General features: G+C 62.9%; 100 protein-coding genes (2 of these 100 cut by a window edge). 43 read left to right on the plus strand and 57 right to left on the minus strand.

The features are described from left to right. Nucleotides 1–161 carry the 3' end of a formimidoylglutamate deiminase gene (locus ACMCNM_RS25950; protein WP_412765670.1) on the plus strand. Its footprint begins 1204 nt before the window's first position, so only the last 161 of its 1365 coding nucleotides appear in the window; its start codon lies off the left edge, out of view; it ends in the stop codon at nucleotides 159–161. A 48-nt stretch (nucleotides 162–209) separates the two neighbouring features. Here the strand turns inward: ACMCNM_RS25950 and ACMCNM_RS25955 are convergent, their stop codons facing one another. The 5 genes from ACMCNM_RS25955 to ACMCNM_RS25975 form a co-directional block, all read right to left on the minus strand. After that, nucleotides 210–782, minus strand: coding sequence for a lipocalin family protein (locus ACMCNM_RS25955; RefSeq protein ID WP_412765671.1), 573 nt, complete (start codon nucleotides 780–782; stop codon nucleotides 210–212). Beyond that, the gene (gene bamE, locus ACMCNM_RS25960; RefSeq protein ID WP_079230016.1) at nucleotides 779–1033 is read right to left on the minus strand and encodes an outer membrane protein assembly factor BamE; all 255 of its coding nucleotides are present in this window, start codon (nucleotides 1031–1033) and stop codon (nucleotides 779–781) included. Before bamE ends, ACMCNM_RS25955 begins: the two co-directional genes overlap by 4 nt. A 190-nt stretch (nucleotides 1034–1223) precedes the next feature. Continuing rightward, nucleotides 1224–1820: a DUF924 family protein gene (locus ACMCNM_RS25965; RefSeq protein WP_186677170.1), complete on the minus strand. Its 597-nt coding sequence runs from the start codon at nucleotides 1818–1820 to the stop codon at nucleotides 1224–1226. A 3-nt stretch (nucleotides 1821–1823) separates the two neighbouring features. Further along, the gene (locus ACMCNM_RS25970) at nucleotides 1824–2834 is read right to left on the minus strand and encodes a class 1 fructose-bisphosphatase (RefSeq protein WP_027592388.1); all 1011 of its coding nucleotides are present in this window, start codon (nucleotides 2832–2834) and stop codon (nucleotides 1824–1826) included. A gap of 268 nt (nucleotides 2835–3102) precedes the next feature. Further along, nucleotides 3103–5553, minus strand: a complete 2451-nt coding sequence (locus ACMCNM_RS25975) for a glycogen/starch/alpha-glucan phosphorylase (protein WP_099455577.1) — start codon at nucleotides 5551–5553, stop codon at nucleotides 3103–3105. A gap of 198 nt (nucleotides 5554–5751) precedes the next feature. Here ACMCNM_RS25975 and ACMCNM_RS25980 point away from each other — a divergent pair, with 198 nt between their 5' ends. Next, a complete protein-coding gene (locus ACMCNM_RS25980; protein ID WP_016712459.1) occupies nucleotides 5752–6156 on the plus strand; it encodes a YkgJ family cysteine cluster protein in 405 nt (134 codons plus the stop codon). Nucleotides 6157–6329: 173 nt separating this feature from the next. On the opposite strand, the gene ACMCNM_RS25985 is transcribed toward ACMCNM_RS25980, so the two are convergent. The 3 genes from ACMCNM_RS25985 to thiI all read right to left on the minus strand — a co-directional run bounded on the left by ACMCNM_RS25985 (nucleotide 6330) and on the right by thiI (nucleotide 10503). Next, nucleotides 6330–6929, minus strand: a complete 600-nt coding sequence (locus ACMCNM_RS25985; protein WP_412765672.1) for a hypothetical protein — start codon at nucleotides 6927–6929, stop codon at nucleotides 6330–6332. 167 nt (nucleotides 6930–7096) lie between these two features. Further along, a complete protein-coding gene (typA, locus tag ACMCNM_RS25990) occupies nucleotides 7097–8920 on the minus strand; it encodes a translational GTPase TypA (RefSeq protein WP_027592386.1) in 1824 nt (607 codons plus the stop codon). A 128-nt stretch (nucleotides 8921–9048) separates the two neighbouring features. Continuing rightward, nucleotides 9049–10503, minus strand: a complete 1455-nt coding sequence (thiI, locus tag ACMCNM_RS25995) for a tRNA uracil 4-sulfurtransferase ThiI (RefSeq protein WP_027592385.1) — start codon at nucleotides 10501–10503, stop codon at nucleotides 9049–9051. 490 nt (nucleotides 10504–10993) lie between these two features. On the opposite strand from thiI, the gene glnA reads away from it, so the two are divergent. The 3 genes from glnA to ntrC all read left to right on the plus strand — a co-directional run bounded on the left by glnA (nucleotide 10994) and on the right by ntrC (nucleotide 15261). Further along, the gene (gene glnA / locus ACMCNM_RS26000; RefSeq protein WP_008095432.1) at nucleotides 10994–12400 is read left to right on the plus strand and encodes a type I glutamate--ammonia ligase; all 1407 of its coding nucleotides are present in this window, start codon (nucleotides 10994–10996) and stop codon (nucleotides 12398–12400) included. 342 nt (nucleotides 12401–12742) lie between these two features. Further along, on the plus strand, nucleotides 12743–13828 hold the full coding sequence (gene glnL / locus ACMCNM_RS26005; protein WP_027592384.1) for a nitrogen regulation protein NR(II): 1086 nt from the start codon (nucleotides 12743–12745) through the stop codon (nucleotides 13826–13828). Continuing rightward, the gene (gene ntrC / locus ACMCNM_RS26010; protein WP_027592383.1) at nucleotides 13825–15261 is read left to right on the plus strand and encodes a nitrogen regulation protein NR(I); all 1437 of its coding nucleotides are present in this window, start codon (nucleotides 13825–13827) and stop codon (nucleotides 15259–15261) included. Before glnL ends, ntrC begins: the two co-directional genes overlap by 4 nt. Nucleotides 15262–15658: 397 nt before the next feature. Here ntrC and ACMCNM_RS26015 read toward each other — a convergent pair whose 3' ends face one another. Next, nucleotides 15659–16096 carry a hypothetical protein gene (locus ACMCNM_RS26015; protein ID WP_099455579.1) on the minus strand — a complete coding sequence of 146 codons (438 nt, stop codon included), beginning with the start codon at nucleotides 16094–16096 and terminating at the stop codon, nucleotides 15659–15661. On the opposite strand from ACMCNM_RS26015, the gene trmL reads away from it, so the two are divergent. After that, complete coding sequence (gene trmL, locus ACMCNM_RS26020) at nucleotides 16095–16556, plus strand: tRNA (uridine(34)/cytosine(34)/5-carboxymethylaminomethyluridine(34)-2'-O)-methyltransferase TrmL (protein WP_099455580.1); 462 nt, start codon at nucleotides 16095–16097, stop codon at nucleotides 16554–16556. The genes ACMCNM_RS26015 and trmL overlap by 2 nt on opposite strands. 152 nt (nucleotides 16557–16708) lie before the next feature. Here trmL and secB read toward each other — a convergent pair whose 3' ends face one another. From secB to ACMCNM_RS26035, 3 genes are read right to left on the minus strand one after another with little or no spacing between them, the layout of a single operon-like run. Next, entirely contained in the window at nucleotides 16709–17194 is a 486-nt protein-coding gene (gene secB, locus ACMCNM_RS26025; protein WP_027592380.1) for a protein-export chaperone SecB, read from the minus strand. Between the two features lie 39 nt (nucleotides 17195–17233). Further along, nucleotides 17234–17488, minus strand: coding sequence for a glutaredoxin 3 (gene grxC, locus ACMCNM_RS26030; RefSeq protein ID WP_003249204.1), 255 nt, complete (start codon nucleotides 17486–17488; stop codon nucleotides 17234–17236). A gap of 1 nt (nucleotide 17489) precedes the next feature. Next, nucleotides 17490–17903 (minus strand): rhodanese-like domain-containing protein, encoded by a 414-nt coding sequence (locus ACMCNM_RS26035; protein WP_027592379.1) that lies wholly within the window; start codon nucleotides 17901–17903, stop codon nucleotides 17490–17492. A 206-nt stretch (nucleotides 17904–18109) separates the two neighbouring features. Between ACMCNM_RS26035 and gpmI the strand changes: the two genes are divergently transcribed. From gpmI to ACMCNM_RS26055, 4 genes are all read left to right on the plus strand, one after another. Beyond that, complete coding sequence (gene gpmI, locus ACMCNM_RS26040; RefSeq protein WP_027592378.1) at nucleotides 18110–19645, plus strand: 2,3-bisphosphoglycerate-independent phosphoglycerate mutase; 1536 nt, start codon at nucleotides 18110–18112, stop codon at nucleotides 19643–19645. Between the two features lie 241 nt (nucleotides 19646–19886). Next, nucleotides 19887–21191: a murein hydrolase activator EnvC family protein gene (locus tag ACMCNM_RS26045; RefSeq protein ID WP_027592377.1), complete on the plus strand. Its 1305-nt coding sequence runs from the start codon at nucleotides 19887–19889 to the stop codon at nucleotides 21189–21191. A 102-nt stretch (nucleotides 21192–21293) separates the two neighbouring features. After that, nucleotides 21294–22610, plus strand: coding sequence for a S41 family peptidase (locus ACMCNM_RS26050; protein WP_027592376.1), 1317 nt, complete (start codon nucleotides 21294–21296; stop codon nucleotides 22608–22610). A gap of 8 nt (nucleotides 22611–22618) precedes the next feature. Then, entirely contained in the window at nucleotides 22619–23386 is a 768-nt protein-coding gene (locus tag ACMCNM_RS26055) for a divergent polysaccharide deacetylase family protein (protein ID WP_412765673.1), read from the plus strand. Nucleotides 23387–23391: 5 nt separating this feature from the next. Here ACMCNM_RS26055 and ACMCNM_RS26060 read toward each other — a convergent pair whose 3' ends face one another. Next, nucleotides 23392–28077, minus strand: a complete 4686-nt coding sequence (locus ACMCNM_RS26060) for a hypothetical protein (protein ID WP_412765674.1) — start codon at nucleotides 28075–28077, stop codon at nucleotides 23392–23394. Nucleotides 28078–28195: 118 nt separating this feature from the next. After that, the gene (locus ACMCNM_RS26065) at nucleotides 28196–30199 is read right to left on the minus strand and encodes a BCCT family transporter (protein ID WP_027592373.1); all 2004 of its coding nucleotides are present in this window, start codon (nucleotides 30197–30199) and stop codon (nucleotides 28196–28198) included. Nucleotides 30200–30677: 478 nt separating this feature from the next. On the opposite strand from ACMCNM_RS26065, the gene betI reads away from it, so the two are divergent. The 6 genes from betI (at nucleotide 30678) to selO (ending at nucleotide 41608) form a co-directional block, all read left to right on the plus strand. Further along, nucleotides 30678–31334, plus strand: coding sequence for a transcriptional regulator BetI (gene betI / locus ACMCNM_RS26070; RefSeq protein WP_027592372.1), 657 nt, complete (start codon nucleotides 30678–30680; stop codon nucleotides 31332–31334). Between the two features lie 38 nt (nucleotides 31335–31372). Continuing rightward, nucleotides 31373–32845, plus strand: a complete 1473-nt coding sequence (gene betB / locus ACMCNM_RS26075) for a betaine-aldehyde dehydrogenase (RefSeq protein WP_099455585.1) — start codon at nucleotides 31373–31375, stop codon at nucleotides 32843–32845. Nucleotides 32846–32921: 76 nt separating this feature from the next. Beyond that, complete coding sequence (gene betA / locus ACMCNM_RS26080; protein ID WP_186677138.1) at nucleotides 32922–34619, plus strand: choline dehydrogenase; 1698 nt, start codon at nucleotides 32922–32924, stop codon at nucleotides 34617–34619. Between the two features lie 251 nt (nucleotides 34620–34870). Continuing rightward, a complete protein-coding gene (locus tag ACMCNM_RS26085; protein WP_412765965.1) occupies nucleotides 34871–36613 on the plus strand; it encodes a potassium/proton antiporter in 1743 nt (580 codons plus the stop codon). A gap of 36 nt (nucleotides 36614–36649) precedes the next feature. After that, the gene (gene mscK, locus ACMCNM_RS26090) at nucleotides 36650–39967 is read left to right on the plus strand and encodes a mechanosensitive channel MscK (protein ID WP_186677130.1); all 3318 of its coding nucleotides are present in this window, start codon (nucleotides 36650–36652) and stop codon (nucleotides 39965–39967) included. A gap of 180 nt (nucleotides 39968–40147) precedes the next feature. Beyond that, the gene (gene selO, locus ACMCNM_RS26095) at nucleotides 40148–41608 is read left to right on the plus strand and encodes a protein adenylyltransferase SelO (protein WP_412765675.1); all 1461 of its coding nucleotides are present in this window, start codon (nucleotides 40148–40150) and stop codon (nucleotides 41606–41608) included. Nucleotides 41609–41718: 110 nt separating this feature from the next. Here the strand turns inward: selO and ACMCNM_RS26100 are convergent, their stop codons facing one another. Together ACMCNM_RS26100 and ACMCNM_RS26105 are read right to left on the minus strand one after the other, a co-directional pair. After that, nucleotides 41719–42492: a ParA family protein gene (locus ACMCNM_RS26100; RefSeq protein WP_027592366.1), complete on the minus strand. Its 774-nt coding sequence runs from the start codon at nucleotides 42490–42492 to the stop codon at nucleotides 41719–41721. A 110-nt stretch (nucleotides 42493–42602) separates the two neighbouring features. Then, nucleotides 42603–43502 (minus strand): LysR family transcriptional regulator, encoded by a 900-nt coding sequence (locus tag ACMCNM_RS26105; RefSeq protein ID WP_027592365.1) that lies wholly within the window; start codon nucleotides 43500–43502, stop codon nucleotides 42603–42605. A 165-nt stretch (nucleotides 43503–43667) separates the two neighbouring features. Here ACMCNM_RS26105 and ACMCNM_RS26110 point away from each other — a divergent pair, with 165 nt between their 5' ends. Next, entirely contained in the window at nucleotides 43668–44855 is a 1188-nt protein-coding gene (locus tag ACMCNM_RS26110) for an MFS transporter (RefSeq protein WP_225935768.1), read from the plus strand. Nucleotides 44856–44868: 13 nt separating this feature from the next. Here ACMCNM_RS26110 and ACMCNM_RS26115 read toward each other — a convergent pair whose 3' ends face one another. From ACMCNM_RS26115 to pilM, 24 genes are all read right to left on the minus strand, one after another. After that, on the minus strand, nucleotides 44869–45339 hold the full coding sequence (locus ACMCNM_RS26115) for a type II secretion system protein GspM (protein ID WP_186677119.1): 471 nt from the start codon (nucleotides 45337–45339) through the stop codon (nucleotides 44869–44871). Continuing rightward, nucleotides 45336–46448 carry a type II secretion system protein GspL gene (gspL, locus tag ACMCNM_RS26120; RefSeq protein ID WP_412765676.1) on the minus strand — a complete coding sequence of 371 codons (1113 nt, stop codon included), beginning with the start codon at nucleotides 46446–46448 and terminating at the stop codon, nucleotides 45336–45338. Before gspL ends, ACMCNM_RS26115 begins: the two co-directional genes overlap by 4 nt. Next, entirely contained in the window at nucleotides 46441–47298 is an 858-nt protein-coding gene (locus tag ACMCNM_RS26125) for a general secretion pathway protein GspK (RefSeq protein ID WP_412765677.1), read from the minus strand. Before ACMCNM_RS26125 ends, gspL begins: the two co-directional genes overlap by 8 nt. Further along, nucleotides 47295–47879: a type II secretion system minor pseudopilin GspJ gene (gene gspJ, locus ACMCNM_RS26130; protein WP_412765678.1), complete on the minus strand. Its 585-nt coding sequence runs from the start codon at nucleotides 47877–47879 to the stop codon at nucleotides 47295–47297. The genes ACMCNM_RS26125 and gspJ overlap by 4 nt, the downstream gene beginning before the upstream one ends. Further along, nucleotides 47866–48249 carry a type II secretion system minor pseudopilin GspI gene (gene gspI / locus ACMCNM_RS26135; RefSeq protein WP_275748019.1) on the minus strand — a complete coding sequence of 128 codons (384 nt, stop codon included), beginning with the start codon at nucleotides 48247–48249 and terminating at the stop codon, nucleotides 47866–47868. Before gspI ends, gspJ begins: the two co-directional genes overlap by 14 nt. After that, complete coding sequence (gene gspH, locus ACMCNM_RS26140; protein ID WP_186702443.1) at nucleotides 48227–48691, minus strand: type II secretion system minor pseudopilin GspH; 465 nt, start codon at nucleotides 48689–48691, stop codon at nucleotides 48227–48229. Before gspH ends, gspI begins: the two co-directional genes overlap by 23 nt. Beyond that, nucleotides 48688–49134 carry a type II secretion system major pseudopilin GspG gene (gspG, locus tag ACMCNM_RS26145; protein WP_099455598.1) on the minus strand — a complete coding sequence of 149 codons (447 nt, stop codon included), beginning with the start codon at nucleotides 49132–49134 and terminating at the stop codon, nucleotides 48688–48690. The genes gspH and gspG overlap by 4 nt, the downstream gene beginning before the upstream one ends. 1 nt (nucleotide 49135) lies before the next feature. Beyond that, the gene (gene gspF / locus ACMCNM_RS26150) at nucleotides 49136–50341 is read right to left on the minus strand and encodes a type II secretion system inner membrane protein GspF (RefSeq protein ID WP_412765679.1); all 1206 of its coding nucleotides are present in this window, start codon (nucleotides 50339–50341) and stop codon (nucleotides 49136–49138) included. A 2-nt stretch (nucleotides 50342–50343) separates the two neighbouring features. After that, nucleotides 50344–51807 carry a type II secretion system ATPase GspE gene (gene gspE / locus ACMCNM_RS26155; RefSeq protein ID WP_339549211.1) on the minus strand — a complete coding sequence of 488 codons (1464 nt, stop codon included), beginning with the start codon at nucleotides 51805–51807 and terminating at the stop codon, nucleotides 50344–50346. Continuing rightward, nucleotides 51804–53645, minus strand: a complete 1842-nt coding sequence (gene gspD, locus ACMCNM_RS26160) for a type II secretion system secretin GspD (RefSeq protein ID WP_412765680.1) — start codon at nucleotides 53643–53645, stop codon at nucleotides 51804–51806. The genes gspE and gspD overlap by 4 nt, the downstream gene beginning before the upstream one ends. Continuing rightward, complete coding sequence (locus ACMCNM_RS26165) at nucleotides 53642–54139, minus strand: hypothetical protein (RefSeq protein WP_412765681.1); 498 nt, start codon at nucleotides 54137–54139, stop codon at nucleotides 53642–53644. Before ACMCNM_RS26165 ends, gspD begins: the two co-directional genes overlap by 4 nt. A gap of 4 nt (nucleotides 54140–54143) precedes the next feature. Then, the gene (locus tag ACMCNM_RS26170) at nucleotides 54144–54656 is read right to left on the minus strand and encodes a cytochrome b (protein ID WP_412765682.1); all 513 of its coding nucleotides are present in this window, start codon (nucleotides 54654–54656) and stop codon (nucleotides 54144–54146) included. A gap of 55 nt (nucleotides 54657–54711) precedes the next feature. Further along, complete coding sequence (gene gbpA, locus ACMCNM_RS26175) at nucleotides 54712–56178, minus strand: N-acetylglucosamine-binding protein GbpA (protein WP_412765683.1); 1467 nt, start codon at nucleotides 56176–56178, stop codon at nucleotides 54712–54714. Nucleotides 56179–56308: 130 nt separating this feature from the next. Next, complete coding sequence (locus ACMCNM_RS26180; protein WP_412765684.1) at nucleotides 56309–56656, minus strand: YgiW/YdeI family stress tolerance OB fold protein; 348 nt, start codon at nucleotides 56654–56656, stop codon at nucleotides 56309–56311. A 113-nt stretch (nucleotides 56657–56769) separates the two neighbouring features. Continuing rightward, on the minus strand, nucleotides 56770–57834 hold the full coding sequence (gene hemE, locus ACMCNM_RS26185; protein ID WP_027592362.1) for a uroporphyrinogen decarboxylase: 1065 nt from the start codon (nucleotides 57832–57834) through the stop codon (nucleotides 56770–56772). A 251-nt stretch (nucleotides 57835–58085) separates the two neighbouring features. Continuing rightward, nucleotides 58086–59504 carry an FAD-dependent oxidoreductase gene (locus ACMCNM_RS26190; protein ID WP_412765685.1) on the minus strand — a complete coding sequence of 473 codons (1419 nt, stop codon included), beginning with the start codon at nucleotides 59502–59504 and terminating at the stop codon, nucleotides 58086–58088. A 123-nt stretch (nucleotides 59505–59627) separates the two neighbouring features. Next, nucleotides 59628–64073, minus strand: a complete 4446-nt coding sequence (gltB, locus tag ACMCNM_RS26195) for a glutamate synthase large subunit (RefSeq protein WP_027592360.1) — start codon at nucleotides 64071–64073, stop codon at nucleotides 59628–59630. A 372-nt stretch (nucleotides 64074–64445) separates the two neighbouring features. Further along, nucleotides 64446–66071, minus strand: a complete 1626-nt coding sequence (locus ACMCNM_RS26200) for an SPOR domain-containing protein (protein ID WP_027592359.1) — start codon at nucleotides 66069–66071, stop codon at nucleotides 64446–64448. Between the two features lie 15 nt (nucleotides 66072–66086). After that, nucleotides 66087–67184, minus strand: a complete 1098-nt coding sequence (gene aroB / locus ACMCNM_RS26205) for a 3-dehydroquinate synthase (RefSeq protein ID WP_186677045.1) — start codon at nucleotides 67182–67184, stop codon at nucleotides 66087–66089. Between the two features lie 96 nt (nucleotides 67185–67280). Continuing rightward, entirely contained in the window at nucleotides 67281–67799 is a 519-nt protein-coding gene (aroK, locus tag ACMCNM_RS26210; protein WP_186677042.1) for a shikimate kinase AroK, read from the minus strand. A 4-nt stretch (nucleotides 67800–67803) separates the two neighbouring features. Beyond that, entirely contained in the window at nucleotides 67804–69069 is a 1266-nt protein-coding gene (locus ACMCNM_RS26215; protein ID WP_186677028.1) for a type IV pilus secretin PilQ, read from the minus strand. After that, nucleotides 68996–69976, minus strand: coding sequence for a pilus assembly protein PilP (locus ACMCNM_RS26220; protein ID WP_412765686.1), 981 nt, complete (start codon nucleotides 69974–69976; stop codon nucleotides 68996–68998). The genes ACMCNM_RS26215 and ACMCNM_RS26220 overlap by 74 nt, the downstream gene beginning before the upstream one ends. Before the next feature lie 29 nt (nucleotides 69977–70005). Further along, nucleotides 70006–70542, minus strand: coding sequence for a PilN domain-containing protein (locus ACMCNM_RS26225; protein WP_412765687.1), 537 nt, complete (start codon nucleotides 70540–70542; stop codon nucleotides 70006–70008). Beyond that, nucleotides 70539–71402, minus strand: coding sequence for a type IV pilus biogenesis protein PilM (gene pilM / locus ACMCNM_RS26230; RefSeq protein ID WP_412765688.1), 864 nt, complete (start codon nucleotides 71400–71402; stop codon nucleotides 70539–70541). The genes ACMCNM_RS26225 and pilM overlap by 4 nt, the downstream gene beginning before the upstream one ends. A 181-nt stretch (nucleotides 71403–71583) precedes the next feature. Here pilM and ACMCNM_RS26235 point away from each other — a divergent pair, with 181 nt between their 5' ends. After that, nucleotides 71584–74034: a penicillin-binding protein 1A gene (locus ACMCNM_RS26235; RefSeq protein ID WP_371918104.1), complete on the plus strand. Its 2451-nt coding sequence runs from the start codon at nucleotides 71584–71586 to the stop codon at nucleotides 74032–74034. A gap of 218 nt (nucleotides 74035–74252) precedes the next feature. Here the strand turns inward: ACMCNM_RS26235 and ACMCNM_RS26240 are convergent, their stop codons facing one another. From ACMCNM_RS26240 to rpmE, 3 genes are all read right to left on the minus strand, one after another. Next, nucleotides 74253–75521, minus strand: a complete 1269-nt coding sequence (locus ACMCNM_RS26240; protein ID WP_027592351.1) for a malic enzyme-like NAD(P)-binding protein — start codon at nucleotides 75519–75521, stop codon at nucleotides 74253–74255. A gap of 178 nt (nucleotides 75522–75699) precedes the next feature. Further along, nucleotides 75700–76521 (minus strand): thermonuclease family protein, encoded by an 822-nt coding sequence (locus ACMCNM_RS26245; protein WP_412765689.1) that lies wholly within the window; start codon nucleotides 76519–76521, stop codon nucleotides 75700–75702. 2 nt (nucleotides 76522–76523) lie between these two features. After that, complete coding sequence (gene rpmE / locus ACMCNM_RS26250; protein ID WP_027592349.1) at nucleotides 76524–76739, minus strand: 50S ribosomal protein L31; 216 nt, start codon at nucleotides 76737–76739, stop codon at nucleotides 76524–76526. A 168-nt stretch (nucleotides 76740–76907) separates the two neighbouring features. On the opposite strand from rpmE, the gene ACMCNM_RS26255 reads away from it, so the two are divergent. The 3 genes from ACMCNM_RS26255 (at nucleotide 76908) to ACMCNM_RS26265 (ending at nucleotide 81677) form a co-directional block, all read left to right on the plus strand. Further along, nucleotides 76908–79127 (plus strand): primosomal protein N', encoded by a 2220-nt coding sequence (locus ACMCNM_RS26255; protein WP_027592348.1) that lies wholly within the window; start codon nucleotides 76908–76910, stop codon nucleotides 79125–79127. A 113-nt stretch (nucleotides 79128–79240) separates the two neighbouring features. Then, complete coding sequence (gene argS, locus ACMCNM_RS26260) at nucleotides 79241–80977, plus strand: arginine--tRNA ligase (protein ID WP_412765690.1); 1737 nt, start codon at nucleotides 79241–79243, stop codon at nucleotides 80975–80977. Between the two features lies 1 nt (nucleotide 80978). After that, nucleotides 80979–81677 (plus strand): SPOR domain-containing protein, encoded by a 699-nt coding sequence (locus ACMCNM_RS26265; protein WP_186677016.1) that lies wholly within the window; start codon nucleotides 80979–80981, stop codon nucleotides 81675–81677. 44 nt (nucleotides 81678–81721) lie between these two features. Here the strand turns inward: ACMCNM_RS26265 and ACMCNM_RS26270 are convergent, their stop codons facing one another. Next, the gene (locus ACMCNM_RS26270) at nucleotides 81722–82141 is read right to left on the minus strand and encodes an NINE protein (protein WP_085272247.1); all 420 of its coding nucleotides are present in this window, start codon (nucleotides 82139–82141) and stop codon (nucleotides 81722–81724) included. 167 nt (nucleotides 82142–82308) lie between these two features. On the opposite strand from ACMCNM_RS26270, the gene ACMCNM_RS26275 reads away from it, so the two are divergent. Next, nucleotides 82309–82935, plus strand: coding sequence for a C40 family peptidase (locus ACMCNM_RS26275; protein ID WP_027592344.1), 627 nt, complete (start codon nucleotides 82309–82311; stop codon nucleotides 82933–82935). A gap of 126 nt (nucleotides 82936–83061) precedes the next feature. On the opposite strand, the gene ACMCNM_RS26280 is transcribed toward ACMCNM_RS26275, so the two are convergent. Next, nucleotides 83062–84060 carry a type IV pilus twitching motility protein PilT gene (locus tag ACMCNM_RS26280; RefSeq protein WP_412765691.1) on the minus strand — a complete coding sequence of 333 codons (999 nt, stop codon included), beginning with the start codon at nucleotides 84058–84060 and terminating at the stop codon, nucleotides 83062–83064. 65 nt (nucleotides 84061–84125) lie between these two features. Between ACMCNM_RS26280 and ACMCNM_RS26285 the strand changes: the two genes are divergently transcribed. The 9 genes from ACMCNM_RS26285 (at nucleotide 84126) to ACMCNM_RS26325 (ending at nucleotide 90710) form a co-directional block, all read left to right on the plus strand. Then, nucleotides 84126–84812, plus strand: a complete 687-nt coding sequence (locus ACMCNM_RS26285) for a YggS family pyridoxal phosphate-dependent enzyme (RefSeq protein WP_186676997.1) — start codon at nucleotides 84126–84128, stop codon at nucleotides 84810–84812. A 38-nt stretch (nucleotides 84813–84850) separates the two neighbouring features. Beyond that, nucleotides 84851–85669, plus strand: a complete 819-nt coding sequence (proC, locus tag ACMCNM_RS26290) for a pyrroline-5-carboxylate reductase (RefSeq protein ID WP_412765692.1) — start codon at nucleotides 84851–84853, stop codon at nucleotides 85667–85669. A gap of 10 nt (nucleotides 85670–85679) precedes the next feature. Beyond that, complete coding sequence (locus tag ACMCNM_RS26295) at nucleotides 85680–86270, plus strand: YggT family protein (protein WP_027592340.1); 591 nt, start codon at nucleotides 85680–85682, stop codon at nucleotides 86268–86270. A 102-nt stretch (nucleotides 86271–86372) separates the two neighbouring features. Further along, on the plus strand, nucleotides 86373–87512 hold the full coding sequence (gene metX / locus ACMCNM_RS26300; protein ID WP_186676979.1) for a homoserine O-succinyltransferase MetX: 1140 nt from the start codon (nucleotides 86373–86375) through the stop codon (nucleotides 87510–87512). A gap of 7 nt (nucleotides 87513–87519) precedes the next feature. Continuing rightward, nucleotides 87520–88140 carry a methionine biosynthesis protein MetW gene (metW, locus tag ACMCNM_RS26305; protein ID WP_008092977.1) on the plus strand — a complete coding sequence of 207 codons (621 nt, stop codon included), beginning with the start codon at nucleotides 87520–87522 and terminating at the stop codon, nucleotides 88138–88140. A gap of 22 nt (nucleotides 88141–88162) precedes the next feature. Next, nucleotides 88163–88597: a DUF4426 domain-containing protein gene (locus tag ACMCNM_RS26310; RefSeq protein ID WP_186676962.1), complete on the plus strand. Its 435-nt coding sequence runs from the start codon at nucleotides 88163–88165 to the stop codon at nucleotides 88595–88597. Next, entirely contained in the window at nucleotides 88594–89190 is a 597-nt protein-coding gene (gene rdgB / locus ACMCNM_RS26315; protein WP_099430691.1) for an RdgB/HAM1 family non-canonical purine NTP pyrophosphatase, read from the plus strand. Before ACMCNM_RS26310 ends, rdgB begins: the two co-directional genes overlap by 4 nt. Further along, nucleotides 89187–90374, plus strand: a complete 1188-nt coding sequence (gene hemW / locus ACMCNM_RS26320) for a radical SAM family heme chaperone HemW (RefSeq protein ID WP_412765693.1) — start codon at nucleotides 89187–89189, stop codon at nucleotides 90372–90374. Before rdgB ends, hemW begins: the two co-directional genes overlap by 4 nt. A gap of 9 nt (nucleotides 90375–90383) precedes the next feature. Continuing rightward, nucleotides 90384–90710, plus strand: coding sequence for a DUF3392 family protein (locus ACMCNM_RS26325; RefSeq protein ID WP_027592335.1), 327 nt, complete (start codon nucleotides 90384–90386; stop codon nucleotides 90708–90710). 630 nt (nucleotides 90711–91340) lie between these two features. On the opposite strand, the gene trmB is transcribed toward ACMCNM_RS26325, so the two are convergent. The 4 genes from trmB to ACMCNM_RS26345 form a co-directional block, all read right to left on the minus strand. Further along, nucleotides 91341–92063: a tRNA (guanosine(46)-N7)-methyltransferase TrmB gene (gene trmB, locus ACMCNM_RS26330; RefSeq protein WP_027592334.1), complete on the minus strand. Its 723-nt coding sequence runs from the start codon at nucleotides 92061–92063 to the stop codon at nucleotides 91341–91343. Nucleotides 92064–92072: 9 nt separating this feature from the next. Then, the gene (locus ACMCNM_RS26335) at nucleotides 92073–92867 is read right to left on the minus strand and encodes a thiazole synthase (RefSeq protein ID WP_027592333.1); all 795 of its coding nucleotides are present in this window, start codon (nucleotides 92865–92867) and stop codon (nucleotides 92073–92075) included. 54 nt (nucleotides 92868–92921) lie between these two features. After that, nucleotides 92922–93122 (minus strand): sulfur carrier protein ThiS, encoded by a 201-nt coding sequence (thiS, locus tag ACMCNM_RS26340; protein ID WP_033693942.1) that lies wholly within the window; start codon nucleotides 93120–93122, stop codon nucleotides 92922–92924. A gap of 102 nt (nucleotides 93123–93224) precedes the next feature. Continuing rightward, the gene (locus ACMCNM_RS26345; RefSeq protein WP_027592331.1) at nucleotides 93225–93596 is read right to left on the minus strand and encodes a DUF423 domain-containing protein; all 372 of its coding nucleotides are present in this window, start codon (nucleotides 93594–93596) and stop codon (nucleotides 93225–93227) included. A gap of 64 nt (nucleotides 93597–93660) precedes the next feature. On the opposite strand from ACMCNM_RS26345, the gene mtgA reads away from it, so the two are divergent. After that, the gene (gene mtgA / locus ACMCNM_RS26350) at nucleotides 93661–94371 is read left to right on the plus strand and encodes a monofunctional biosynthetic peptidoglycan transglycosylase (RefSeq protein WP_027592330.1); all 711 of its coding nucleotides are present in this window, start codon (nucleotides 93661–93663) and stop codon (nucleotides 94369–94371) included. A 171-nt stretch (nucleotides 94372–94542) separates the two neighbouring features. Here the strand turns inward: mtgA and rpoH are convergent, their stop codons facing one another. The 4 genes from rpoH to ftsY all read right to left on the minus strand — a co-directional run bounded on the left by rpoH (nucleotide 94543) and on the right by ftsY (nucleotide 98748). Continuing rightward, complete coding sequence (gene rpoH, locus ACMCNM_RS26355; protein WP_023378197.1) at nucleotides 94543–95397, minus strand: RNA polymerase sigma factor RpoH; 855 nt, start codon at nucleotides 95395–95397, stop codon at nucleotides 94543–94545. A gap of 113 nt (nucleotides 95398–95510) precedes the next feature. Continuing rightward, the gene (gene ftsX, locus ACMCNM_RS26360) at nucleotides 95511–96533 is read right to left on the minus strand and encodes a permease-like cell division protein FtsX (protein WP_085272240.1); all 1023 of its coding nucleotides are present in this window, start codon (nucleotides 96531–96533) and stop codon (nucleotides 95511–95513) included. Further along, nucleotides 96530–97201, minus strand: a complete 672-nt coding sequence (gene ftsE / locus ACMCNM_RS26365) for a cell division ATP-binding protein FtsE (protein WP_027592328.1) — start codon at nucleotides 97199–97201, stop codon at nucleotides 96530–96532. Before ftsE ends, ftsX begins: the two co-directional genes overlap by 4 nt. Then, entirely contained in the window at nucleotides 97198–98748 is a 1551-nt protein-coding gene (gene ftsY / locus ACMCNM_RS26370) for a signal recognition particle-docking protein FtsY (RefSeq protein WP_412765694.1), read from the minus strand. The genes ftsE and ftsY overlap by 4 nt, the downstream gene beginning before the upstream one ends. Before the next feature lie 231 nt (nucleotides 98749–98979). Between ftsY and ACMCNM_RS26375 the strand changes: the two genes are divergently transcribed. From ACMCNM_RS26375 to ACMCNM_RS26400, 6 genes are all read left to right on the plus strand, one after another. Beyond that, a complete protein-coding gene (locus ACMCNM_RS26375; RefSeq protein ID WP_186683357.1) occupies nucleotides 98980–100335 on the plus strand; it encodes a M16 family metallopeptidase in 1356 nt (451 codons plus the stop codon). Then, nucleotides 100328–101824: a M16 family metallopeptidase gene (locus ACMCNM_RS26380; RefSeq protein WP_412765695.1), complete on the plus strand. Its 1497-nt coding sequence runs from the start codon at nucleotides 100328–100330 to the stop codon at nucleotides 101822–101824. Before ACMCNM_RS26375 ends, ACMCNM_RS26380 begins: the two co-directional genes overlap by 8 nt. Beyond that, a complete protein-coding gene (gene rsmD, locus ACMCNM_RS26385) occupies nucleotides 101824–102426 on the plus strand; it encodes a 16S rRNA (guanine(966)-N(2))-methyltransferase RsmD (protein ID WP_027592324.1) in 603 nt (200 codons plus the stop codon). Before ACMCNM_RS26380 ends, rsmD begins: the two co-directional genes overlap by 1 nt. 120 nt (nucleotides 102427–102546) lie before the next feature. Beyond that, nucleotides 102547–103839: a M16 family metallopeptidase gene (locus ACMCNM_RS26390; protein ID WP_412765696.1), complete on the plus strand. Its 1293-nt coding sequence runs from the start codon at nucleotides 102547–102549 to the stop codon at nucleotides 103837–103839. Then, on the plus strand, nucleotides 103832–105193 hold the full coding sequence (locus tag ACMCNM_RS26395) for a M16 family metallopeptidase (protein ID WP_412765697.1): 1362 nt from the start codon (nucleotides 103832–103834) through the stop codon (nucleotides 105191–105193). The genes ACMCNM_RS26390 and ACMCNM_RS26395 overlap by 8 nt, the downstream gene beginning before the upstream one ends. A gap of 60 nt (nucleotides 105194–105253) precedes the next feature. Continuing rightward, nucleotides 105254–106246, plus strand: coding sequence for a hydrolase (locus ACMCNM_RS26400; RefSeq protein ID WP_186682825.1), 993 nt, complete (start codon nucleotides 105254–105256; stop codon nucleotides 106244–106246). Between the two features lie 12 nt (nucleotides 106247–106258). Here the strand turns inward: ACMCNM_RS26400 and ACMCNM_RS26405 are convergent, their stop codons facing one another. Both ACMCNM_RS26405 and ACMCNM_RS26410 read right to left on the minus strand, forming a co-directional pair. Beyond that, the gene (locus ACMCNM_RS26405) at nucleotides 106259–107113 is read right to left on the minus strand and encodes a sulfurtransferase (RefSeq protein ID WP_186682827.1); all 855 of its coding nucleotides are present in this window, start codon (nucleotides 107111–107113) and stop codon (nucleotides 106259–106261) included. 35 nt (nucleotides 107114–107148) lie between these two features. Then, complete coding sequence (locus tag ACMCNM_RS26410) at nucleotides 107149–107814, minus strand: TetR/AcrR family transcriptional regulator (protein WP_027592319.1); 666 nt, start codon at nucleotides 107812–107814, stop codon at nucleotides 107149–107151. A 150-nt stretch (nucleotides 107815–107964) separates the two neighbouring features. Between ACMCNM_RS26410 and ACMCNM_RS26415 the strand changes: the two genes are divergently transcribed. The 5 genes from ACMCNM_RS26415 to ACMCNM_RS26435 all read left to right on the plus strand — a co-directional run bounded on the left by ACMCNM_RS26415 (nucleotide 107965) and on the right by ACMCNM_RS26435 (nucleotide 112461). After that, entirely contained in the window at nucleotides 107965–109395 is a 1431-nt protein-coding gene (locus ACMCNM_RS26415; RefSeq protein WP_412765698.1) for a coniferyl aldehyde dehydrogenase, read from the plus strand. A 10-nt stretch (nucleotides 109396–109405) separates the two neighbouring features. After that, complete coding sequence (locus ACMCNM_RS26420) at nucleotides 109406–109891, plus strand: twin-arginine translocation pathway signal protein (protein ID WP_085272233.1); 486 nt, start codon at nucleotides 109406–109408, stop codon at nucleotides 109889–109891. A gap of 20 nt (nucleotides 109892–109911) precedes the next feature. Beyond that, entirely contained in the window at nucleotides 109912–111510 is a 1599-nt protein-coding gene (locus ACMCNM_RS26425) for a GMC family oxidoreductase N-terminal domain-containing protein (protein WP_412765699.1), read from the plus strand. Between the two features lie 111 nt (nucleotides 111511–111621). Continuing rightward, nucleotides 111622–112101, plus strand: coding sequence for a pantetheine-phosphate adenylyltransferase (coaD, locus tag ACMCNM_RS26430; protein ID WP_016393341.1), 480 nt, complete (start codon nucleotides 111622–111624; stop codon nucleotides 112099–112101). Nucleotides 112102–112209: 108 nt separating this feature from the next. After that, a complete protein-coding gene (locus ACMCNM_RS26435) occupies nucleotides 112210–112461 on the plus strand; it encodes a YfhL family 4Fe-4S dicluster ferredoxin (protein WP_027592315.1) in 252 nt (83 codons plus the stop codon). Nucleotides 112462–112619: 158 nt separating this feature from the next. Here ACMCNM_RS26435 and mutM read toward each other — a convergent pair whose 3' ends face one another. After that, nucleotides 112620–113432: a bifunctional DNA-formamidopyrimidine glycosylase/DNA-(apurinic or apyrimidinic site) lyase gene (gene mutM / locus ACMCNM_RS26440; RefSeq protein ID WP_027592314.1), complete on the minus strand. Its 813-nt coding sequence runs from the start codon at nucleotides 113430–113432 to the stop codon at nucleotides 112620–112622. 3 nt (nucleotides 113433–113435) lie between these two features. After that, nucleotides 113436–114184 carry the 3' portion of an HDOD domain-containing protein gene (locus tag ACMCNM_RS26445; RefSeq protein ID WP_339549230.1) on the minus strand. The gene runs 70 nt beyond the window's last position, so the window shows 749 of its 819 coding nt (coding positions 71–819); its start codon lies beyond the right edge, outside the window; it ends in the stop codon at nucleotides 113436–113438.

The raw sequence follows: 114184 nt of genomic DNA on the forward strand, positions 1-114184 counted from the left end.
AGGACGATGCGATTCTCAACCGCTGGCTGTTCGCGGGCGGCGATCGCCAGGTGCGCGATGTGATGGTCAACGGGCAATGGGTGGTACGCCAGGGGCGCCATGCGCAGGAAGAGGAAAGCGCGCGGGCGTTCGTCGAGGTTCTGCGTCAACTGCTGAATTGAGGGTAGGCGCAGCCTTGTGCTGCGCCTACCCACACAGCGTGAATGGCATCAATGAGACTTGACGATCTGCTGGTCAGCCGTGCGCCAGATCAGCCGGCTGGTGTCATACCCCTGCTGCCGTGCCTTGGCCAGCAAGCTTTCGCGCTGCCAGGCTGGCAGGCTCGGTGTACGGGACAGGATCCACAGGTATTTGCGGTCCGGGCTGCCGACGATCGCCGTGTGGTAGCGGTCGTCCACGTACAGAATCCAGTACTCGCCTCTCGCCACACCCGGCACCAGGCGCGTGAACCAGTTATCGAACTCGACCCACAGCTTGTCGGTATGCCCCGGCTCCTGGATGTTGGCATGCCCCTCGGCGCGCAGCCATTCGTCACCGATCGTGCGGCAGCGATTGAGCACGCCAAACGTGCCGTCCTGCTTCAGGTTGTAATGCGCCTCGGACTGCTCGCAGCCCTCCTGGTAACGCATCGGCAGGCGCGCCAGCTCGTACCATTTGCCCTGGTAACGCTTGAGGTCGACATTGCCAGCGGTTTTCGGCGCCAGCGGGTCATGCGCAGACGTGGCGCAGCCGCCCAGCAGCATCACCAGGCACAACCCCAGCAGCATGTGGACACGCCTCATTTGAGGCCCTGCCCTGAATACATCAGTACTTTGTCGGCCGCGTATTGCACGCTGATAAAGCTCTTCTCATCCCCCCAGGTACAGCTGCTCATGCCCAGTGCGCCAGAGCACTCGGTGGGCGTGCCGAGCAGTTGCTCGACCTCGGCCTTGTTCATACCGGCCTTGAGCTTGGAATAGTTTTCCTGGTTGATCTTGCTGCACGCGGTCAGAACGACGCACAGGGACAACAGGGCGAGGGAACGCAACGACATGAAGGACACTCCTGAACAGGGGATACAGGCGAGTGGCCTGCAGTGACCTTCGACGGGAAAATCCCTCCCTGGTTCCCTGCCCTCCCCCCTTTTCACCTACACCATTGGTCGGCTGGCCAACGGCAGGCACAAAAAAACCGCGCCTGCAGATGCAGGCGCGGTTTTTGTGTCGCAGCAGGCCCAGTGGCAATCAGAACCTGGAGCCAGGCTCCAGCAAAAAGTCCATCTCTTCACTGGTGCTCGGCCGCTCCAGCATCAGGTTGCGGTGCGGGAAACGCCCGAACCGGGCAATCACCCGCTGGTGCTGCTCGGCGTAGTCGAGGAACCCCTCGAACAACCGGCGATTGGCCTCCGGTTGCTCGTCCAGCAGCACCTGGTAACGCTCGACGCACAGGTTTTGCCAGTCCAGCACCTCGGCATGCTCCAGCACCAACAGCACGAACACCCGCTGGATCGGCAGCAGCTGGTAATCCCAGGCTTTTTGCAGGCCCTGCATGGCAACCACCTGGGCACGCCGGTCGCCTTCGAAGGCGCGCGGCGTGTCGCGGTAGATCATGCGTGGCAGCTGGTCCAGCAGGATCAGCAGGCCGAGCCAGCCTTGCGGGCTCTGCTGCCACTCATCGAGCCCGCCCGCCAGGGCGTGCTCGACCAAGTCGCCAAACAGCGCCTGGGCCTCGGCATCGTGATGCTTGCCGAACCACAGCGTGCTCTTCTCGTCAGCCACGGCCTGGGGACTGGTGCCCCAACCGAACCACCACTCCAGCAACGGCTGCCAAGGTGCGAGCATGACTTACTCCTTGTGATACGCGGTGACGCGCTCGACCTCTTCCTTCGAGCCGAGGATGACCGACACGCGCTGGTGCAGGCTCTCTGGCTTGATGTCGAGGATACGATCGTAACCATTGGTGGATGCGCCGCCCGCCTGCTCGATGATGAACGACATCGGGTTGGCTTCGTACATCAGGCGCAGCTTGCCCGGCTTGCTCGGGTCGCGAGCGTCACGCGGGTACATGAACAGACCGCCACGGGTCAGGATGCGGTGCACGTCGGCGACCATCGAGGCGATCCAACGCATGTTGTAGTTCTTTTTCAGCGGACCGGTTTCACCGGCCAGCAGTTCGTCCACGTAACGCTGTACCGGGGCTTCCCAGTGGCGCTGGTTGGACATGTTGATGGCGAATTCGGCGGTGGTGGCCGGTACCTGGATGTTTTCGTGGGTCAGGACGAAGCTGCCCAGTTCGCGGTCCAGGGTAAAGCCTTTGACGCCATTGCCCAGGGTCAGGATCAGCATGGTCTGCGGGCCGTAGATGGCATAACCGGCAGCAACCTGCTCGGTGCCTGGCTGCAGGAACGCTTCTTCGTTGAGGCTTTCGTTCTGGCTCAGGTACTGATTAGGGCAACGCAGTACCGAGAAGATGGTGCCGACCGAAACGTTGACGTCGATGTTCGACGAGCCGTCCAGCGGGTCGAAGACCAGCAGGTAGGCGCCTTTGGGGTATTTGCCCGGGATCTGGTAGGCGTTGTCCATTTCTTCGGACGCCATGCCGGCCAGGTGGCCGCCCCACTCGTTGGCCTCCAGCAGGATGTCGTTGGAGATAACGTCCAGCTTCTTCTGTACTTCGCCTTGCACGTTTTCGGTGCCCATGCTGCCCAGTACGCCGCCCAGGGCGCCTTTGGACACGTGGTGGCTGATCTCTTTGCACGCGCGCGCCACCACTTCGATCAGGAAGCGCAGATCGGCAGGGGTATTGTTGCTGCGGGTCTGCTCAATCAGATAGCGACTCAGGGTAACGCGGGACATGTATGGCTCCGAAATGGAAAGGGGGAGAAAAACCCCCGCAGTTTACAGGGAGAGTGCGATGCTAGCGAGTGATGAGACTCGCCTGGGCTGTCTGACGGCACAATAGGTCGGTAGTTCAGCCTTTGCCAGGCCGGCTGTCGACTGGGGCCGCTGTGCGCCTCATTCGCGGGCAAGCCCGCCCCCACAGGATCCCCGCTGCCTTCAAGGCTGCGCAAAACCTGTGGGAGCGGGCTTGCCCGCGAATGGGCTGCGCAGCAGCCCCGAATCGTCAATCCAGTGCCTTCCAGATCTCCCCCGCATACTCCCGAATGGTCCGGTCCGACGAGAACCAGCCCATCTTTGCCGTGTTCAGCACCGCCATCCGCCACCATTCCTGCGGCGTATGCCACAGCTCCTCGACCCGCCGCTGAGCATCCCAGTAGGCATCGAAATCGGCGCACACCAAGAAGCGGTCATACGCCACCAGCCCATCGATCAACCCGGTATAGCGCGAGGGATCATCCGGCGAGAACACCCCGCTGCGAATCGATTGAAGCACGTCGTTCAAGCGGCTCGACTCGGCAATCGCCACACTGGCGCCAAAGTCTCCCGCTCGCCGACGCGCCTCAACCTGCTGCGCCGTCAGGCCAAAGATGAACATGTTGTCGGCCCCCACGTGCTCGCACATCTCGACGTTGGCGCCGTCCAGTGTGCCAATGGTCAGCGCGCCATTGAGGCCGAACTTCATATTGCTGGTACCCGATGCTTCATAGCCGGCCGTGGAGATCTGCTCGGAAAGGTCCGCCGCCGGGATGATGCTTTCGGCCAGGCTGACGTTGTAGTTGGGCAGGAACACCACCTTGAGCAGGCCGCGCACGGTCGGGTCGTTGTTCACCACCCGAGCGATGTCGTTGGCCAGTTTGATGATCAGCTTGGCCTGGTGATAGCTGGCCGCAGCCTTGCCGGCGAAAATCTTCACCCTCGGCACCCAGTTGGTGCCCGGGTCGTTGCGTATGGCCTGGTACAAGGCCACGGTGTGCAACAGGTTGAGCAGTTGGCGCTTGTATTCGTGGATGCGCTTGACCTGCACATCGAACAACGCCTCCGGGTTGACCGTCACGCCGATACGGTCCTGGATGATGCTGGCCAGGGCGCGCTTACTGTGCAGGCGCTGGGCGGCGAATTGCTTGCGGAAGCTGCTCTTGTCGGCAAACGGCACCAGGTTGGCGAGCAACCCTTCCGGGTCATCCTTGAGCTCCGGGCCCAGCGCCTCAACCAGCATTTCGGTCAACTGCGGGTTAGACTGGTACAGCCAGCGCCGGAACGTGATGCCGTTGGTCTTGTTGTTGATCCGCTGCGGGTAGAGCTTGTGCAGCTCGGCGAACACCGTGCTCTTCATCAACTTACTGTGCAGTGCCGACACGCCGTTGACGCTGTGCGACCCCAGAAACGCCAGGTTGCCCATGCGGACCCGGCGGCCGTTTTCTTCCTCGATCAACGACACCGCCCGCAGCACGTCGAAGTCATGCAGGCCTTTCGCGCGCAGGGCGTCGATATGGTAGGCGTTGATCAAGTAGATGATCTGCATGTGCCGCGGCAGCATGCGCTCCATCAGCGCCACCGGCCAGGTTTCCAATGCCTCGGGCAGCAGGGTGTGGTTGGTGTAGGCCAGGGTGCCGACGGTCAGCTCCCAGGCCTTTTCCCACGGGATTTCATGCTGGTCGACCAGCAGGCGCATCAACTCGGCCACGGCAATCGACGGGTGCGTGTCGTTGAGCTGGATGGCCGCCGCATCGGGCAGGTTGAGTAAGTCCTTGTGCATGTTCAGGTGGCGCCGCAGCAGGTCCTGCAGCGAGGCCGAAACGAAGAAGTATTCTTGGCGCAGGCGCAGTTCCTGGCCGGCTTCGGTGCTGTCGGCCGGGTAGAGAACGCGTGAGATGCTTTCGGCACGGGCCACTTCGGCGACCGCGCCCAGGTGGTCACCGGCGTTGAAGCGCTCCAGGTGCAGCTCTTCCAGCGCCCGGGCACGCCACAGGCGCAAGGTGTTGACGCTGGCGCCACGCCAGCCGACCACCGGCGTGTCATAGGCCACCGCGCGCACCGTCTCGCCAGGCCACCAGACTTGCCGTTGCTGGCCGTGGGTGTCTTGCACCGTTTCGACGCTGCCGCCGAAACTGATCGGGTAGATCACCTCGGCGCGCTCGAACTCCCAGGGGTTGCCAAAGTCCAGCCAGTTTTCGGTCTGCTCCTGCTGCCAGCCATCGACCACCGCCTGGCGAAACAGGCCGTGCTCGTAGCGGATGCCGTAGCCGTGGGCGGCGATACCCAGGGTCGACATGCTTTCCATGAAACAAGCGGCGAGCCGCCCCAGGCCACCGTTGCCCAGCGCCGCATCCGGCTCGAGCAGGCGGATACGCTCCAGGTCGACATTCAGGCCATCAAGGGCTTCACGGGCGATGTCCAGCAAGCCCAGGTTGCTCAGGCTGTCGTACAGCAGCCGCCCGATGAGAAACTCCAGAGAAAGGTAATACACCCGCTTTTGACTGCGCCGGTAGGCCTGACGGGTGTGGTCCATCCAGTGATCGACCATGTGATCACGCGCGGCCAGGGCAATGGCTTCGAACCAGTCATGGTCGAAGGCATGCTCGGGGTCCTTGCCGACCGCGTAGGTCAGCTTATCCAGTACAGCGGCGCGAAAATCGGCCACCTCGGCGTCACGTGCTTTGGGTTCCTGGGACATGCGGCATCCTCGGGCAAGTTGACGAATACGGAGGGAGAGTGAAGAGACTAGACCCTTCGACAGGGACTTACCGTTCCTGTTCGCAGTTTTCATGCCTGAACACTGAATCAACACCGTGAATCGGGCAAAAGGTTGTTCACAAATTGAACAACTCCGGTATCATCGCGCGCCCCAAGCCCGTGATTCACCCCCATAACGATGAAAACGACCCTGATCGCCGCCGCCGAAGTCGACCGCCTGGAGACTTGGCAGCGCTATGCCAGCCACATGTGCGGTGGCTGCCACTCGACCTGTTGCACCCTGCCGGTGGAGGTGAAGATCAAGGATCTGATCCGCATTGGCGTGGTAGACGAGTTCGAAAAAGACGAACCGCCCAAAAACGTGGCCAAACGCCTGCAGAAGGAAGGCATCATCGAACGCTTCAACCAGAAGTCAGGCATTTTCACCCTGACCCGGATGAGCAACGATGACTGCATGTACCTGGATCGTAAGAGCCGGCTGTGCACCATTTATGACAAGCGCCCGGACACCTGCCGCAACCACCCCAAGGTTGGGCCGCGGCCGGGGTACTGCGCCTATAAGCCTAAAGTGGTTGGGCGTTGACGATCCATCAGAGACCCAATAGACTTTCAACCGTCTTGATGTACACGGAGCTTCCCTCGGGAAGTGTCTAGACGCCGCCACCTGGTTCCGGCCGTGCCGGTTGATGGGATAAGTCCCTAAGGGCATCCGCGATACGACCCCCTTAATTGGGGGTTTCGTATTTCTGCAGCCAGCTAAAGCTGCACTGGCCGTCGAATCGGCTCATTTCTCAGCTTCTTCATGATCAACAGCCAGCCCTTTATCTTTTCATGCCGTTTCAGGCGAAGCGGACGATGAGAGGGATGATCAACGTCTCGCACGTAGGCACTTTCAACATATACCTTCAGGCTCCGGGCTGATTCACGACGCAGACTGAAATAGACCTCATAGCGGCTTCCTTCTGGATAGCCAAATTGATGCCCTTCCATGGTCAGCCAGTTGCTATGCCCCGTAAACAGACACTGCCTATCCGCCAGTGATGCCATGATGGTCGGCAGTTGGACGGACAGCCTGTATCGCCCAGCGCAAAACGCCCGGCATATCCCCCTGTGATCTATCAGCAAATGCTCGAGGCCTAGAGCCTCGAAATTCAATTCAGCACCTTGCTTCGGCCCGTAACTGACACAGTGGCTTGAATACTCTATTACCAGCGTCACTTCTTGCGGTTCCTGAGTGGAATGCGCTGGGATAACTACTTGATGCAAGCCGGGACGCAAGTGGAACAAGCTCCAGGACACTCCCGCAACATCAATATGGCCACGCGCCAAATGCTCCTTCCACCCCCTGCCCTTCATCTTCGGCTCCCTGATTTTTACAAGCAGGCAGCGTACTGGGGCTGTGGTGCATTGCCAAAAACTGCTTAGTTAGCAATTACTTCCGTTGCAACATGGGGCAATAAACGCTCAAACAAAAACGCCCCCGGCCTTTCGACCGGGGGCGTTTTCATTCAGCCACAGCTAAATCAGCTGTTCTTGGCTTTCTTGGCAGCGCGGGTACGCTCGCTTTCGTCCAGGATCTTCTTGCGAAGACGGATGGACTTCGGCGTGACTTCGCACAGCTCGTCTTCCTGGATGTATTCCAGAGCCTGTTCCAGGGTGAAGCGAACAGGCGGAACCAGGGCGATGACTTCGTCTTTACCCGAAGCACGCATGTTGTCGAGCTTCTTGCCCTTGGTAGGGTTGACGCCCAGGTCGTTGTCGCGGCTGTTCTGGCCGATGATCTGACCGTTGTAGATCTCTTGACCGTGCTCGACAAACAGCTTGCCACGCGCCTGGAGGGTTTCCAGCGAGTAGGTCAGCGCCTTGCCGGTTTCGACCGAAACCAGTACGCCGTTCTGACGGCCGGACATGTGGCCGGACTTCACGGTGTCGTAGCGATCGAAGATCGAGGTCAGGATGCCTGCACCGTTGGTCAGGGTCAGGAACTGGTTACGGAAACCGATCAGACCACGCGCCGGGATGTTGTATTCCAGGCGTACACGGCCCTTGCCATCCGGAACCATGTTGGTCAGGTCGCCTTTACGCAGACCCATCTCTTCCATGACCTTGCCCTGGGCTTCTTCAGGGATGTCGATGGTGACGTTTTCGAACGGTTCCTGCTTCACGCCGTCCACTTCGCGGATGATCACTTCTGGGCGGCCCAGGGCCAGCTCGAAGCCTTCGCGACGCATGGTTTCGATCAGTACCGAGAGGTGCAGCTCACCACGGCCCGAGACCTTGAACTTGTCTGGGGAGTCGGTTTCTTCAACGCGCAGGGCAACGTTGTACAGCAGCTCTTTGTCCAGACGGTCCTTGATGTTACGGCTGGTGACGAACTTGCCTTCCTTGCCGCAGAACGGCGAGTCGTTGACCTGGAAGGTCATCGAAACGGTAGGCTCGTCAACGGTCAGCGGCTTCATCGCCTCAACGGCAGTCGGGTCGCACAGGGTGTCGGAGATGAACAGCTCGTCGAAACCGCTGATGCAGACGATGTCGCCAGCTTGGGCTTCTTCGACATCGACGCGGTGCAGGCCGTGGTGGCCCATCAGCTTGAGGATACGGCCGTTACGCTTCTTGCCGTCAGCGTCGATGGCAACAACCGGGGTGTTCGGCTTGATGCGACCACGGGCAATACGGCCAACACCGATAACACCCAGGAAGCTGTTGTAGTCCAGAGCGGAGATCTGCATCTGGAACGGGCCGTCACGGTCAACAGCTGGCGCTGGAACGTGGTCGATGACAGCCTGGTACAGGGCAGTCATGTCTTCGCCCATTTCGGTGTGGTCCAGACCGGCGATGCCGTTCAGGGCCGAGGCGTAGACGACTTTGAAGTCCAGCTGTTCGTCGGTGGCACCGAGGTTGTCGAACAGGTCGAAGATCTGGTCCAGAACCCAGTCAGGACGCGCGCCCGGGCGGTCAACCTTGTTGATGACAACGATTGGCTTCAGGCCAGCTTCGAAGGCCTTTTTGGTCACGAAGCGGGTTTGCGGCATCGGGCCGTCTTGAGCGTCGACCAGCAGCAGCACGGAGTCGACCATCGACATTACACGCTCAACCTCGCCACCGAAGTCGGCGTGGCCGGGGGTGTCGACGATGTTGATGTGGTAGCCGTTCCAGTTGATGGCGGTGTTTTTCGCCAGAATGGTAATACCGCGCTCTTTTTCCTGGTCGTTGGAGTCCATGACGCGCTCGTCGTTGAGCTCGTTACGCTCCAGAGTGCCGGACTGACGCAGGAGTTTGTCGACCAACGTGGTTTTACCATGGTCAACGTGGGCGATGATGGCGATGTTACGCAGATTTTCGATCACAAGTGTATCTCGATCAGAGGATTCGGTTGCCGCCTAGTCTAGGCGACCAATATGTAAGGTATAAGGCTCAGCAGGCCCGGTGGTCGGGAGGGCGATGGCGGATGCTGCCGCCATACAGCCCTGGCGTCTTATGCCGGACGATAAACACGCACATTGGCATGTCCCTCACTGAGCAGGTGGTGTGCGTGCAGTCGGCTCATCACACCCTTGTCGCAATACAGCAGGTACTGGCGTGTTTCATCCAGCTGCTTGAAGCGACTATTAATTGCATAAAATGGCATCACCTGGACTTCGATGCCCTCGATCACCAGGGGTTCGTCTTCCTGGGCATCGGGGTGACGGATGTCGATGACGATCTGGCCAGGCAGCGCTTCGCGCACTTCTTCCACCTCGACGTCCTTGCCCAACTCGTCGATCACGTGGTCGATCGAGATGAACTTGGCGCGTTCGAGGGCGCGCTCCAGCACGGCCATGTCGAATTGCTTCTCTTCATGCTCCATGCGGTGACGCTTGGCGTGGGTGGTCGGGTTTACCGAGATTACGCCGCAGTATTCAGGCATGTGCTTGGCGAAGTCGGCGGTGCCGATTTCGGTGGCCTGGTCGATGATGTCCTGCTTGTGGCTGGCCAGCAGCGGGCGCAGCACCAGCTTGTCGGTCGCCGAGTCGATGATCGACAGGTTCGGCAGGGTCTGGCTGGAGACCTGGGAAATTGCCTCGCCGGTGACCAGCGCGTCGATCTGCAGGCGGTCGGCCATATGGGCGGCGCCGCGCAACATCATGCGCTTGAGGGTCACGCCCATGTAGCTGTTGTCGACCTTGTTGAGGATCTCGCCGACCACTTCTTCGAACGGCACGCTGATGAACAGCACGCGCTGGCTGCTGCCGTACTTTTTCCACAGGTAGTGGGCAACTTCCATCACCCCCAGTTCGTGGGCACGCCCGCCGAGGTTGAAGAAGCAGAAGTGGGTCATCAGGCCACGGCGCATCATCTGGTAGGCCGCCACGGTGGAGTCGAAGCCACCGGACATCAGTACCAGGGTTTGCTCCAGGGCGCCCAGCGGATAGCCGCCGATGCCTTGGTGCTGGTTGTGGATCACGTACAGGCGCTGGTTGCGAATTTCGATGCGCACCAGCACTTCCGGGTTCTTCAGCTCGATGCCGGCGGCGCCGCACTGCTGACGCAGTTGGCTGCCGACGTAGCGGTCGACGTCCATCGACGTGAAGTCGTGGTGGCCGCCGCGCTTGCAGCGCACGGCGAAATGCTTGCCCGCCAGCAGGTGACCGAAGTGCTGCTTGCACTTCTCGACGATGTCGTCAAAGTCGCCGAGCGGGTATTCCTCGACCTGCAGGAAGTGGGTGATACCCGGCGTGCAGGTGAGGCGCTCGATCATCTCGCGCTGGACCTTCTCGTCTTCGACGCGGGTGACCACTTCGAGATTGTCCCAGACACCATCGACCGCGAGCTCAGGATCCAGATCCTTGAGCACGTTGCGGATGTTCTTGCCGAGCTGACGGATGAAGCGCTTGCGCACCGGCCGGCTCTTGATGGTGATTTCTGGGAAGACTTTGACGATAAGTTTCATTGGTTAACAGCGCGCGCAGGGCCTGCCGAAAATGAGGGGCGCGAATTATATCGGAAATTGCTCAGGATTTGACCAACTTTTGATCAGAAGCTTTGAGATAAATGCAAGGCCGGGGTTTTGGGGTGCCTGTTCCGGCCCTTTCGCGGGCAAGCCCGCTCCCACAGTGACCGCGCAAGCTTCAAAGATCACAGCCTACCTGTGGGAGCGGGCTTGCCCGCGAAGAGGCCCTCGAAACAGGCACGCAACACATTCAATGCACCTTATTGGTGCAAGCACAGCAAAAATCGCATCTTAACAGTGCAATCCTCCCTGCCAACCCAGCGCCAGATGCCCGCAAACGCCCTCTTTTATCCCGCCCTCGCCATTTTCGGGCACTGGCATGCAATTTGCTCCCTTGTGAGGCAGGTAAGCTTGGCCGACTATCCGCGCCCGGCAACACCCTTTTTCCAGGGCAGCGGCCCACCGCGCTCTAGACCATCCGGAGGACAACATGTCGAAGTCGGTTCAACTCATCAAAGATCATGACGTCAAGTGGATTGATCTGCGTTTCACGGACACCAAAGGCATTCAGCACCACGTGACCATGCCGGCGCGTGATGGCCTGGACGAAGATTTCTTCGAAGTCGGCAAGATGTTCGACGGTTCCTCCATCGCTGGCTGGAAAGGCATCGAAGCCTCCGACATGATCCTGATGCCGGTCGATGACACCGCCGTGCTGGACCCGTTCACCGAAGAGCCGACCCTGATCATCACCTGCGACATCGTCGACCCGTCGAGCATGCAGGGCTACGATCGCGACCCACGCGGCATCGCCAAGCGCGCCGAAGAGTACCTGAAGAGCACCGGCATCGGTGACACCGTATTCGCCGGCCCAGAGCCTGAGTTCTTCATCTTCGACGAAGTGAAGTTCCAGTCGGACATCTCCGGCTCGATGTTCAAGATCTTCTCCGAGCAAGGCTCGTGGATGACTGGCGCTGACGTGGAAGGCGGCAACAAAGGCCACCGTCCTGGCGTCAAAGGCGGCTACTTCCCAGTTCCGCCGTTCGACCACGACCACGAAATCCGTACTGCCATGTGCAACGCACTGGAAGAAATGGGTCAGACCGTTGAAGTTCACCACCACGAAGTGGCGACTGCCGGCCAGAACGAAATCGGCGTCAAGTTCAACACCCTGGTGAAGAAGGCTGACGAAGTACAGGCCCTGAAGTACGTCGTGCACAACGTTGCCGACGCCTACGGCCGTACCGCCACCTTCATGCCGAAGCCACTGTACGGCGACAACGGCTCGGGCATGCACGTGCACATGTCGATCTGGAAAGACGGCAAGAACACCTTCTCGGGTGAAGGCTATGCCGGCCTGTCCGACACCGCCCTGTACTTCATCGGCGGTATCATCAAGCACGGTAAGGCCCTGAACGGCTTCACCAACCCGTCGACCAACTCCTACAAGCGTCTGGTCCCAGGCTTCGAAGCCCCGGTGATGCTGGCCTACTCGGCGCGCAACCGTTCCGCCTCGATCCGTATTCCGTACGTCGGCAGCCCGAAAGCCCGCCGTATCGAAGCGCGCTTCCCGGACCCATCGGCCAACCCGTACCTGGCCTTCGCGGCCCTGCTGATGGCTGGCCTGGACGGCATCCAGAACAAGATCCACCCAGGCGATGCTGCCGACAAGAACCTGTACGACCTGCCGCCTGAAGAGGCGAAAGACATCCCGCAGGTCTGCGGCAGCCTGAAAGAGGCCCTGGAAGAGCTGGATAAAGGCCGTGCGTTCCTGACCAAGGGCGGCGTGTTCTCCGACGACTTCATCGATGCCTTCATCGAGCTGAAGAGCGAAGAAGAGATCAAAGTCCGTACCTTCGTGCACCCGCTGGAATACGAGCTGTACTACAGCTGCTGATCTGATCGGCGCCTGGCGCCGATGACGTGATCAAGACGGCCTCCTTCGGGAGGCCGTTTTTGTTTCTGCCCACGCAGAACCCTCGCCACTCCCGCTATGCTCTATCTTGGTGCACAACTGCCAGCCGTGCCCCTATTTGCTCCCCAATCTGGGTCAAGTGAAACGTTTCATCCAGAGTTTCTGATCCGAAACTGCGCAGATACAGGCCTTTATGGGCAAATCTCGCTTCTTTTCGGAGCTTTGGTTTGTTTCTTGCATTTTCCTGGTATCAGCGGATCCACAGCGCGCCCAGCTCTGGCCACCTAGTGCCAGGCAAGCGCCAAAAGAGGTCAACGACGCCTTATGACCATCAGCGATGCACAGCACCGTCTGCTTCTGGACAACCTGACCACCGCCACGCTCCTGCTGAACGCCGAGCTGCGCCTGGAATACATGAACCCGGCGGCAGAAATGCTGTTGGCCGTCAGTGGCCAGCGCAGCCATGGGCAGTTCATCAGCGAGCTGTTCACCGAGTCGACCGAAGCGCTCAGCTCGCTGCGCCAGGCGGTGGAGCAGGCGCACCCGTTCACCAAGCGCGAGGCGCAGCTGACCTCGCTGACCGGGCAGACCATCACCGTCGACTACGCTGTCACGCCGATTCTGCACCAGGGCCAGACCCTGCTGCTGCTCGAGGTACACCCGCGCGATCGGCTGCTGCGCATCACCAAGGAAGAAGCCCAGCTGAGCAAGCAGGAAACCACCAAGATGCTGGTGCGTGGCCTGGCCCACGAGATCAAGAACCCGCTCGGAGGCATCCGCGGCGCGGCGCAGCTGTTGGCCCGCGAACTGCCTGAAGAGGGCCTGCGCGACTACACCAACGTGATCATCGAAGAGGCCGACCGCCTGCGCAACCTGGTCGACCGCATGCTGGGCTCGAACAAACTGCCCTCGCTGGCCATGACCAATATCCACGAAGTGCTGGAACGGGTCTGCAGCCTGGTGGACGCCGAAAGCCAGGGCTGCATCACGTTGGTGCGCGACTACGACCCAAGCCTGCCGGATGTGCTGATCGACCGTGAGCAGATGATCCAGGCGGTGCTGAACATCGTGCGCAACGCCATGCAGGCGATCAGCTCGCAGAACGAACTGCGCCTGGGCCGCATCACCCTGCGCAGCCGTGCGCTGCGCCAGTTCACCATTGGCCATGTGCGCCACCGGCTGGTGGCACGCGTCGAGATCATCGACAACGGCCCGGGCATCCCGTCGGAACTGCAAGACACCCTTTTCTATCCCATGGTCAGCGGGCGCCCAGACGGTACCGGGCTGGGCCTGGCCATCACCCAGAACATCATCAGCCAGCACCAGGGCCTGATCGAGTGTGAAAGCCACGCGGGCCATACCGCCTTCTCGATTTACCTGCCTCTGGAACAAGGAGCCACCGCCTCATGAGCCGAAGTGAAACCGTATGGATCGTCGACGATGATCGCTCCATCCGCTGGGTCCTGGAAAAAGCCCTGCAACAGGAAGGCATGACCACCCAGAGCTTCGACAGCGCTGATGGCGTGATGGGCCGCCTGGCCCGCCAGCAACCGGATGTAATCATTTCCGACATCCGCATGCCGGGTACCAGCGGCCTTGACCTGCTGGCCCAGATCCGCGAACAACACCCGCGTCTGCCGGTCATCATCATGACCGCTCACTCCGACCTCGACAGTGCCGTGGCGTCTTACCAGGGCGGCGCCTTCGAGTACCTGCCCAAGCCGTTCGACGTGGACGAGGCGGTGTCGCTGGTCAAGCGCGCCAACCAGCATGCCCAGGAGCAGCAAGGCCTCGATGTGCCACAAGCCTTGGCCCGTACGCCAGAGATCATCGGCGAAGCGCCGGCGATGCAGGAGGTGTTCCGCGCCATCGGTCGCCTGAGCCACTCCAACATCACGGTACTGATCAACGGTGAGTCCGGCACCGGCAAAGAGCTGGTGGCGCATGCGTTGCACCGCCACAGCCCGCGTGCGGCGTCACCGTTCATTGCCCTGAACATGGCAGCCATCCCCAAGGACCTGATGGAGTCCGAGCTGTTCGGCCACGAGAAAGGCGCCTTTACCGGTGCGGCCAACCTGCGCCGCGGCCGCTTCGAGCAGGCCGATGGCGGTACGTTGTTCCTCGACGAGATCGGCGACATGCCCGCCGACACCCAAACCCGCCTGCTGCGGGTGCTGGCCGATGGCGAGTTCTACCGGGTGGGTGGCCACGTGCCGGTCAAGGTGGATGTGCGCATCATTGCCGCCACCCACCAGAACCTGGAGTCGTTGGTGCAGGCTGGCAAGTTCCGCGAGGACTTGTTCCACCGGCTCAATGTGATCCGCATCCACATTCCGCGCCTGGCCGACCGCCGCGAAGATATCCCTGCGCTCGCCCGCCACTTCCTCGCCCGCGCCGCGCAGGAGCTGGCGGTGGAGCCAAAACTGCTGAAGCCGGAAACCGAAGAGTTCATCCGCAACCTGCCGTGGCCGGGCAACGTGCGGCAGATGGAAAACACCTGCCGCTGGATCACCGTGATGGCGTCCAGCCGTGAAGTGCTGATCGGTGACTTGCCTCCCGAGTTGCTCAACCTGCCGCAGGACGCCGCCCCCGTGACCAACTGGGAACAGGCGCTGCGCCAGTGGGCGGACCAGGCGCTGGCCCGTGGTCAATCGAACCTGCTCGACAGTGCGGTGCCCAGTTTCGAACGGATCATGATCGAGACCGCCCTCAAGCACACGGCCGGGCGGCGTCGGGATGCGGCGTTGTTACTGGGCTGGGGGCGCAATACCTTGACGCGCAAGATCAAGGAGCTGGGGATGAATGTCGCCGGCGGCGATGAGGATGACAGCGAAGACCATTGAGGCACACACAGGTCATTGAATACTGGGGCTGCTTTGCAGCCCTTTCGCGGCACAAGGCCGCTCCTACAGGTCCGCGCTTACCTTGAATCCAGCGCGGGCCTGTAGGAGCGGCCTTGTGCCGCGAAAGGGCCGCAAAGCGGCCCCAATCATTTCAGCCGCATGCACCGATCCTGTGCCCTCTGCACCGCACGAAGGCACAAAAACCCTCAAAACCTGGCAAGAAAGCCCTGAAAGCCAATGTTTCCGGGTTTTGCAAAACTGGCACGCCCCCTGCAATAAGTCCTGTATCTCCAGTTTCGGGGTCCTCGGTACAGGCAGGCCGGGAAAACCCCTCTTTTATTTGCAATAGCGCAAGTTTTGGGGACCCTGGTACAGGCAGGCCGGGACATCCCCTCTTTTATTCGTGCAGCCTCACCTGCACACGCCAACGCCCAGCGTCCTCTGCACCGGCCCACTCGCCGTGCAGAGGGCGCGCGGCCACCACCGTCAGCAACAGCCCTTCCTCGCTTTTCTGCACACGCCAGCCCACCGGTTTACCCTGCAGGCTCAATTGCCCCCGCTGGGCCTTGCCCTGGGCCTCGAACAGCAGGGCAACCGTGCCCTCGACGTTCTCGCCATGCAGCTTCGGCTCTTCGTTGAACCACAGGTCGAGCCCGTCCTGAACCACCTCGACCTGCTCCAGCACCCGCTCATCGGGGGTGGTCAGGCGACCGATCATCAAGCCCACCATCAGGCCGACAATGGCCAGCGATAGCATCACCCGTGGGAAGGCCTTCGAACGCAGGTCCGGTTCAGGGGTAGAATGCTCGTCATCTTCACGCCTGGAGCCGTGCATGTTTCACGTCATCCTTTTTCAACCAGAAATTCCGCCGAATACCGGCAACATCATTCGCCTCTGCGCCAACAGCGGTTGCCACCTGCACCTGATCGAGCCCATCAGCTTCGAACTGGATGACAAGCGCCTGCGCAGGGCGGGGCTGGACTACCACGAGTATGCCACGCTCAAGCGCCACGAGAGCCTGGCCGGATGCCTGGAAAGCCTGGGTAACCCACGGCTGTTCGCCTTCACCACCAAGGGCTCGCACCCCTTCCACGAAGTAGCTTACCAGCCGGGCGACGCCTTCCTGTTTGGCCCCGAAAGCCGCGGCTTGCCAGCCGACGTGCTGGACAGCCTGCCGGCCGAGCAGCGCTTGCGCCTGCCGATGCGGCCGGGGTGCCGCAGCCTGAACCTGTCCAATACCGTGGCGGTGACGGTGTATGAGGCCTGGCGGCAGAATGGGTTTGCCGGAAGCTGATGCATTGGCAGGAACGGCCTCTTCGCGGGGCAAGCCCGCACACAATGGTTTGGCGTACGCATTTCAATGTGAGAGCGGGCTTGCCCCGCGCAGAGGCCAGAACAGGCAATAAAAAAGCGCCCCGAGAGGCGCCTTTCTGAAACCGGCAGCTCTTACTGAACGGTCGGCGTCTCGCCCGCTTCCTGCATACGCTGCAGCTCTTGCGCGTACAGGGCGTCGAAGTTGACCGGCGACAGCATCAGCGCTGGGAACGAACCGCGGGTCACCAGGCTGTCCAGAGTCTCACGGGCGTACGGGAACAGGATGTTCGGGCAGAACGCGCCGAGGGTGTGGCTCATCGACGAAGCGTCGAGGTTGGCGATCAGGAAGATGCCGGCCTGCTGCACTTCAGCGATGAAGGCTACTTCGTCACCGTTCTTGACGGTCACCGACAGGGTCAGCACCACTTCATGGAAGTCGCCTTCCAGGGCTTTCTGCTTGGTGTTCAGGTCCAGGGCAACGCTCGGCTCCCACTGCTGGCGGAAGATCTGCGGGCTTTTCGGGGCCTCGAACGACAGGTCACGCACGTAGATGCGCTGCAGGGAGAACTGAGGGCTGTTGTCTTCGGCAGCTGCGCCGTTGGTCTGTTGGTCAGTCATGGCAGATCCTTATCCTAATGTTTTTGAATGCAGTGCAAATCAGGCCGCCAGCAGCGCGTCGAGCTTGCCGGCGCGCTCCAGGGCATAGAGGTCATCGCATCCACCGACATGGGTGCTGCCGATCCAGATCTGTGGCACCGACGTACGGCCGGCCTTCTGGCTCATTTCGGCGCGAACCTGCGGTTTGCCGTCGACCTTGATTTCCTCGAACGCAACGCCCTTGCTCTCGAGCAGGTATTTGGCGCGCATGCAGTAGGGGCAGTAGTCGCTGGAATAAACGATGACGGGCTTCATATCACTTCACCAGGGGCAGGTTATCGGCTTTCCAGCTGGAAACGCCACCGCTCAGCTTGGCGGCGTTGTAACCAGCTTTGAGCAGCTCGCGGCAAAGCGTGCCGGACTGCTGGCCCATCGCATCGACGATGATCAGGGTCTTTTCTTTGTGCTTTTCCAGCTCGGCCATACGGCTGACCAGCTTGTCCTGCGGGATGTTCACGGCACCCACGATGTGGCCCGCGGAATATTCCTTGGCAGTGCGGATGTCGATGACCAGGGCCTTGTCAGCGTTGACCAGGGCAGTCAACTGGCCATTGCTCAGGCTCTGGCCGCCACGGCGGACTTCATTGATGAGCAGCAGGACCAGCAGAACAACGAAGATCGCAACCAGGATGTAGTGATCTGTCGCGAATTGAATCAGGTGAGCAACCATCAGCGGTGTTCCAGGCGATTGAAAATGCCGGCCAGTATACACAGCCCCCCATGACCACCAAAGCCCGACTGGCCGGCCAGAAAAGCAGCTTTGCCCTGGCGCGGTGGCTGCGCCGGTCGGGGGATGGGACGAATATTCGCCGTTGATGGCGCATTTGCCCTAAAATGCGTGTCTTTATCATCTTTGAACAACCGTGAGTTTGATTGATGACGAGTACGCCCAAACCCCTGGTCCTGATCATCCTGGATGGCTTCGGCCACAGCGAAAGCCCCGAATACAACGCCATCTATGCCGCCAACACACCGGTTTATGACCGCCTGCGCGCCAGTCAGCCGCACGGCTTGATCTCCGGTTCAGGCATGGATGTCGGCCTGCCAGACGGGCAGATGGGCAACTCCGAAGTCGGCCACATGAACCTCGGTGCCGGCCGCGTCGTCTACCAGGACTTCACCCGGGTCACCAAGGCTATTCGTGATGGCGAGTTCTTCAGCAACCCGGTGCTCACCGGCGCGGTAGACAAGGCTGTCGGTGCCGGCAAGGCCGTGCACATCCTCGGTTTGCTGTCCGACGGTGGCGTGCACAGCCACCAGGACCACCTGATCGCCATGGCCGAACTGGCCGCACAGCGTGGCGCCGAAAAAATCTACCTGCACGCCTTCCTCGACGGCCGCGACACGCCGCCGCGCAGCGCCGAGTCGTCCATCGAGCTGCTCGACAAGACCTTCGCCAAGCTGGGCAAGGGCCGCATCGCCAGCCTCATCGGCCGCTACTTCGCCATGGACCGCGACAACCGTTGGGACCGCGTTGCCGCGGCCTACAACCTGATCGTCGACAGCGTTGCCGACTACACCGCAGACACCGCCCTGGCCGGCCTTGAAGCCGCCTACGCCCGTGAAGAAAACGACGAGTTCGTCAAAGCCACGCGCATTGGCGAGGCCGTCAAGGTTGAAGACGGCGACGCGGTGATCTTCATGAACTTCCGCGCCGACCGCGCCCGCGAACTGTCGCGTGCCTTCGTCGAGCCGGACTTCAACGAATTCCCGCGTGCGCGCCTGCCGAAGATGGCGGCTTACATCGGCCTGACCCAGTATTCGGCAAAAATCCCGGCGCCAGCAGCCTTTGCACCGTCCAGCCTGGACAACGTGCTGGGCGAATACCTGGCCAAGAACGGCAAGACCCAGCTGCGCATCGCCGAGACCGAAAAGTACGCGCACGTCACGTTCTTTTTCTCGGGCGGCCGTGAAGAGCCGTTCGAAGGCGAAGAGCGCATCCTGATCCCGTCGCCGAAGGTCGCCACCTACGACCTGCAGCCGGAAATGAACGCGCCGGAAGTCACCGACCGCATCGTCGAAGCCATCGAGCAACAGCGTTTCGACGTGATCATCGTCAACTACGCCAACGGCGACATGGTCGGCCACACGGGTGTATTCGAGGCTGCAGTCAAGGCCGTCGAAGCGCTGGATACCTGTGTCGGGCGTATCGTCGAGGCGCTGGATAAAGTCGACGGTGAAGCGCTGATCACCGCCGACCACGGCAACGTCGAGCAAATGGAAGACGCCTGCACCGGCCAAGCGCACACCGCGCACACCACCGAGCCAGTGCCGTTCATCTATGTGGGCAAGCGCAAGGTCAAGGTCCGCGAAGGCGGCGTGCTGGCCGACGTGGCGCCGACCATGCTGAAACTGCTGGGGCTGGAAAAGCCTGTGGAAATGACCGGGACGTCGATCCTGATCGACGCCTGATCGGTGTAGGGGGCCGCTTTGCGGCCCATTCGCGGGGCAAGCCCGCTCCCACAGGGGCGGTACTGTTTCAACAGCAGCAACTCTCCTGTGGGAGCGGGCTTGCCCCGCGAATGGGCTGCGAAGCAGACCCCTGACACATGAATTCCAGACAAACGCCTCGCCGCATCTGCCGCGAGGCGTTTTTTTTGCAGGCTCGCGCGGGCATACTAGGCCAGTCTCCATCCCTGGTACGCCCAACCCCATGCTCCGCGCCCTGATCCTACTCGCCCTGTCTTGCCTGCTCAGCCCGGCATTTGCCGATGAGCGCGCACAGACCCAGCAACAACTGGACGCCACCCGCCAGGACATCGCCGAGCTCAAAAAGATGCTGGGCAAGCTCCAGGAAGAGAAATCCGGCGTGCAGAAAGACCTCAAGTCCACCGAGACCGACATCGGCAACCTCGAGAAACAGGTGGAGGCCCTGCAACAAGAACTAAAAAAGACCGAGGGCGAGCTGGAGCGCCTTGATACCGAGAAAAAAAAACTCCAGAGCGCCCGCGTTGAACAACAACGGCTGATTGCCATCCAGGCCCGTTCGGCCTACCAGAACGGCCGCGAGGAATACCTCAAGCTGCTGCTCAACCAGCAGAACCCCGAGAAATTCGCGCGCACCCTCACCTATTACGATTACCTGAGCAAGGCGCGCCTGGAGCAACTGCGCACCTTCAACGAGACCCTGCGCCAGTTGGCCAACGTCGAGCAGGACATCGCCCGCCAGCAGGAGCAACTGCTGGCCCAGCGCGCCGACCTCGACAGCCGCCGCCAGGCCCTCGAGACCGAGCGCAGCAAGCGCCAGCAAGTACTGGCCAAGCTCAACAACGACATGAAAGACCGCGACCAGAAGCTGCAGGCCCGCGAGCAGGACCAGGCCGACCTTGGCAAAGTACTCAAGACCATCGAGGAAACCCTGGCACGCCAGGCCCGCGAGGCAGAGGAAGCGCGCAAGAAAGCCCTGCTGGCCCAGCAAGAGGCGGAAAAACGCCGCCAGCAGGAAGCCCTGGCCGCCGCCGCAGCGCGCGAAGAAGCCCGCGAGCCGGTCGAGCCGCCGAAAAAGGCCCGCACCACCCTGGGCCCGATGGTTTCCAGCGATGGCGCCAACTACGGCGGCGCTTTTTCTGCTGCACGGGGCAAACTTCCGTGGCCCGTCAATGGTCGATTGCTGGCACGCTTCGGCGATGCACGCGGCAGTGACGCCCGGGCCAAATGGGACGGGGTGATGATCAGCGCCAACCCAGGCACGCAAGTACGCGCCGTACACGGCGGCCGTGTGGTGTTTGCCGACTGGTTGCGCGGTGCTGGACTTCTGGTCATTCTCGACCATGGTAATGGTTACCTGAGCCTGTACGGCCACAACCAGAGCCTGCTCAAGAGCGCCGGTGACATCGTCAAAGCCGGCGAAGCCATCTCCACCGTGGGTGACAGCGGTGGCCAGGACAGCGCAGGCTTGTACTTCGCCATCCGCCAGCAGGGCCGGCCTACCGACCCGTCGCAGTGGTGCAGAGGCTAGGGTTTGTCCGAAAAACAACCCCGTTCACCTTTTTACGGCGTAGCCTGAATGCTGCGCCGATGCTCCTCACGGAGCGCCTTCAGGATCAGGAGTTCGTTCGACATGCTGCACTCGCCTCGTCTCACCCAGCTGGCCCTGTCCATCGCCCTGGCGGTCGGCGCGCCCCTGGCCATTGCCGCAGAGCCGGCCAAGCCAGCAGCGGTGCCAGCTACCGAGGTGACGGCCAAGGCGCCGCTGCCGCTGGAGGAGCTGCGCACCTTCGCCGAGGTCATGGACCGCATCAAGGCCGCTTACGTTGAGCCGGTGGACGACAAGACCCTGCTGGAAAACGCCATCAAGGGCATGCTCAGCAACCTTGACCCGCACTCGGCCTACCTCGGCCCCGAGGACTTCCAGGAGCTGCAAGAGAGCACCAGCGGCGAATTTGGTGGCCTGGGTATCGAAGTGGGCCAGGAAGACGGCTTCATCAAGGTGGTCTCGCCCATCGATGACACCCCCGCCTCCCGGGCCGGCGTGCAGGCCGGTGACCTGATCGTCAAGATCAACGGCGCCCCGACCCGTGGCCAGACCATGACCGAAGCCGTGGACAAGATGCGCGGCAAGGTCGGCGAAAAAATCACCCTGACCCTGGTCCGCGATGGCGGCAACCCGTTCGACGTGACCCTCGCCCGCGCGGTGATCCAGGTCAAGAGCGTGAAAAGCCAGCTGCTGGAAAACGACTACGGCTACATCCGCATCACCCAGTTCCAGGTCAAGACCGGCGACGAGGTGGGCAAGGCCCTGGCCAAGCTGCGCAAGGACAATGGCAAGAAGCTGCGCGGGGTGGTGCTCGACCTGCGCAACAACCCCGGCGGCGTGCTGCAGTCGGCGGTCGAAGTGGCCGACCACTTCCTGACCAAGGGCCTGATCGTCTACACCAAGGGCCGTATCGCCAACTCCGAACTGCGCTTCTCCGCCGACCCGGCCGACGCCAGCGAAGGCGTGCCATTGGTGGTGCTGATCAACGGCGGCAGCGCCTCGGCGTCGGAAATCGTCGCCGGCGCCCTGCAGGACCAGAAGCGCGCTGTGCTGATGGGCACCGACAGTTTCGGCAAAGGCTCGGTGCAAACCGTGCTGCCGCTGGCCAACGACCGCGCCCTGAAGCTCACCACTGCGCTGTACTACACCCCCAACGGCCGCTCGATCCAAGCCCAGGGCATCGTGCCGGACATCGAAGTGCGCCCGGCCAAACTCACTGCCGAAATCGATACCGACAACTTCAAGGAAGCCGACCTGCAGGGCCACCTGGGCAACGGCAACGGCGGCGCCGAGCGCCCGACTGGCAGCAGCAAGCGCAAGGAACGCCCGCAGGACGATGATTTCCAGTTGAGCCAGGCCCTGAGCCTGCTCAAGGGCTTGAACATCACCTCGGGTAAATGATCGCGCCCATGCGGTATCTGCTGTGTCTGCTGTGCTACCTGCTGGTTGGCGTCGCCCAAGCGGCGCCGACCAGCAAGGCCTACATGAGCATCATCATCGACGACCTTGGCCAAAGCACCGAGCGTGACAGCCGCACGCTCGCGCTGCCCGGCCCGGTCACCATGGCAATCATGCCCGATACCCCGCACGCCAGCGATTTCGCACGCCAGGCACACAAAGCCCACAAGACCGTGATCCTGCACATGCCCATGGACCCGGCTACCGGCCCCTATGCCTGGCACCCCGGGCTACCGCTGCCCGAACTGGCCAGCCGGCTCGACGCGGCCTTGGCCAAGGTGCCGTACGCGGCCGGCATCAACAACCACATGGGCAGCCGCATGACCGCCCAACGCGAAGCCATGACCTGGCTGATGGGCGAACTGCAGCACCGCCACTTGTTCTTCGTCGACAGCCGCACCAGTGCCGCCACGGTGGCCGCCGCCGAAGCTCAGGCGCAGGATGTGGCACACGTGTCGCGGGATGTGTTCCTGGATGACGTGCGCACCCCCGAAGCCATTGCCGGGCAACTGCAACTGGGTATCGCGATGGCCCGCAAGCAAGGCTCGGCCGTGTTGATCGGCCACCCCTACCCGCAAACCCTCGAAGTACTGGCACGGGAAATCCCGCGCCTGAGAAGCCAGGGCGTCGAGCTGATCGGGCTCAAGCAGATGATTGCCGAGCGCGGCAACCAGGCCATGCCTGCCCACGGCAAACATGGCCGGTACAGCAACCGCTGAACGCCTTAATCGAACGGGATGATGCCGCGCGCCTGTTCCAGGGTGAGTTTGCCTCTATGCACCCGCTGGGTTGAGCCTTCCTCGCGCCCACTCAAGCGACGCTGGCTCCAGGTTTTCAAATGGCCCAAGGTGAAGTCACGCGCCAGCGCATCGGCGGCAGGCATGTGGAAGTGTGCGGCCCACAACGGCCGGCCTGATGCGGCGCCTGGTTGCGCCAGACGCATGATCTTGTACTCGTCGAAGGTGCTGCCATTGGCCATGACCTGACGCGGGGCGACGTACTCCACCTTGATCAGGTTCTGTTCATGCAGAAAACGTAACGCATCGGCGCTGGGGTAGCGCGTGTCGGTGTACAGCATGGTCAGCTTGAGGTTTTTTTGCGACCGCATCTGGTCCGAGGCAACCTCCAGGCGTCTTATAAGGGTGGCGTTGGCGCCTTCCTCGCCCAATATCGTTGCCGCCTGCCCCAGCTTGTCTATCTGAAGATCAAACAGGCGCGCAAGCAACGTGCTTTTAAGGTCATTCACCACGTATTCGTCGGCCTTCAACAGAAGCTGATCGTTCTCGTCCAGCAGCGCCTGCACCCGAAACGCCGTATCAGTTGCGTCAATTTCGGGGTCGGCCGGTGCTGGCTCACGGCCTCGCTCATGCCATTGGCCGTCCCTCCAGTCAAAGGTGGCCAACACCGAGTTATTGAACGGATCACGTACCTGATACACCGTCTGACCATCGGCATCGAGCTCTTTCTTGCCGATCAGTATCTGCCCTTCCGCGTTACGCACCGCCCGCTGCGGCTCGCTTGAGATGATGTAGGGCAAGCGCGCGTCAGGCGCACGGGCACCCTCCTGCTCCTTGATCAACGCGACCAGCCGACGCCCTGCATCACGCTTGAGCTTCTCCAACTCCGTCCGGTAGCGGTCCAACATCGAAACTTCAATCAACGCCCCACCCGTTTCGCGAATTCGCAAGCTGTTGACCAGCGCAGCTGCGTATTCGTCCCATGCCTCCTGCAAGATGGTGATACGGTCCTCGAGCGGCAGGTTGGCGAAGTCGAGCTCACCATGGGCACCCCCCGCGTTACGCAATGACAGCCCCGACAGCTCCTCCCGGAATACATTGATTGTGCGTTGACCATCGATGCTATCCAGGTGTAAAGCCAAATCGGCAAGGTTCAACACCTGATGGAAGCGGAACTGAACCGTGCTGAACGTGCGCTTGGCAATAAGTGAATCAACGCTGCGGCTTTCCGGTTCGGTGGGATTGCTGATGATTTCCTCGCCTGGCACATCGACCAATAGCTGGTCGAGATGTTCGAATGCAGCCAACATGCGATCCTGAATCTCTACGACGCCTTCGAGCTTGCGGCGAAATGCCTTATAGGCTTCAAGCACTTGTTGCAGAGGCTGACCATGAAGGTGCTGCTGCATAGCGGTCAGATCGTGATAATCCGCCAAATCCCAGAGCTCACTGAGGATAAAATCGCTGTTACGAATCAGGCTGAGCTGAACCTCTCGCCGCTGCTCTGTCAGACCCGCTTCCACCCCCGCTCGCCGTTCGCGGGCAAATTTGGGTTCAAACATGGTCTCGATCGTGCCAAGAATCTCCTGGCAGTCCCGAACGATCTCTTCAACCTGCCCTACCGCTTCATTACGCTTGCTACGAATTTGCGCGTCCCATTCGGCTTGACGCGCTTCGTACCGGCCAATCATTGCCCTGGACGCGGCCTGCTCGCTGTCTGTGGTGGCCAACGCCAGCTTGGCCCGCTCTGTTTCCAGCAGTTCACCCAGCTTTGCGACCTTTTCTCGCAAAACCGGAATGCTGAAGCCGGCATCGGCAAAGCGGAGCGTCGCTGCTCTGACCTGCTCATTAAGTTTGGCAACAGTAGAATGGTGCTTGCGGAAGAGATGGGCGATGTTGTCGCGTGTATGTCGCCTCATCCCGCCAGAGAGACGAAGCGAACCATCGATACGCCAAGCGCCGTTAGCATGAATCAGCCACGGGCCACAGCCGCCCTTGCCGTCGATCACCCGCACACCACCGTCGACCACTTCAACCAGGTAAGCATCGGCATCCAGGGTCGCGTACAGGTGCCCGTCGATCTGATACAGACCTGCTTTCTCGCCCGTGACCTGCAATGCAGAGTCGGGTAGCGACACCCCCGTACGCATGGCGCGCAGTGCTCGGCGCTGCTCAGGTGCAAGCCAGTTGAACCCTTGATTGCCACGCCAGGAGAAGTCCAGATGGTATTGCGGCTGTGCCGACAGCTGACCGATGTCCGCCGCCTCACCGCCAGCAGGGACCACCAAGACCTCGGCAAAATCCCCGCGCTGCGGGGCAGGTAAGTCGAACCTCGAAACATCGGGAGGTGTTCCGGTCGTGGCAGGGTGCGGAACAGGGTGCGGAGCCGGCTGCCGCGCATGCAGCAGTACCATGCTCAAGTTCAGCAACAGATCTGAAACAGCAGCGGGGCGGTCGAACTCGCCGCCCTGCTCGAGCGCCAGCAGGTCGTTCTCCAGCGAGGTGATCAGTTGCACCAGCCACGCCACGCTAGCCACCGGGCCACGCAGCGCCAGCGACAGCACATCGAACAGCAGCCAGGCGCCCTGGGACAGGGTTTCCCACCGCCGCTCGGCATTCGAGGTGGATTGCATGTCCGCTAGTTCGACAAGCAGATCACGGTTGGCGTTGTATAACCTTTCATCGATAGCGGTGGTCCAGAACACCGGTTCTATGACAGGCGGCTGAGGGCGCTCGGGCAAACTGGACGGGTCGATACCAATGCTGGTGACGTGCGGCTCATGGAACCCGCCATGGTCGTAAATATGGCGGACCTGTGGGTTCAGCCAGTCCAAAATGCTCGCTTGCAGCAGCGTGGACTCCTGGATGTGAGCGAGCAACGCCGCCAGGCTCGAGTACTCACGCAGGGTGTCCTGCGGGTATAAAGGCCGGTACAGCAGCACCAACTGAGGCTTGGCACAGAACAGCACATACATGCCGCGAACGAGGTCCTGCTGGCGGGAGCCTGGTTGGCGTCGAAAGGTCAGCGGCATCAGGGTCATACGGGGTGTCTGCGGGTCGAAATGGCCTGCACAGAAGTCAACGACGCATTGCAGCCCAGCTTCCGTGACCTTGCCGTCGAGCTTGGCACCTAATGCGCTGAAGCGCAGGGCGTTGCGCCACTCTCGGGCGAAGCGCCGGACGCGCTGCGCACGCTGCAACGGGTCGTCAAGCAGATGTGCGACGTAGGTGGGATAGTTGCCACCCACATCGATCTGACTCACCAATTGACTGGCCGCATTGGCATCAAGCCATGCCGGTGCAGCGGTACCATCGGCGCGGCGTATGCGCCGTATCGAGGCGCCACTGAGCGTGCCGAGGTTGCCAATGGCGAACTCGGTCAGGGTCTTGCTACCTTCGAACGCCACCGACTCACCGCCGCCTGGGCCCACGCCTGCGCCCCCCGGAATACCCAGCGCCACGAAGAACTCGATCACCAGGTCATCCGGGGAGATAGCCTGCGCGTGAGCGGATTGCATCTGTTCAGTGAGCCGCTGGCGGGTGTAATCCTTAAGGCTCAGGATGCCGTCCAAGGCGGCCACCCCTTCGGCGTCGAGCTGAGCGACTGCCAGCTGCAACAGACCCGCCCGGTAGGCCACGCTGTCGCTGCCGGAACTGGTCGACAAAGCCGGTGGGGGCTTGACCGCCGGAGTGTCGTCCAGGTAGCTGTCAAACCACTGCGCGGGGTCACTTATCTGGGCGAACAGTTGCTCAAGAGCGGCGATATCTTTCAAGCGGCGGTAGCTCACCCTGTCCACCTGAGTGAACAGCGTCTCCAGCAACGCCGACACCTGCTGTGCAGATACATTGCCCTCAACCGGATAAAGCCGCCAGGACATGGCATCGAAGCTGTAGCGCTGCGCCAGGTCATCACGCAGGGCCCAGGCGAAAGCGGCCAGCGAGGCAAAGCTGCGTACCTCGCCAGACGGCGCGCACCAGAGCACGACCTGCCGCTCATCCCACTCACCTGTCACCAGCAGATGGCTAAGCAATTCTTCCGACTCACGGGAACCCTGGGTCAACTGGACCTTCACGAAGCCCACAGAAGGCTGGTCGGCACCGCCGCGTATCAGGCCGCGAATGCAGGCCTGCTCCTGTGCATCCAGGCCTTGCAAGGGCAGCCCCCGCAGCAGGGCCGTGCTCAACAGCAACTGCAGCCAATGATCACGGCTTGCACCGGTACTCCCGGCACTCGCCCAAAAGCCGAGCTGCGCCTCGCAGAAAAGCTGCGGCAGCTGCTCGATCAAGTCATTTAGCGGTTCACTCAGGCCACTGAGCTGGCGGGTGTCGAGCACGTTGTCGGAGCCGGCGAAGCGGTAATGACCATCAAGGCCGAGCTTATGATGGCGGCCTTCGACAGGCTCCAGATCGAGAAAGCGCGATTCGAGCATGGCCTGCAGTACACGATCGACCAAAGGCTGAGTGGACCAATAGGGTGTGGAGGGGTCCGGGCTGTCCAGCATGATTTTATCAGCGGACGGCAATGCAGGCTGTACATAGGCCAGCCATGGCAGCTCTGCCAGCAGTAAGGTGAGCAATTGGTCGCTGACGACCTGGCGTAGTGTGGGACGGGCGGCGAACTGCTGGGCAGCGGCTCGCTTGAAATCGAATGTCGATGCGTCCGAGGGGGTCATACGAAGGCACTCCAGGTAAATGAGCGGGAAGCCTGTCGCGTGCGCTCTGCCACCTGGTGCTACTTATTGCAGGGCAAAAAAAAGCCCTGCTGTTCAGCAGGGCCCTTTTTCACAACGATCAGCTGTACACACGCCCCAGCAGCTGGCGATGGCTCTCGAACTGGTCGAGTACATCACGCACGATCTGCTCCGGCGCGAAGCCCATCAGGTCGTACTCCTGGCTGCCATCGTGCAGGTACACCTCGGCGCGGTAGAAGCGCTGTTGCACTTCCGGCTCGCCCTCGACCGGCGCCTCGCTCGGCGCGGCCAGGTAGCCGTCCAGGCTCACTTCGTAGACGAAGGGGTTGCCCTCTTCCATCATCACCCGCAGGCCCATCATGTTGCGCGACTGGCCCACACGGGTTTCCACCTCGAAGCCCAGGGTGCGCAGCTGCTCGGCCGCTTCTTTCAGGGCCGGGCTGACCTGCTTGTCCATGAAGCGCTGCACCACGGCTTGGGTCGGCTGCAGTTCCAGCTGGGTCAGGCGCTCGCTGAAGCCGCGGCGGCCACGGGCGGCCAGTTCGGCACGCTCCTGCTCCACCGCAACGTCCTGCTTCATGGCTTTGTACAAGCCGAACATGAACAGCACCAGCACCACCGAGAACGGCAGGCCAGCCAGCACCACCATGGTCTGCATGGCTTCGAAGTTGCCGGCGAACAGCAGGCCAATGGTGACCAGGGTGATGATCACCGACCAGAACACCACCATCCAGTGCGGGGCGTCTTCGTCCACCTTGCCGCCTTTGCACGACAGGTTGGCCATCATCACCGCGCCGGAGTCGGCTGGGGTGAGGAACAGCACGAAGCCGACGAACACCGCCACACCGATCACGATCTTGGCGGCCGGGAAGTATTCCAGCAGCTGGTAGATCGACATCGACGGCTGCTCAAGGGCCGTCTTGCCCAGCTCCACGGCGCCCTGGTTGATCACCAGGTCCAGCGCGGTGTTGCCGAAGATCGACAGCCAGGCCAGGGTGAAGCCCAGCGGGATCAGCAACACGCCCATGACCAGCTGGCGCACGGTACGGCCCTTGGAGATACGAGCAATGAACATGCCGACAAACGGGCCCCAGGAAATCCACCAGGCCCAGTAGAACACGGTCCACAGGCCCAACCAGCGCTCGGACTTGCCCGCCTCGCCTTCGTAGACGTACAGGTCGAAGGTCTTCAGCACGATACCATTGAGGTAGTCGCCAACGTTCTGCACGAAGCCATTGAGCAGGTGCAGGGTCTCGCCGCCCAGCAGCACGAAAATCAGCAGGCCGCTGAACAGGATGATGTTCAGGTTGGACAGACGGCGGATGCCGTTTTCCACGCCCGACACTGCGGCCACGGTGGCAACGCCGGCCATGACCAGGATGACCACCAGCAGGTTGGTCTTGCTGTGGTCCATGCCGAACAGGTACTCAAGGCCCGAAGACACCTGCATCGAGCCGATCCCAAGGTTGGTGACCAAGCCCAGCAGGGTGACGAACATGCCGAAGATGTCCACGGCATTGCCGGCAGCGCCCTTGACCCAACGCTCACCCACCAGCGGATACAGCGCCGAGCGCAGTGCCAGCGGCTGGTTGTGGCGGTAGGCGAAGTAACCCACGGCCAGACCGACCAGGGCGTAGATCGCCCAGCCGTGCAGGCCCCAGTGCAAGAAGGTCAGCTGCAGGCCCTGGCGCGCGGCTTCGAGGCTGGCAGGCGTGCCTTCCGGTGGGTTGAAATAGTGGTCCAGCGGCTCGGACGCGCCGAAGTACAGCAGCGAAATACCGATACCGGACGAGAACAGCATGCCGGCCCAGGCGCCGTAGCTGAAGTCGGGCTGGTCATCTTTGCCACCCAGCTTGAGCTTGCCGTAGTCGGAGAAGGCCAGGTAAACGACGAACACCAGGTATCCGCAGATCACCAGCATGTAGTACCAGCCGAAGGTGCGCGTCAGCCACTTCTGGGCCACGCCCAGCACTTGGCCTGCGGTTTCGGGTACAGCGATAAGCAAGGCAGTCAACGCAAGGATCAGCAACGCCGAGGTGTAGAACACGACGCTATTGACCCGGACCCTCTCGGCGGGGGGTTTGGTAAGGGAGGCAGAACTCATTGCACGAATGCTCCGGGCAGTACGGCTGTGGAGGCTAATCAGTCTTTTCCCGAGCAATTGGTGGAATACCCCCACTGCGTCAGGTGTTATAAAAGCACCCTGGAAACCGTGATCCCGAATCGATACGTTGCAAAAAAACAGACAGGTGGTCTGCAAAAAATGCCGCATCCAACACCGTGGTGCGCGCATTCGTCACAGAGCACCCCGCCCGCTCCAAGGGCCTGCCGCAGGTCGATGACCGTTCGGCAGAATCTGCATTTCGCATCGCACATGCCCGTCAACGCCTTGTATTCCGGGGGTTACGCGATTTCCTGGGGTGTCAATCCGTGCGCTCGAAACAGCCTGAAAAACTGTCAATGGCACAAATTGTCGCAGAGCTTATTCTTTATTGATTGAACGTTCAATCAAAACAAAATAGACTGGCCTTCGCCGAGTCAGCCGCTTGTCGTCTGCTTGTCAGGCCTGAGGAGAATGCAAGATGCCCAAGGTCGGTATGCAACCCATCCGCCGCCAGCAATTGATCGAAGCCACCCTGCTAGCGGTCGATCAGGTGGGGCTGGGAGATGCCAGCATTGCGCTCATTGCCCGTTTGGCCGGCGTGTCGAACGGCATCATCAGTCACTACTTTCGGGACAAGAACGGCCTGATTGCAGCGACGATGGGTTACATCATGAACATGCTCAACGAAGGCGTTGCAGCACGGCGCCAGGCACTGACGGACGACAGCCCGCGTGCCCACCTGAAAGTGATCATCGAGGGCAACTTCGATGCCAGCCAGGTGAACGGCCCGGCAATGAAAACCTGGTTGGCCTTCTGGGCGTCCAGCATGCACCAGCCCGATTTGCACAGGTTGCAGCGGATCAACGATCACCGCTTGTACTCCAACCTATGCTGTCAGTTCCGCCGCGTCCTGCCGCTTTACCATGCGCGCAAGGCAGCCCGCGGGCTGGCGGCCCTGATCGACGGCCTATGGCTGCGTGGCGCGTTGTCGGGAGATGCTTTCGACACCGACCAGGCGATACGAATCGCTTACGAATACATGGATCTACAACTGGCTAAACAGCAGTCCCTGGGCACAACCGACCAGGCTTCTGAACCACCGCGCACGGCCGTTGCCAACCCGGCAGGAGCGTGACGCGCTAGCCAACCACACACTGCACTTGCGAGGACACTATGGCCCGTTTCGGAACGCAAAAACTCTACATTGATGGTGGTTATGTCGACGCTGGCAGCGATGCCACCTTCGAGGCCATCAACCCGGCCAACGGCGAAGTCCTCGCGCACGTGCAACGTGCCACTCAGGCCGACGTCGAAAAAGCCGTCGAAAGCGCCGAGCGTGGCCAGAAAGTCTGGGCTGCGATGACCGCCATGCAGCGTTCGCGCATCCTGCGCCGCGCCGTCGACATCCTGCGCGAGCGCAACGATGAACTGGCTCAGCTGGAAACCCTGGACACCGGCAAGTCGTACTCCGAAACCCGCTACGTCGACATCGTCACCGGCGCCGACGTGCTGGAGTACTACGCAGGCCTGGTGCCGGCCATCGAAGGCGAGCAGATCCCGCTGCGTGAAAGCTCCTTCGTCTACACCCGTCGCGAGCCGCTGGGCGTGACCGTCGGTATCGGCGCGTGGAACTACCCGATCCAGATCGCCCTGTGGAAATCCGCCCCAGCCCTGGCCGCTGGCAACGCGATGATCTTCAAGCCGTCGGAAGTCACCTCGCTGACCACCCTGAAACTGGCCGAGATCTACACCGAAGCCGGCCTGCCTGATGGCGTGTTCAACGTGCTGACCGGCAGCGGCCGCGAAGTCGGTACCTGGCTGACCGAGCACCCGCGCATCGAAAAAGTCTCCTTCACCGGCGGCACCACCACCGGCAAGAAAGTCATGGCCAGCGCCTCGAGCTCCTCGCTCAAGGAAGTGACCATGGAACTGGGCGGCAAGTCGCCACTGATCATCTGCGCCGACGCCGACCTGGACAAGGCCGCCGACATCGCGATGATGGCCAACTTCTACAGCTCCGGCCAGGTGTGCACCAACGGCACCCGCGTGTTCATCCCTGCCGAGCTGAAAGCCGCCTTCGAAGCCAAGATCGCCGAGCGCGTTGCCCGCATCCGTGCCGGCAACCCGGAAGACGAAAACACCAACTTCGGCCCACTGGTCAGCTTCCAGCACATGGAAAGCGTGCTGGGTTACATCGCCAAGGGTAAAGCAGAAGGTGCCCGCGTACTGTGCGGTGGCGAGCGTCTGACCGAAGGTGACTTCGCCAAGGGTGCCTTCGTGGCCCCGACCGTGTTCACCGACTGCACCGACGACATGACCATCGTCAAGGAAGAAATCTTCGGCCCGGTGATGAGCATCCTCAGCTACGAGACCGAAGAAGAAGTCATCCGCCGCGCCAACGACACCGAATACGGCCTGGCCGCGGGCGTGTGCACCAACGACATCACCCGTGCCCACCGCATCATCCACAAGCTTGAAGCCGGCATCTGCTGGATCAACGCCTGGGGTGAATCGCCGGCCGAAATGCCGGTCGGTGGCTACAAGCAGTCGGGCGTTGGCCGTGAAAACGGTATCAGCTCGCTGGCTCAATACACGCGCATCAAGTCGGTCCAGGTCGAGCTGGGCGGCTACACCTCGGTTTTCTAAACCGCGTGTAGTCACGCCCGTGCCAGCGCGCACGGGCGTTCCCGCTCCCTGATCACCGCCAAACGAGGGTACTTAAATGTCCCAAGAATTCGATTACATCATCGTCGGCGCAGGTTCCGCCGGTAACACCCTGGCCACTCGCCTGACCGAAGACGCCAGCGTCACCGTACTGCTGCTGGAAGCCGGTGGCCCCGACTACCGCTTCGACTTCCGCACCCAGATGCCAGCCGCCCTGGCCTTCCCGCTGCAGGGCCGCCGCTACAACTGGGCCTACGAGACCGACCCAGAGCCGCACATGGACGGCCGCCGCATGGAATGTGGCCGCGGCAAGGGCCTGGGTGGCTCTTCGCTGATCAACGGCATGTGCTACATCCGCGGTAACGCCATGGACTTCGACGGCTGGGCAGAACTGCCAGGCCTGGAAGACTGGACCTACCTGGACTGCCTGCCGTACTTCCGCAAAGCAGAAACCCGCGACATCGGCCCTAACGACTACCACGGTGGCGAAGGCCCGGTCAGCGTCGCCACGCCCAAGGCTGGCAACAACCCGCTGTTCCACGCCATGGTCGAGGCCGGCGTGCAAGCCGGTTACCCGCGCACCGAAGACCTCAACGGCTACCAGCAGGAAGGTTTCGGCCCGATGGACCGTTCGGTGACCAAGAACGGCCGCCGTTCCAGCACCGCGCGCGGCTACCTGGACCAGGCCAAGAAGCGCCCGAACCTGACCATCGTCACCCATGCCCTGAGCGACCGCGTGCTGTTCGACGGCAAGCGTGCCGTGGGCGTGACCTACCTGGTCGGCGACAGCGAAGAGCGCGTCGAAGCCCGTGCCCGCAAGGAAGTCATCGTCAGCTCCGGCGCCATCGCTTCGCCGCAACTGCTGCAGCGCTCCGGCGTCGGCCCGCGCGCCCTGCTGGAAAGCCTCGACATCCCGGTCGTGCATGACCTGCCGGGCGTTGGCGAAAACCTGCAGGACCACCTCGAGCTGTACCTGCAGTACGCGTGCACCCAGCCGGTGTCGCTGTACCCGTCGTTGCTGTGGTGGAACCAACCAGCCATCGGCGCCGAGTGGCTGTTCAATGGCACCGGCATCGGCGCCAGCAACCAGTTCGAGGCCGGTGGTTTCATCCGCACCCGCCCTGAATTCAAGTGGCCGAACATCCAGTACCACTTCCTGCCAGTCGCGATTAACTACAACGGCTCCAATGGCGTGAAGGAGCATGGCTTCCAGGCGCACATGGGTTCGATGCGTTCGCCAAGCCGTGGGCGCATCCAGGCCAAGTCGAAAGACCCACGCCAGCACCCGAGCATCCTGTTCAACTACATGGCCACCGAGCAGGACTGGCAAGAATTCCGCGACGGCATCCGCCTGACCCGCGAAATCATGGCCCAGCCGGCGCTGGACCCGTACCGTGGTCGCGAGATCAGCCCGGGTGCGCACGTGCAGACGGACGAAGAGCTGGACAAGTTCATCCGCGAGCACGCCGAAACCGCCTTCCACCCGTCCTGCTCGTGCAAGATGGGCACCGACGACATGGCGGTGGTCGATGGTGAAGGCCGCGTGCATGGCATGCAGGGCCTGCGTGTGGTGGATGCGTCGATCATGCCGATCATCATCACCGGCAACCTCAACGCCACCACGATCATGATCGCCGAGAAAATCGCGGACAAGATCCGCAACCGCAAGCCACTGCCGCGCAGCACCGCCAAGTACTACGTGGCCAACGGTGCGCCAGTCAAAGGCAAGCCGATGCGTGAAGTGAAGCAAGGCTGATTGCCCTGAGGGCCGCTTTGCGGCCCATTCGCAGCACAAGGCTGCTCCTACCGGGGAACGCGCTCCCTTGTAGGAGCAGCCTTGCGCTGCGAAGAGGCCCACCCAGGCAACACAAAAGAAGGCACCCCTCGCGGTGCCTTTTTTTCATCTGCAGAAACGCTTTACATGCTGCCAATTCATCAGGTTAGAATCAGTTGGCACGCGACTTGCCAGTCAAGCCCCCTTCCCGCGATATCCCGGAGTACCTGCCTTTGGATGCCAGCACCATCAACAGCCTGTTTCTGATCGGCGCATTGCTGGTGGGTGCAAGTATCCTGGTCAGTTCGCTGTCCTCTCGCCTGGGCATCCCTATTCTGGTCATCATTCTCGCCGTCGGCATGGTCGCCGGCGTGGACGGTGGCGGCATCATCTTCAACAACTACCCGACCGCCTACCTGGTGGGCAACCTGGCACTGGCGGTGATCCTCCTCGACGGCGGCCTGCGCACCCGCGTGGCCAGCTTCCGCGTGGCGTTGTGGCCGGCGTTGTCGCTGGCCACGGTCGGGGTGATGATCACCACCGCCCTCACCGGCCTGGTCGCGGCGTGGCTGTTCAATTTGAGCCTGATCCAGGGCCTGCTGATCGGCGCCATCGTCGGCTCCACCGACGCCGCGGCGGTGTTCTCGCTGCTGGGCGGCAAGGGCCTGAACGAGCGGGTCACGGCTACGCTTGAGATCGAGTCGGGCAGCAACGACCCGATGGCAGTGTTCCTCACCGTCACCCTGATCGACATGATCGCCAGCGGCCAGACCGGCCTGCACTGGAGCCTGCTGACCCACCTGCTGCGCGAATTCGGCATCGGTGGCCTGCTGGGCCTGGGCGGCGGCTGGCTGATGCTGCAACTGGTCAACCGCATCAACCTGGCCGGTGGCCTGTACCCGATCCTGGTGGTGGCGGGCGGCCTGGTGGTGTTTTCGCTGACCAACGCCCTGCATGGCAGCGGCTTCCTCGCCGTGTACCTGTGCGGCCTGGTACTGGGCAACAAGCCGATTCGCAGCCGCCACGGCATCCTGCACATGCTCGACGGCATGGCCTGGCTGGCGCAGATCGGCATGTTCCTGGTGCTGGGCCTGTTGGTCACGCCGCATGACCTGCTGCCGATCGCCCTGCCGGCCCTGAGCCTGGCACTGTGGATGATCCTCATTGCACGCCCGCTGTCGGTGGTCGCCGCGCTGCTGCCGTTCAAGGCCTTCCATGGCCGCGAGAAGGGCTTTATTTCCTGGGTCGGCCTGCGCGGCGCGGTACCGATCATTCTGGCGGTGTTCCCGCTGATGGCCGGGCTGCCCGATGCGCAGCTGTTCTTCAACCTGGCGTTCTTCATCGTGCTGGTGTCGCTGCTGGTGCAGGGCACCAGCCTGCCGTGGATGGCCAAGCTGCTGAAGGTCACGGTACCGCCAGACCCAGCGCCGATCTCCCGCTCGGCGCTGGAAGTGCACATCACCAGCGAGTGGGAGCTGTTCGTCTACCGCCTGGGCGCCGAAAAATGGTGCATCGGCGCGGCCCTGCGCGAGCTGAAGATGCCCGAAGGCACACGGATTGCCGCACTGTTCCGGGGCGAACAACTGCTGCACCCGTCGGGCAGTACGGTACTTGAGGTGGGCGACATGCTCTGCGTGATCGGCCACGAACATAACCTGCCCGCGCTGGGCAAGCTGTTCAGCCAGGCGCCGCAACGCGGCCTGGACCTGCGTTTCTTCGGCGACTTCGTGCTCGAAGGCGATGCCGAACTCGGCGCCGTGGCCGCACTTTACGGCCTGAAACTCGACGGCCTGGACGCAAAAATGCCGCTGGCGCAGTTCATCCGACAGAAGGTCGGAGGCGCTCCAGTAGTAGGCGACCAGGTCGAATGGCATGGCACGATTTGGACCGTGGCGACCATGGACGGGAACAATGTCCAGAAAGTGGGCGTCAGATTCCCCGAAGGAACGCGACCCGGACCAGGATTGTTCCTCTAAACTCCGTTTCTGCCTGATCCACAATGTAGTCTGCCTATGTCCCTGCGCGTGTACCTTCGCACAGCCCTGTTCGGGCTGTGCTTGTCCCTCTCGTTCGCGGCCACCGCGAACGCCGCGGCCGAAGCGCCGACCACCGCCAGCATCCAGCACAGCCTCGACAAGATCGCCGAGCGCAAGCTGCCCGAGGCCGATCAGAAGGCCCTGCAGCAGGTGCTCGAACAAACCCTGAGCCTGCTGGCCACCAAGGAAGACAACGAGCGCAAGTTGGCCGCGCTGAAGCAACAGCTGGCCGGCGCACCGAAAGAAACCAGCGACAGCCAAAAAGAATTGGCCCGGCTCAAGGAAAGCAAGCCGCAGCCTGTCGCCCAGCGCTATGCCACCCTCTCGGTGCCCCAGCTGGAGCAACTGCTCAGCGAGCGCAGCACCCTGCAAGGCGAGCTGCAAAAGGCGCTGTCCGAAGCCAACAGCCTGATCATCAATTCCCAGACCCGCCCAGAGCGCGCCCAGGCCGAGATCAGCAACAGCCAGGCCCGCTCCCAGCAAATCAACAATGCCCTCAAATCTGGCAAGGACAACGGCAAGGCGCTCAACGCCGACCAGCGCAACCAGCTCAGTGCCGAGCTCGCTTCGCTCAACGCGCTAACCCTACTGCGCCGCCAGGAGCTGGCCGGCAACAGCCTGTTGCAAGACCTTGGCAATGCCCGCCACGACTTGCTGATCGAGCGCGCCGCACGCCTTGAGCAGGAAATCCAGGACCTGCAGACGCTGATCAACGACAAGCGCCTGGCCCAATCCCAGGAAGCGGTCACCCAGCAGTCGATCGAAGCCCAGAAGGCCGGTGGCAGCAGCCTGTTGGCCACTGAAAGCACGATCAACCTCAAGCTGTCCGATTACCTGCTGAAAAGCACCGACCGCCTCAACGAGCTGACCCAGCAGAACCTGCGCACCAAACAGCAGCTCGACAGCCTGACCCAGGCCGACCAGGCCCTGGACGAGCAGATCAACGTGCTCAAGGGCAGCCTGCTGCTGTCCAAGATCCTCTACAAGCAGAAGCAGACCCTGCCGCACCTGAAGGTCGACCGCGACCTCGCCGACCAGATCGCCGACACCCGCCTTTACCAGTTCGAAATCAACCAGCAGCGCGAGCAGATGAGCAGCCCGGTCACCTACGTCGACAAGCTGCTGGCCAACCAGCCGCCGGAAGACGTCACGCCGCAACTGCGCAAGGCCCTGCTGGAAGTGGCGATCACCCGCACCGACCTGCTGGAGCGCCTGAACCGCGAACTGTCGGCGCTGCTCAACGAATCGATCACCTTGCAGCTCAACCAAAAGCAGTTGCTGGGCACGGCCCAAGGCCTGCGCACCACCCTCGACGAGCAGATGTTCTGGATCCCCAGCAACAAGCCGCTGGACTGGGACTGGCTGCGCTATGTGCCGGAGCGCTTTGCCAGCCAGGTCGCCGATCTGCCCTGGGGTTCTGGCCTCAAGGAGCTGGCCGATGGTTTGAGCCAGCGCCCGCTGCTGTTCCTGCCGCTGCTACTGGTGATTGGCGCCCTGCTGTGGCGGCGCAAATACCTCTACCTGCGCTTGAGCAAGGTCCACCAGGACATCGGCCACTTCCGCCGTGACAGCCAGTGGCACACGCCCCAAGCCATCCTGATCAACATTCTGTTGGCGATGCCAGTAAGCCTGGGCCTGGCCCTATGCAGCTATGCCCTGCAGATCGACGCCCGCGGGCAAAACGCCAACCTCGGCGCGGCGCTGTGGCAGTTGGCCCAAGCCTGGCTGGTGTTCTACACCGCCTACCGCATCCTCGCCCCTGGCGGCGTGGCAGAAGTGCACTTCCGTTGGCACAAGCCGCAGGTCGAATTCCTCCGGGGCTGGGTGCGCAGGCTGGGCACCGTGGTGCTGGCACTGGTCGGCGTGGTGGCGGTTGCCGAGCACCAGCCTTCGGCACTGGCCGATGATGTACTCGGCATCGGCGTGGTGCTGACCTGCTACGCGCTGATGGCCTGGCTGCTCAGCCGCCTGCTGCTGAGCAGCCCGGCGCACCGCGACACGTCGCTGTTCCGCAAGGCCGTCGGCGTGGCGTTCACCGCCCTGCCGATCGCCTTGTTCGTCGCAGTGTGCTTCGGCTACTACTACACCGCGCTGAAGCTGACCGACCGGCTGATCTACACCCTGTACCTGCTGCTGTTCTGGCTGGTGATCGAAGCGGCGTTCGTGCGAGGCCTGTCGGTGGCCGCACGGCGCCTGGCCTACCAGCGCGCCCTGAGCAAACGCGCAGCGGCCAAAGAAGGGCTGGATGGCGAAGTCATCACCGAAGAGCCGACGCTGGACATCGAGCAGGTCAACCAACAGTCGCTGCGCCTGATCCGCCTGGCCTTGCTGGGTGGTTTCATTGCCGGCCTGTACTGGGTGTGGTCGGACCTGATCTCGGTGTTCGCCTACCTCAACAACTTCACCCTGTACGAATACACCAGTGGCACCGGCACTGCCGCCAGCATGGTGCCCATCAGCCTGGGCGACCTGCTCGGCGCGCTGGTGATCGTCGGCATCACCTTCGCCCTGGCCGGCAACTTACCGGGCTTGCTCGAGGTACTGGTGCTGTCACGCCTGAACCTGGCCCAGGGCAGCGCCTACGCCACCACCACGCTGCTGTCGTACACCATCGTCGGTATCGGCATCGTCAGTACCCTGTCGACCCTCGGCGTGAGCTGGGACAAGCTGCAGTGGCTGGTAGCGGCCTTGTCGGTTGGCCTGGGCTTCGGTATGCAGGAGATTTTCGCCAACTTCATCTCCGGCATCATGATCCTGTTCGAGCGCCCGGTGCGCATCGGCGACACCATCACCATTGGCAACCTGTCCGGCACGGTGAGCAAAATCCGTATCCGCGCCACCACCATCACCGACTTCGACCGCAAGGACATCATCGTCCCCAACAAGACCTTCATCACCGGACAGTTGATCAACTGGTCGCTGACTGACACGGTCACCCGGGTGACCTTGAAGCTGGGCATCGACTACGGCTCCGACCTCGACCTGGTGCGCGACCTGCTGCTCAAGGGTGCCCATGAGAACCCGCGGGTGCTCAAGGACCCGGAGCCGATCGTGTACTTCCTCAACTTCGGCGAAAGCTCGCTGGACCATGAACTGCGCATGCACGTGCGTGACCTGGGCGACCGTAACCCGACGCTGGACGAGATCAACCGCTACATCAACCGCGAGTTCAAGGCGCATAACATCAAGATCTCGGTACGCCAAGTCGAGGTGTTCCTGATGGATCAGAAGGGTGGCAAGCAGCAGTTGATTCCGCTGGAGCAGCCGAAATCGGATGGCACTGAAGCGGTATAAAGGGGCTCGAATACCGTATTCTGTTCTGAATCCTTGCGAGGGCTGCGCCCTCGATCGCAGGCAAGCCAGCTCCTACAGGGGCTGCGCCAGCCCCAAGCTCAGCGCTGATCCGGTAGGAGCTGGCTTGCCTGCGATGGGCCGCGAAGCGGCCCCCTTGGCACCGATTTCCAGGAGCAACCCGTGAAAGCCCTCGACCAACTCAGCTTCGACAACCGCTTCGCCCGCCTGGGCGATGCGTTTTCCACCCAGGTCCTGCCCGAACCCATCGCAGACCCGCGCCTGGTGGTGGCAAGCGAGTCGGCCATGGCCCTGCTCGACCTCGACCCCGCGCAAGCCGACTTGCCGGTGTTCGCCGAGTTGTTCAGCGGCCACAAGCTCTGGGAAGAAGCCGACCCACGCGCGATGGTCTACTCCGGCCACCAGTTCGGCTCGTACAACCCGCGCCTGGGCGACGGCCGTGGCTTGTTGCTGGCCGAAGTGCTGAACGATGCGGGCGAACATTGGGACCTGCACCTAAAAGGCGCTGGCCAGACCCCGTATTCGCGCATGGGCGACGGCCGCGCCGTGCTGCGCTCGTCGATCCGCGAGTTTCTCGCCTCTGAAGCCCTGCACGCCCTCGGCATCCCGACCAGCCGGGCGTTGTGCGTGATCGGTTCGAGCACCGCGGTTTGGCGTGAAAGTCGCGAAAGCGCGGCCATGCTCACACGCCTGGCACAGAGCCATGTGCGCTTCGGCCATTTCGAGTACTTCTACTACACCCGCCAGCCCGAGCAACAACGCGTGCTGATCGACCATGTGCTGGAGCAGCACTACCCCGAATGCCGCGAGGCCGAACAGCCCTACCTGGCCATGTTCCGCACGATCGTCGAGCGCAACGCCGAGCTGATTGCCCGCTGGCAAGCCTATGGTTTCTGCCACGGGGTGATGAACACCGACAACATGTCGATCCTCGGCATCACCTTCGATTTCGGCCCCTTTGCCTTCCTCGACGACTTCGACGCCAATTTCATTTGTAACCACTCCGACGACCGTGGCCGCTACAGCTACAGCAATCAAGTGCCTATCGCCCACTGGAACCTCAGTGCGCTGGCCCAGGCACTGACCACGGTGATCGAGGTGGAACCGCTCAAAGAGGCGCTCGGGCTGTTCTTGCCGTTGTACCAGGCGCATTACCTGGACCTCATGCGCCGGCGCCTGGGCCTGACGACCGCCGAGGATGAAGACCTCGCCCTGGTCGAGCGTCTGCTGCAATGCATGCAAAAGGGCGGCGTGGACTACACCCTGTTCTTCCGCAAACTGGGTGAACAGCCGGTCGCCGAAGCGCTGAAGGTCGTCCGCGACGACTTCATCGACCTGCTGGCTTTCGACGCCTGGGGCGCGGACTACCTTGCCCGCTGCGCGCGTGAGGCCGGCAACGGCGAAGGGCGGCGTCAACGCATGCATGCGGTGAACCCGCTGTACGTGCTGCGCAACTACCTGGCGCAGAAGGCCATCGAAGCGGCCGAGGCCGGGGATTACAGTGAAGTGCGCCGGCTGCACCAGGTGCTGAGCCGGCCGTTCGAGGAGCAGGCCGGGATGCAGCCATACGCCCAGCGCCCGCCGGAGTGGGGCAAGCACCTGGAAATCAGCTGTTCATCGTGATGCCTGGAAGGTGCTTGCCTTGAGGCTTTCTGTGCCTGTAAGACCGAGCGCCGCGCGGGCGGCGCTCGGTCTCTGCCCCACCACAACGCCCACGCCCTACCCTTGAACCCCTAAGCGTTTTCTTCCAACAACGAATGCAACGCCACAAACTGCTGGGTCAGCTTGTGCCGTGGTTCCAAGTGAATCAGCGGCAAGCTGGCGTGGTGCGACTCGCGCATCTTCACCGAACTGCCCAGGTAAACCGGTAGCACCGGCAGGCCTTCGGCCAGCAGTTCGTCGAGCATCTGCTGGGGCAGGCTGGCGCGGGACTGGAACTGGTTGACCACGATACCCTCGACCAGCAGGTCCTCATTATGGTCGTCTTTGAGCTCTTCGATTTCCGCCAGCAGGCCGTATAGGGCCTGGCGCGAGAAGCTGTCGCAATCGAAGGGGATGAGCACGCGATCGGCTGCGATAAGCGCAGAAACCGCATAAAAATTCAGCGCCGGCGGCGTGTCGATGTAGATCCGCTCGTAATCCTCGTCCAACTCGTCGAGCAACTTACGCAGCTTGTTGATCTTGTGCTTGGCCTCAAGCTTGGGCTGCAGGTCAGCCAGCTCGGCGGTGGCCGTCACCACGTGCAGGTTGTCGAACGGCGTTTCGTAGATATCGACCTTGTTCTTCTTGCTGAAAGGCCCGCTGGACAGGCTTTGCTTGAAGAAATCGGCGATCCCCATGGGGATATCTTCACCCGTCAGGCCGGTGAGGTACTGAGTCGAGTTTGCCTGGGCATCCAGGTCGATCAACAAGGTCCGGTAACCTTCGCTGGCACTGACCGCCGCCAGGTTACAAGCGATGCTCGACTTGCCCACGCCACCTTTCTGATTGAACACCACGCGCCGCATGAGAGACCTCCGTGTATCAACGAATGCCCGAGTATGTGGTGGCTCGCCAGCTAAGGCCAGCGGCAATTGTCGGGTGATGATGGCGAACTGATCGCGATGCCCGGGCGCCACTACGAAGGCTTCGTGACCTGCCCGGTCAACAGCTCGGCAAACGCCTTGGCCATCGCTGAGCTGCCGTGTTCGCGCTGCACCAGCCACACCGCGGTCATCGCGCCTTCATCCAACAAGGTGCGGTACACCACACCCTCGATGCGCATGCGCTGGAACGAGGCCGGCAATACCGAAACCCCCAGCCCCGCAGACACCAGGCCGATGATGGTCATCGCCTCCCCCGCCTCCTGGGCAAAATGCGGGCTGAACCCGGCGTGCCGCGCCAGGCTGAGCAATTGCGCATGCAGCCCGCTGCCATAGCTGCGCGGAAAGAACACGAACGGCTCATGCGCCAGGGAGGCCATGTGCACCCCCTGCTCGGTGCCCACGGCCAAGGGGTGCGAGGCATTGATCACGGCCACCAGCGGCTCGCGAAACAGCTCGGTCGCCACCAGCCCCTCCGGCAATGGCATGGGCCGCATCAGCCCCACCTCGATGGACTCGTCAAACACCGCTTCAGCCACATCACGGCTGCTCAACTCCTTGAGGTTCAGGTGCACGGCCGGGAAGCGCTGACGAAAGGCATGGATTGCCTTGGGGATTTTCGAGGTAAATGGCGCCGACGAGGTAAAGCCGATCTTCATCTCGCCGAGCTCGCCAAGTTGCGCCCTGCGCGCCACATCGGCTGCCTTCTCCACCTGTGCCAACACCTGGCGTGCTTCTTCCAAGAACAACCGCCCCGCCTCGCTCAATTCGACCCGACGATTGGTACGGTCGAACAAACGGGCACCCAGCTCCTGCTCCAGCGCCTGGATTTGCTGGCTCAAGGGGGGCTGCGAAATGCCCAACTGCTGGGCCGCGCGGCCAAAGTGCAGCTCTTCTGCCACAGCAATGAAGTAACGCAGATGGCGCAGTTCCATGATCGGCTCCAAACAAGTCGCTAAACGTCTTAAATAGGTCGAACAATATATTGGATCTAATCATTAGCCAGCTATATGCTTTTTTCATTGCGCCAGAGGTACCCGCCCGTGAAAACTGCTGTAGCTCCCCTTCCCGTCGACCCAGAACCTGCCCCCCTTAGCGAAATGTGGATCGAGAAAGGCACCCCCGCCTTCATGAAGACCGTGCTGGCCCTGTTCAGCGGCGGCTTCGCCACCTTCGCCCTGCTGTACTGCGTACAACCGATGATGCCCCTGCTGTCGCAGGAGTTTTCCATCAACGCGGCGCAGAGCAGCCTGGTGTTGTCGGTATCGACTGCCATGCTGGCGTTCGGCCTGTTGATCACCGGGCCGATCTCCGACCGCCTCGGGCGCAAGCCGGTGATGGTGTTTGCGCTGGTCTGCGCGGCCCTGTCGACCTTGGCCAGCGCGGTGATGCCGACCTGGGAAGCGGTATTGGCGACACGTGCACTGGTCGGCCTGTCATTAAGCGGCCTGGCGGCAGTGGCCATGACTTACCTGAGCGAAGAGATCCACCCGCAGCACATCGGCCTGGCCATGGGCCTGTACATCGGCGGCAATGCCATCGGCGGCATGTGCGGGCGCCTCATCACCGGGGTACTGATCGACTTCGTCAGCTGGCACACAGCGATGCTGACCATCGGCGGCCTGGCACTGGTCGCGGCGCTGGTGTTCTGGAAGGTCCTGCCTGAATCACGCAACTTCCGCCCGCAGGCCGTGAACCCTCGCAGCCTGCTGGACGGCTTCGTCATGCACTTCAAGGACGCCGGGCTGCCTTGGCTGTTCCTCGAGGCATTCCTGCTGATGGGCGCCTTCGTCACGCTGTTCAACTACATCGGCTACCGCCTGCTGGCAGGGCCTTACCACATGAACCAGGCGCTGGTCGGCTTGTTGTCGGTGGTGTACCTGTCGGGTATCTACAGCTCTGCGCAGGTCGGCGCACTGGCGGACAAGCTGGGGCGGCGCAAGGTGTTCTGGGTCAGTATCGTGGTGATGGCGGGCGGCTTGCTGATGACCTTGGCCAGCCCGCTGGTGATGGTGATTCTCGGCATGCTGGTCTTCACCTTTGGCTTCTTCGGTGCCCACTCGGTGGCCAGCAGCTGGATCGGGCGGCGGGCGTTGAAGGCCAAGGGCCAGGCTTCGTCGCTGTACCTGTTCTGCTACTACGCAGGGTCCAGTGTCGCGGGGACCGCGGGTGGGGTGTTCTGGCATCAATGGGGCTGGAACGGGATCGGCCTGTTCATTGGCAGCCTGCTGGCGGTGGCGTTGCTGGTGGCGTTGCACCTGAGCCGCCTTCCCGCCAAGACAGCCTGATCATCGCCTCGCTTCAGGCCTCGCTCAATGCCAGCGCAAAGCGGGCCTGAAGCCACTCACCGTCTACGTGCAGCTGGATGTTGCGCACGCCTCCGGTGTCTCGGCCCAGGCTGTGCAGCCAACTGAACACCGCAGCAGGCGGACCTTGCAGGCTGATATCCACCTGCTCCGCCCGGGTTTCCAGCGCGGTGATGGAAAGCCCGGCCACACGAGCGCTCTCGCTCAGGCTGGCGGGGGTAAGCCGCTCGACCGAGCCTTGCGAACGCACCGGCGCCCGCGAGACACGCTGCAGTTGCGCGCCCAGCGCCTGCGCTCGCAGCAGTTTTTGCTCAGCCTGCTGCAGGCGGGCCTGGGCCGGTAGCCAAGCGAGTTGCCAGGCCGCGATAAACGCGAGGCCCCACAGCGCAACGTTCAATGACGTGCGCCGGCCAGCCGGTAACTGCTGCCATTGGCGCACCCATACCGATTCATGCCAACGTTTCATTCGGCCTCCTGCCACGAGAGCGCAGCCCGTACGCCGTGTTCAGCCTGGCTTGCATGCTCCACCAGCAACCCGGGAACCCGTTCGCGAAGGCGCTCCAGGTCACCAAAGCCTTGCGCGGCAACGTCCATGCGCCAGCTGCCAGCGGGGTCTGATTCGGCCCGTTCGAGGGTGACATTCCCGGCGGAGACCAGATGCTCGGCAAACCACGCCAACCGCTCCACAGCGGTCGAGGGCATGGTCCGCTGTTCAAGAGCAACGATGCGCGCCGCCAGATCAGGCCCCACTGGCTGATCGGGCGCCCAACGCTGAAACGCCATGACGTTTTCGGCCTGCTGCTGTGTTGCACGCTGCAAAACCCATTCGGCACGCAGGTAATCGGCAACGCTGGTCATCAGCACGATCAGCGCCAGCCCTGCTGCCAACCCATGCCAGCCTGGGCCCTTGCGCCGTCGACGCAAAGCGCCCTGACGCAGGTCGATCGCGCCCGCACGCCCTTGCACCAGGGTAGCCAGGGCGCTGGGGACCGGGTGGTTGCACAGCGCCATGCCCGGGTGGTGTGTTTCGGCCATCCAGGCCATGCGCGGGAGCTGACGCGCCAGTAACTGAGCGGCGTCGGCACTGACCGCCAGACGCGCGCAGCCACCGCCGCCGAGCAGCCATCGCCCCTCGAACCACAGCGCGCACGCATCATTGCCTCCCAGCAGGTCGGCGTCGACATGCACAGCAACGGGGTCGATGCCCTGCGCCTGCAACAGCGACAGCAGCTGCTGAAAACCTTCCAGCGCCACCATCAAAACCCTTCTGCAGCCCTGCTCATCCGCTGCCCCGAATGCCAGGTGAGAGGTTTCCAGCGGGGATGCCAGCTGTTCTTCGGCGGCATAGGCCAGCGACTCGCGTCGGGGGCGCTTGCCAGGCACTGGCCCGATCACACAGCACCCGGCCATTTCCATCGGCACGATCACCACCACCGCTGCACCTGGCAGCGCTGCCGGTAGGTCGCCCAGTTGCGCTCGCTGCTCCAGGCCCTGCGCCGTGCGCACAATCACTGGCCACGAGGTATCGGCTGCGGCCATACCCTCGGCCAGCAGAAACAGAAAAACTTCACTCATCTGGCCTTAGCTCCGGCTGTGCAGAAAAAACACGACGCACCACCCGAACCTGGTCGGTGTTCAGGTCGATTTCCACGTCGCTGTAGAGGTACATGCGCTTGTTACCCAGCACGGCCTGGACCTCCAGGCGGAACCATCGGCTGGCTGTTGTCAGGCCATGGTTTTGAAGGCCAAGGCCGATGAGTTCGGGCAGCGCCAAGAAGCGCTGGACGCTGGGGTACCCCGCGGCGGGGCGCACATCCACCAGGCGCTGTGCAACCGATAACTCCACCCCCTCCAGTGCTCCGAGCATGCGCGCCGAGGCCGTGTTGACGTTGAGCGCCGCCCGAGGTGGCAGCGCCACTACCCACGGCTGCAAACGCGTCATCATCTCGCCGCTGACACCCGGTAGCGCCCGCAACTGGGTAGGGTCGAGCAGCGGCTTGCCGGCCAGTGCGTCCAGCGCGGGTGGCTCGATCTGCAATGAATGGCAGAGGCGCTGCCACCGTTTGAGCAGGACCGGGTCGAGTGTTTTCCCCGCAGTCAGTGCAGCCAGGTTAAACCGCCCAGAGAGGTCTTCCAGGCGTAGTTGCACGCGCCCTTCTTGGACATCCAGCGTTTGTTTTCGCGCCCAGGGCTGGCCGCCATGGGTCACCTGCAGCAGGGTGTCACGCTGCTGCTTCAATTCAACCAAGGCGAGGCGCTCTCCGGCGTGTGCGAGCTGTTGCAGGCGTGATGCCTCGATTTGCTGACGGATGCCCCCGATCAGCCCCTGTTGGCTGCGCAACATGCCGGCAACCATCAGGGTCAGCAGGGTCATGACCAGCAACACCGTGATCAACGCCACGCCGCGCTGTCGCGCCCGGCTCACAGGCTGCTCCCCGCCAGCGACAGCACGCGGCGTATCCCTTGCAAACGCTGGGTCGACAAGGTGATTTCGAGGGCTTGGGGTGGATGCACCTGGCCCGGCGGCCAGCTGGTTTGCCACCCAGCGCCGTTAGCGTGTAACCGCCAACGCAATTCGACGACCCCTTCGAGCAGCCGCTGAGGCTGCCCCACGCCGTGTTCCAGCGTGCGACGTTGACGCCACAGCACGCCGTCCGCCAGCCAGTACTCGACCACTCTCAGGTCGCTGCGTGGCAACGGCTGGCTATCGCGCTCAGCCCCTAGCAGCCAGCCTACCCGCTGCTGTTCCAGCTGCACGCTGTAACCTGCGCGCCTGCTCTTTGGCGCAGGCCAGTAGCTCTGCAGGGCATCACGCTGCAGCACACTCATGGCCCGGCCCAAGGCCCGTAGTTCATCGGCTTGCGCCTGACGTACGCTATCGGCCCGCACCAGTGCGTCCAGCAGCAGGCTGCTGCCGGTCGCGAGCAAGGCAAAGATGGCCAGCGCCAACAGCAGCTCCAGCAAGGTAAAACCCTGCTGGCCACGGGCACCGTCACTGCGTGGCATCGCCAGCCTCCAGCCAGCCCGTGGCCAGCTGCAGGGGCTGCGGATCAGCGGCCAGGCCCACGCGCACGTCAACTTCGACAAGAGCCGCTTGAGCCAGGCGCCGCCTCGACTCGGCCACGACCCAACTGCGCTGGTCGAAACTGACTTCCAGCGTGCGACGCCCAACAGCCGATGGCGCCTGCAAGCGTAATTCGGTCAAGTGATTGTCGGCGATCCAGCTGGCGAACAAGCGATCACGCCCCCCTTGCGACTGCGCCAGCACATGCTGGCTGGCAGAGGTCACTGCCGCGGCCAGCACGGCGAACACCGACAATGCCACCAGCACTTCCAACAGGGTGAAACCGCGTTCAGCGTTCGAGCCAGGGGTCATTGAGGCCATCGCTCGTGAGGGAGGCAAGGCGCACGCCCGCCTCATGAAAGTGCAATGAAAACGGGGTGTATTCATCGGTGCTGGCAAATACCAGTTGCGCGCCGCTGGCTGCCCCGTGAAGCACCACCGCCACGCCGTCGATTTCCAACTGCAGGTCCAGCTCGATGGCGCGCCGCTGGCCCGCCGCCGCCCACACCTGCCCCGCGCGCAGCATCAATTGGTAGCCATGGGGATCGATGCGTAGCCCCAGTGCTTGCCCTTCGAGCACCGCTTGCTGCCTGGCATGCTGCACCACTTGCAGGAGCAGGCCGGCTTCTCGATAGGCCAGCCGTTGCCGATCCCCCCCACCCGCCAGCCCTGCCATGCCCAAAGCAATGCCTGCCAGCAGCATCACCAGCAACAGTTCAAGCAAGGTAAAGCCCCGCGAGCGGCGCAATGTCATTCGGCCCAGTTTCCGATATCCGCATCCCTGTCTTCGCCGCCCGGTTGGCTGTCAGCGCCCAGCGAGTACAGGTCATAGCCCTGTCCGGAGCGCGTGCCGGGGTTGGCGTACTGATAGGGGGCACCCCAAGGGTCGGACGCAGCAGTCTTGAGGTAGCCTTGCGTATTCCACTGGCGTGGCAGCGGGGCCACGGTCGGGCGTTTGACCAGCGCTTGCAGGCCTTGGGCTGTGGTCGGGTAGCGCCCGTTGTCCAGGCGGTAGATTTCCAGCGCAGTGGAGATGGACTGTATATCGGTGCGCGCTGCCGTGAGCTTGGCGTGATCCGGGCGGCTCATGACATTGGGCAGCACCAGCGCCCCCAGTACGCCCAGGATGATGACCACGACCATGATTTCGATAAGTGTGAAGCCGCGTTGCAAACGCCGTGTAGAGCCAAGGGGCATGTCAGTTGACCAGTTGATTGAGGTTGAGAATGGGCAGCAGGATGGCCAACACGATGAACAGCACGATGCCACCCATCATCAGCAGCATCAGCGGCTCACACAGGCTCACCAGAAGCGAGATCCGCCCGGCGAGTTGTTTTTCCTGAAGGTCGGCGGCGCGTTCGAGCATGCTTTCAAGTTCGCCTGCCCGTTCGCCGCTGGCGATCATGTGCAGCATCAGTGCAGGCAATGCCTCGCTGCGCGCCAGGCTGCTGGCCAGGGACGCGCCTTCGGCGACCTCGCGGGCGGCCGTTTGCAAACGCTCACGCAACACCAGGTTGCCGACCACCCCGGCGCCGATGCTCATGGCCTCGACCAGCACCACGCCGCTTCTGCCCAGAATCGCCAGGGTGCTGACGAAACGCGCGGCGTCACTGGTGCGGACCAGCTCCGCAAAACCCGGCATGCGCAGCGCAATCGCATGCCAATGCCGCCGCCTTGCTGGCGCACGAAGCGCCAGGGCAATCGCCGCCGCAAGCACCAACAACAGCACCACGGCCAGCAGGCCGTAGCGGCCGGTCGCATCGCTGAGGGCGATCAGTACTTGAGTTGCCAGGGGCAGTTGGGCATGGTCGCGGGCAAACGCCTGCACCACGTCAGGCACCACGTAGCCCAGCAGAAACCCTACGACCAGCAGCGATACGATCATCAGGATCAGCGGGTAGACCATCGCCAGCTGGACTTTCTGGCGCAGGGCCTGCTGGTTCTCGCCATGCCCGGCCAGGCGTTCGAGCACACCGGCCAGGTCACCCGAACGCTCGGCCGCCGCGACCGTTGCGCGATACACCACCGGGAAGGCCGAGGGGTAGCGCGCCAGCGCGTCGGCCAAGGTATTGCCTTCGGCCACACGCTCGGCCACGCCTAGCATTACCTGCCTGACTTGACGCTGGTGCTTCTGCACCGCTACTGCGTGCAGGGCCTCGGTCAACGGCATGCCCGCCTGCAGCAAGGTCGCCAGTTGCCGGGTCAACAGGCAACGACGCGCGAGGTTCAAGCGGTTGCTGCTGCGCACTGACGCAAAGGGCGATGGCCGTTGCGCCTCAATCGTCAAGACCACCAGCCCCTGCTCACGCAATTGCTGCCGCGCCTGGCGCGCACTGGTGGCGTCCAACGTGCCGCGCTGGCGGGCGCCGGCAGCGCTCTGGGCTTGATAACGAAAAACGGCCATGCTCAGTCCTGGCCCGTCACGCGCAGCAGTTCCTCGACGCTGGTCTGGCCAAGGCACACACGCTCGACGCCATGCTGGAACAGGCTCGGCGTATCGCTGCGGATCAGCTCACGCATGTGCGCCTGCGAGGCACGCCCGTGAATGGCCTGAGCCAGTGCGGGGTTGACCACGACCATCTCGTGCAAGGCCACGCGCCCGCTGTAGCCCAACTGGCACTCAATACACCCTGCGGCCTTATACAGTTGCGTGGGTAACGTCGCGGGGTTGCCCAGGGCATTCGCCGTAGCGTCGTCCACTGCGTAGGCGACCTTGCAGTGCGGGCACAGCACCCGCACCAGCCGCTGGGCCATGACACCGGCAAGGGAAGACGCCAGCAGGCAGGTATCCACGCCCATGTCCGCCAAACGGGTAATGGCCCCCAGGGCACTGTTGGTGTGCAGGGTCGAGAGCACCAGGTGCCCTGTCAGCGAGGCCTGCACGGCGATATCGGCGGTTTCCCGGTCGCGGATCTCACCCACCATGACCACGTCCGGGTCCTGGCGAAGAATGGCCCGCAACCCGCGAGAAAAGGTCATCTGGACCTTGGTGTTGACCTGCGTCTGGCCGATGCCGGGCAGGTGATATTCGATGGGGTCCTCGACGGTGAGGATGTTGCGCGACGTCTGGTTGAGCACCGAGAGCGCCGTGTAAAGCGTGGTGGTCTTGCCGGAGCCGGTCGGCCCGGTCACCAGGAAAATGCCGTGGGGTTTTTCCAGCATGCCCAAAAACCCACGGCGCACCGACGCCTGCATCTGCATGTGTTCCACGTCCAGGCGCACCGCCTGTTTGTCCAGCAAGCGCAGCACTACCCGCTCACCATGGGCAGCGGGTAAGGTCGACACCCGCACATCCACTTCATGGCCTGCCAGGCGCAGGCTTATGCGACCGTCCTGCGGCACACGCTTTTCGGCAATGTCCAGGCGAGCCATGACCTTGATTCGCGATACCAGCAACGCGGCCAGCGCCCTTGGTGGCGTCAGCACTTCACGCAGGACGCCATCGATGCGCATGCGCACGCGCAACTGCTGCTCGAAGGTTTCCAGGTGAATGTCCGAGGCGCGCGACCTGACGGCTTCGCTGAGCAACGCATTGAGCAAGCGGATGATCGGCGCGTCGTCCTGTTGATCGAGCAGGTCGCTGGTCTGCGGCAGCGCCTCAGCCAGGCGGGTCAGGTCGATTTGCTGGTCAAGCCCCTGGATCACCGTCTGCGCCGCATCCTGCGCGCCGCCGTAGCAAAGGGCGAGCTGCGCGGCAAACTCGCCTTCATCCACCAGGCGCAACGGCCAGTGGTTGCCCACCAGGCGCAACGCCTCTGACAGCGCATCCAGCGATGCGTTATCGCGCATCAGCAAAGCGGGCTTGGCGGCCTGTTGGGCCAGGAGGACGCCGTGGCGCCGGGCGAAGTGGAACGGCAACAACTCACTCACAAGCCGGCCTCCTCGACAGTGGGCAGGCGGCGGACATCGAACAGGCGCTGAGGGTCTTGCGGCACGTTCGAAGGGTCGGCTGCGCGCACGTCGTCATACGCCCGGCGCCCTGCTTCGATCAGCTCAGCCTCACCACGCAAAATGGTTGGCCGCAGGAATACCATCAGGTTGGTCTTTTCCTGGGTGTCCCGGGTCCAGCGAAACAACCCGCCCACCCACGGTATGCGGCTAAGCAGAGGGACACCACGCTGCTCGGTACGTATGCTGTCCTTGATCAAACCGCCAATCACGATGATCTCGCCATCGGCGGCGAGGATGGTGCTCTTGAGCGTTCGCTTGTTGGTGATCAGGTCACCCTCGACCGTGCTCGGCGCCAGTTCGGAGCTTTCCTGCTCGACTTCCAGGCGCAGGCTGCGGCCTTCATTGATGTGCGGGCGGACCTTCAGGCTGATGCCGATGTCCTTGCGTTCGACGGTGGTGAACGGGTTGTCCGCGCCGCTGCCCGCTGTGGTGTAGGAGCCGGTCTTGAAGGGCACGTTCTGGCCCACCAGGATGTGTGCCTCCTGGTTGTCCAGGGTCAGCAGGCTTGGGGTTGAGAGCAGATTGCTCCGGCTATTGCTGGCCAGCGCGGAGACCAGCAGCCCGAAGCGGTCGGAGCCTATCGCCAGCGCCGCGCCGCTGGGCAAGGCCTTCTCCGGCCCCAACAGGTTCGCCAATGAAGTACCGCTGTCAGGGAAGGTCACCCCGCCCTTCACGCTCCCGGTATCGACGCCCCATTGCAGCCCCAAGGCTTCGTTGATGTCGCCACTGACTTCGACGATTGCCGCATGTATCAACACCTGCGCACGGGGCTGATCCAGCTGCTGGATAATCTGTACCACGCTGCCCAAGGTCTGAGGTTCACCTAACAGCACCAACGCATTCTGGCTGGTATCGGCTTTGACCATGGCCCCTGCCGCCAGCGGCTGGCCCAAGCTTTCCGTGCCCGCCTTGCCATCCAGGCGCTTGCCGACTTCACCCAGCACCTCGGCCAATTGCTCGGCGTTGCCATGCTGAAGACGCACCACCCGCCAGTTTTGCGATGACGCAGGCGCAGGGGCATCGAGGTCGTTGGTCAGTCGCGCCAGGCGTTGGCGAGCCTTTGCCGGGCCGAGAATCAACAGACGATTGCCACGCGGGTCGAGCAGCACCCGAACACCGCTGTCCGGGCCGCCCGCAGACGCTTCGACCACCGGCAGCACGTCACTGGCCTGGGCGGTGCGCAGGGTCACCAATTCGTAGTCGTGCCGCTGGCCGCTGTCGAGTTGCACAACCAGGGCTTGCAGGCGATCGAGGTTGGCAGCCGAATCGGTAACCACCAGGGCATTGGCTGAACTGGACGGGCCGATGTAACCGTTGCTCGATACCAACGGCCGCAGCAGCCCGGCCAGGTCGGCGGCAATGCTGCCGGAGAGGGTGAATACCCGTGTGGTGAATGCCGAAGGGATCGCATCGACCTGTTGGTTGGCCCAGGCCTTGGCTTCACTGGCCGGCAGCACCAACAGCCGATCACCGTCGTTGACTGCAGCAAAACCTTGGGCATTGAGCACGGAGTAAAACAGCCGTCGAATGCCCTCGCGGTCATGCGCTTGATTGGACAGTACCGTGATACGGCCTTGAACACGCGGGTCGAGCACGATCGTCTGGTCGAGGATCGCCCCTACCTCGCGCACCACATCACGCACATCGGCGTCGCTCATTGCCAACTGCCAGGTAGGCTCATCAGCCAAGATCAGCGGGCTGGCCAGGGTCATGCAGGCACCGAGCGTCGCAACGCGCAGGTATCGTTTGAAAGTCATTGCACCTCCCGCAACAAGCGGGGTGAATCAGCAGCGACACGGCCGGGGGTGGCCGTGTTACCAGTGGGGTGGAAGAGCGTGGTGTGAGTGCCAGACAGCGTTACGACTTCCTCACGGCCATCGACCCAGAGCGTGATGGAACGCACACCGATGCGCCTTAGCACACTGCCGCCCGCAAGCCTGTCGCCAACCCGGTGCACGCCTTCGCCCTCGCGGCTAGCCACCAGCGCCCAGGCATCGCCGCGGCTGGAAACAAAGCACGCCTTGAGCACGATGCCGGCTTGGTTCGAGGACTGCAGGCCAGGTGCACTGAAACCAAATGCCAGCGCCAGCGCTGCAGTGGGCAGGGGCTGCTCCGGTGCAGGTGGCGCAGTGGTCGCGCGTGCCTGCACAGCAGATGCGTCGATACCTGGGCGCGCCATTTCACGCACGCCCAGGATGACCACAGCCACCAGCAGCATTGCAATCCAGGGCAGATAGGAAGAGCGTTTCATGGGTTCAAGGCAACATCCGACGCAATACGCGTCGCCCGCTGAGCTCATGGAAAACCACTGCACCAACGTGCAGCAACACGCCCAGTGCCAACAGAGAACTCGCCACGATGTGCAGCTTCGACCACGCGGCCAGCCAGAACCAATCGCTCAACAGGGGTGCCAAGGTAAACCAGCCAAATACGTCGATTGGCCCGTCCATCATCAGCACGCCGGACAACAGCACCACGGCCGTCACCCAATAAAGGCCTTCATGAACCAGGTGGGCGATCAACTGCCCGGCGGGGTCATCATGTACAGCGCCTGGCCTGGGTTTAAACAAGCGAACCAGCCAGCGCACCAGGAACAGGGGAATGAAAAGGGTCGTCAGGCTGACGTTGACGAAGCCAACGAGGCTGGCAGTAGTGGGCTCAACATCGAAAATTGCAACGTAAAAGCCACTGACCAGCGCCCAGACGATCACCACGGCAGAGACCCAGTGCAACAGCACCTGCTGCCAGCAATACTTGTGTTCATGCATTGAAAGTACCCAGGCTGGCCTGGCAGCCCATCACGGGCTGCCAGGGCCAACTCCTTTATCGCTTGATCCAGGCGTCTTGCCAGTGGCTGCCTACACCAGGCTCATACTGCGTGGCACTTTCCGAATAGGTCTTGCACCAGCCTTCGTAGGGGAACGGCTTGCATTCAAAGACGTCGCCGGTCTTGGGCTGCAGGACCCGCGTGCCGGCTTTATAGCTGGCGATCGACTGCGGAAATTCGAAGTCGTAGCCTTCGCTGCCTGAGGCTTTCAACTGGACCGTGCGCTCTTCCTGCAGCAGTACGCGACCGCTTTTGTTGACGCCTACGACCTTGAGCAGGTGCTCGCCTGCGGTACTTTCGACCGGTACTGCAACTGGGCTGGTAGTGGCATCGATGTCCTGCTCAACGAAGCCGACCTGCTGATTGGCGGCGTCAAACAGGCGAGTAGTGAGCTGCAACTGACGGTTGGTCATGACGGTGAAGTCCAGGATGGTCTTGCCGTCGGTCAGGGTATAGTCAGGCTTGAGGCCATGCAGGTGAAGGTAGCTATCGTCCACCGGTGTCCCTTCGATCTCCAGTTGATAGCTCGTGATTTCGGTTTCTGGTTTGGCATAGATGTTATTGATGCCCGGCATCGGCTTGATGTTGCCTTCGCTACCGATTCGGCCGGCTTGTACTAGGTTCTGAGTCTCATTGATGCGCTTGGCGAGCTTGAGCGACCAGTTATCCTTTTTGGCCTCCTCGGCATGTTCAATGTCAATGCTGACGCTGTACTGCGGGCTTTCCGACGTACCCACGAAGGCTCGGGCCTTGACCTTGTCGCCGACCTGCAAGTGCCGATTTGGATTGATGCTGCCTACTTGCGGCCATTCTGGCGCGGGTCCGCCCTCGGCCTGGATATCCACGTCCATGACGTCATGGAAAGCAGCTGCGGTGTCGTCAATGGTCCAGAGACCCAGAATAACGTGATGCCCGGTGCGGTCAGCCGGCAGCGTGCACTGATGCTTTTCAAGGGCCGGGCCTGTCATGGGCTGGCCTTCTCCCCGAGCAGGTTTGCCTTGGCCATCGACCTCACAGAATGGCGTTAACTCGAATGCCTCGCGGCTCAACGCCACGTTCGGATTCCAGTTGGGTTTGGTGATGAAGTATTCCCACTTAGTGGTTTTATGCCCAACTGCGTAGTACCAGTCGAACGCGACTTGCCTATCTCGAATGGGCGTCAAATGCCAACGGCCGGCCGTTTGCTCATCGAGCAGGGCAAAACTGGTGAGCTCACCGCTCGCAATCTTACCGTCGGCGGGCCCGCGTTGCGGGAAGCCTTTAGGCCCTTCACCGACAGATTGCGGCTCGTACATGGCTGGACCACAGCCACTGTTCAAGCCCGATTGACAGGCGTACGCGCGGGAGGGTGGGTTAGAGGTATAGCCATGGGCATTGGCCAGTTGAACATGCAGGCCAGCCCCAGCAATAGCCACCCAGACACTACTGGCAACTAATTTACGCAGGTTTTTTCTTGTATTCATCGGGCACTCCGGACGCTTGGATGAGCGGTCAGGAGCGGCAACTCCCGACAGACGTACCAAAGTCTAAAGACGCGTCCGGCACCGATATGTAGGAATAAGCTAGCGAACTAGTCAGTTTGCTCTTGCTGATTCAGTTAACAATTTCTACCAGGTCGACATCCACTTCCCGGCTCATCAGGTGCTTTTCCACCTCACCGGTAAGCTTGACTTTAGTCTTCTCATTGAACGGAGTAGCCGGCAAGTCTTCATTGTCGATCTCGACGGTAATCGTGCCGTTGTTGTCCTTGAACTCGTACTTATCGTCGTTGTTGATCTTCTTGGTCACATACCCCTCCAGCACCACCGGCGTGTCATCGGCGGCGTCCTTGGCAGCGGCCACGGTGGTCACCGGCTGGGCGCCCGGGCCGGTGTAGCCCGCTGCCAGTGCGGCGGTGCTGAACAAAGGGGCGAGGATCAGGGCGAGGTAACGGGCTTTCATAAGATCAGGTCCTATTTCGGTTTCGATGGGACCAGATTAACGACGATCGCTGAATTCAAACTTAATACAAAAAACCCGGCATCTAGGCCGGGTTTTTTGTGCAGTGCATCAAATCACTGGTGGTACTGCGCCGACAACTCGTGCACGGCGTTGATGAACGCACCGGCGTGCTCTGGGTCGACTTCCGGGGTAATACCGTGGCCGAGGTTGAACACATGGCCGGTGCCCTTGCCGTAGCTCGCCAGAATACGCGCCACTTCCTTGCGGATGGCTTCGGGCTTGGCGTACAGCACGGTTGGGTCCATGTTGCCCTGCAGCGCAACTTTGTCACCGACACGGCGGCGGGCATCGCCGATCTCGCAGGTCCAGTCCAGGCCCAGTGCATCGGCACCAGCTTCGGCGATGCTTTCCAGCCACATGCCGCCGTTTTTGGTGAACAGAATGACCGGCACCTTGCGCCCGTCGTGCTCGCGGATCAGCCCGCTGACGATCTTGCGCATGTAGGCCAGCGAGAACTCCTGGTAGGCCGCCGCCGACAGGTTGCCGCCCCAGGTGTCGAAGATCTGCACAGCCTGGGCACCGGCCAGGATCTGGCCGTTGAGGTAGCTGGTGACCGACTGGGCCAGCTTGTCCAGCAACAGGTGCAGGGCTTGCGGGTTGTCGTAGGCCATGGCCTTGGTCTTGCGGAAGTCCTTGGACGAACCGCCTTCGACCATGTAAGTGGCCAGGGTCCATGGGCTGCCCGAGAAGCCGATCAGCGGGACACGGCCGTTGAGCTCGCGACGGATGGTGCTGACGGCGTCCATCACATAGCCCAGGTCCTTCTGCGGATCAGGGATCGGCAGTGCCTCGATGTCGGCCGGGGTGCTGATGACTTTCTTGAAGCGCGGGCCTTCGCCGGTTTCGAAGTACAAGCCAAGGCCCATGGCATCGGGGATGGTGAGGATGTCCGAGAACAGGATCGCCGCGTCCAGTGGGTAGCGGTCCAGCGGCTGCAGGGTAACCTCGCAGGCGAACTGCGGGTTCATGCACAGGCTCATGAAGTCACCGGCCTTGGCACGGCTGGCGCGGTACTCCGGCAGGTAACGGCCAGCCTGGCGCATCATCCAGACCGGGGTGACGTCTACGGGTTGCTTGAGCAGTGCACGCAGGAAACGATCGTTCTTCAGGGCAGTCATGTCGGCATCCGGCAAAAAAGTGCGGGCATTTTCTCAGACGCCAGCACAAAAGGCACGGCCAAGGCCATGCGTTTTGTCTATTGGGTGCCTTGGATCAAGCAATTTTGTATACAAAACGCTACAGCCTGGAGGAACCTGGGGCCGCTTCGCGGCCCTTTCGCGACACAAGGCCGCTCCTACACCGGAAACGCGATTCCCTGTAGGAGCGGCCTTGTGTCGCGAAAGGGCTGCGAAGCAGCCCCAGCATTCAATCAGACTTCCAGGTAATCCAGGATACCTTCAGCGGCCGTGCGGCCTTCGAAAATGGCGGTTACCACCAAATCCGAACCCCGCACCATGTCGCCGCCCGCAAAGATTTTGGGGTTGCTGGTCTGGTGCTTGAACTTGCCCTTTTCCGGCGCAACAACGCGGCCCTGGCTGTCCATCTGGATACCATGCTGCTCGAACCACGGCGCCGGGCTCGGGCGGAAACCGAAGGCGATCACCACGGCATCGGCCGGCAGGATCTCTTCAGAACCCGGGATCGGCTCAGGGCTGCGGCGGCCACGGGCGTCCGGCTCGCCGAGACGGGTCTCGACCACCTTCACGCCTTCGACCTTGTCTTCACCGACAATGGCGATCGGCTGGCGGTTGTAGAGGAACTTCACGCCCTCTTCCTTGGCGTTCTTCACCTCTTTGCGCGAACCCGGCATGTTGGCCTCGTCACGACGATAAGCACAGGTCACCGACTTGGCGCCCTGGCGGATCGAGGTGCGGTTGCAGTCCATCGCGGTGTCACCACCGCCCAGCACCACGACCTTCTTGCCCTGCATGTCGATGAAGTCTTCCGGCGATTTCTCGAAGCCCAGGTTGCGGTTGACGTTGGCGATCAGGAAGTCCAGCGCGTCATGCACGCCCGGCAGGTCCTCGCCCGGGAAGCCGCCCTTCATGTAGGTGTAGGTGCCCATGCCCATGAACACTGCGTCGTACTCGGCCAGCAGCTGCTCCATGGTGATGTCGGTGCCCACCTCGGTGTTCAGGCGGAACTCGATGCCCATGCCGGTGAAGACTTCGCGGCGGTTGCTCAGCACGGTCTTTTCCAGCTTGAACTCGGGGATACCGAAGGTCAGCAGGCCACCGATTTCCGGGTTCTTGTCGAACACCACCGGGGTCACGCCGGCGCGCACCAGCACGTCGGCACAGCCCAGGCCCGCCGGGCCGGCACCGATGATGGCGACACGCTTGCCAGTCGGCTTGACCTTGGACATGTCTGGGCGCCAGCCCATGGCGAAAGCGGTGTCGGTGATGTACTTCTCCACCGAGCCGATGGTCACCGCGCCAAAACCGTCGTTCAGGGTGCAGGCACCCTCGCACAGGCGGTCCTGCGGACAAACACGGCCGCACACTTCAGGCAGGGTGTTGGTTTGGTGCGACAGCTCTGCCGCCGCCAGGATGTTGCCCTCGGACACCAGCTTCAACCAGTTGGGGATGAAGTTGTGCACCGGGCACTTCCATTCGCAATACGGGTTACCGCAGCCCAGGCAGCGGTGTGCCTGCTCCACGGACTGCTGCGGCTTGAAGGGTTCGTAGATCTCGACGAACTCTTTCTTGCGCTGGCGCAGCAGCTTTTTCTTTGGGTCTTTACGCCCCACTTCGATGAACTGGAAGTCGTTGCTCAGACGTTCAGCCATTTTTCAAAACCTCTTTACCGCAGTCGCAAGCTACAAGCCGCAAGCTGCAAGTCGATCACTTGGGTCCGGCAAACCTCGCACTGCGTTTACTCGCAGCTTGAGGCTTGCCACTTGCAGCTGTTGTTACTGCGGGTTGGCACGGGTGCTGGACAGCAGTTGCTTGAGGTTGGCCGCCTTCGGCTTGACCAGCCAGAAGCGCCGCACGTAGTCGTCCAGGTTCTCGAAGAGCTCACGCCCCCACTCGCTGCCGGTCTCGTCCACGTATTCGCCAAGGACGCGCGCCAGGTGGCTGCGGTACGCCTCCATCGCTTCACCACTGATGCGCTGGATTTCCACCAGTTCATGGTTGAGCTTGTCGACGAAGCTGTTGTCCATGTCGAGCACGTAGGCGAAGCCGCCGGTCATGCCAGAGCCGAAGTTGTAACCGGTCTTGCCCAGGACGCAGACAAAGCCGCCGGTCATGTATTCACAGCAGTGATCGCCAGTGCCCTCGACAACAGCGTGGGCGCCAGAGTTACGCACAGCGAAGCGCTCGCCCGCGGTACCGGCGGCGAACAGCTTGCCGCCAGTGGCACCGTACAGGCAGGTGTTGCCGACGATGGCGCTGTGCTGGGTTTCGAACGGGCTGCCGGCAGGTGGCACGATGGTGACCTTGCCACCGGTCATGCCTTTGCCGACGTAGTCGTTGGCGTCGCCTTCGAGGTGCAGGTTCAGGCCACCGGCGTTCCACACGCCGAAGCTCTGGCCCGCAGTGCCCTTGAAGCGGAAGGTGATCGGCGCGGCGGCCATGCCCTGGTTGCCGTGCAAGCGGGCGATCTCACCCGAGATGCGTGCACCGATTGAGCGGTCGCAGTTGCAGATGTCGAGGCTGAACTCGCCACCGGACTGGTCGCGGATTGCCGGCATGGCCATTTCGACCATCTTCTCGGCCAGCTCGCCCTTGTCGAACGGCGGGTTCTTGTCGACTTCGCAGAACTGCGGCTTGTCCGCCGGAATGTGCGAACTGCCCAGCAGCGGCGACAGGTCCAGGTACTGCTGGCGCTCGGTGTCGCCTGGCAGGATGTCGAGCAGGTCGGTACGGCCGATCAGCTCGCCCAGGCTGCGCACACCCAGTTTGGCCAGCCACTCGCGGGTCTCTTCGGCGACGAAGGTGAAGAAGTTGATCACCATGTCGACGGTGCCGATGTAGTGGTCCTTGCGCAGCTTGTCGTTCTGGGTGGCGACGCCGGTGGCGCAGTTGTTCAGGTGGCAAATACGCAGGTATTTGCAGCCCAGGGCGATCATCGGCGCGGTGCCGAAGCCGAAGCTCTCGGCGCCGAGGATGGCCGCCTTGATCACGTCGAGGCCGGTTTTCAGGCCACCGTCGGTCTGCACCCGCACTTTGCCGCGCAGGTCGTTGCCGCGCAGGGTCTGGTGGGTTTCGGCAAGGCCGAGCTCCCACGGTGCGCCCGCGTACTTGATGGAGGTCAGTGGCGAAGCACCGGTACCGCCGTCGTAGCCCGAGATGGTAATCAGGTCGGCGTAGGCCTTGGCCACGCCGGCGGCGATGGTACCCACGCCTGCTTCGGCGACCAGCTTGACCGAGACCAGCGCCTGCGGGTTGACCTGCTTGAGGTCGTAGATCAGCTGGGCCAGGTCTTCGATCGAGTAGATATCGTGGTGCGGCGGTGGCGAGATCAGGGTCACGCCCGGTACCGCGTAGCGCAGCTTGGCGATCAGGCCGTTGACCTTGCCGCCTGGCAACTGGCCGCCCTCACCCGGCTTGGCGCCCTGGGCTACCTTGATCTGCAGCACTTCGGCGTTGACCAGGTATTCCGGGGTCACGCCAAAGCGGCCGGTGGCCACCTGCTTGATCTTGGAGCTGCGCACGGTGCCGTAGCGCGACGGGTCTTCACCACCCTCGCCCGAGTTGGAACGCGCGCCCAGGCGGTTCATGGCCTCGGCCAGCGCCTCGTGGGCTTCTGGCGACAAAGCGCCCAGCGAGATACCGGCGGAATCGAAGCGCTTGAGGATGGCCTCCAACGGTTCGATCTGCTCGATCGCCAGCGGCTGGTCGGCCACTTTGACCTTGAGCAGGTCGCGGATCATCGACACCGGGCGCTGGTCGACCAGCGAGGTGTATTCCTTGAACTTGGCGTAGTCGCCCTGCTGCACAGCCGCCTGCAGGGTGTTGACCACATCCGGGTTGTAGGCGTGGTATTCGCCACCGTGGACGAATTTGAGCAGGCCACCTTGCTGGATAGGCTTGCGCGCGCTCCAGGCTTCGGCGGCGAGCAGCTTCTGGTCGCTTTCCAGGTCTTCGAAACGCGCACCCTTGATGCGGCTCGACACGCCCTTGAAGCTCAGGCCGACCACTTCCTCGGCCAGACCGATGGCTTCGAACAGCTGCGCACCCCGGTACGAAGCGATGGTGGAGATGCCCATCTTCGACAGGATCTTCAGCAGGCCCTTGGAGATGCCTTTGCGGTAATACTTGAACACCTCGTCCAGATCGCCCAGCACTTCGCCGGTACGGATCAGGTCGGCCAGCACTTCGTACGCCAGGTACGGGTAGACGGCCGAGGCACCGAAGCCCAGCAGCACAGCGAAGTGGTGCGGGTCACGGGCGGTAGCGGTTTCGACCAGAATGTTGCTGTCGCACCGCAGGCCCTGCTCGGTCAGGCGGTGGTGTACGGCACCCACGGCGAGCGAAGCGTGCACCGGCAACTTGCCCGGGGCGATGTAACGGTCGCTCAGCACCAGCTGAGTCTTGCCACTGCGCACCGCTTCTTCGGCTTGGTCGGCGATGTTGCGGATGGCCGCTTCCAGGCCGACGCTTTGCTCGTAGTTGAGGTCGATCAGTTGGCGGTCGAAGCCTTCACGCTCCAGGTTCATCAGCGAGCGCCACTTGGCAGGCGAGATGACCGGCGAGCTGAGGATGACCCGCGAGGCGTGCTCCGGGGACTCCTGGAAAATGTTGCGCTCGGCGCCCAGGCAGATCTCCAGCGACATGACGATCGCTTCGCGCAGCGGGTCGATCGGCGGGTTGGTGACCTGCGCAAACTGCTGGCGGAAGAAGTCATACGGCGAACGCACGCGCTGCGACAGCACAGCCATCGGCGTGTCGTCACCCATCGAGCCGACCGCTTCCTGGCCCTGCTCACCCAGCGGGCGCAGCACCTGGTCACGCTCTTCGAAGGTGACCTGGAACATCTTCATGTATTGCTTGAGCTGGTCAGCATCGTAGCTGGCCGCGCCCTGGTCGTCGGTCAAGGTCGCCTGGATACGCGTGGCGTGCTGACGCAGCCAGCGCTTGTACGGATGGCGCGACTTCAGACGGTTGTCGATGGCGTCGGTGTCGAGGATCTGGCCGGTTTCGGTGTCCACGGCGAAGATCTGGCCCGGGCCGACACGGCCCTTGGCAATGACGTCTTCAGGCTTGTAGTCCCATACGCCGATTTCCGACGCAATGGTGATGTAGCCATTGGTGGTGGTCACCCAACGTGCCGGGCGCAGGCCGTTACGGTCGAGCAGGCACACCGCGTGGCGGCCTTCGGTCATGACGATACCGGCCGGGCCATCCCACGGCTCCATGTGCATGGAGTTGTACTCGTAGAAGGCGCGCAGGTCGGCGTCCATGGTCTCGACGTTCTGCCAGGCCGGCGGTACCAGCATGCGCACGCCGCGGAACAGGTCGATGCCACCGGTGACCATCAGCTCGAGCATGTTGTCCATGCTCGACGAGTCGGAGCCCACGCGGTTGACCAGCGGGCCGAGTTCTTCGAGGTCAGGGATCTGGTCATTGGCGAACTTGGTGCGACGGGCCATGGCCCAGTTGCGGTTGCCAGTGATGGTGTTGATCTCGCCGTTATGGGCGAGGAAGCGGAACGGCTGCGCCAGCGGCCATTTCGGCAGGGTGTTGGTGGAGAAGCGCTGGTGGAACACGCAGATCGCGGTCTGCAGGCGCTCGTCACCCAGGTCTGGATAAAACGCCGCGAGGTCGCGCGGCATCATCAAGCCTTTGTAGATGATGGTCTTGTGCGAGAAGCTGCAGATGTAGTGGTCGGTGTCGTGGGCGTTGGCCACGGACGAACGACGACGGGCACTGAACAGCTTGATGGCGAATTCCTGATCGCTCAGGCCTTCACCGCCGATGAACACCTGTTCGATCTGCGGCAGGCGCTCCAGCGCCAGGCGACCCAGCACGCTGGTGTCGATCGGCACCTTGCGCCAGCCGACCAGCTTCAGGCCAGCGGCGAGGATCTCGCGGTCCATGTTGGCGCGGGCGGCTTCTGCTTTGACCGGGTCCTGGTTGAAGAACACCATGCCGACGGCGTACTGCTTGGGCAGCTCGACGGCAAACTGTTCCTGGGCCACGGCCCGCAGGAATTGATCGGGCTTCTGCATGAGCAGACCGCAACCGTCACCGGTTTTGCCGTCGGCGTTGATACCGCCGCGGTGGGTCATGCACGTCAGTGCCTGCATGGCGGTTTGCAGAAGGTGGTGACTTGGCTCGCCCGTCATATGGGCGATCAGGCCAAAACCACAGTTGTCCTTGAATTCTTCGGGATGGTACAGACCTGTTTTCATAGACACTTTCTCACCAGGTTCACCTCTCAACGGAGGTAAATCTCTTTTTTAACAACCACTTACCATCCACGCCGATCAAACGCCAGCTTTTTTGCGGTGGTCATGGAAAACCATTGTTGCACAGCGACAGCGATGCCCACAAATTTTCATGTCTCACCATTGAAAATTTATGTCGCAAATTTGAATTTTTTTGCGCCATGCGCCGTGATATCGGCTTGGCTCGAGTCTGAAGCGTTTCAGCCATGACTGCAAGAGAGGCTTGTGGCCGGCAGCCTGGGACAGAAAAGCCTGCCGCGCTCGGGCGCAGCAGGCTAGTCGAAAGCTAGAATTCGCTCAGCAACTGGGCGGCGGGGTGGTGCCGCCCGGCAGGTATCAGCGGGCCGTGGCCAGCTCTTGTTGGACGCTGGCGACGGTACGTGGCCAAGGTTTACCAGCCTGGACCTTCGCTGGCAAGTTCTTGATTGCCGCAACCGCTGCGTCACGGTTGGCGAAGCTGCCGTAAGTCACGACATACAGCGGCTTGCCCTGCAGGTTTTTCTTGAAGTAGCGATAGTCGCCACCCTGGGCTTTGACGAAGGCCTGGGCCGAGGCTTCGGAGCTGGTGCCGAGGATCTGCACCACGTAATTGCCCGGTTTCTGGCCTGCATACCAACCACCACCGCTACTGCCGGTAGCCGCAGGCTTCTCGACAGGCTTGGCGGCTGGCTTGGCTGTGGCGACCTGGGTTGGCGCAGGCGCAGGCTTAGCAGGTGCAACCGGTTTTGCAGGCTGGGTTGCGACGGGCTTTGGCGCAGGCGCAACCGGCTGAACCGGTGCACTGGCAGTCGGCTTCGACAGCGTCGGTGCCGGGCCGGCAGGCACGCCTTGCGGCGGTGCGATGGTGGTCACGGTCGGCGGGTTGCCAGGCTGCAGCGCGGTATTGCCGGCCGGGCTGCCCTCTTCGCCATCCCCCATGCCTGCGGCCTGGGCCAATGGTTCGCGCATCACCGGCTGCGACTGCCCTACCAGCGGCAGTGGCATCGGCTGCGACGAGCCGGAGAACTCGATGGCCGGGTTGCCATTATTGGCCTGGGCGGCGCCCGGCTGGCCTTCACCTAATGGCAATTGAGCCTGGGCAGCCGGCACCTCGGCAGGTGCCTTGTCGCCTTTCTTGGGCATGAGAACCGCGGCAGCAACGGCGACCACAACCACAGCGGACAGCGCGAGCACATGTTTCTTAGGCATTTTCAACCCCATGGATGGTCGCTTGGCCGTCGAACGGCTGGCGATCATGGCTTCGATCAAAGTGTCACGGGCGACCTGGTTGATTGTGCCAGGCCAACCGTCGGAGTGTTCATGGATATCGACGATCTGTTCGCGGGTGAACACCTCGATGCCCCGGCCGGCGCCATCCAGACGCTGCTCCAGGTACTCGCGGGTCTCCTCTTCGCTGTAGGGGGCGAGCTCGATAACGTGGAAACGCTCTTCCTCGATACTCAGCTCATCCAGCCCGGCGATCAGCGACGGCTCGCCGAACAGGAACACGTGCGGGCGCCCTTCCGGAACACCCGCCGCCAGCTCCAGCAACGCTTGGAGTGCCGACTCGTCGAGTTGTTCCGCATCGTCCACCAGCAAATACACTTCCTGCCCGGTCAGCGCCAGTTGCACCACCTTCGACAGTATGGCCTGGACCTCAGGCTGGGCGACCTCAAGCGACTGCGCGACTTGGGCGAGCACGCTGGCCGCATCGCTGGCGCCACGGGCAGAAACCACGACGCTCTGCACCGATTGCTTGTTGGTACTGGCCACCAGGGCCTGGCGCAGCAAGGTCTTGCCGCTGCCCAGGGGGCCGGTGACCACCAGCATCAGCTGGCTGTAACGGGCCAGGTGATGCAGCTGGCCCAGCACAGGCTTGCGCTGTGCCGGGAAGAATTTGAAGCCGGGCACGCGGGGCGCGAACGGATCGTGGCTCAACTGGTAATGGTCGAGAAAGGCCTCATCGGCATGCAAACTGGTCATTGCGCTGTCACAACCTCAAAGCTGGGCCACGATCGCGCGGTAATCCGCCGACAGCGTGGCCTGAAGAATCTCTTTCGGATAGTCGTCGGTGATCACGGCCTCGCCCATCTGGCGCAACAGCACCAGACGCAGACGCCCGTCGAGCACCTTCTTGTCGACCGCCATGTGCTCCATGAAATGCGCCGGGGTCATTTCCTGTGGTGGCACCACCGGCAAACCTGCATCCTGCAACAGGCGGATTCCGCGATCGCGCTCGGCCTGGTCGATCCAGCCGAGCCGCATGGACATTTCCAGGGCCATCACCGTGCCCGCCGACACGGCTTCGCCGTGCAGCCAGACGCCGTAGCCCATATGGGTTTCGATGGCATGGCCGAAGGTATGCCCAAGGTTCAGGGTCGCCCGCACGCCGGATTCGCGCTCATCGGCACCGACCACCGCAGCCTTGGCTGCGCAGGAACGGCGGATGGCTTCGGTCAGGGCCGTGGAGTCCAAGGCACGCAGGGCCTTCATATTGTCCTCGAGCCAAGCGAGGAACGGCTTGTCGCAGATCAGGCCGTACTTGATCACTTCAGCCAAGCCTGCGGACAGCTCACGCGCCGGCAGGGTCTTGAGGCTGGTGGTGTCGATCAGCACCGCGTTGGGCTGATAAAAGGCACCGACCATGTTCTTGCCAAGCGGGTGGTTGATGCCGGTCTTGCCGCCGACCGAGGAGTCGACCTGGGATAACAGGGTGGTCGGCACCTGGATGAAATCGACGCCGCGCTGGTAGCAGGCAGCGGCAAAGCCGGCCATGTCGCCGATCACGCCGCCCCCAAGGGCCACCACGGTGGTGCGACGGTCGTGCCGGGCAGTGAGCAGGCCATCGAAGATCAATTGCAGCGTTTCCCAGTTCTTGTGGGCTTCGCCGTCAGGCAACACCACGGGCAGCACCGAATAGGCACCCAGGGTCTTGGCCAGGCGTTCGAGGTACAGAGGCGCGACGGTTTCGTTGGAAACGATGGCGACCTGCCGCCCGGCAATGTGCGGCGCCAGCAACTCGGGCTGGTCCAGCAGGCCTTCGCCAATGTAGATCGGGTAGCTACGCTCGCCCAGGTCGACCTTTAGTGTCTGCATGTATCCCCACAATGTACTTGGGCGCGGCGCCGCTTGGGCGACGCACGCGGTAAGTTGAACCTCGCCTCGGCGCTGGAGGCCGAGAATAGTCCCGGCTTATCGGGGCGGCAACTGCTGCAAGCGTTCGAGAATATCGATCACCACCATGCGCGGTGGCCGCTCGTCGGTTTCAACGACCACGTCGGCGATCTCGCGGTAGAGCGGATCACGCGCTTCGAGCAGGGCGCGAAGGGTCGCTTCCGGGTTGGCGGTACGCAACAGGGGGCGATTGCGATCACGTGCGGTGCGACCGACCTGCTGCTCCACCGAAGCATGCAGGTAGATCACCCGGCCGCCCTGGCGCAACGCCTGTCGGTTGGCATCGCGCATTACCGCGCCGCCGCCGGTGGCCAGGACTACGCCGTCGAGCCCGCAGAGCTCGGCGATCATCGCCTGCTCACGGTCACGGAAGCCCGGCTCGCCTTCCTTGTCGAAGATCCACGGGATGTTGGCGCCGCATCGCAGTTCGATTTCCTTGTCGGAATCTTTGAACAGCAGGCGCAGCTCTTTGGCCAATAGGCGTCCAATGGTGCTTTTACCAGCGCCCATTGGCCCCACAAGTATCAAATTTCGCACAGAATCAACGACTCACAGCAATCGCCTGGTCACTCATGATACGCGGAGTCAGGAAGACCAGCAGCTCGGATTTTTTCTCTTGTAATACATCGCGTCGAAACAGCCGCCCAACATACGGCAGATCGCCGAAAAATGGCACCTTGTCGACCACATTGTTTTGCGTGGTCGAGTAGACGCCACCGATAACGATCGTTTCGCCGTCCGCCACGCGAACCTTGGCATTGACCTCGTTCTTGCGGATCGGCGGTACGTTGTTCAAGGCATTGACGTAATCAGGCTCGTCCTTGGTCACCCTGACCGTCATGATGACCTTGTTGTCCGGGGTAATCTGCGGGGTGACTTCAAGCGACAGGGACGCTTCGCGAAACGACACGGACGTGGCGCCACTCTTGCTGGTTTCCTGGTAGGGCACCTCGGTACCTTTGAGGATCCTGGCCGTTTCCTTGTCGGCCGTGACCACCTTGGGCTGCGAGATGATTTCGCCATTGCCGCTCTTTTCCATGGCGCTGAGTTCAAGGTCTAGCAAGATGCCGCCACGCAGCAGGCCCAGGCCGACGCTGGAGCCGGCACGCTCCACCCCAAGGTCGACGAACAGCTCCTTGCCTGGCCTTACGTTCTCACCGTACAAGGGCCCACCCCAACGCACCCCAAGGCTCTTTTCGTAATCGACATTGGCCTCGACGATGCGTGCCTCGATCGCCACCTGACGCACCGGCACATCCAGCTGCGCCACCAGGTGGCGCAGCTCGGCAAGGCGGTCAGCGGGCTGGTAGGCCACCAGGGTATTGGTGCGCGCATCAACGCTCAAACTGCCTCGCCCAGTGAGGATGCCGTCGTCTGCCAGGGTTGCCAGCAACAGCTCTGCGAGCTCGGACGCTACGGCATGGTGGATCGGCATCAGTTCACGCTGCAGCGGTTGCAATTGCGCATCCAGCGCCTGGCCTAGTCGGGCGTCGAGTGATTGCCCAGCAAGCTCCGCCGCCGGCGCCACCAGCAGTACATTGCCCTCTTCACGCCGGGCCAGGCCCTTACTGCGCAGCACCAAATCCAGCGCCTGCTCCCAGGGCACATCCTGAAGCCGCAAGGTGATATTGCCCTGTACCGAATCGCTGGCAACCAGGTTCACGCCGGCATGGTCTGCCAGCACCTGCAATACGGCGCGCACCTGCACATCCTGAAAGTTCAGCGACAGTGGCTCACCCCGAGTGGGGGCTGCCGTCGCCAGCGGGATCGACAAGACGAACGCCGCCGCTATCCATAGCCTTTTCATCCTTGTCCATGACCTCCTGGTCCAGGGGTTTTCGGAGGGTGAGTACGGCTGTGCGCTCATGCCACTCACGCGCCACGAACCACCGCTCGCGCACGTCGACCCGCTGCTCGTCGATGTGCACCACAACACCCTCATCGCGCCCGAGCCGATCGCCCAGGCGCACGCGATACAACTGGCCTGCAGACAACAACAGCGCTTCATGCGCGCCGCCTTGCGCCAGGCTCCCGACCATTTCCAGCTGCGCCAAGGGCACACGGCCCAATTCGCCAGGTGCCACGTTCGCCGGGGCTGCGGAGAACGGATCGACCAATGGCGGCACGGGCGCTGCCCGAGCGGGCAAATCTGCCAACGACGCAACGGCCGGCGTCGTAGCATCGGCATGATGCGCGTGAACCCTCAGACGAACGCGCAACAATCCAGGCCGCCCATCGACTTCGTTCATGCTCAGGTCACTCACGCGCAGCAGCCGCAGCTGCCCAAGCCATTCATCCAACCACAGGCGCAGTGCTGCATACCGGCCCACCACCTGAACATCGAGGGGGATGGTTCGGTAGTGCGCCTGCTCCACCGCCTCATGCACATCGAGCCGCTCGAACAGCAGGCCAAATTCATGCCCTGAGGCGGCAAGCGAATCGAGCAGGTCACTCATGCCCTCGCCAGCGGCGAGACGCCACCGGGCAACGTGCAGCGCCTGCTGTGTGGCGGCCAGCGCAGCGCGCATGCGTGCCAGCTCGCGCACTTGGGCTGCCTTGGCCGAATGTTCCTCGCTCAACTGCTCATACTGTGCATTCACTTGCCCTTGGGCGTGCCGCAACCCCGGCAGGCGTAGCCCACACCCCAGCGCCAGTACCAACACACCCAGACCGACCGAAGCGCCCCACCTGAAGCGAGCGGAACGTTCGGCCATGCCCTGCCAGCTCACCCACCAGGCTGCATTCACGACCAAAACGCCGACACACGCGCTGCCAGGACAAACTCATCGCCCGAAGGCAGGTGCTTCACACGCTTGAGCTCCAGGCCTTGCAGTACCGCGGACCGCTCAAGGTCGCGCATGAACTGAGCGACCACGGCACCGGACGCGGCCTGGCCGGTCACCTGCAAACGGCCGCCTACCAACGTAAGTTCAGTGAGCTGCAGACCAGCAGGCAATGCGGCCTCGAGGTCGCTAAGCAACGCGGGGAATACACCTTGATCGGCACGCAGGCTGGCCAACACCGCAGCGTGTGCCTGGGCAGCATCGTGGGCGGCACGCACTTCAGCGTGCTGTTCCAATTGTTCATCCAGCAGCGCAATGGCGGAGTGACGGCTAACAGTGCTCAACCCTTGCTGCTGCGCACGTTGGCGTGCCAGTTGATCGATCAGCATCACGGCGCACAGGGCCAGCGCCGCACTGCCAAGCAACATCCACTGAAAGCGCCGAAGCATCGACCGGCGCTGCCGCTCGCGCCAGGGCAAAAGGTTCAGACGCATCATGGCTGCATGCCTCCGAGCGCCAAGGCGCATGCCAAGAGCATCTCGCCCCCACCAGGCTCCAACCCGGCAATAGAAGGCAGGGGCCGGCAGGGTAGTTTCACCTCTGCACTCAGGTTATCCAGCCACGCTTGCTCGATCGGTGAACTGCCGGCGACCAGCACGCATTCCAGTTGACTGTCGTCGCCCAAAAGCGCCGGCCATTGGCCAAGTGCTTGGCGAAGGTGCACTTCGCGGCGCTGCGCGGGCATGCCCTGCCGCCAACAATGCAGCGTCGCGCCTTGCGCTTCGATGCGCAGCAATGCCGAACCGGCAAGCGCGCCCTGCGGCAACATCCGCTGCAACGCGATACTGTCGACCTCCATCGCCTCGGCCTGCAGCCCGGCTGCATCAAGCAGGGCTTCAACGGGCTCCAGCGCACGCTGGCGACAGGCAGCCACCATGACCTCCTGGCAATCGGCCTGGGCCTCGGAGGCCCCGAGCAACTGAAAGTCCAGCGCCAGATCATCAAGCGGAAATGGAAACAGGCGATCCGCATCAGCCAGCAACTGGGCTTCGATATCGGCTTCACTCAGGCCCGCTGGCAGTTGGCACACCTTGCAGATCACCTGATTTGCCGGCAGCGCCACCGCAACGCGCCGCTGCCGACTGCCGCTGCGCCTGCAGGCACGGCGCAACGCAGCCACTAGCCGGGCAGGGTCGCTCGCCCAATCAGCCCCACTGTACGGTTCATACGGCTCGTGCGCCCAGGCCGCGACCTGGCAACGCCCCTTGCGTCGCTGCAGCTGCACAATCCGAACGGAGTCGGGGGCAATTTCCACCCCCAAGAGTGAACCGGCATCCATGCCGAAACGTCCAAGCATCGCTGCTCCTTTGCTGTATGCCGCAAACCCGCGTCAGCGCTAGGCCCCAGCGGCCAAACGGTTCGACGGGCCACCTGGCCGGTCACCCGGCAAGGCGAAAAAATGCTTATAATGCCCAGCGTTTTTGGTCCGCCGGACCCGTACGCAATTCACTTATCAACCTGGACGCCCAAAAGCCTTGATACGTCTGCTGAAGTTCTTCTGGTGGTCTTCCGTCGCAGTCATTAGCGCGCTCGTACTCGGTGTGAGCGGTGCGTTTCTGTATCTTAGCCCTAGCCTGCCCTCGGTCGAGTCCCTCAGAAGCATCCAGTTGCAGATCCCCCTCAGGGTGTACAGCAGCGACGGCAAGCTGATTGCCGAGTTCGGCGAAATGCGCCGCTCGCCGATCCGTTTCGCGGAAATCCCCCCACAATTTATCCAGGCGCTTCTGTCAGCCGAGGACGACAATTTCCTCAACCACTACGGCGTTGACCCCAGCAGCCTGATGCGCGCCGCGACTCAGCTGGTAAAAACCGGCCACATCCAGACGGGCGGCAGCACCATCACCATGCAGGTGGCGAAGAACTTCTTCCTCACCAGCGAGCGCAGCTTTTCGCGCAAGACCAACGAGATTCTGCTGGCCCTGCAGATCGAGCGTGAGCTGACCAAGGACGAAATCCTTGAGCTGTACGTGAACAAGATCTACCTGGGCAACCGGGCGTACGGCATCGATGCCGCCGCACAGGTTTATTACGGCAAGTCGATCCGCGACGTGAGCCTGGCGCAAATGGCGATGATCGCCGGCCTGCCCAAGGCACCTTCGCGCTTCAACCCGCTGGCCAACCCGGTGCGCGCAAAAGAGCGTCGCGACTGGATTCTTGGCCGCATGTACAAGCTCGGCAAGATTGACCAGGCCAGCTACCAGGCCGCCCTGGCCGAGCCGCTCAACGCCAGCTATCACGTGCCGACACCTGAGGTGAATGCCCCGTACGTCGCCGAGATGGCCCGCGCCGAGATGGTCGGCCGTTATGGCAGCGATGCCTACACCGAGGGCTTCCGCGTCACCACCACCGTGCCGAGCGACATGCAGGAGATGGCCAACAAAGCCATTCTCACCGGCCTTTCCGATTACGATGAACGCCACGGTTACCGCGGCCCCGAGGCACGCTTCCCAGGCAAGACCCACGCGGCCTGGCTGCTGGAACTGAGCAAGCAGCGCACCCTGGGCGGCCTTGAGCCGGCCATCGTCACCCAGGTCGACAAAACCGACCTCAAGGTGCTGACCCGCAGCGGCCAGGAAGAAACCGTCGCCTGGGACACCATGAAGTGGGCGCGCCCGTTCCTCAATAGCAATTCCCAGGGCCGCGCACCGCAAAGCCCCGCCGATGTTGCCCAGGTAGGTGACCTGGTGCGCCTGCAGCGCCTGGACGACGGCAAGCTCAAGTTCAGCCAGGTGCCGGGCGCACAAAGCGCACTGGTCACCCTCGACCCATACAACGGCGCCATTCGTGCCCTGGTAGGCGGCTTCTCGTTCGAGCAAAGCAACTACAACCGTGCCATGCAGGCCAAGCGCCAACCTGGCTCGAGCTTCAAGCCCTTCATCTATAGCGCGGCGCTCGACAGCGGCTACACCGCAGCCAGCCTGGTCAACGATGCACCGATCGTGTTCGTCGACGAGTACCTGGACAAGGTCTGGCGGCCGAAGAACGACACCAACACCTTCCTCGGCCCGATCCGCATGCGCGAGGCGCTGTACAAGTCGCGCAACCTGGTATCGATCCGCCTGCTGCAGGCCATGGGCGTCGACCGCACCATCGACTACATCGCCAAGTTCGGCTTCAACAAGCAGGACTTGCCGCGCAACCTGTCGCTGGCACTGGGCACCGCAACCCTCACGCCGATGGAAATCGCCACGGGCTGGAGCACCTTTGCCAACGGCGGTTACAAGATCACCCCGTACTTGATCGACCGCATCGAGAGCCGCAGCGGCGAGACCCTGTTCACCGCCAACCCGCCCCGCGTGCCGCAAGGCGCCCAGGACCAGGCAGGCCTTGCCGCGCCAGAGCAGCCGATCAGCACCGCAGCCATGCCGGGCGAGGCGCCGGCCGCCTTTGGTCAGGTCACGCCAGCACCGCAAACGCCGGCAGTGGCGGAACAGATCATCGACGGCCGCACCACGTACATCCTCACCAGCATGTTGCAGGATGTAATCAAACGGGGCACTGGCCGCCGTGCGCTGGCCCTGGGCCGCACCGACCTGGCCGGCAAGACCGGTACCACCAACGAGTCCAAGGATGCCTGGTTCTCCGGCTACAACGCCGATTACGTGACCACGGTATGGGTCGGCTTCGACCAGCCCGAGACCCTGGGCCGCCGCGAGTACGGTGGTACTGCGGCGCTGCCGATCTGGATGAGTTTCATGGGCGCCGCCCTCAAGGACAAACCCAACCACGTACCGGCGGAGCCGGAAGGCATCCTCAGCCTGCGTGTCGACCCAGTCAGCGGCCGCGCGGCCTCGCCGGGCACACCGAACGCCTACTTCGAGTTGTTCAAGGCCGAAGATTCGCCACCGTCGGGGGATGAACTGGGCAACGGCGCGGCACCGGGAAGCCCGCTGCCAGCAGACGAAGCAGCGCCGATGGACCTGTTCTGACCCCTGACAGGCTAGCGCCGCCTGTGTAGGAGCGGCCTTGTGTCGCGATGGGCTGCGCAGCAGCCCCTTGCGAGACCTTCTGCTGTCGAGATCCTGGGGCCGCTGCGCAGCCCATCGCGACACAAGGCCGCTCCTACAGGGATCTACGCTGCCGACAAACGCACAATAAAAAGCCCCGGCTCATACGAGCCGGGGCTTTTTTGTGTCACTTACGGCAATCAGCCGTTGAACACTTCATCCACGCTGTTCAGCGGGTAGTGCTTCGGATACGGCAGGGTCGCCACACCGGACTCGATAGCAGCCTTGGCAACAGCATCGGAAACAACGGTGATCAGACGGGCATCCAGAGGCTTCGGAATGATGTACTCACGGCCGAATTCCAGGCCTTCGACGCCGTAGGCTTCGCAAACTTCCTTAGGAACCGGCAACTTGGCCAGGTCTTTCAGGGCGATGGCCGCAGCAATCTTCATTTCTTCGTTGATGCGCTTGGCACGTACGTCCAGGGCGCCACGGAAGATGAAGGGGAAGCCCAGTACGTTGTTGACCTGGTTCGGGTAGTCGGAACGACCGGTGGCCATGATCACGTCGTTACGGGTGGCGTGAGCCAGCTCTGGGGAGATTTCCGGATCGGGGTTCGAGCACGCGAACACGATCGGGTTGGCCGCCATCGACTTCAGGCCTTCTGCGCTCAGCAGGTTCGGGCCGGACAGGCCAACGAACACGTCGGCACCGTTCAAGGCGTCAGCCAGGGTGCGCTTGTCGGTCGCGTGGGCGAACTGCGCCTTGTACTGGTTCAGGTCGTCGCGGCCAGCGTGGATCACGCCGCTGCGGTCGATCATGTAGATGTTCTCGACCTTGGCACCCATGCTGACCAGCAGCTTCATGCAGGAGATGGCGGCAGCGCCGGCACCCAGGCAGACGATCTTGGCTTCTTCCAGCTTCTTGCCGGCGATTTCCAGGGCGTTGATCATGCCGGCCGCGGTGACGATCGCGGTGCCGTGCTGGTCATCGTGGAAGACCGGGATGTCGCACTGCTCGATCAGGGTGCGCTCGATTTCGAAGCACTCTGGAGCCTTGATGTCTTCGAGGTTGATGCCACCGAAGGTGATCGAAATGCGGCGAACGGTGTCGATGAAAGCTTGCGGGCTTTCCGACTCGACTTCGATGTCGAATACGTCGATGCCAGCGAAACGCTTGAACAGAACACCCTTGCCTTCCATGACCGGCTTCGAGGCCAGTGGGCCGAGGTCACCCAGACCGAGGATGGCAGTACCATCCGAAATCACCGCAACCAGGTTGCCTTTACCGGTGTATTTGTAGGCCAGCTCTGGATCACGGCCGATTTCGCGCACGGGTTCTGCAACACCTGGGCTGTAGGCCAGGGCGAGGTCACGGGCGGTGGCGGTGGGCTTCGAGAGCTCGACGCTCAGTTTCCCCGGACGAGGTTGAGCGTGGTATTCGAGAGCGGCGGTTTTCAGGTCTGACATGGTGGGCATTCCGCTATTTACTGTTCTGACGGACCGCCGAGGATACGCAAAGAGCCGGGGAGTCACAAGACTGGTCGGTCACTTGTGTCAAGGCCTTTAGCCTACGACTTTACGCTATAACCCACGGGGCATACGAATCACAGTGTGTACAATCTAATACCGAAATGTCTACATCTTTTCAGCCTGAAATGCGTTCTAACATGCTCGGATCGGTCAATGGCAACACCCAGCGTCGCTGCCCAGGCTTCAGGACGCCCTTGCGGGAACGATCCAGCACCCAGCCACGCGCCTCGACTTGGCGCCCTTTGAGATTATCGAAGAAGCTGGCCGGGAAGTTGCGTTGCAGACGAGCGGGAACCTGCAGCACCACGGTGCTATCCAGGCTCAGCCAGACGCCGCCGCGGTTACGTTCGACCGCCTCGATTCGGCCACCGATGACAGCGAACCCAGACTGCCGGACATCCCGTGCGCGCAGCACCGGCGAGCTGCGCCACAGGCCAACACCCGCCTTGCGCGCCGCTTGCTCGGCCAATTGCTGGCACCCCACCAGGCGCACATTGGGGGCAACGGCAACGCGGTAGCCGAGCCCCTCGCTGAGCAGTTGTGCTTCCAGATTGTTGCCAGTGCGGCCGTAGATGTGCGCCAGTGTGCGGCCGTATTTGTCTTTGCCCTCGATGCCCTGCACCAGCCCTACACGCCCGTCACTGGCTTTGACCAGGGCCTGCAAGCGCCGCTTGGCCGCCTCGGCATAGGGCTCGCTGGTCCGCCCTTTGCGGCCGATCTCCGGGGCGTTGATGCCGATCATGCGCACGCTGCGGCCGTCGGTCAGGCGCAAGGTATCGCCATCCACCACCTGCCGCACTGCTACCTGCTGAGGATTGGCCGGCAGCGGGCAGAACGCCAGGGCAGGAAGATGCCAAATCGCGCCCACAAAAAAAGCGCCCACAAGGGGCGCTTTTTTTTGCAACAGCGCGAAACCCGAGGGATTCGCCATGCGCATTATTACTTCTTGGCACCGAACATGCCGAAGCGATCGGCAAACTTCTGTACGCGACCACCGGTGTCCAGGACTTTCTGCTTACCGGTGTAGAACGGGTGGCACAGGTTGCAAACGTCGATCGACAGGGTGCTACCCAGGGTCGAACGGCTTTCAAACTTGTTGCCGCAGCTGCAGGTGACTGCAACTACTTCGTAGTTCGGATGAATATTTGCTTTCATGGTCACTTCCTCGAGCTGCGTGCCGCCACCCAACACCAATTGTTGAATACCGCACGTAATTAGGCGGCGAATAATACCAGAGCCCAGCCTCAGCGCAAGTTGTCGCTTGCACCGACTGTCGTCTGCTAGGCTCGCCAGTCTTTGAAATGCCCTTGCGAGACCTTCCGCGTGTCCGACGTCATCCTGCGCCTTGCCCTGCCCTCCCCGCTGCGTCGCCTGTTCGACTACAGGGCGCCGGCGAGCATGGCGCGCCAGCCCCTCACACCGGGCATGCGCATTCGTGTGCCATTCGGGCGCCGCGAGATGATCGGTGTGCTGGTGGAGGTGTGCGACCAAAGCGAAGTGCCCGCCGACAAGCTCAAGCCGGCCATTGCGCTGCTGGACCCGGTGTCGCCGCTGCCGCCGGCACTGCTCAAGCTGTGCCTGTGGACGGCCCAGTACTACCAGCACAGCCTGGGCGATACCCTGAGCTGGGCCCTGCCGACCCTGCTGCGCCAGGGCGAACTGGCCGAGATGCGCCAGGAACGCTTCTGGCACGTCGCCGCCGATGCCCGCCACGATGACCCCCGCATCGCCCGCGCACCGCGCCAGCGCGATGCCCTGAAAACCCTGGCGCAGCACCCACACGGCGTGGCCCACAGCCTGCTGGGCAAGCTCAACCTGAACAAGGACAGCCTCGACCTGCTGCTGGCCAAGGAACTGGTCACCGTCGAAGTACGCCGCCACCTGCCGACGCCGCGCCACGAGCACTGGCTGGCGCAGCCCGAACTGCCCCTCAACGAAGAGCAGCGCAACGCCTTCGATGCCGTGTGCCTGGGCCTTGGCAGTTTCAACGCGTTTCTGCTGGCCGGGGTTACCGGCAGCGGCAAGACCGAGGTCTACCTGCAGTTGATCCGCGAAACACTGGAGGCCGGCAAGCAGGCGCTGGTGCTGATCCCGGAAATCAACCTCGGCCCGCAAACACTGGCGCGCTTCGAGCAACGCTTCAACGCCCGCATCGCCTTGCTGCACTCGGCGGTCGGCGACCGCGAGCGGCTGGACGCCTGGCTGGCAGCCCGCGATGGCGAGGCCGACATCATCATCGGCACCCGCTCGGCACTGTTCACGCCGATGAAAAACCCCGGCCTGATCATCATCGACGAAGAGCACGACGGCTCTTATAAACAGCAGGAAGGCCTGCGTTACCACGCCCGCGACCTGGCCCTGGTGCGCGCCCACCAGGAGAACATCCCAATCCTGCTCGGCTCGGCCACGCCGTCGCTAGAAACCCTGCACAACGCCCAGACCGGCCGCTACACCTTGCTGCGCATGAACCAGCGCGCCGGCGGTGCGCGCCCGCCGCGCATGCTGCGCCTGGACGTGAAAAGCCTGCCGCTGGACAGTGGCATCAGCGGCCCGCTGCAGCAGGCCATCCGCCAGACCCTGGAAGCAGGCCAGCAAGTGCTGGTGTTCCTCAACCGCCGCGGCTTTGCCCCGACGTTGCTGTGCCACGATTGCGGCTGGTTGTCCGAATGCCCTCGCTGTGATGCGCGCATGACCGTGCACCAGCGTTCCGGCGTGCTGCGTTGCCACCACTGCGGTTATGACGAACGCCTGCCGCACCAGTGCCCGCAGTGCAACCATGTCGACTTGCGGCCGGTGGGCGCAGGCACCGAGCGCGCCGAAGAGCGCCTTAAGGTGCTGTTCCCGGACTACCCGATCCTGCGCGTGGACCGCGACAGCACGGCGCGCAAAGACGCCATGCACAACCTGTTCGGCACCATCCAGCGTGGCCAGCCGAGCATCCTGGTGGGCACCCAGATGCTCGCCAAGGGGCACCACTTCCCACGCGTGACCCTGGTGGCCATCCTCGACGCCGACGGCGGGCTGTTCTCCGGCGACTTCCGTGCCAGCGAGCGCATGGCGCAATTGATCGTGCAGGTTGCCGGGCGTGCCGGGCGCGCCGAAGAGCCGGGCAAGGTGATCATCCAGACCCACCTGGCCGACCATCCCTTGCTGGTACAGCTGACCGAACAAGGCTATTTCGCCTTCGCCGAGCAAGCCCTGGACGAGCGCCGCGCCGCCGGCCTGCCGCCTTTTTCGCACCTGGCCTTGCTGCGCGCCGAAGCGCACAAACCGGGCCAGGCCGAAGGCTTCCTCGATGAAGCCTGCAGCGCAGCAGAGCGCCTGGTGGCCGAACAGCGCCTGCCAGGCATTGAACTGTTGGGCCCGGTACCGGCTCCCATGGAGCGCCGAGCGGGCCGCTTCCGCGCCCAATTATTGATACAGGCCAACACCCGGGCACCCCTGCATCGACTGATCAGCGCCTGGTTGCTAGTGTTGGAGCAAATGCCGAGCGGCCGACAGGTTCGCTGGTCGCTGGACGTGGACCCGGTAGACCTCTACTGACACCCTGAGCCTTGGCAAAGGTTGGCAACCCGCTCCCGGCAACGGATAATGCCCAGTTTTTCCACCTGCGCATCGAAGCGCTCCACCGCGCTTGCGGTCGAAAAGAGAACCCCATGAAAGACACCATTCGCCAGCTGATCCAGCAAGCCCTCACCCAACTCGTCACCGACGGTGTGCTGCCTGAAGGGCTATCGCCGGCGATCCAGGTGGAAAACGCCCGGGACAAGACCCACGGCGACTTCGCCAGCAACATCGCGATGATGCTGGCCAAGCCTGCCGGCATGAAGCCGCGCGACCTGGCCGAAAAACTGATCAACGCGCTGCCCGCCAGCGACGACATCAGCAAAGTCGAGATTGCCGGCCCAGGCTTCCTCAACTTCTTCCAGAACACCAGCGCCCTGGCCGACCGCCTGGATGCCGCCCTGGCCGACGGCCACCTGGGCGTGCGCAAGGCAGGCGCCGCCGAGAAGGTGGTAATCGACCTGTCGGCGCCGAACCTGGCCAAGGAAATGCACGTTGGCCACCTGCGCTCGACCATCATCGGCGACAGCGTCGCCCGTGTGCTGGAGTTTCTCGGCGACCAGGTCATCCGCCAGAACCACGTGGGCGACTGGGGCACCCAGTTCGGCATGCTGATGGCCTACCTGCAGGAAAACCCGATCACCAGCGACGAGTTGTCGGACCTGGAGAACTTCTACCGGGCGGCGAAGAAGCGCTTCGACGAGTCCGAAGAATTCGCCACCCGCGCCCGCGGCCTGGTGGTCAAGCTGCAGGCCGGCGACCCTGAGTGCCTGGCCCTGTGGACGCGTTTCAAGGACATCTCGCTGTCGCACTGCCAGAAGACCTACGAACTGCTCAACGTCAAGCTGACCATGGCCGACGTCATGGGCGAAAGCGCCTACAACGACGACCTGGCCAACGTAGTCAACGACCTCAAGGCCAAGGGCCTGCTGGTTGAGGACCAGGGCGCGCAGTGCGTGTTCCTCGAAGAATTCAAGAACAGCGAAGGCGAACCCCTGCCGGTGATCGTGCAGAAGGCCGACGGTGGCTACCTGTACGCCACCACCGACCTGGCCGCAGTGCGCTACCGCAGCAATGTGCTCAAGGCCGACCGTGCCCTGTACTTCGTCGACCAGCGCCAGGCGCTGCACTTCAACCAGGTGTTCGAAGTAGCGCGCCGTGCAGGCTTCGTCGGCCACCCGATGCAAATGGAACACATGGGCTTCGGCACCATGAACGGCGCCGACGGCCGCCCGTTCAAAACCCGTGACGGCGGCACCGTGAAGCTGATCGACCTGCTCACCGAGGCCAAGGAGCGTGCCTACGCCCTGGTCAAGGAGAAGAACCCGAGCCTGGCCGAAGTCGATCTGCGCCGCATCGGTGAAGTGGTCGGGATCGGCGCAGTGAAGTACGCCGACCTGTCCAAGCACCGCACCAGCGACTACAGCTTCAACTTCGAACTGATGCTCAACTTCGAAGGCAACACCGCGCCCTACCTGCTGTATGCCTACACCCGCGTGGCGGGCGTGTTCCGCAAGCTGGGCAAGGGCTTCGACGAGGTCGACGGCAAGATCGTGCTGCAGGCCGAGAAGGAGCTGGACCTCGCCGCGCGCCTGGCGCAATTCGGCGAAGTGCTCAACAGCGTGGCCGACAAGGGTACGCCGCACGTGCTGTGCAGCTACCTGTACGACCTGGCTGGCCTGTTCTCGAGCTTCTACGAGAACTGCCCGATCCTCGCCGCCGAAACCCCGGAGCAGCAACAGAGCCGCCTGCGCCTGGCTGCCCTGACCGGTCGTACCCTCAAGCAAGGTCTGGAACTGCTCGGCCTGGAAACCCTGGAGCGCATGTAAGTTGGCTGCCAAGAAAAAACCTGCTCCAAAACGCGGCGCCAGCCGCCAACAGGCGCCGGCCAAGCAGCCGATCCCGGGTTGGGTATGGCTGGCAGTCGGGTTGACCGTGGGCGCTTTCATCGTCTTTTTGATGAAGCTCGAGCCAGGCGGCGCGGACATCAAGCGCACCAAGCCTGAACAGCAAAAACCGGAAAAGGTGGCAGAAGCCAGCAAGACCACGCCGGCCACTGCGCAGCAGCCGGTGAAGCCGAAGTATGACTTCTACACCCTGCTGCCGGAGTCCGAGGTCATCGTGCCGCCGGAAGCCGTGCCAGAGAAGACGCCACCGGTGCCTGCCCAGCCAGTGACCCCGGTCACCCCGGCAGAAGCAGCGAAGATCGACACGGCACGCGCTCAGGCCGCCTTGCTGGGCCAGACGCCACCACCGGCACCGCCGGTGATCAAGCCTGCGGCCACCACGCAGTTCTTCCTGCAGGCCGGCTCGTTCCGCAAGCAGGCGGATGCCGACAAGGTCCGCGCGCAGATCATCCTGCTCGGCCAGTCGGTGAAGGTGGAGTCGGGGACGGTCAAGGATGAAACCTGGTACCGCGTACTGGTCGGCCCGTTCAGCAACCGCGAACAACTGACCGGGGCGCAGAAACAGCTTGCCGGCGCAGGCTTCAGCAACCTACTGCTGCAACAGCGCCAGACCCGCCAGTAAAACTCGGTAGGCGCAGCCTTGTGCTGCGCCTACACGATTTGCAATCAGCGACGATCGCTGTTGGCTTCGGAAATCTGACTGTTCAGGGTCCAGAAGTCGTACAGCACGCCGACCAGGAACAGGCCGCCCGTGAAGAAGTAGATGATCGCGGTGATCCACTTGCCCTGGTACAGGCGATGCAGGCCAAAAATGCCCAGGAAGGTCAGCAGAATCCAGGCGATGTTGTAGTCGATCCGACCGGACCGGAAGCGCAAGTCGGCCTCCTTGTCCATCGCCGGGATCAGAAACAGGTCGATCAGCCAGCCGATGCCCAGCAGGCCCAAGGTAAAGAACCAGATCGTCCCAGTGATCGGCTTGCCGTAGTAGAAACGGTGCGAGCCGGTGAAGCCGAAAATCCACAACAAGTAGCCGATGACCTTGCTGTGGGTGTCGTGAAGCGGCTCACCCTGTTGATAACTGTTCATTCATAGCCCTCGTGGGTTATCCGAAAATTTTCTAAGAAAAAATGTGACTTTCTCGTCGCAGGCCGACGTATGGCACCCCACCAATCGACCAACGGATCAGAAATTGATCAAAAAGCTGTTATAAAGTTGCGCGCCTAACACATAACTATTCATAAAGAGCTTCATCTATGCCGCCTTTACTCAAGACATGGCTGACCCTCTGTCTATTATTGCCCCTGGCCGCCCACGCCACCAACCGTGAGCAACGTCTTCCCAATGGTTTCACCGGCTATACCACCAATGCCTCGGTGAAACACGCGCCTGCCAAGCACACCACGCTGCGCGCACGCCCAAGCAACGCGGCCAGCAGCCGTGGGCTGCCGGTTGCCTCCATGTCGCCGAAGCAGAGCAGCGATGTGCTCAGCCGTGCGGTGAATGTGCTCGGCACGCCCTATGTCTGGGGCGGCAGCAGCCCGAAAAAGGGCTTCGACTGCAGCGGCCTGGTGAAATACGCCTTCAATGATGTGGCCGATGTCGACCTGCCACGCACCTCCAATGCCATGGCCCAGGGCCACGGCGTGAAGGTGGCGAAGGGCGACCTCAAGCCTGGCGACCTGATCTTCTTCAACATCAAGAGCCGACGGGTCAACCACGTTGCCATCTACCTGGGCAACGACCGCTTCATCCATGCCCCCCGTCGCGGCAAGCGGGTGAGCATCGACACCCTCAGCAAGCCTTACTGGCAGAAGCACTATGTCGTGGCCAAGCGGGTGTTGCCGAAAGAACAGCAGCAGCTGGCCCTGGCCAAGCGCTGATCATTCCGCGCCATTCTGAACTGGCCTCTTCGCGGGCAAGCCCACTCCCACAGGTTCTCCACAGCGTTCAAAGGCTGTGGTGTATCTGTGGGAGCGGGCTTGCCCGCGAAGAGGCCGGAACAGACGCTACGGTAATTGGATCAATCCCATCACTTTCAGCCTTTGCATTGCCCCCTCCATCGTCCGCATCCCCTCCGCCGCCCCCGTCTGCATCACCGAACTCAGCTGCGCCATCCGCCCTTCGCGAATCAGGTTACGCACTGCCGTGTTAGCCACCAACACTTCCCGCGCCGCCACTCGCCCGCCGCCCACGCGCTTGACCAGCACTTGCGCCACCACCAGGCGCAGCGACTCGGCCAGCATCGCTCGCACCAGCGGTTTTTCCTCGGCGGCAAACACCTCCACCAGCCGATCAATGCTGCCTGCAGCCGAGCGCGTATGCACGGTTGCCAGTACCAGGTGCCCCGTTTCAGCCGCCCGCAATGCCAGCCGAATCGTCTCCAGATCGCGCAACTCGCCGATCATGATCACATCCGGGTCCTGACGCAGCGCACTGCGCAGCCCTTGGGCAAACCCGCGGCAATCGCGGCCCATCTCGCGCTGGTTGACCAGGCTCCGTTGGCTGCTGTGGATAACTTCCACTGGGTCTTCCAGGGTGATGATATGCACTGGCCGCTCGCGGTTGAGCTGATCGAGCAGCACCGCCAAGGTGCTGGACTTGCCACTGCCGGTGGGCCCGCCCACCAGAATCAGGCCATCAGAACACTGCGCAACAGCTTGAAACACTTCAACAAGGTCGAGCTCGTCCAGTGTCGCAATGCGTCTGGGTATCAGGCGAAAGGTCGCCGCAACCCCATTCAACTGGCGGAACAGGTTCAGGCGAAAACGGCCTAACGCTGGCAGCGCCAACGCAAGGTCCAACTCATCCCCCTGCGCCCATTGCCGGCAAGCGTCATCGCCCAGCAAGGGCGCCATGGCATCACTCAGCGCCGCTGCCGTCAGCGGCGGCAGGTCCATGCGTTGCAGCTCGCCATCCAGGCGCAGCATTGGTACCTGGCCCGCGGCCAGGTGCAGGTCCGAAGCCCGCGCATCCACAGCACGGGCCAACAGGTCGGTCACATCCATGAGACTCCCCAAAGGCGATCAAGCAGGTAGAATGCCGCAGACCCTTTCGCCGCCGGCATCGATCCATGTCCACCATAGCAGACAACCTATCCGCCCTTGCCGCACGCATCGCCAGCGCCGCCCAGGCCGCCGGGCGGGACCCGGCCAGCATCCAGTTGCTGGCTGTGAGCAAGACCAAGCCCGCCAGCGCCATCCGTGAAATCTACGCCGCTGGCGTGCGCGATGTCGGCGAAAACTACCTGCAGGAAGCCCTGACCAAGCAGGAAGCGTTGCGCGACCTGCCCTTGATCTGGCACTTCATCGGCCCCATTCAGTCGAACAAGACCAAAGCCATTGCCGAGCATTTCGACTGGGTACATTCCGTGGACCGCCTGAAAATCGCCCAACGCCTCTCGGAGCAACGCCCTGCTGCACTGGCACCGCTGAACATCTGCCTGCAGGTGAATGTCAGTGGGGAAGACAGCAAGTCCGGCTGCGCCCCGGGCGACCTGCCGGCGCTGGCCGCGGCCGTGGCGAAACTGCCCAATCTGCGCCTGCGCGGGTTGATGGCCATCCCGGAGCCCACCGATGACCGCGCCGCCCAAGAGGCCGCTTTTGCCAGCCTGCGCACCTTGCAGCAGCACCTGGGCCTTGGCCTGGACACCTTGTCCATGGGCATGAGCCACGACCTGGAGGCGGCGATTGCCCAGGGAGCGACCTGGGTACGTATCGGCACCGCCCTGTTCGGTGCCCGCGACTACGGGCCCGTCTGATTCCATGCTTTACTCACTCTTTCCCACAAGGACCTGACATGAGCAAGACACGTATTGCCTTTATCGGCGCCGGCAACATGGCCGCCAGCCTGATCGGCGGCCTGCGTGCCCAGGGCCTGGAGGCTTCGCAGATCCGCGCCAGCGACCCGGGCGCCGAGACCCGTACCCGCATCCAGGCCGAGCACGGCATCGAAACCTTCGAAGACAATGCCCAGGCAATCGCTGGCGCCGACGTGATCGTACTGGCAGTCAAGCCGCAGGTCATGAAGGCCGTTTGCCAAGCCCTGCAAGCCCACCTGCAGGAAGGCCAGCTGATTGTTTCCATCGCTGCCGGTATCACCTGCGCCAGCCTGCAGAGCTGGGTAGGCCCACGCCCGGTGGTGCGCTGCATGCCCAACACGCCAGCGCTGCTGCGCCAAGGCGTCAGCGGCCTGTACGCCACCCAGGAAGTCAACGCAGAACAGCGGCAACAGGCCGAACAGCTGCTGTCTGCCGTGGGCACTGCCCTGTGGCTGGACCAAGAGCAGCAACTGGACGCAGTGACCGCCGTCTCCGGCAGCGGGCCGGCGTACTTCTTCCTGCTGATCGAGGCAATGACCGCCGCAGGCGAAAAGCTCGGCCTGCCTCGCAAAACCGCCTCCCAGCTGACCCTGCAGACCGCGCTGGGCGCGGCGCGCATGGCCGTGGCCAGCGATGTCGACGCTGCCGAACTGCGCCGCCGTGTCACCTCGCCAGCCGGCACCACCGAAGCTGCGATCAAGTCGTTCCAGGCCAACGGCTTCGAAGCCATCGTCGAGCAAGCGCTGCAGGCCGCAGCGACGCGCTCCGCCGAGCTGGCCGAACAACTGGGCAAATAAGGAGCTTTAGATGAATGCACTGTCTGGCGCCGCGATCTTCGTGGTGCAAACCCTGGTCAGCCTGTACTTGGTGATCGTCCTGCTGCGCTTCGTGCTGCAACTGGTCAAGGCCAACTTCTACAACCCACTGTGCCAGTTCGCGGTACGCGCCACCCAGCCGCTGCTCAAGCCGATCCGTCGGGTCATCCCAAGCGTTGGCGGCCTGGACACCTCGTCGCTGCTGCTGGCAGTGGTCATCCAGGCGCTGCTGATGGGCTTCGTGCTGATGGTCACCTACGGCACCTTCGGTGACGTGCTGCACCTGCTGATGTGGGCCATCATCGGCATCACCTCGCTGTTCCTGAAGATTTTCTGGGTAGCAATGATCGTCATGGTGATCGTCTCCTGGGTCGCGCCCAACAGCCACAACCCGGCGGCGGAGCTGGCCTACCAGATCAGCGAACCGGTGCTGGCACCGTTCCGCCGCCTCGTGCCTAACCTGGGCGGCATGGACATCTCGCCCATCTTCGCCTTCCTGGCGATCCAGGTGATCCAGTCGTTCGTCATGCCGCCGCTGGCTGCCTATGCCGGCATGCCTCAAGAACTGTGGCGGATGATCTGATCCAACGCCCTTGAACATCGACGCCCCCTGCGACAAGCCTTTGCTTGCCGCAGGGGGTAGCGCTCTTTAGACTTACGCCTCCGTCAAGCGTGAGCAGGGTCGATGTCCACTGTCCTTCCCGAAGATTCCGTCGGTCTGGTTACACCGCAAACAGCCCGGTTCGAAGAACCGCTGGCCCTGGCCTGTGGCCGCTCGCTGGCCAGCTACGAGCTGGTCTACGAGACCTATGGCACCCTGAACGCCAGCGCCAGCAATGCCGTGCTGATCTGCCATGCCTTGTCCGGCCACCACCATGCCGCCGGCTACCATGCCGCCACCGACCGCAAGCCGGGCTGGTGGGACAGCTGCATCGGCCCCGGCAAGCCAATCGACACCAACCGTTTCTTCGTGGTCAGCCTGAACAACCTCGGCGGCTGCAATGGCAGTACTGGCCCGAGCAGCGTCAACCCGGCTACCGGCAAGCCCTATGGCGCCGACTTCCCGGTGCTGACCGTGGAAGACTGGGTGCACAGCCAGGCACGCCTGGCTGATCGCCTGGGCATTGGCCAGTGGGCGGCCATTGTGGGCGGCAGCCTTGGCGGCATGCAGGCACTGCAATGGACCATCACCTACCCGGACCGCGTGCGGCACTGCGTCGATATCGCCTCGGCGCCCAAGCTCTCGGCACAGAACATTGCCTTCAACGAAGTAGCGCGCCAGGCCATCCTCACCGACCCGGAGTTCCACGGCGGTTCGTTCCAGGACCAGGGCGTGATCCCCAAGCGCGGGCTGATGCTGGCGCGCATGGTGGGCCATATCACCTACCTGTCCGATGATTCGATGGGTGAAAAATTCGGCCGTGAGCTCAAGAGCGACAAGCTCAACTACGACTTCCACAGCGTCGAATTCCAGGTCGAAAGCTACCTGCGCTATCAGGGCGAGGAGTTTTCCGGCCGTTTCGACGCCAACACCTACCTGCTGATGACCAAGGCCCTGGACTACTTCGACCCGGCCGCAGCCCACGGTGGCGACCTTGCCGCCACCCTGGCCTCGGTCACGGCAGACTACTGCATCATGTCGTTCACCACCGACTGGCGCTTCTCGCCTGCCCGTTCACGCGAGATCGTCGATGCGTTGATGGCGGCGCGCAAGAACGTGTGTTACCTGGAGATCGACTCACCTTATGGGCACGATGCCTTCCTGATCCCCACACCTCGCTACATGCAGGGTTTCTCGAACTACATGAACCGCATCGCCATCTGAGGACAGCATGAGAGCCGATCTGGAAATCATCCACGACTGGATTCCCGCCGGCAGCCGGGTACTCGACCTGGGCTGCGGCAGTGGCGAACTGCTGGCCTCGCTGCGTGACCGCAAGCAGGTCACCGGTTACGGCCTGGAGATCGACGCCGACAATATCGCCGCGTGCGTGGCCAAGGGCGTCAACGTCATCGAACAGGACCTGGACAAGGGCCTGGGCAACTTTGCCAGCAACAGTTTCGATGTGGTGATCATGACCCAGGCCCTGCAGGCCGTGGAGTACCCCGACCGCATCCTCGACGAGATGCTGCGCGTGGGCCGTCAGTGCATCATCACCTTCCCCAACTTCGGCCACTGGCGCTGCCGCTGGTACCTGGCGACCAAAGGCCGCATGCCGGTTTCGGACTTCATGCCGTATACCTGGTACAACACGCCGAACATCCACTTCTGCACCTTCGCCGACTTTGAAGAGCTGTGCCACGAGCGCCACGCCAAGGTCCTCGACCGCCTGGCCGTCGACCACTTGCACCGTAATGGGTGGGGCGGCCGGCTATGGCCTAATCTTCTAGGTGAGATCGGCATCTATCGCGTCAGCAGCCCTGGCCTGCAGGAGCACCAGCTCGCGGTCTGACGCCCACCGGAGGAATCGCACCATGCGTCGCCTAGCCCTGTTCCTGATCAGCCTGTGCCTGGCCCTGCCTGTACTGGCTGCCGATGCCGCCCGTCCCGAGCGCAAGGAAGTGTTTGGCGACGTGACGGTACACTACAGCGCGTTCACCTCAAGCATGCTGACGCCGGAGGTGGCCGCGGCCACGGGCCTGGTGCGCAGCAAGAACCAGGGCGTGCTCAACATTGCCGTGATCAAGGCCAACAAGCCGGCCATGGCGGTCGTCAGCGGCACGGTGAAAGACCTGACCGGGCGCAGCAGCCCGTTGTCCTTCAAGCAGATCACCGAACAAGGCGCGATTTACTACATCGCCCAGTTCAAGATCGAACAGCCAGAAACCGTGACCTTCGACATCAATGTCGAAACCGGCGGCATCAGTAACTCTCTCAGCTTCAACCAGGAAGTGTTCCCAGGCGAATGATGAATTTCCAGCAACTCGTATTGGCCAGCCACAATGCCGGCAAACTCAAGGAACTCCAGGCCATGCTTGGCGCGTCCGTACAGCTGCGCTCGATCGGTGAATTCAGCCAGGTCGAGCCAGAGGAAACCGGCCTGTCGTTCGTCGAGAACGCCATTCTCAAGGCACGCAATGCCGCGCGCATCTCTGGCCTGCCAGCACTGGCCGATGACTCGGGCCTGGCCGTGGACTACCTCGGCGGCGCGCCGGGTATCTATTCTGCTCGCTATGCCGATGGCAAGGGTGACGCGGCAAACAACGCCAAGCTGCTGGACGCCTTGAAAGACGTGCCCGAGGCCGAGCGCGGCGCTCAGTTCGTCTGCGTGCTGGCGCTGGTGCGTCACGCCGACGACCCGCTGCCGATCCTGTGCGAAGGCCTGTGGCACGGGCGCATCATGTTTGAGGCCAGCGGTGAGCACGGCTTTGGCTACGACCCGCTGTTCTGGGTGCCAGAGCGCAATTGCTCGAGTGCGGACCTCGCCCCTGTCGACAAGAACCAGCTCAGCCACCGCGCCCGCGCTATGGTCCTGCTGCGTCAACGCCTGGGCCTGGCATGATCGAAACGTTGTCCATCCAACCGCACCCGGCGGGTGCGGCTGGTTTCGCCGTGCTGCCGCCCTTGGCGTTGTACATCCACATCCCTTGGTGCGTACGCAAATGCCCTTATTGCGACTTCAATTCCCACGCGGCGGGCCCAGAGCTGCCTGAAGAGGCTTATGTCGACGCCCTGCTGACCGACCTCGATCAAGAGCTGGCAGCCGTACAAGGCCGCCCGATCAGCTCGATCTTCTTCGGTGGCGGTACGCCGAGCTTGTTCAGTGCCAACGCCCTTGGGCGGCTGCTGCGTGGCGTTGAACAACGCATCCCGTTCGCGCCTGACATCGAAATCACCCTGGAGGCCAACCCCGGTACGTTTGAGCAAGAGAAGTTCAAGGCGTACCGGCAGACGGGCATCAATCGCCTGTCCATCGGCGTGCAGAGCTTCCAGCCCGCCAAGCTGGAGGCGCTCGGGCGCATCCACAACGGCGACGAAGCGATCCGCGCCGCCGACATGGCGCGCGCGGCCGGGTTCGACAACTTCAACATGGACTTGATGCACGGCCTGCCCGACCAGTCGCCGGACGACGCGCTGGGTGACGTGCGCCAGGCCATCGCCCTAGGGCCGACCCACTTGTCGTGGTACCAGCTGACCGTAGAGCCGAACACGGTGTTCTGGAACCAACCGCCCGAGCTGCCAGAAGACGACATCCTCTGGGATATCCAGGAGGCCGGCCAAAGCCTGATGGCCGAGCACGGCTACCGCCAGTACGAAGTGTCGGCCTATGCCCAGCCAGGCCGTGCTGCCAAGCACAACCTCAATTACTGGCGCTTCGGTGATTTCATCGGCATCGGCGCGGGTGCCCACGGCAAGCTGACCTTCGCTGACGGGCGCATCCTGCGGACCTGGAAAACCCGCCTGCCCAAGGACTACCTGAACCTGGCCAAACCGTTCAAGGCTGGCGAAAAGCTGCTGCCGGCGGACGAGCTGCCCTTCGAGTTCCTGATGAACGCCTTGCGCCTGACCGATGGCGTCGAAGCCGAACTGTTCACCCAGCGCACCGGCCTGCCGCTGGCGCAACTGGCCGAGGCCCGTCGCGCGGCCGAACAAAAGGGCCTTTTGCAGGTCGAACCGGATCGATTGGTGGCCACGCCGCGCGGCCAGTTGTTCCTCAATGACCTGCTGCAGTATTTCTTGACCTAAGGATGACCCATGGACCTGGTACTTGATCTGCTTGCAACGGCTTCCCGCTGGAGCCGCAGCAACCTGTCGGAGATTTCGCTGGCCTTGGTAGGCTGCCTGCTGGTGCTGTTCGGCACCGATATCAAAGCCACGGTGGAACAACGCCTGGGCAGCCTGGCTGGCGCCCTGCGCGTGCCGTTCATGGCCCTGCTGGTGATGATCGGCAGCGGCGCAGCGCTGATCTATGCCACGCCGTGGGTGGTGAAGGGGCTGGGCCAGTTCAATAATTATGCGTTGGCACCCGTGCTGCTGGTGGTGCTGGTGTTGATCGGCGTGGTGGCTGATCGGCGGGGGTAAGGCACCCTAAAAGCTGCCCCGGAAAACCAGGGCAGCCCTACCACTCGGCTACCCCTTAGAGGGAATCGTCGAAGTGGTCACGCATGAAATCCCTCGCGGACTTGAGTACAAACAAGATCCGAATGAGTTTCCATACGCGGCTCAGCGCATCAAGCAAACGCTTCATATGCCTTGGCCTCCGTGTTGGCGGGCCAATCTTCCAGCACCTAACCGGTACTTCGATGCCTTCGAAAACCCGTGCAGGTCTTTCAGTGAAGTGGCCGGACTAATGGCCCTTCGAGAGCAATCACCGGCACGGTTCTCAAGCCGTGTCGAAGGGGCCGGAAAGCAGAATTCTTCTTCTGACCGACCCATCACTGAACCGCCCCATACGTGAGCGACGCAATGATACTGCGATTGACGCGTTCAGACTGTTAACAACGCCGACACACGTGATGCCACATATTTCGGAACATTGACGCATCGCCAGGGGCTGCTTATGATCTTCAGACCGTGTGGGTCTTTCAGTGAAAGCCCGAAACGAAAGGGTCTCAGCCTTTTCGCTTCAATAAAAAACCGCCCTTCTCAAGGCGGTTTTTTTTCGCCTGCTTTTTCGCAAGCGCTTGTCGGTTGACTGGCTCAGACAGCCAATCAATCCACCTTCTCGAACTTCAAATCCCAAACCCCATGCCCCAAGCGCTCACCACGGCGCTCGAACTTGGTGATCGGCCGCTCTTGCGGACGTGGCACGTACGCGCCATCCGCCGCCTGGTTCCGGTAACCGGGCGCAGCGCTCATCACTTCCAGCATGTACTCGGCATACGGTTCCCAGTCGGTCGCCATGTGGAACACGCCACCCGGCTTGAGCTTGCGGCGTACCAGCTCTGCGAATTCCAGCTGCACGATGCGGCGCTTGTGATGGCGCGCTTTGTGCCAAGGGTCTGGGAAGAACAGCATCAAACGGTCGAGGCTGTTATCGGCCACGCAGCGGTTTAGCACTTCGATGGCATCGCAGTCATACACCCGCAGGTTCTTCAGCCCTTGGGTCAGCACGCCATTGAGCAGCGCGCCAACGCCCGGACGGTGCACTTCGACACCGATGAAATCCTGCTCAGGCGCGGCAGCGGCCATCTCCAGCAGGGAGTGGCCCATGCCGAAACCGATCTCCAGGGTGCGCGGCGCCGAACGGCCGAACACCTGGTCGTAGTCCACCGGGCTGTCGGCCAGGGGCAGGATGAACAGGGGGCCACCCTGGTCCAGGCCGCGTTGCTGACCTTCGGTCATGCGCCCGGCGCGCATCACGAAACTCTTGATACGGCGGTGTGGGCGCTCTTCGCCTTCGGCGGTGATCGGCGTTTCTTGCGATTCAGTCATCAGGAGCTCTTACTTGATCAGACCATCCAGCGGCGAAGAGGCGCTGGCATAGAGTTTCTTCGGCATGCGGCCGGCCAGGTAGGCCAGGCGACCTGCCACGATGGCGTGCTTCATGGCTTCAGCCATCAACACCGGTTGCTGGGCATGGGCGATGGCCGAGTTCATCAGCACCGCCTCGCAGCCCATCTCCATGGCGATGGTGGCGTCGGAGGCAGTACCCACGCCGGCATCGACCAGCACCGGCACCTTGGATTCTTCGAGGATGATCTGCAGGTTGTAGGGGTTGCAGATGCCCAGGCCGGTACCGATCAGGCCAGCCAGTGGCATGACCGCAATACAGCCCGCTTCGGCCAGCTGACGGGCGATGATCGGGTCGTCGCTGGTGTAGACCATCACGTCGAAACCATCCTTGACCAACACTTCGGCGGCCTTGAGGGTTTCGATCACGTTGGGGAACAAGGTTTTCTGGTCGGCCAGCACTTCCAGCTTGACCAGGTTGTGGCCATCCAGCAGTTCACGGGCCAGGCGGCAAGTGCGCACGGCTTCGACGGCGTCGTAGCAGCCGGCAGTGTTCGGCAGGATGGTGTAACGGTCGGGTGGCAGCACGTCGAGCAGGTTCGGCTCGCCCGGATTCTGACCGATGTTGGTACGGCGCACAGCGACGGTGACGATCTCGGCACCCGAGGCCTCGATGGCCAGGCGGGTTTCTTCCATGTCACGGTATTTGCCGGTGCCGACCAGCAGGCGCGACTGGAAAGTGCGCCCGGCCAGGGTAAAGGGCTTGTCGCTACGAACGTTGCTCATCGTTGTTCCTCGGGAAAAGGTTACTGGGCTTGCGTGTGAACCGCCGAGCCGCTATCAGCCGCCGCCGATGGCGTGGACCACTTCAACCTGGTCGCCTTCGTTCAGCGCAGTGCTGTCGTGCTGGCTACGCGGCACGATATCCAGGTTGAGTTCCACTGCTACCCGGCGCCCGGTGAGGTCCAGGCGCGTCAGCAGGGCCGCGACGCTTTCGCCAGCGGGCAGTTCGTAAGGTTCACCGTTCAGTTGAATGCGCATGCGCACGGCCACCATTGTGCTTTGGGGCACGCATTCTAGCGCCGAACACCCCGTTTACCCAAGGCCGGTGCACGCCATTAGTCGCGATTGTGGACCACTCGGTCAGCCCAGCCGCCAGGCTGCCAGGCCCAGGCACAGCCACCCTGCGAGGAAGCACAGGCCGCCAAAGGGCGTGATGATGCCGAGCTTGCTCACGCCTGTCAGGGTCAGCAGGTACAGGCTACCGGAGAACAGCAGGATACCCAGCGCGAACAGACCGCCGGCCCAGCCCACCAGGCGCCCCGGCAAATGCGCTGCCAGCACGGCGACACCGAAAATCGCCAGGGCATGCACCAACTGGTAGGTCACGCCGGTGTGGAAGATGGCCAGGTAGTCTGGCGTCAGGCGGTTTTTCAGCCCATGCGCGGCGAAAGCGCCCAGGGCCACACCGGTAAAGCCGAAAAAGGCGGCAAGCATGAGGAAGCTGCGAAGCATGGGACGACTCCTTGTATCGGGTCTGTATAATGGCCCGTTCCACCCGCCCGGCCAAGCCATCGACATGCTGCCATCCCTTATCCGCCGCCTCACTCGCGCCCTGCTCTGGTTCGCTGCCGGCAGTATCGTATTGGTGCTGGTGTTTCGCTGGGTGCCGCCCCCCGGCACGGCGTTGATGGCCGAGCGCAAGGTCGAGTCCTGGCTGAATGGCGAGCCCATTGACCTGCAGCGCGACTGGGAACCGTGGGAGAACATCTCCGATGAGCTCAAGGTCGCGGTCATTGCCGGTGAAGACCAGAAGTTCGCCACCCATTGGGGTTTTGACATCCCGGCCATTCAGGCAGCGCTGGCCTACAACGAACGCGGCGGCAACATTCGCGGGGCCAGTACGCTGACCCAGCAGGTGGCCAAGAACCTGTTCCTGTGGTCGGGCCGCAGTTGGTTCCGCAAGGGCCTGGAAGCCTGGTTCACAGCGCTGATCGAGCTGTTCTGGTCTAAGGAGCGCATCCTCGAGGTCTACCTGAACAGCGCTGAATGGGGCAATGGCGTGTTTGGCGCCCAGGCGGCGGCGCGCTACCACTTCGGGGTCGACGCCAGCCGTCTCAATCGGCAACAGGCCGCGCAACTGGCTGCGGTACTGCCCAGCCCGATCAAGTGGAGCGCCAGCCGGCCCAGCGCCTATGTGGCCAGTCGGGCCGGGTGGATTCGGCGGCAGATGAGCCAGTTGGGTGGGCCTAGCTACCTGATGCAGCTGGATGCTTCGCGCAGGCTTTGAATCATCGACGGGCTTTGCGGGCTCCTTCGCAGCACAAGGCTGCGCCTACAGGTCCGGCGCTATAGCTGTAGGAGCAGCCTTGTGCTGCGAAAGGGCCCGCAAAGCCAACACAAACAAAAAAGCCGCCAACCCTCTTCAGGCCAGCGGCTTTTTGGTACAGCCAAGCGTGAATCACACCGTGATCAACGCCTTGACCTTGTTCATCGCATTCTTTTCCAGCTGACGAATACGCTCAGCCGACACGCTGTACTTGTCCGCCAACTCATGCAACGTCGCCTTCTCTTCCGCCAACCAGCGCTGGTAGAGAATGTCACGGCTGCGCTCGTCCAGGCCTTGCAGCGCTTCATGCAGGTTGCTGGTGGAGTTGTCGCTCCAGTCGGCATCCTCAAGCTGTACGGCCGGGTCGTAGCGGTGGTCTTCCAGGTAATGCGCAGGCGACTGGAACGCGCTGTCATCATCGGCTTCCGCCGCTGGGTCAAAGGCCATGTCCTGACCACTCAGGCGGCTTTCCATCTCGCGCACTTCACGCGGTTCGACGCCCAGGCTCTCTGCCACGCGATGAACTTCATCGTTGTTCAGCCAGGCCAGGCGCTTCTTCTGGCTGCGCAGATTGAAGAACAGTTTGCGCTGGGCCTTGGTGGTCGCCACCTTGACGATGCGCCAGTTGCGCAGGATGAATTCGTGGATTTCGGCCTTGATCCAGTGCACGGCAAAGGACACCAGGCGCACGCCCATCTCTGGGTTGAAGCGTTTGACGGCCTTCATCAGGCCGACGTTGCCTTCCTGGATCAGGTCAGCCTGGGCCAGGCCGTAGCCTGCATAGCTACGGGCGATATGTACGACGAAACGCAGGTGGGCCATCACCATTTGCCGAGCGGCCTCAAGATCCTGCTCGTAATAGAGACGCTCGGCCAGATCACGCTCCTGCTCGACCGTCAGCAGCGGGATGCTGTTGACCGTGTGCACATAGGCTTCCAGGTTTGCACCGGGCACCAGGGCATAGGCAGGTTGCAACGATGTGGTCATTCAAGAACCTCCGACTTACTAGACTCGCGCCTTGTGGGCACTGCCAACATTGACCGGAAACCGGTAAACAAGTTCCCAAAACGGTAATAAAGTCAATGCTGGCACGGGAAAAACTATCGTGGCGCCAGCTCATTCAAATGGCGAGCGACCGCGATCCATGCACCGATATACCCCAACAGTACCGCTCCGATCAAGAGCGACAGACCATCGGACGCCGGCACCCCACCCAGGGCGAAGTCACTGCCATACAGCCCGGAGAGCCCGACGACCGCCTGGTTCAGCCAGTTCAGGCCGAATGCCAGGATGCCCCAGGCCAACAGCCCCGCGCCCAGGCCATACAAGGCGCCCATGTACAGGAACGGCCGGCGTACATAGCTATCGGTGCCGCCGACCAGCTTGATCACTTCGATCTCGGTACGGCGGTTTTCAATATGTAGACGAATTGTGTTACCGATTACTAACAGCAGCGCAGAAATCAGCATGACAGCCAGGCCGAAGACAAAGCGATCGCCCAGCTTCAGGATTGCCGCCAGGCGCTCGACCCAGACCAGGTCCAGCTGTGCCACTTCGACCTTTGGCAGCTCCGACAGGCGCTGACGCAAGGCTTCAAGTGCTGGCTTGTCGACCTCGGTCGGGGTCACCACCACCACGCCAGGCAGCGGGTTCTCGGGGAGCTCGCGCAACGCCTCACCCAGGCCGGACTGCTGCTGGAACTCTTCCAGCGCTTGGTCGCGGCTGACATACAGCGCGTCGGCCACCCCGGGCATGTGCTTGATCTCGTCGCGCAGCGCTTCACCTTCCTTGCTGCCAGCGTCGAGCTTGAGGTACAGCGAAATCTGCGCGGCGCGCTGCCAGGAGCCGCCGAGCTTTTCGACGTTCTTCAGCAGCAACGACAGGCCCATGGGCATGCTCAACGCCACTGCCATTACCAGGCAGGTGAAGAAGCTGCCGATCGGCTGCTTGCCGAGGCGACGCAAGCTGTCGGCCATGCTCGCGCGATGGCTTTCCAGCCAGGCGTGCAGCAGTGTGCGGAAATCTGGGCCGTCATCGTCGTCGCGCTTTTTCTTCGCCGGTTGCGGGTCGGCGGGTTTCGGCGCAACCCGTTCGGAAACTTTCGGCGTACGTGTAGTGCTCATTGCCCGGCCTCCCCATCGCCGATCAAACGGCCGCGCTGCAGGGTCAGCATGCGATGCCGCATGCGCGCGATCAATGCCAGGTCGTGGCTGGCGATCAATACCGTGGTGCCCAGGCGGTTGATGTCTTCGAACACGCCCATGATCTCTGCGGCCAGGCGCGGGTCAAGGTTGCCGGTGGGTTCGTCGGCCAGCAACAGGGCCGGCTGATGGACGATGGCACGTGCGATACCGACCCGTTGTTGCTGCCCCGTGGACAAATCGGCCGGGAACAATTCGCCTTTGTCGGCCAGCGAGACACGCTCCAAGGCCGAGTCGACGCGTTTGGTGATCTCGGCCTTGGACAGGCCGAGGATCTGCAGCGGCAAAGCGATGTTGTTGAACACCGTGCGGTCGAACAGCAACTGGTGGTTCTGGAACACCACACCGATCTGCCGGCGCAGGAACGGGATCTGCGCATTGCTGATCTGGCCCAGGTCCTGCCCTGCCAGCAGCAGCTTGCCGCTGGTCGGGCGCTCCATGGCCAGCAGCAGGCGCAGCAAGGTGCTCTTACCGGCACCCGAGTGCCCGGTGACGAACAGGAATTCGCCCCGGCGCGCCCGGAAACTCAGCTCATGCAAGCCTACATGGCCATTGGGATAGCGCTTGGCAACCTGTTCGAATCGGATCATGGATGCTCTCGCTCGGCGAACAGCGCTTTGACGAACGGCTCGGCTTCGAAGGTGCGCAGGTCGTCGATACCTTCACCCACACCGATGAAACGGATCGGAATGCTGAACTGCTTGGCCAGGGCGAAGATGACGCCGCCCTTGGCGGTGCCGTCCAGCTTGGTCAGGGCCAGGCCGGTCAGCTCGACGCTCTGGTTGAAGTACTTGGCCTGGCTGATGGCGTTCTGGCCGGTGCCGGCGTCGAGCACCAGCAGCACCTCGTGCGGCGCCTCGGCGTCGAGTTTGCCGATCACTCGGCGCACCTTCTTCAGCTCTTCCATCAGGTTGTCTTTGGTGTGCAGACGGCCGGCGGTATCAGCGATCAGCACGTCGACGCCACGGGCCTTGGCGGCCTGCACGGCGTCGAAGATCACCGAGGCCGAGTCGGCACCGGTGTGCTGGGCGATTACCGGGATCTGGTTACGCTCACCCCAAACCTGCAACTGCTCGACCGCCGCGGCGCGGAAGGTGTCGCCCGCAGCCAGCATGACCTTCTTGCCTTCCAGCTGCAGCTTCTTGGCCAGCTTGCCAATGGTGGTGGTCTTGCCGGCGCCGTTCACGCCGACCACCAGGATCACGTAGGGCTTGTTTTGCGCCTGGATCTTCAACGGCTGCTCGACCGGGCGCAGCAGCGCGGCCAGTTCTTCCTGCAGCGACTTGTACAGCGCATCGGCATCGGCCAACTGCTTGCGGGCGACCTTCTGGGTCAGGTTCTGGACGATGGCCGAAGTCGCTTCCACGCCAACGTCGGCGGTCAGCAGGCGGGTCTCGATCTCGTCGAGCAGGTCGTCATCGATGACTTTCTTGCCCAGGAACAGGCTGGCCATGCCTTCGCCGATACTGGCGCTGGTCTTGGACAGGCCCTGTTTGAGGCGGGCGAAGAAGCCGGGTTTGGACTGTTCAGTGGCGACCGGCGCGGCAACGGGCTCGGGGTCGACCGGAGCGGGAGCTGGAGCTGGAGCAGGGGCTGGAGCTGGAGCCGCGACCGGGGCGGGTTCGGCAACCACCGGCGCGGCAGGCTCGACCACTGGGCGCTCAGGAATTGCAGGCGGGGCCGTGGGCTCAAGGTCCGGCACCAAGGCCACAGGCTCTTCGGCAACGGGCAATACCAGATTGCTGACAGGCGGCTCGACGGCACGAATTACCGGGGCTTCGGGGGCAGTCACCACCGGCGCTGGGCGTTCGACCTGCGGCGCACTGGCTTGCGCGTTCGCGGGCATGCTCGCCGCCACAGGGGGCTGGGCAGGCTGAGAAGGCTCAGGGTCAGCCAGGGCCGGCACAGGTTGAGGCGGCTCGGGCGCAACAGGGGCTTGTGCGGCCACCGGTTCGGCCGGCGCCACAGCAGGCTGCTCGACGGCAGGCTGCGCTGCTACCGGCTCTTCAGCCTGTGGCTCGGGTGTTTGCGGCTGTTCGGCGACAGGTTGCTGCGGCTTCTTGCGAAACCAGCTGAACAGGCCTTTCTTTTCGCCAGACTCGGCCGGCGCTTTTTTGTCGTCGTTGGAACCAAACATGGAGGACGGCTATCTCAGGGTAGCGATGCGCCAGCAATGACGCATCGGGAATTCTCTATACGCAGAACAGACTATCTTGAAGCCGGCTGGTTCATGCGCAACGTTTTGTCTTAGTGTCCTGTGGGCCAGAACGGCGACAGGCATGGTCGCCAGGCAACCGGATCAGTATCCTAGCACCTCCTGGCCCGCCGACGCTAAACCCTGCGGGCCGCCGAACAGGTTAAACACCGTATGAATGCTCTAGCCCGCCGGGCCGCTGGCCTGTTGCTCGGCACGCTCTGCCTGCCGCTCGCGGCCTTCGCCGCCGATGTGCAACCGACCCACGAATTCATCCTCGACAACGGCCTCAAGGTGGTCGTGCGCGAAGATCACCGCGCGCCGGTGGTGGTCTCGCAGATCTGGTACAAGGTGGGCTCCAGCTACGAGACCCCGGGCCAGACCGGCCTGTCCCACGCCCTTGAACACATGATGTTCAAGGGTAGCGCCAAAGTCGGCCCCGGCGAGGCCTCGCGCATCCTGCGCGACCTGGGTGCGGAAGAGAACGCCTTCACCAGCGACGACTACACGGCCTATTACCAGGTGCTGGCCCGCGACCGCCTGCCGGTGGCCCTTGAGCTGGAGGCCGATCGCCTGGCCAGCCTGCGCCTGCCCGCCGACGAGTTCAGCCGCGAAATAGAAGTGATCAAAGAGGAGCGCCGCCTGCGCACCGACGATCAGCCCAATGCCAAGGCGTTCGAGCTGTTCCGCGCGATGGCCTACCCGGCCAGTGGCTACCACACCCCGACCATTGGCTGGATGGCCGACCTCGACCGCATGAAGGTCGAAGAGCTGCGCCATTGGTACGAATCCTGGTATGCGCCCAACAATGCCACCCTGGTGGTGGTCGGCGATGTCACCGTCGATGAGGTCAAGGGCCTGGCGCAAAAGTACTTCGCCGGCATTCCCAAGCGTGCGGTGCCGCCCGCCAAGCTGCCGCTTGAGCTGGCCGAACCCGGCCAACGCCAGTTGACCTTACACGTGCGCACCCAGTTGCCGAGCCTGATCTACGGCTTCAACGTACCTGGCCTGCCGACCGCCAAGGACCCGCGCACGGTGCATGCCCTGCGCCTGATCTCGGCCCTGCTCGATGGCGGCTACAGCGCACGGATGCCAGCCCGCCTGGAGCGTGGCCAGGAGCTGGTGGCCGGTGCGTCGTCCAGCTACAACGCCTTCACCCGTGGCGACAGCCTGTTCCTGATCTCGGCCACGCCGAACGTGCAAAAGCAAAAAACCATGGAAGACGTGGAAAAGGGCATCTGGCAGTTGCTGGAAGAACTCAAGACCACCCCACCCAGCGCCGAAGAACTCGAACGCGTGCGCGCCCAGGTGATCGCCGGCCTGGTCTACGACCGCGACTCCATCAGCAGCCAGGCCACCACCATCGGCCAGCTGGAGACCGTGGGCCTGTCTTGGAAGCTGATCGACAGCGAACTGGACGAGCTCAAGCGCGTGACCCCGCAAGACATCCAGAACGCTGCGCGCACCTATTTCACCCGCGAACGCCTGAGCGTTGCCCATGTATTGCCCGAGGAGTCCGCTCATGAGTGATCGCAGCGCACCACGCCACACCCTGCTGGCCACGGGCATCCGCGCCCTGGCGCTGGCGGCGGTATTGACGGCCCCGGCCCTGGCCCTGGCCGACAACGCGGCCAAGGCTGAGAGCACCGCGGCCCGCCCGGCCAATACCCTGCAGTCGCTGGCCGAGCTGGACGGCAAGGCCCCCAGCCGACGTCAACTGAACATCCAGCACTGGAACACCGCCGAAGGCGCCCGGGTACTGTTCGTCGAAGCCCGCGAACTGCCGATGTTCGACCTGCGCGTCACCTTCGCCGCCGGTAGCAGCCAGGACGGCGGCACGCCAGGCCTGGCCGCTTTGACCAACGCCATGCTCAACGAGGGCGTGGCCGGCAAGGACGTGACCGCCATTGCCGAAGGCTTCGAGGGCCTGGGCGCAGACTTCGGCAACGGCTCGTACCGCGACATGGCCGTGGCATCGCTGCGCAGCCTGAGCACCAAGGACAAGCGCGAACCGGCGCTCAAGCTGTTCGCTGAAGTGGCCGGCAAGCCGACCTTCCCCGAGGACGCCCTCAAGCGCATCAAGAACCAGATGCTGGCCGGCTTCGAATACGACAAGCAGAACCCCGGCAAGCTCGCGGGCAAGGCCCTGTTCGGCAAGCTGTACGGCGACCACCCGTACGCCCACCCGAGCGACGGCAGCGCCGAGAGCATCAACGGCATCACCCTGGCACAGTTGCGCGCCTTCCACGCCAAGGCCTACTCGGCCGGCAACGCGGTCATCGCCCTGGTCGGCGACCTCAGCCGCGCCGAAGCCGAAGCCATTGCCGCCCAGGTATCCGCCGGCCTGCCGAAAGGCCCGGCGCTGGCTGCACCGGCCCAACCGACCGACCCCAAGGCGGGCCTGACCCACATCGACTTCCCGTCCAAGCAGACCCACCTGATGCTGGCCGAGCTGGGTATCGACCGCCAGGACCCGGACTGGCCGGCCCTGTCGCTGGGCAACCAGATCCTCGGCGGTGGTGCGTTTGGCACCCGCCTGATGAGCGAAGTGCGTGAAAAACGCGGGCTCACTTACGGCGTCTACTCGGTGTTCAGCCCGATGCAGGTACGTGGCCCGTTCATGATCAACCTGCAAACCCGCGCCGAACTCAGCGAAGGCACCCTCAAGCTGGTCCAGGACATCCTGGCCGATTACCTCAAGAGCGGCCCGACCCAGCAAGAGCTGGACGATGCCAAGCGCGAGCTGGCCGGCAGCTTCCCGCTGTCCAATGCCAGCAACGCCAGTATCGTCGGCCAACTGGGGGCCATTGGCTTCTACAACCTGCCGCTGACCTGGCTGGAGGACTTCATGCAGCAGTCCCAGGCGCTCACCGTCGAGCAGGTCAAGGCCGCCATGAACAAACACCTGTCAGCCGATAAACTGGTGATCGTCACCGCGGGCCCCAAGGTGCCGCAAAAACCGCTGCCAGCCCCCACTGACAAGCCTTCCGAGCAACCGCTCGGCGTACCGGAGCACTAATGCCAAGATCCACCCCTCCCGCCCGCCCTCAACCGGGCCACAGCAAGGGCCAGGGCCACCTGCGCATCATCGCCGGCGAGTGGCGCAGCCGCCGCCTGGCGGTGCCTGAAGGCGACGGCCTGCGGCCAACGCCTGATCGCGTGCGCGAAACCGTGTTCAACTGGCTCGCGCCCTACATCGAAGGCGCCCGCGTGCTGGACGCCTTCACCGGCAGCGGCGCGCTGGTGCTGGAAGCCTTGTCGCGCGGCGCCGAAGATGCCGTGGCACTGGACAGCAACCCCGCCGCCATCAGCAATCTCAAAGACAACCTCGAGCTGCTGCGCTGCCCTCGCGGGCAAATTCTGCAAACCGACGCGCTGCGCTACCTGCAGAACCCGGCCAAGCAGCAGTTCGACGTGGTGTTCCTCGATCCACCGTTCCACCAGGACCTGCTGGCCAACACCTGCAACCTGCTGGAACAGAACCAGTGGCTGCGGGAACAGGCGTGGATCTACACCGAGAGCGAAACCGCACCCTCGGCCTTGCAACTGCCGGGCAACTGGCGCCTGCACCGGGAGAAAAAGACCGGTCAGGTGCATTACGCGCTCTGGCAGCGGGGCTGATCACCTGACATCAGGCCGGCGTACATTGTCAGCGTAAAGCGTTGGCGTATTTAGCTACCGCACAGCAACCGGCCCCCTGGCTGAAGCTGCTCCTTCGTTTCTTGCTGGAGCACTTCAACCATGACCGAACCGCCAAAACCGACACCGTCGGTACAGTCCTTTGCCCTCGCCAATGGCCTGCGCGTCTACCTGCGCGAAGATCGTCGCGCCCCGCTGGTCAGCGTGCAGCTGTGGTACCACGTAGGCTCCATCGACGAGCCTGACGGCCACAGCGGCCTGTCCCATGCCCTGGAGCATCTGCTGTTCGAGGGCAGCAGCAAGCTGGCCAGCGGGCAATATTCGACGCTGATGACCCGCCTCGGCGGTAACCCGAATGCGTTCACGCTGGAAGACGCCACGGTCTTTCCACTGACCTTGCCCGTCAGCAGGCTGGAGATTGCACTGGAAGCGATGGCCGACACCATGGCCACTGCCACGCTCAGCGATGCACCCTTCGCCCGCGAACTGGCAGTGGTGATGGCCGAGCGGCGCGTCGATGTCGACAACAACCCCTTGGCCCTCGCCATGGAGCAGCACCAGTTGCTGGCCCACGGCAACAGCCGCTATGCAACGCCGGTGATCGGCCACCCCGCCGACCTCCACGCCATGACGCCCGCAGCGGCGCGCACCTGGTACCAGACCTGGTATCACCCAAACAACGCGACCTTGTCAGTCGTCGGCGATATCGGGCTGCAGCCGCTGCAGGCACTGGTAGCGCGGCACTTTGCCGTGATCCCCGCCCATCGCCTGCCACCCCGTCAAACGCCCGTCGAGGATGCCGAACTGACGCGCCGCTCTCAAACAGTGCACCTGCAAGGCCTGAGGCCTGGCGTGATCCTCAGTTTTAACCTGCCCAGCCAACGCACTGCCACGTCCAACGCGCAAGCCCATGCGTTGCGGTTGCTGCCCGATCTCCTCAGCGAAGGCCACACCGCTACCCTCCGCCGCCTGCTGGTGATAGACGAACAGGTGCTGCAAGCCCTGAAGGCGACGTACCAACCGTATCGGCGCGGCGACAGCCTGCTGACGCTCTACGCCTTCTGTAGTGCGCACATCACGCCCGAGGCTGCAGCCGACAGGCTGTTGGCTGAAATCGAACGCTTTCGTCAGCAGCCGCCCAGCATCGAGGCGCTTCAGCGCGCCAAGGCACGCCTCCTCGCCAGGCAGCTGTTTGCCCGGGACGCCATCGCTGAGCAAGCACATGCCATCGGCAGGCAGGCGGTTTGCGGGCTGGACCCCATCGCGCTGGATGATGAACGAGCCACCCTCGAAGCCGTGACGGCCGAGCAGGTGCACCAGGCCGCCGTCGCCTACCTGACAGCGCCTCGCACAGCGATCACCTACATGCACGACAAGGAGCGCGCCCATGAATGACAGGATATCGCCCCCTCCGGCGGCACATGGCATCTACGGCGGCCTACTCTCCGCCCAAGGGCTGGACCTGCAACAGCGCGAGGTCATCCGCACCAAGGTACACACCTGGAGAACCGACGCGGGAACAGGCGTCACGTTCGTCGAAGCCCGCGGCTTGCCTATCGTCGATGTGGTGCTGTGCTTTAACGCCGGTACTGCCTCGGTTGACTCACCCAGCCTGGCGGCCCTGACGCTGTACATGCTCGACGAGGGCAGCCTGCGCTTCAATGCCGCCGAACATGCGCAACGTATCGAGCGGCTGGGTGCGGTGGTTGAAAAGCAGATACGCCACGATCACGCCACGCTGAGCCTGCGCAGTGTCAGTACCAAAGCACTGCTCGACCCTGCCATCGAGCTGTTCACCAGCCTCGTCGCACAACCAGCATTTCCAGCCCCCGCCCTGGAGAAGATCAAACGCCAGCTGGTGCTGCATGACGCAGCTCGCGCCAGGCAGCCAGTACTCAGAGCACGCAGCGAAGCCTATCGCCACCTCTTCTACGATCACCCCTACGGCCAGCCACAGGAAAGCACTACGCAAGTGCTCGACGCAGTCACGCCCGCTGACCTGAGAGCGTTTCACCGACGCGCCTACTCCGCCACCAACCTGGAAATGGTCGTGGTCGGGGATCTGTCCCGCATCGAGGCGCAGGCCATGGCACAGCGTATCAGCCAGGCATTGCCCCAAGGCTGGGCTGCCGCTGAGCTGCCAGCTGCGCCACAAACGTCGGGCACCACAATCAACATCGAGCAGGCCGGGGCCGGCAACGCGATTCTTCTTGCGCTGCCGATCGACGTACCGGCCAACGACCCTGAGTTCCTTGCCCTGAAGTTGGCCTGCGAGGTGCTGAGTGTGGGTTCCGACTCCCGCTTGATGAAAGCGCTGCGCCAACGCCAGGGCTTGACCTACGGCATCTACAGCCAGCTGGTGCCCAAGCGCGTTGGAGGGCTCTTCGCGATCGAGTGGGAAATCGCCCCACCCTACGTTAAAAGCTCTCAAGCCCTGGTAGAGGCCTTGCTTCGCGACTTGGTGCTGCACGGGCCGACCGAGGCCGAGCTGCAACTGGCCTGCCAACAGCTGGCTGGGGAGTTGTTGCGCACGGTTGCGCAGAACAAGCGCCTGGCCGAGTTGCTCACCGAAACCACCCAGCAAGGCCAACCTGCCGATCACCTGAACACGTATAACGAGCGCTTGGCCGAGCTGACCCCGGAGGCGGTCCGCGACGTCATGCAACGCAGGTTCGACCTGACGCGCAGGGTACTTGTCAGCGTCGGCCCGGATGCCGATCAGCAACCGCTGCCGGCCTCCGACCAATAGCGCAGGTACAGCGGCGGCGTTTCATGGCACTCTAGGCAGGCACATCACGAGTCGCCCAGCATGCCCAGTTTCACTGCTACGTTCCGCCCTGCCGTCGGCCTGTCCAACCCCCATCTGCAAACCTTGTGGGGGCCGCTCTGGCGCAAGCTGCCCGAACTGCAACGCGACCGCGAGCGGCTGTGGCTGGCCGATGGCGATTTCATCGACCTCGACTGGCACGGCCCGCACCAACCGGATGCACCGTTGGTGCTGGTCCTGCATGGCCTCACCGGTTCCTCCCACTCGCCCTATGTCAAAGGCTTGCAGCAAGCCCTGCAGGGCCGCGGCTGGGCCAGTGTGGCGGTGAACTGGCGCGGTTGCTCGGGCGAGCCGAACCTGCTGCCGCGCAGCTACCACTCCGGCGCCAGCGAAGACCTGGCAGAAATCGTCGCCCACCTGCGCGTCCAGCGCCCATTGGCGCCGCTTTACGCGGTGGGTTATTCGTTGGGTGGCAATGTGTTGCTCAAGTACCTGGGCGAAAGTGGATCGGCCAGCCAGCTGGAAGCGGCGGTGGCGGTGTCGGTGCCATTTCGTCTGGACCAGTGTGCCGACCGCATCGGCCAAGGCTTTTCCAAGGTCTATCAGGCGCACTTCATGCGCGAGATGTTGGCCTATGTACAGCTCAAGCAGCGGCATTTTCATGAGAAGGGCCAGCATGAGCGGCTGGCGGCACTGCAACGGCTGGGGCCGCTGACCAACCTGCGTACCTTCTGGGACTTCGACGGTAAGGTCACCGCGCCGCTGAACGGGTTCAACGATGCACACGACTATTACCGGCGCTCATCGAGCCGCTTCTTCCTGGGCGAGAATCGCACCCCAACCCTGATCATCCACGCCAGCGACGACCCGTTCGTCTCCAGCCACAGCTTGCCCCTGGCCAGCGAACTGGCGCCGCAGACGCACTTTGAACTGCACAACCGCGGCGGCCATGTGGGCTTTGTCGATGGCAGCCTGCGCAACCCGGGGTATTACCTGGAGCGGCGGATTCCGCAGTGGCTGGTAGAGGGCGCCTAGAGACGGCCTGGGTCAATCCCCGGTAGCCACCCCGTGCGCCGGGTTGTTGATCCATTCGCTCCACGACCCCGCATACAGCCGCCCCAGGGGATAGCCCGCCAGCGCCAAAGCAAACAGGTTGTGGCAAGCGGTCACGCCCGACCCGCAGTAGGCCACCAGGTGCTCCGGCGAGCGCCCGGCCAGTTTTTCTGCGAACCGTTGTTTGAGCGCTTCAGCCGGCAGAAAACGCCCGTCGGCCCCCAGGTTGTCGGTGAATGCCGCGCACTGCGCGCCAGGGATGTGCCCAGCGACCGGGTCGATCGGCTCGACTTCACCCCGGAAGCGCGGCAGCGCGCGGGCGTCGATCAACGTCAGCTCGGCATCGCCCAGGTGCTTGGCCAGGTGCTCGGCATCGATCAGCAGCTTGCTGTCCGGTTCGCCCTTGAAGGTCCCTTCGCGTTTGAGCGGTGGGTCCAGGCTCAGCGGCAGGTGCGCCGCATGCCATGCCTTGAGCCCGCCATCGAGAATCGACACGCCGCTGCGCTTGCCCAGCCAGGCCAGCAACCACCAGGCACGAGCAGCAAACGCACCCGGGCCGTCGTCGTACAGCACCACCTCGCTGTCATTGTCCACGCCCCACTCACGCAGACGCTCGACCAACCGCGCCGCATCGGGCAAAGGGTGGCGCCCCGTGCGCCCCTTGCTTATCGGGCCACTGAGGTCGCGCTCCAGGTCAGCGAAGTGCGCCCCGGCAATATGCCCCTCGGCATAGCTGCGTTGGCCATAATCCACATCCTCGAGGGCAAAGCGGCAGTCGAGGATCACCAAATCGGGCGAGCCCAGACGCTCGGCCAACGCTTGCGGGGTGATCAATTGCGCGAGGGGCATGACAATCTCCTGATCGATAGCACTCGAGCCCTGGTTTACAGTTCCAAGGCCTGGTTGAAGGGTACGTGGAATTCCTGGCACAGCGCGTCCACGGCGCTGCGGGCATCTGCGGTGACAAAGCCGAGCTCCAGCACCAATACCTGATAGACGCCCCGCTTGAAGGCTTCTTCACCCAGGTGCGCGGAATGCTCGCGCGTGGTGCTGAGAAAGCGCACCCATGAGGTCAGGACGATCCAGGCATTTATGGTCAGCGACTCGATCTGCGCCGGCGCCATGGCCAGGATCCCGGCGTCGACGAAGCCACGGTAAATCGCTTGGCCCTGACGCAGGCAGCGCTCGGAAAACCGCCGGTAACGGGCGGCCAGCTCGGGGTCGCTGTCCAGCAGGTGCTCCAGGTCGCGGTGCAGGAAGCGGTAGTTCCACATCGCCGCGAGCAGGGCCTTGAGGTAGAAACGTTTGTCTTCCACGGTGGCGCAACGCCCTTGAGGCGGGCGCAAGAAGCTGTCCACCAGCTCTTCGTACTGGCTGAACAACAGGGCGATGATCGCCTGCTTGTTGGGGAAGTGGTAATACAGGTTGCCGGGCGAAATTTCCATGTGCGCGGCAATGTGGTTGGTACTGACGCTACGTTCGCCCTGCTGGTTGAACAGCTCCAGGCTGTTCTGCACGATGCGCTCTCGGGTCTTCATGCGCGGGGCCATGCTCAGCTCCCAGTCTGCGGGCCTTGATCAAAGGGCCATCTTAAGGCGTATCCGGTGTGGAATACACCGCTCGACGCCAGCGAAAAATTCGCACGATCGTTCGTATTAGAGTATAGGCTCTAGGGGTTTCCTGCCCGGATTCGAGCCGATATGACCTCGCCCGTTGACGTGCCTCCTGTGCATTCCGACCTCGACCTGACGGCGAGGTTCGCCGCCCAACGCCTGGCTTTTGCGGGTAACCCCGCCCCCCCGGCAGCCCAGCGCCGGCAATGGCTGAAGAGCCTGCGCGAGGCACTGCTGGCCGAGCAAACGCAGCTGATCGAAGCCATCGATCAAGACTTTGACGGGCGCAGCGCCGATGAAACCTTGCTGGCGGAATTGCTGCCCTCGGTCCAGGGCCTGCGCCACGCCGAAAAACACCTGCGACGCTGGATGCGCGCCAGCCGGCGCCGCGTCGGCCTGGCCTTCCAGCCCGCCAGCGCGCAGGTGCGCTATCAACCGCTGGGGGTGGTCGGCATCATCGTGCCGTGGAACTACCCGCTGTTTCTCGCCATTGGCCCGCTGACCTGTGCCCTGGCCGCCGGCAACCGGGTCATGCTCAAGCTCAGCGAAGCAACGCCCGCCAGCGCCCTGGCCCTCCAGCAGTTGCTGGCGCGCGTGTTCCCCGAAGACCTGGTCAGCGTGGTGCTGGGTGAGGTCGAGGTTGCCCAGGCCTTTGCCCGGCTGCCGTTCGACCACCTGCTGTTCACCGGTGCAACCAGCGTCGGCCGCCAAGTGATGCTGGCCGCGGCGCACAACCTGACCCCGGTCACCCTGGAGCTGGGCGGCAAATCCCCGGCCATCGTCTCGGCCAGCGTACCCCTGGACAGCGCGGCCGAGCGCATCGCCTTCGGCAAAACCCTGAACGCCGGCCAAACCTGCGTGGCCCCCGACTACGTGCTGGTACCGCGCGAGCGGCTGGGGGCCTTCAGTGACGCTTACCAGTCCGCCGTCCACCGCCTGTTCCCGCGTATCGCCGACAACCCCGACTACACCGCCATCATCAACCCGCGGCAGTTGCAGCGCCTGCAGCACCTGCTGGACGACGCCCGTGACCAAGGCGCCCAGGTGCTCGACCTGTACCCAGGTGAGCCGTGCCAGGGACGACGCCTGCCCCCTCACCTGCTGCTGGACGTGAACGACGAGATGCAGGTGATGCAGGACGAAATCTTCGGCCCGCTGCTGCCGCTGGTGCCCTACGACAGCCTCGACCAGGCATTGGCCTACATCAACCAGCGCCCTCGCCCACTGGCCCTTTACTACTTCGGCTACGACCGCAGCGAACAGGAGCACGTGCTGCGCCACAGCCACTCCGGCGGTGTTTGCCTGAACGACACCCTGCTGCATGTGGCTCAGGACGACCTGCCCTTTGGCGGCATCGGGCCTTCCGGCATGGGCCACTACCACGGCCACGAGGGTTTTCTGACCTTCAGCAAGGCCAAGGCCGTGCTGGCCAAACAGCGCCTGAACGCTGCACGCCTGATTTACCCACCGTATGGCAAGGCCTTGCAGCGCCTGGTCTACAAGCTGTTCATCCGCTGAGCCCAAGCCCATGCAGCGTCGCGACTTGCTCCGCTTCAGCCTGGGCGCCAGCGCCTTCCTCGCCACCACCAGCCTGGTCGGCTGCACGGCACAGTCGGCCGCGCCCGGTTACAAGGTGCTGCGTGATGACGACCTGCCCCTGTTGAGCGCGCTGATCCCGGTGGTACTGGCCGGCACCCAGGCCGTCGAGGCGCTGGTGCTGCACAGCCTCGATCACAAACTGGCGGCGCTGTCGCCAGAAATGCTCAAGCTCACCCGGCAACTGTTCGACGTGCTCAGCCTGCCGCTGACCCGTGGCCCGCTGACCGGCGTGTGGGGCGCCTGGCAGCAGGCCAGCAGCGAGCAGATCAACGCGTTTCTGCAACGCTGGCAGGACAGTTCGCTGAACCTGCTGCGCATGGGCCACGCCTCGTTGCTGCAATTGCTGCAGATGGCCTGGTATGAACGGCCGGAAGCCTGGGCTGCCTGCGGCTACCCAGGGCCACCGAAGATCTGACCACCACAAGAGCCTTGCCAATGCCTGTCATCGACCCGTTTCGCCAAGGCCTCGAACGCGGCTGGATCACCCACGACGGCTCGCGCTTGGCGCATGACCTGGCCCTGCAGGCCGATATCGCCGTAATCGGCAGCGGGGCTGGCGGCGCCACCAGCGCGCAGTTGCTCAGCGCCGCGGGGTTCAAGGTGCTGCTAATCGAAGAAGGCCCCCTGAAGACCAGCAGCGACTTTCACCTGCTGGAGAGCGAGGCCTACGCCAGCCTCTACCAGGAAGGTCTCGGCCGCATGAGCAAGGACGGCGCCATCACCATTCTGCAGGGCCGCGCCGTGGGCGGCACCACGCTGGTGAATTGGACCTCGAGCTTTCGCACGCCGCCACAGACCCTGGCCCATTGGGCCCGGGAGCACCAAGTCAATGGCTTGGGCAACGAGGCGCTAGGCCCGTGGTTCGAGCGCATCGAACAGCAGCTGGGCATCAGCCCTTGGGCCTTGCCACCCAACGCCAACAACGAGGTCCTGCGCCGTGGCTGCGAACAACTCGGCTATCGCTGGGCGGTAATCCCGCGCAACGTGCGGGGTTGCTGGAACCTTGGCTATTGCGGCATGGGCTGCCCGGTCAACGCCAAGCAATCGATGCTGGTGACGACTATTCCAGCCACCCTCGACCAGGGCGGCGAGCTGCTCTATCTTGCGCGTGCCGAGCGCTTCGAGCACAACGGCGAGCGCATTACCCAGTTGCAGTGCACGGCCCTGGATGCCCAAGGGATAAACCCCACCGGCCGGCAGATCAGCGTGCACGCCCGCCACTACATCCTCGCCGGGGGCGGTATCAACAGCCCAGCCCTGCTGCTGCGCTCCAACGCCCCCGACCCAAACGCCCGCCTGGGCAAACGCACCTTCCTGCACCTGGTCAACTTCAGCGCGGCACGGTTCAAGGCGCGCATCGACCCCTATTACGGTGCTCCGCAGTCCATCTACAGCGATCACTTCCAATGGCTGGGCGGCAGCGGCGGCCCGGTCGGCTACAAACTGGAAGTGCCCCCGCTGCACCCGGCTCTGGCCAGCACCCTGCTGGGCGGGCATGGCAGCGAAAATGCCCAGCGCATGGCCGAGCTGCCGCATACCCACGTGATGCTGGCGTTGCTGCGCGATGGCTTCCACCCAGAAAGCCAGGGTGGCACGGTCGAACTGCGTGGCGATGGCTCGCCCGTGCTGGATTACCCGGTCAATGACTACCTACGCGACGGTTTGCGCCGCGCCTACCGCAGCATGGCGCAGATCCAGTTTGCCGCCGGGGCCGAGCAGGTGATGCCGGTGCACAGTGATGCCCGCTACGCCAACAACCTTGGCGAAGCCCTGGCGATGATCGACGGCCTGCCACTGGCGCCGTTCCACACACGCCTGGGCAGCGCCCACGTGATGGGCGGCTGTGCCCTGGGTGAAGACCCTCGACACGCGGTGTGCAACAGCCTGGGCCAGCACCATCAGCTGGAAAACCTGTCGATTCACGACGGCTCGCTGTTCCCCACCAGCATCGGCGCCAACCCGCAATTGTCGGTGTACGCCATCAGCGCCAAGCTCACCGAGGCCCTGATCGCCCGCCTGGCACACAACGCATGACAACGAATGCACCCACTGTCTATAGTGCCATCAGCCGGCCGCATGACTTGGCCGGGCGCTATCGCTGCGCTACCATCCGACTCCCCAACGCACTCCAGCCAGGATGACGCGATGAACCGAGTGTTGTACCCGGGTACTTTCGACCCCATTACCAAAGGCCATGGCGACTTGGTCGAGCGCGCCTCGCGGCTCTTCGACCATGTGATTATCGCAGTGGCGGCCAGCCCGAAGAAAAACCCCCTGTTCCCGCTGGAACAACGGGTTGCGCTGGCCCGTGAGGTCACCAAGCACCTGCCCAATGTCGAAGTCATCGGCTTCTCTTCCCTGTTGGCGCATTTTGCCAAGGAACAGGGCGCCAACGTCTTCCTGCGTGGCCTGCGCGCGGTCTCCGACTTCGAGTACGAGTTCCAGCTGGCGAACATGAACCGGCAACTGGCACCCGATGTCGAGAGCCTGTTCCTGACGCCGTCGGAGCGTTATTCGTTCATTTCCTCGACGTTGGTCCGGGAAATCGCGGCATTGGGGGGGGATATCAGCAAATTCGTCCACCCCATAGTGGCTGAGGCGCTGACCGAACGGTTCAAGAAGTAAGCCTGCACGCCTGATCATCGCGCCCGCGTGCACTGCGGGCGCGAATGCGGCACAATTGTGCCCACAGCGTTGAACATGCCCGGGCTGAGAGCCCCGGCCGGAGTCCCCATGTCCCTGATCATCACCGACGATTGCATCAACTGCGACGTCTGCGAACCCGAGTGCCCGAACGAGGCCATCTCCCAAGGCGAAGAGATCTACGTGATCGACCCTAACCTGTGCACCCAGTGCGTGGGTCATTACGACGAGCCCCAGTGCCAGCAGGTCTGCCCGGTCGACTGCATCCCCCTGGATGAAGCGCACCCAGAGACCGAAGAGCAGCTGATGGCCAAATACCGCCTGATTACTGGCAAGGCCTAAGCCCACCTGCACTTACGCGCCCCTCTGTAGGAGCGGCCTTGTGTCGCGAAAGGGCCGCGAAGCGGCCCCGGCAATTTATGCTGCGACGCTGAAAATCTGGGGTCGCTTTGCGCCCCATCGCGACGCAAGGCCGCTCCTACAAGGCACAGCGAAACACTTCAGCGCTGGCAGCGTGGGCAGAACACGCTTGCCCGCTGGCCGAGCTTCACCTCGCGCAAGGTCGTGCCACACAGCTTGCACGGCATCCCGCCCCGCCCGTAGACGAACAGTTCCTGCTGGAAGTAGCCCGGCTGCCCGTCCCCACCGATGAAATCACGCAAGGTCGTGCCGCCCTGCTCGATGGCCGCTGCCAGCACGCGTTTGATCTCGATGGCCAGTTTCAGGTACCGCGCCCGCGAGATACCGCCCGCCTCGCGGCGTGGGTCGATGCCCGCAGCAAACAGCGCTTCAGTGGCGTAGATGTTGCCCACCCCCACGACGATGGCGTTATCCATGATGAACGGCTTGACCGCCATCGAGCGCCCACGCGACAGCTGGAACAAACGCTCGCCATCGAACAGGTCGGTCAACGGCTCTGGCCCCAGACGCAGCAGCAGTTCGTGGTTGAGCGGGTCGAGGCTCCAGAGCATGGCGCCGAAACGGCGCGGGTCGGTGTAGCGCAGCATCAGCCCCGACTCCAGCTCGATATCCACGTGCTCGTGCTTGGCCGCCGGCAGGCCGAGCTCGACCAGGCGCAAATTGCCCGACATGCCCAAATGGCTGATCAAGGTACCGACCTCGGCATTGATCAACAGGTACTTGGCCCGCCGCTCGACGCTGACGATACGCTGCCCCGACAAGCGCACGTCCAGGTCTTCGGGGATCGGCCAGCGCAGGCGCCGGTCACGCACCACCACCCGGCTGACCCGCTGGCCTTCCAGATGAGGCGCAATGCCGCGCCGGGTGGTTTCTACTTCGGGTAGTTCCGGCATGTGTCAGTGCCCGCCCAGCTCTCGAATATTCTGTTTGAGGTTTTCGAAGTCGTAGTCCGACAAGCCAATGTAGTCGAGCACCAGTGGCCCGACCACTTCCCATTCGTGGTCGACGCTCTGGCTGCCCAGTACCCGGTAGGACGCGCAGATGTGCTCGGCCATCTTCAGCACCGCCAGCAGGTTCTTCAGCTGGCTCTGGGTATTGCGCGAAGACTCGTCGCGGAACACGGCCAAGGCGTTGTGGTGGTTCGCGATGGCCGCTGTAAGGTGCTCGGGCAGGCGCCAGGACTTGGCGGTGAAGTACCCCACCACCGAGTGGTTGGTGTTGAACGCGCGGTTTTCCGTATCGACCACCCGCGTTTCGGCGCTGGCCTGGGCATAGGCCTCTTCCAGCACCTCCATGTAGTTGGGGAAGCGCTTGAGCATCAGCGGCACACCGCAATCATGGAACAGCCCGAGGGTGTAGGCCTCGTCAGCCGTCTGCATGCCGGTGCGCTTGGCCAAGGTCAGGCAGGTCATGGCCACATCCTGCGCGGTGTCCCAGAAGCGGTTCAGGGTGACGATGGTCTCGTCGCTCATTTCGCCTTTGATCGACTGGGCGTTGATCAGGTTGATGATCGAACGACTACCCAGCAGGTTCACCGCCCGTTGGATCGAGCCGATCTTGTTGGAGAGGCCGAAATGCGGGGAGTTGACCAACTTGAGCAACGCGCCGGACAAGCCCGGGTCCTGGGAAATCAGCTTGGCGATGG

Origin of the sequence: Pseudomonas sp. NGC7, assembly GCF_047159675.1 — a bacterium.
Taxonomy (GTDB): Bacteria; Pseudomonadota; Gammaproteobacteria; order Pseudomonadales; family Pseudomonadaceae; genus Aquipseudomonas; species Aquipseudomonas kermanshahensis.

What these genes read in the sequence shown, in the direction of transcription:
- ACMCNM_RS25955 (WP_412765671.1), bottom strand. Translation starts at nt 782, where the DNA reads ATGAGGCGTGTCCACATGCTGCTGGGGTTGTGCCTGGTGATGCTGCTG.
- bamE (WP_079230016.1), bottom strand. Translation starts at nt 1,033, where the DNA reads ATGTCGTTGCGTTCCCTCGCCCTGTTGTCCCTGTGCGTCGTTCTGACC.
- ACMCNM_RS25965 (WP_186677170.1), bottom strand. Translation starts at nt 1,820, where the DNA reads ATGCTCGCACCTTGGCAGCCGTTGCTGGAGTGGTGGTTCGGTTGGGGC.
- ACMCNM_RS25970 (WP_027592388.1), bottom strand. Translation starts at nt 2,834, where the DNA reads ATGTCCCGCGTTACCCTGAGTCGCTATCTGATTGAGCAGACCCGCAGC.
- ACMCNM_RS25975 (WP_099455577.1), bottom strand. Translation starts at nt 5,553, where the DNA reads ATGTCCCAGGAACCCAAAGCACGTGACGCCGAGGTGGCCGATTTTCGC.
- ACMCNM_RS25980 (WP_016712459.1), top strand. Translation starts at nt 5,752, where the DNA reads ATGAAAACGACCCTGATCGCCGCCGCCGAAGTCGACCGCCTGGAGACT.
- ACMCNM_RS25985 (WP_412765672.1), bottom strand. Translation starts at nt 6,929, where the DNA reads ATGAAGGGCAGGGGGTGGAAGGAGCATTTGGCGCGTGGCCATATTGAT.
- thiI (WP_027592385.1), bottom strand. Translation starts at nt 10,503, where the DNA reads ATGAAACTTATCGTCAAAGTCTTCCCAGAAATCACCATCAAGAGCCGG.
- glnA (WP_008095432.1), top strand. Translation starts at nt 10,994, where the DNA reads ATGTCGAAGTCGGTTCAACTCATCAAAGATCATGACGTCAAGTGGATT.
- glnL (WP_027592384.1), top strand. Translation starts at nt 12,743, where the DNA reads ATGACCATCAGCGATGCACAGCACCGTCTGCTTCTGGACAACCTGACC.
- ntrC (WP_027592383.1), top strand. Translation starts at nt 13,825, where the DNA reads ATGAGCCGAAGTGAAACCGTATGGATCGTCGACGATGATCGCTCCATC.
- trmL (WP_099455580.1), top strand. Translation starts at nt 16,095, where the DNA reads ATGTTTCACGTCATCCTTTTTCAACCAGAAATTCCGCCGAATACCGGC.
- ACMCNM_RS26015 (WP_099455579.1), bottom strand. Translation starts at nt 16,096, where the DNA reads ATGCACGGCTCCAGGCGTGAAGATGACGAGCATTCTACCCCTGAACCG.
- secB (WP_027592380.1), bottom strand. Translation starts at nt 17,194, where the DNA reads ATGACTGACCAACAGACCAACGGCGCAGCTGCCGAAGACAACAGCCCT.
- grxC (WP_003249204.1), bottom strand. Translation starts at nt 17,488, where the DNA reads ATGAAGCCCGTCATCGTTTATTCCAGCGACTACTGCCCCTACTGCATG.
- ACMCNM_RS26035 (WP_027592379.1), bottom strand. Translation starts at nt 17,903, where the DNA reads ATGGTTGCTCACCTGATTCAATTCGCGACAGATCACTACATCCTGGTT.
- gpmI (WP_027592378.1), top strand. Translation starts at nt 18,110, where the DNA reads ATGACGAGTACGCCCAAACCCCTGGTCCTGATCATCCTGGATGGCTTC.
- ACMCNM_RS26045 (WP_027592377.1), top strand. Translation starts at nt 19,887, where the DNA reads ATGCTCCGCGCCCTGATCCTACTCGCCCTGTCTTGCCTGCTCAGCCCG.
- ACMCNM_RS26050 (WP_027592376.1), top strand. Translation starts at nt 21,294, where the DNA reads ATGCTGCACTCGCCTCGTCTCACCCAGCTGGCCCTGTCCATCGCCCTG.
- ACMCNM_RS26055 (WP_412765673.1), top strand. Translation starts at nt 22,619, where the DNA reads ATGCGGTATCTGCTGTGTCTGCTGTGCTACCTGCTGGTTGGCGTCGCC.
- ACMCNM_RS26060 (WP_412765674.1), bottom strand. Translation starts at nt 28,077, where the DNA reads ATGACCCCCTCGGACGCATCGACATTCGATTTCAAGCGAGCCGCTGCC.
- ACMCNM_RS26065 (WP_027592373.1), bottom strand. Translation starts at nt 30,199, where the DNA reads ATGAGTTCTGCCTCCCTTACCAAACCCCCCGCCGAGAGGGTCCGGGTC.
- betI (WP_027592372.1), top strand. Translation starts at nt 30,678, where the DNA reads ATGCCCAAGGTCGGTATGCAACCCATCCGCCGCCAGCAATTGATCGAA.
- betB (WP_099455585.1), top strand. Translation starts at nt 31,373, where the DNA reads ATGGCCCGTTTCGGAACGCAAAAACTCTACATTGATGGTGGTTATGTC.
- betA (WP_186677138.1), top strand. Translation starts at nt 32,922, where the DNA reads ATGTCCCAAGAATTCGATTACATCATCGTCGGCGCAGGTTCCGCCGGT.
- mscK (WP_186677130.1), top strand. Translation starts at nt 36,650, where the DNA reads ATGTCCCTGCGCGTGTACCTTCGCACAGCCCTGTTCGGGCTGTGCTTG.
- ACMCNM_RS26100 (WP_027592366.1), bottom strand. Translation starts at nt 42,492, where the DNA reads ATGCGGCGCGTGGTGTTCAATCAGAAAGGTGGCGTGGGCAAGTCGAGC.
- ACMCNM_RS26105 (WP_027592365.1), bottom strand. Translation starts at nt 43,502, where the DNA reads ATGGAACTGCGCCATCTGCGTTACTTCATTGCTGTGGCAGAAGAGCTG.
- ACMCNM_RS26110 (WP_225935768.1), top strand. Translation starts at nt 43,668, where the DNA reads ATGTGGATCGAGAAAGGCACCCCCGCCTTCATGAAGACCGTGCTGGCC.
- ACMCNM_RS26115 (WP_186677119.1), bottom strand. Translation starts at nt 45,339, where the DNA reads ATGAAACGTTGGCATGAATCGGTATGGGTGCGCCAATGGCAGCAGTTA.
- gspL (WP_412765676.1), bottom strand. Translation starts at nt 46,448, where the DNA reads ATGAGTGAAGTTTTTCTGTTTCTGCTGGCCGAGGGTATGGCCGCAGCC.
- gspJ (WP_412765678.1), bottom strand. Translation starts at nt 47,879, where the DNA reads ATGCCACGCAGTGACGGTGCCCGTGGCCAGCAGGGTTTTACCTTGCTG.
- gspI (WP_275748019.1), bottom strand. Translation starts at nt 48,249, where the DNA reads ATGACCCCTGGCTCGAACGCTGAACGCGGTTTCACCCTGTTGGAAGTG.
- gspH (WP_186702443.1), bottom strand. Translation starts at nt 48,691, where the DNA reads ATGACATTGCGCCGCTCGCGGGGCTTTACCTTGCTTGAACTGTTGCTG.
- gspG (WP_099455598.1), bottom strand. Translation starts at nt 49,134, where the DNA reads ATGCCCCTTGGCTCTACACGGCGTTTGCAACGCGGCTTCACACTTATC.
- gspF (WP_412765679.1), bottom strand. Translation starts at nt 50,341, where the DNA reads ATGGCCGTTTTTCGTTATCAAGCCCAGAGCGCTGCCGGCGCCCGCCAG.
- gspD (WP_412765680.1), bottom strand. Translation starts at nt 53,645, where the DNA reads ATGACTTTCAAACGATACCTGCGCGTTGCGACGCTCGGTGCCTGCATG.
- ACMCNM_RS26165 (WP_412765681.1), bottom strand. Translation starts at nt 54,139, where the DNA reads ATGAAACGCTCTTCCTATCTGCCCTGGATTGCAATGCTGCTGGTGGCT.
- ACMCNM_RS26170 (WP_412765682.1), bottom strand. Translation starts at nt 54,656, where the DNA reads ATGCATGAACACAAGTATTGCTGGCAGCAGGTGCTGTTGCACTGGGTC.
- gbpA (WP_412765683.1), bottom strand. Translation starts at nt 56,178, where the DNA reads ATGAATACAAGAAAAAACCTGCGTAAATTAGTTGCCAGTAGTGTCTGG.
- ACMCNM_RS26180 (WP_412765684.1), bottom strand. Translation starts at nt 56,656, where the DNA reads ATGAAAGCCCGTTACCTCGCCCTGATCCTCGCCCCTTTGTTCAGCACC.
- hemE (WP_027592362.1), bottom strand. Translation starts at nt 57,834, where the DNA reads ATGACTGCCCTGAAGAACGATCGTTTCCTGCGTGCACTGCTCAAGCAA.
- ACMCNM_RS26190 (WP_412765685.1), bottom strand. Translation starts at nt 59,504, where the DNA reads ATGGCTGAACGTCTGAGCAACGACTTCCAGTTCATCGAAGTGGGGCGT.
- gltB (WP_027592360.1), bottom strand. Translation starts at nt 64,073, where the DNA reads ATGAAAACAGGTCTGTACCATCCCGAAGAATTCAAGGACAACTGTGGT.
- ACMCNM_RS26200 (WP_027592359.1), bottom strand. Translation starts at nt 66,071, where the DNA reads ATGACCAGTTTGCATGCCGATGAGGCCTTTCTCGACCATTACCAGTTG.
- aroB (WP_186677045.1), bottom strand. Translation starts at nt 67,184, where the DNA reads ATGCAGACACTAAAGGTCGACCTGGGCGAGCGTAGCTACCCGATCTAC.
- ACMCNM_RS26215 (WP_186677028.1), bottom strand. Translation starts at nt 69,069, where the DNA reads ATGAAAAGGCTATGGATAGCGGCGGCGTTCGTCTTGTCGATCCCGCTG.
- ACMCNM_RS26220 (WP_412765686.1), bottom strand. Translation starts at nt 69,976, where the DNA reads ATGGCCGAACGTTCCGCTCGCTTCAGGTGGGGCGCTTCGGTCGGTCTG.
- ACMCNM_RS26225 (WP_412765687.1), bottom strand. Translation starts at nt 70,542, where the DNA reads ATGATGCGTCTGAACCTTTTGCCCTGGCGCGAGCGGCAGCGCCGGTCG.
- pilM (WP_412765688.1), bottom strand. Translation starts at nt 71,402, where the DNA reads ATGCTTGGACGTTTCGGCATGGATGCCGGTTCACTCTTGGGGGTGGAA.
- ACMCNM_RS26240 (WP_027592351.1), bottom strand. Translation starts at nt 75,521, where the DNA reads ATGTCAGACCTGAAAACCGCCGCTCTCGAATACCACGCTCAACCTCGT.
- ACMCNM_RS26245 (WP_412765689.1), bottom strand. Translation starts at nt 76,521, where the DNA reads ATGCGCATGGCGAATCCCTCGGGTTTCGCGCTGTTGCAAAAAAAAGCG.
- rpmE (WP_027592349.1), bottom strand. Translation starts at nt 76,739, where the DNA reads ATGAAAGCAAATATTCATCCGAACTACGAAGTAGTTGCAGTCACCTGC.
- argS (WP_412765690.1), top strand. Translation starts at nt 79,241, where the DNA reads ATGAAAGACACCATTCGCCAGCTGATCCAGCAAGCCCTCACCCAACTC.
- ACMCNM_RS26270 (WP_085272247.1), bottom strand. Translation starts at nt 82,141, where the DNA reads ATGAACAGTTATCAACAGGGTGAGCCGCTTCACGACACCCACAGCAAG.
- ACMCNM_RS26275 (WP_027592344.1), top strand. Translation starts at nt 82,309, where the DNA reads ATGCCGCCTTTACTCAAGACATGGCTGACCCTCTGTCTATTATTGCCC.
- ACMCNM_RS26280 (WP_412765691.1), bottom strand. Translation starts at nt 84,060, where the DNA reads ATGGATGTGACCGACCTGTTGGCCCGTGCTGTGGATGCGCGGGCTTCG.
- ACMCNM_RS26285 (WP_186676997.1), top strand. Translation starts at nt 84,126, where the DNA reads ATGTCCACCATAGCAGACAACCTATCCGCCCTTGCCGCACGCATCGCC.
- proC (WP_412765692.1), top strand. Translation starts at nt 84,851, where the DNA reads ATGAGCAAGACACGTATTGCCTTTATCGGCGCCGGCAACATGGCCGCC.
- ACMCNM_RS26295 (WP_027592340.1), top strand. Translation starts at nt 85,680, where the DNA reads ATGAATGCACTGTCTGGCGCCGCGATCTTCGTGGTGCAAACCCTGGTC.
- metX (WP_186676979.1), top strand. Translation starts at nt 86,373, where the DNA reads ATGTCCACTGTCCTTCCCGAAGATTCCGTCGGTCTGGTTACACCGCAA.
- metW (WP_008092977.1), top strand. Translation starts at nt 87,520, where the DNA reads ATGAGAGCCGATCTGGAAATCATCCACGACTGGATTCCCGCCGGCAGC.
- ACMCNM_RS26310 (WP_186676962.1), top strand. Translation starts at nt 88,163, where the DNA reads ATGCGTCGCCTAGCCCTGTTCCTGATCAGCCTGTGCCTGGCCCTGCCT.
- rdgB (WP_099430691.1), top strand. Translation starts at nt 88,594, where the DNA reads ATGATGAATTTCCAGCAACTCGTATTGGCCAGCCACAATGCCGGCAAA.
- hemW (WP_412765693.1), top strand. Translation starts at nt 89,187, where the DNA reads ATGATCGAAACGTTGTCCATCCAACCGCACCCGGCGGGTGCGGCTGGT.
- ACMCNM_RS26325 (WP_027592335.1), top strand. Translation starts at nt 90,384, where the DNA reads ATGGACCTGGTACTTGATCTGCTTGCAACGGCTTCCCGCTGGAGCCGC.
- trmB (WP_027592334.1), bottom strand. Translation starts at nt 92,063, where the DNA reads ATGACTGAATCGCAAGAAACGCCGATCACCGCCGAAGGCGAAGAGCGC.
- ACMCNM_RS26335 (WP_027592333.1), bottom strand. Translation starts at nt 92,867, where the DNA reads ATGAGCAACGTTCGTAGCGACAAGCCCTTTACCCTGGCCGGGCGCACT.
- thiS (WP_033693942.1), bottom strand. Translation starts at nt 93,122, where the DNA reads ATGCGCATTCAACTGAACGGTGAACCTTACGAACTGCCCGCTGGCGAA.
- ACMCNM_RS26345 (WP_027592331.1), bottom strand. Translation starts at nt 93,596, where the DNA reads ATGCTTCGCAGCTTCCTCATGCTTGCCGCCTTTTTCGGCTTTACCGGT.
- mtgA (WP_027592330.1), top strand. Translation starts at nt 93,661, where the DNA reads ATGCTGCCATCCCTTATCCGCCGCCTCACTCGCGCCCTGCTCTGGTTC.
- rpoH (WP_023378197.1), bottom strand. Translation starts at nt 95,397, where the DNA reads ATGACCACATCGTTGCAACCTGCCTATGCCCTGGTGCCCGGTGCAAAC.
- ftsX (WP_085272240.1), bottom strand. Translation starts at nt 96,533, where the DNA reads ATGAGCACTACACGTACGCCGAAAGTTTCCGAACGGGTTGCGCCGAAA.
- ftsE (WP_027592328.1), bottom strand. Translation starts at nt 97,201, where the DNA reads ATGATCCGATTCGAACAGGTTGCCAAGCGCTATCCCAATGGCCATGTA.
- ftsY (WP_412765694.1), bottom strand. Translation starts at nt 98,748, where the DNA reads ATGTTTGGTTCCAACGACGACAAAAAAGCGCCGGCCGAGTCTGGCGAA.
- ACMCNM_RS26375 (WP_186683357.1), top strand. Translation starts at nt 98,980, where the DNA reads ATGAATGCTCTAGCCCGCCGGGCCGCTGGCCTGTTGCTCGGCACGCTC.
- ACMCNM_RS26380 (WP_412765695.1), top strand. Translation starts at nt 100,328, where the DNA reads ATGAGTGATCGCAGCGCACCACGCCACACCCTGCTGGCCACGGGCATC.
- rsmD (WP_027592324.1), top strand. Translation starts at nt 101,824, where the DNA reads ATGCCAAGATCCACCCCTCCCGCCCGCCCTCAACCGGGCCACAGCAAG.
- ACMCNM_RS26390 (WP_412765696.1), top strand. Translation starts at nt 102,547, where the DNA reads ATGACCGAACCGCCAAAACCGACACCGTCGGTACAGTCCTTTGCCCTC.
- ACMCNM_RS26395 (WP_412765697.1), top strand. Translation starts at nt 103,832, where the DNA reads ATGAATGACAGGATATCGCCCCCTCCGGCGGCACATGGCATCTACGGC.
- ACMCNM_RS26400 (WP_186682825.1), top strand. Translation starts at nt 105,254, where the DNA reads ATGCCCAGTTTCACTGCTACGTTCCGCCCTGCCGTCGGCCTGTCCAAC.
- ACMCNM_RS26405 (WP_186682827.1), bottom strand. Translation starts at nt 107,113, where the DNA reads ATGCCCCTCGCGCAATTGATCACCCCGCAAGCGTTGGCCGAGCGTCTG.
- ACMCNM_RS26410 (WP_027592319.1), bottom strand. Translation starts at nt 107,814, where the DNA reads ATGGCCCCGCGCATGAAGACCCGAGAGCGCATCGTGCAGAACAGCCTG.
- ACMCNM_RS26415 (WP_412765698.1), top strand. Translation starts at nt 107,965, where the DNA reads ATGACCTCGCCCGTTGACGTGCCTCCTGTGCATTCCGACCTCGACCTG.
- ACMCNM_RS26420 (WP_085272233.1), top strand. Translation starts at nt 109,406, where the DNA reads ATGCAGCGTCGCGACTTGCTCCGCTTCAGCCTGGGCGCCAGCGCCTTC.
- ACMCNM_RS26425 (WP_412765699.1), top strand. Translation starts at nt 109,912, where the DNA reads ATGCCTGTCATCGACCCGTTTCGCCAAGGCCTCGAACGCGGCTGGATC.
- coaD (WP_016393341.1), top strand. Translation starts at nt 111,622, where the DNA reads ATGAACCGAGTGTTGTACCCGGGTACTTTCGACCCCATTACCAAAGGC.
- ACMCNM_RS26435 (WP_027592315.1), top strand. Translation starts at nt 112,210, where the DNA reads ATGTCCCTGATCATCACCGACGATTGCATCAACTGCGACGTCTGCGAA.
- mutM (WP_027592314.1), bottom strand. Translation starts at nt 113,432, where the DNA reads ATGCCGGAACTACCCGAAGTAGAAACCACCCGGCGCGGCATTGCGCCT.